The 115,343-nt window shown below is 62.6% G+C and carries 88 protein-coding genes (2 of these 88 cut by a window edge); 45 read left to right on the forward strand and 43 right to left on the reverse strand.

All coding sequences use genetic code 11. The features are described 5' to 3' along the window. Nucleotides 1–103: the start of a response regulator gene (locus AC07UR_RS21660; RefSeq protein WP_209790183.1), read on the reverse strand. 560 nt of this gene lie to the left of the window's left edge; only the first 103 of its 663 coding nucleotides appear in the window; it begins with the start codon at nucleotides 101–103; its stop codon lies beyond the left edge, outside the window. A gap of 157 nt (nucleotides 104–260) precedes the next feature. Between AC07UR_RS21660 and AC07UR_RS21665 the strand changes: the two genes are divergently transcribed. Further along, nucleotides 261–974, forward strand: coding sequence for a L,D-transpeptidase (locus tag AC07UR_RS21665; RefSeq protein WP_209790296.1), 714 nt, complete (start codon nucleotides 261–263; stop codon nucleotides 972–974). A 99-nt stretch (nucleotides 975–1,073) separates the two neighbouring features. Here AC07UR_RS21665 and AC07UR_RS21670 read toward each other — a convergent pair whose 3' ends face one another. Next, on the reverse strand, nucleotides 1,074–2,042 hold the full coding sequence (locus tag AC07UR_RS21670; protein WP_209790182.1) for a DUF808 domain-containing protein: 969 nt from the start codon (nucleotides 2,040–2,042) through the stop codon (nucleotides 1,074–1,076). A gap of 219 nt (nucleotides 2,043–2,261) precedes the next feature. Here AC07UR_RS21670 and AC07UR_RS21675 point away from each other — a divergent pair, with 219 nt between their 5' ends. From AC07UR_RS21675 to AC07UR_RS21690, 4 genes are all read left to right on the forward strand, one after another. Further along, nucleotides 2,262–2,870 (forward strand): TetR/AcrR family transcriptional regulator, encoded by a 609-nt coding sequence (locus AC07UR_RS21675; protein ID WP_173423296.1) that lies wholly within the window; start codon nucleotides 2,262–2,264, stop codon nucleotides 2,868–2,870. A gap of 66 nt (nucleotides 2,871–2,936) precedes the next feature. After that, a complete protein-coding gene (locus tag AC07UR_RS21680) occupies nucleotides 2,937–4,088 on the forward strand; it encodes an efflux RND transporter periplasmic adaptor subunit (RefSeq protein WP_173423295.1) in 1,152 nt (383 codons plus the stop codon). A 26-nt stretch (nucleotides 4,089–4,114) separates the two neighbouring features. Next, a complete protein-coding gene (locus AC07UR_RS21685; protein WP_209790181.1) occupies nucleotides 4,115–7,267 on the forward strand; it encodes an efflux RND transporter permease subunit in 3,153 nt (1,050 codons plus the stop codon). 246 nt (nucleotides 7,268–7,513) lie between these two features. Then, nucleotides 7,514–8,098, forward strand: coding sequence for a DUF922 domain-containing Zn-dependent protease (locus AC07UR_RS21690; RefSeq protein ID WP_209790295.1), 585 nt, complete (start codon nucleotides 7,514–7,516; stop codon nucleotides 8,096–8,098). Between the two features lie 253 nt (nucleotides 8,099–8,351). On the opposite strand, the gene AC07UR_RS21695 is transcribed toward AC07UR_RS21690, so the two are convergent. The 4 genes from AC07UR_RS21695 to AC07UR_RS21710 form a co-directional block, all read right to left on the reverse strand. Then, on the reverse strand, nucleotides 8,352–9,014 hold the full coding sequence (locus AC07UR_RS21695; RefSeq protein ID WP_173423293.1) for a response regulator transcription factor: 663 nt from the start codon (nucleotides 9,012–9,014) through the stop codon (nucleotides 8,352–8,354). A gap of 275 nt (nucleotides 9,015–9,289) precedes the next feature. Next, nucleotides 9,290–10,006 carry a Crp/Fnr family transcriptional regulator gene (locus AC07UR_RS21700; protein ID WP_209790180.1) on the reverse strand — a complete coding sequence of 239 codons (717 nt, stop codon included), beginning with the start codon at nucleotides 10,004–10,006 and terminating at the stop codon, nucleotides 9,290–9,292. A gap of 221 nt (nucleotides 10,007–10,227) precedes the next feature. After that, nucleotides 10,228–11,511 carry a polysaccharide pyruvyl transferase family protein gene (locus AC07UR_RS21705; RefSeq protein WP_209790179.1) on the reverse strand — a complete coding sequence of 428 codons (1,284 nt, stop codon included), beginning with the start codon at nucleotides 11,509–11,511 and terminating at the stop codon, nucleotides 10,228–10,230. After that, entirely contained in the window at nucleotides 11,511–12,956 is a 1,446-nt protein-coding gene (locus tag AC07UR_RS21710) for a hypothetical protein (protein WP_209790178.1), read from the reverse strand. The genes AC07UR_RS21705 and AC07UR_RS21710 overlap by 1 nt, the downstream gene beginning before the upstream one ends. Before the next feature lie 235 nt (nucleotides 12,957–13,191). Here AC07UR_RS21710 and AC07UR_RS21715 point away from each other — a divergent pair, with 235 nt between their 5' ends. The 5 genes from AC07UR_RS21715 to AC07UR_RS21735 all read left to right on the forward strand — a co-directional run bounded on the left by AC07UR_RS21715 (nucleotide 13,192) and on the right by AC07UR_RS21735 (nucleotide 28,847). Continuing rightward, complete coding sequence (locus AC07UR_RS21715) at nucleotides 13,192–13,953, forward strand: glycoside hydrolase family 16 protein (protein ID WP_209790177.1); 762 nt, start codon at nucleotides 13,192–13,194, stop codon at nucleotides 13,951–13,953. A gap of 451 nt (nucleotides 13,954–14,404) precedes the next feature. After that, complete coding sequence (locus AC07UR_RS21720; RefSeq protein WP_209790176.1) at nucleotides 14,405–16,351, forward strand: non-ribosomal peptide synthetase; 1,947 nt, start codon at nucleotides 14,405–14,407, stop codon at nucleotides 16,349–16,351. After that, complete coding sequence (locus AC07UR_RS21725) at nucleotides 16,348–24,435, forward strand: non-ribosomal peptide synthetase/type I polyketide synthase (protein WP_209790175.1); 8,088 nt, start codon at nucleotides 16,348–16,350, stop codon at nucleotides 24,433–24,435. Before AC07UR_RS21720 ends, AC07UR_RS21725 begins: the two co-directional genes overlap by 4 nt. Then, complete coding sequence (locus AC07UR_RS21730; protein ID WP_209790174.1) at nucleotides 24,432–27,236, forward strand: condensation domain-containing protein; 2,805 nt, start codon at nucleotides 24,432–24,434, stop codon at nucleotides 27,234–27,236. Before AC07UR_RS21725 ends, AC07UR_RS21730 begins: the two co-directional genes overlap by 4 nt. A 24-nt stretch (nucleotides 27,237–27,260) precedes the next feature. Then, nucleotides 27,261–28,847 carry a glucosamine inositolphosphorylceramide transferase family protein gene (locus AC07UR_RS21735; RefSeq protein ID WP_173423285.1) on the forward strand — a complete coding sequence of 529 codons (1,587 nt, stop codon included), beginning with the start codon at nucleotides 27,261–27,263 and terminating at the stop codon, nucleotides 28,845–28,847. On the opposite strand, the gene AC07UR_RS21740 is transcribed toward AC07UR_RS21735, so the two are convergent. Further along, nucleotides 28,768–29,568 carry a 4'-phosphopantetheinyl transferase family protein gene (locus tag AC07UR_RS21740; protein ID WP_234941776.1) on the reverse strand — a complete coding sequence of 267 codons (801 nt, stop codon included), beginning with the start codon at nucleotides 29,566–29,568 and terminating at the stop codon, nucleotides 28,768–28,770. The two genes, AC07UR_RS21735 and AC07UR_RS21740, sit on opposite strands and share 80 nt — an antisense overlap. Continuing rightward, nucleotides 29,558–30,739 carry a DegT/DnrJ/EryC1/StrS family aminotransferase gene (locus tag AC07UR_RS21745; protein WP_173423284.1) on the reverse strand — a complete coding sequence of 394 codons (1,182 nt, stop codon included), beginning with the start codon at nucleotides 30,737–30,739 and terminating at the stop codon, nucleotides 29,558–29,560. Before AC07UR_RS21745 ends, AC07UR_RS21740 begins: the two co-directional genes overlap by 11 nt. Nucleotides 30,740–31,014: 275 nt before the next feature. On the opposite strand from AC07UR_RS21745, the gene AC07UR_RS21750 reads away from it, so the two are divergent. Continuing rightward, nucleotides 31,015–32,739 carry an FAD-dependent oxidoreductase gene (locus AC07UR_RS21750; RefSeq protein WP_209790173.1) on the forward strand — a complete coding sequence of 575 codons (1,725 nt, stop codon included), beginning with the start codon at nucleotides 31,015–31,017 and terminating at the stop codon, nucleotides 32,737–32,739. A gap of 129 nt (nucleotides 32,740–32,868) precedes the next feature. Here AC07UR_RS21750 and AC07UR_RS21755 read toward each other — a convergent pair whose 3' ends face one another. The 7 genes from AC07UR_RS21755 to AC07UR_RS21785 form a co-directional block, all read right to left on the reverse strand. Beyond that, nucleotides 32,869–33,690, reverse strand: coding sequence for a methyltransferase, TIGR04325 family (locus tag AC07UR_RS21755; protein WP_327795841.1), 822 nt, complete (start codon nucleotides 33,688–33,690; stop codon nucleotides 32,869–32,871). A 46-nt stretch (nucleotides 33,691–33,736) separates the two neighbouring features. After that, complete coding sequence (locus AC07UR_RS21760) at nucleotides 33,737–35,257, reverse strand: oligosaccharide flippase family protein (protein ID WP_209790171.1); 1,521 nt, start codon at nucleotides 35,255–35,257, stop codon at nucleotides 33,737–33,739. 441 nt (nucleotides 35,258–35,698) lie between these two features. Next, nucleotides 35,699–36,376, reverse strand: a complete 678-nt coding sequence (locus AC07UR_RS21765; protein WP_173423280.1) for a sugar transferase — start codon at nucleotides 36,374–36,376, stop codon at nucleotides 35,699–35,701. Nucleotides 36,377–36,605: 229 nt separating this feature from the next. After that, entirely contained in the window at nucleotides 36,606–37,913 is a 1,308-nt protein-coding gene (locus tag AC07UR_RS21770; RefSeq protein WP_209790170.1) for a glycosyltransferase family 4 protein, read from the reverse strand. 4 nt (nucleotides 37,914–37,917) lie between these two features. Continuing rightward, complete coding sequence (locus AC07UR_RS21775) at nucleotides 37,918–38,856, reverse strand: glycosyltransferase family 2 protein (protein ID WP_234941775.1); 939 nt, start codon at nucleotides 38,854–38,856, stop codon at nucleotides 37,918–37,920. Continuing rightward, nucleotides 38,835–41,108, reverse strand: coding sequence for a GumC family protein (locus AC07UR_RS21780; RefSeq protein ID WP_173423278.1), 2,274 nt, complete (start codon nucleotides 41,106–41,108; stop codon nucleotides 38,835–38,837). The genes AC07UR_RS21775 and AC07UR_RS21780 overlap by 22 nt, the downstream gene beginning before the upstream one ends. 46 nt (nucleotides 41,109–41,154) lie before the next feature. Continuing rightward, complete coding sequence (locus AC07UR_RS21785) at nucleotides 41,155–42,393, reverse strand: polysaccharide biosynthesis/export family protein (protein WP_234903108.1); 1,239 nt, start codon at nucleotides 42,391–42,393, stop codon at nucleotides 41,155–41,157. A 418-nt stretch (nucleotides 42,394–42,811) separates the two neighbouring features. Here AC07UR_RS21785 and AC07UR_RS21790 point away from each other — a divergent pair, with 418 nt between their 5' ends. The 18 genes from AC07UR_RS21790 to AC07UR_RS21875 all read left to right on the forward strand — a co-directional run bounded on the left by AC07UR_RS21790 (nucleotide 42,812) and on the right by AC07UR_RS21875 (nucleotide 59,750). Continuing rightward, nucleotides 42,812–43,990, forward strand: a complete 1,179-nt coding sequence (locus AC07UR_RS21790) for a glycosyltransferase (RefSeq protein ID WP_209790169.1) — start codon at nucleotides 42,812–42,814, stop codon at nucleotides 43,988–43,990. A gap of 114 nt (nucleotides 43,991–44,104) precedes the next feature. Beyond that, entirely contained in the window at nucleotides 44,105–44,332 is a 228-nt protein-coding gene (locus AC07UR_RS21795; RefSeq protein ID WP_209790168.1) for a hypothetical protein, read from the forward strand. A gap of 292 nt (nucleotides 44,333–44,624) precedes the next feature. Continuing rightward, nucleotides 44,625–45,152 (forward strand): DUF992 domain-containing protein, encoded by a 528-nt coding sequence (locus AC07UR_RS21800; RefSeq protein ID WP_209790167.1) that lies wholly within the window; start codon nucleotides 44,625–44,627, stop codon nucleotides 45,150–45,152. A gap of 382 nt (nucleotides 45,153–45,534) precedes the next feature. Beyond that, on the forward strand, nucleotides 45,535–46,530 hold the full coding sequence (locus tag AC07UR_RS21805) for an LLM class flavin-dependent oxidoreductase (RefSeq protein WP_209790166.1): 996 nt from the start codon (nucleotides 45,535–45,537) through the stop codon (nucleotides 46,528–46,530). Between the two features lie 23 nt (nucleotides 46,531–46,553). Next, a complete protein-coding gene (locus tag AC07UR_RS21810) occupies nucleotides 46,554–47,903 on the forward strand; it encodes an LLM class flavin-dependent oxidoreductase (RefSeq protein ID WP_209790165.1) in 1,350 nt (449 codons plus the stop codon). 19 nt (nucleotides 47,904–47,922) lie between these two features. Further along, on the forward strand, nucleotides 47,923–49,110 hold the full coding sequence (locus AC07UR_RS21815) for a M20 aminoacylase family protein (RefSeq protein WP_209790164.1): 1,188 nt from the start codon (nucleotides 47,923–47,925) through the stop codon (nucleotides 49,108–49,110). A gap of 26 nt (nucleotides 49,111–49,136) precedes the next feature. After that, nucleotides 49,137–49,688: a GNAT family N-acetyltransferase gene (locus AC07UR_RS21820; RefSeq protein ID WP_209790163.1), complete on the forward strand. Its 552-nt coding sequence runs from the start codon at nucleotides 49,137–49,139 to the stop codon at nucleotides 49,686–49,688. Between the two features lie 48 nt (nucleotides 49,689–49,736). Then, nucleotides 49,737–51,512, forward strand: a complete 1,776-nt coding sequence (locus AC07UR_RS21825; protein ID WP_209790162.1) for an amino acid ABC transporter permease/ATP-binding protein — start codon at nucleotides 49,737–49,739, stop codon at nucleotides 51,510–51,512. A 77-nt stretch (nucleotides 51,513–51,589) separates the two neighbouring features. Further along, the gene (locus tag AC07UR_RS21830; RefSeq protein ID WP_209790161.1) at nucleotides 51,590–52,534 is read left to right on the forward strand and encodes an ABC transporter substrate-binding protein; all 945 of its coding nucleotides are present in this window, start codon (nucleotides 51,590–51,592) and stop codon (nucleotides 52,532–52,534) included. A gap of 70 nt (nucleotides 52,535–52,604) precedes the next feature. Then, nucleotides 52,605–53,543: an ABC transporter substrate-binding protein gene (locus AC07UR_RS21835; protein WP_209790160.1), complete on the forward strand. Its 939-nt coding sequence runs from the start codon at nucleotides 52,605–52,607 to the stop codon at nucleotides 53,541–53,543. 9 nt (nucleotides 53,544–53,552) lie between these two features. Continuing rightward, on the forward strand, nucleotides 53,553–54,614 hold the full coding sequence (locus AC07UR_RS21840) for an LLM class flavin-dependent oxidoreductase (protein WP_209790159.1): 1,062 nt from the start codon (nucleotides 53,553–53,555) through the stop codon (nucleotides 54,612–54,614). A gap of 49 nt (nucleotides 54,615–54,663) precedes the next feature. Next, entirely contained in the window at nucleotides 54,664–55,260 is a 597-nt protein-coding gene (locus AC07UR_RS21845; RefSeq protein ID WP_209790158.1) for a 2-hydroxychromene-2-carboxylate isomerase, read from the forward strand. A 201-nt stretch (nucleotides 55,261–55,461) separates the two neighbouring features. Continuing rightward, nucleotides 55,462–55,665, forward strand: coding sequence for a hypothetical protein (locus AC07UR_RS21850; RefSeq protein WP_176355562.1), 204 nt, complete (start codon nucleotides 55,462–55,464; stop codon nucleotides 55,663–55,665). Between the two features lie 49 nt (nucleotides 55,666–55,714). Further along, nucleotides 55,715–56,317, forward strand: coding sequence for a nitroreductase family protein (locus AC07UR_RS21855; protein WP_209790157.1), 603 nt, complete (start codon nucleotides 55,715–55,717; stop codon nucleotides 56,315–56,317). A 311-nt stretch (nucleotides 56,318–56,628) separates the two neighbouring features. Beyond that, nucleotides 56,629–57,006 (forward strand): hypothetical protein, encoded by a 378-nt coding sequence (locus tag AC07UR_RS21860; RefSeq protein WP_234941774.1) that lies wholly within the window; start codon nucleotides 56,629–56,631, stop codon nucleotides 57,004–57,006. 71 nt (nucleotides 57,007–57,077) lie between these two features. After that, the gene (locus AC07UR_RS21865; protein ID WP_209790155.1) at nucleotides 57,078–57,584 is read left to right on the forward strand and encodes a DUF3833 family protein; all 507 of its coding nucleotides are present in this window, start codon (nucleotides 57,078–57,080) and stop codon (nucleotides 57,582–57,584) included. Then, nucleotides 57,548–58,909, forward strand: a complete 1,362-nt coding sequence (locus tag AC07UR_RS21870) for an MFS transporter (RefSeq protein ID WP_234941773.1) — start codon at nucleotides 57,548–57,550, stop codon at nucleotides 58,907–58,909. Before AC07UR_RS21865 ends, AC07UR_RS21870 begins: the two co-directional genes overlap by 37 nt. Nucleotides 58,910–58,982: 73 nt before the next feature. After that, nucleotides 58,983–59,750 carry an SDR family NAD(P)-dependent oxidoreductase gene (locus AC07UR_RS21875; protein ID WP_234941772.1) on the forward strand — a complete coding sequence of 256 codons (768 nt, stop codon included), beginning with the start codon at nucleotides 58,983–58,985 and terminating at the stop codon, nucleotides 59,748–59,750. A 9-nt stretch (nucleotides 59,751–59,759) separates the two neighbouring features. Here the strand turns inward: AC07UR_RS21875 and AC07UR_RS21880 are convergent, their stop codons facing one another. After that, the gene (locus tag AC07UR_RS21880) at nucleotides 59,760–60,578 is read right to left on the reverse strand and encodes a DUF1365 domain-containing protein (RefSeq protein ID WP_176355557.1); all 819 of its coding nucleotides are present in this window, start codon (nucleotides 60,576–60,578) and stop codon (nucleotides 59,760–59,762) included. Further along, the gene (locus tag AC07UR_RS21885; RefSeq protein ID WP_176355556.1) at nucleotides 60,575–61,927 is read right to left on the reverse strand and encodes an NAD(P)/FAD-dependent oxidoreductase; all 1,353 of its coding nucleotides are present in this window, start codon (nucleotides 61,925–61,927) and stop codon (nucleotides 60,575–60,577) included. The genes AC07UR_RS21880 and AC07UR_RS21885 overlap by 4 nt, the downstream gene beginning before the upstream one ends. 229 nt (nucleotides 61,928–62,156) lie before the next feature. On the opposite strand from AC07UR_RS21885, the gene AC07UR_RS21890 reads away from it, so the two are divergent. The 3 genes from AC07UR_RS21890 to AC07UR_RS21900 are packed head-to-tail and all read left to right on the forward strand — an operon-like array spanning nucleotide 62,157 to nucleotide 63,827. Further along, nucleotides 62,157–62,723 carry a sigma-70 family RNA polymerase sigma factor gene (locus tag AC07UR_RS21890; RefSeq protein ID WP_176355555.1) on the forward strand — a complete coding sequence of 189 codons (567 nt, stop codon included), beginning with the start codon at nucleotides 62,157–62,159 and terminating at the stop codon, nucleotides 62,721–62,723. Further along, nucleotides 62,723–63,388, forward strand: a complete 666-nt coding sequence (locus tag AC07UR_RS21895; protein ID WP_209790291.1) for a ChrR family anti-sigma-E factor — start codon at nucleotides 62,723–62,725, stop codon at nucleotides 63,386–63,388. Before AC07UR_RS21890 ends, AC07UR_RS21895 begins: the two co-directional genes overlap by 1 nt. Before the next feature lie 34 nt (nucleotides 63,389–63,422). Further along, entirely contained in the window at nucleotides 63,423–63,827 is a 405-nt protein-coding gene (locus AC07UR_RS21900) for a DUF2177 family protein (RefSeq protein ID WP_209790290.1), read from the forward strand. Between the two features lie 22 nt (nucleotides 63,828–63,849). Here AC07UR_RS21900 and AC07UR_RS21905 read toward each other — a convergent pair whose 3' ends face one another. Further along, nucleotides 63,850–65,589, reverse strand: coding sequence for a peptidoglycan D,D-transpeptidase FtsI family protein (locus AC07UR_RS21905; RefSeq protein ID WP_209790153.1), 1,740 nt, complete (start codon nucleotides 65,587–65,589; stop codon nucleotides 63,850–63,852). 1 nt (nucleotide 65,590) lies between these two features. Next, nucleotides 65,591–68,044 (reverse strand): penicillin-binding protein 1A, encoded by a 2,454-nt coding sequence (locus tag AC07UR_RS21910; protein WP_209790289.1) that lies wholly within the window; start codon nucleotides 68,042–68,044, stop codon nucleotides 65,591–65,593. Between the two features lie 448 nt (nucleotides 68,045–68,492). Here AC07UR_RS21910 and AC07UR_RS21915 point away from each other — a divergent pair, with 448 nt between their 5' ends. Further along, entirely contained in the window at nucleotides 68,493–69,410 is a 918-nt protein-coding gene (locus AC07UR_RS21915; protein WP_173423255.1) for a LysR family transcriptional regulator, read from the forward strand. A 96-nt stretch (nucleotides 69,411–69,506) separates the two neighbouring features. On the opposite strand, the gene AC07UR_RS21920 is transcribed toward AC07UR_RS21915, so the two are convergent. Further along, nucleotides 69,507–70,556 carry a polysaccharide deacetylase family protein gene (locus AC07UR_RS21920; RefSeq protein ID WP_209790152.1) on the reverse strand — a complete coding sequence of 350 codons (1,050 nt, stop codon included), beginning with the start codon at nucleotides 70,554–70,556 and terminating at the stop codon, nucleotides 69,507–69,509. Between the two features lie 253 nt (nucleotides 70,557–70,809). Here AC07UR_RS21920 and bla point away from each other — a divergent pair, with 253 nt between their 5' ends. After that, nucleotides 70,810–71,670, forward strand: a complete 861-nt coding sequence (gene bla, locus AC07UR_RS21925) for a subclass B3 metallo-beta-lactamase (protein WP_234941771.1) — start codon at nucleotides 70,810–70,812, stop codon at nucleotides 71,668–71,670. Between the two features lie 45 nt (nucleotides 71,671–71,715). Here bla and AC07UR_RS21930 read toward each other — a convergent pair whose 3' ends face one another. Continuing rightward, a complete protein-coding gene (locus AC07UR_RS21930; RefSeq protein ID WP_077502544.1) occupies nucleotides 71,716–71,922 on the reverse strand; it encodes a hypothetical protein in 207 nt (68 codons plus the stop codon). A gap of 249 nt (nucleotides 71,923–72,171) precedes the next feature. Here AC07UR_RS21930 and AC07UR_RS21935 point away from each other — a divergent pair, with 249 nt between their 5' ends. The 3 genes from AC07UR_RS21935 to AC07UR_RS21945 all read left to right on the forward strand — a co-directional run bounded on the left by AC07UR_RS21935 (nucleotide 72,172) and on the right by AC07UR_RS21945 (nucleotide 77,538). Next, on the forward strand, nucleotides 72,172–73,056 hold the full coding sequence (locus AC07UR_RS21935; RefSeq protein WP_209790151.1) for a helix-turn-helix domain-containing protein: 885 nt from the start codon (nucleotides 72,172–72,174) through the stop codon (nucleotides 73,054–73,056). Nucleotides 73,057–73,235: 179 nt separating this feature from the next. Continuing rightward, nucleotides 73,236–75,446, forward strand: a complete 2,211-nt coding sequence (locus AC07UR_RS21940; RefSeq protein ID WP_209790150.1) for a TonB-dependent siderophore receptor — start codon at nucleotides 73,236–73,238, stop codon at nucleotides 75,444–75,446. Nucleotides 75,447–75,753: 307 nt separating this feature from the next. Further along, nucleotides 75,754–77,538, forward strand: a complete 1,785-nt coding sequence (locus AC07UR_RS21945; RefSeq protein WP_209790149.1) for a sensor domain-containing diguanylate cyclase — start codon at nucleotides 75,754–75,756, stop codon at nucleotides 77,536–77,538. A gap of 17 nt (nucleotides 77,539–77,555) precedes the next feature. Here the strand turns inward: AC07UR_RS21945 and AC07UR_RS21950 are convergent, their stop codons facing one another. Beyond that, nucleotides 77,556–78,347, reverse strand: coding sequence for a DeoR/GlpR family DNA-binding transcription regulator (locus AC07UR_RS21950; protein ID WP_209790148.1), 792 nt, complete (start codon nucleotides 78,345–78,347; stop codon nucleotides 77,556–77,558). A 239-nt stretch (nucleotides 78,348–78,586) separates the two neighbouring features. Here AC07UR_RS21950 and AC07UR_RS21955 point away from each other — a divergent pair, with 239 nt between their 5' ends. Next, complete coding sequence (locus tag AC07UR_RS21955; RefSeq protein WP_209790147.1) at nucleotides 78,587–81,886, forward strand: autotransporter domain-containing protein; 3,300 nt, start codon at nucleotides 78,587–78,589, stop codon at nucleotides 81,884–81,886. Between the two features lie 95 nt (nucleotides 81,887–81,981). Here AC07UR_RS21955 and AC07UR_RS21960 read toward each other — a convergent pair whose 3' ends face one another. The 7 genes from AC07UR_RS21960 to AC07UR_RS21990 all read right to left on the reverse strand — a co-directional run bounded on the left by AC07UR_RS21960 (nucleotide 81,982) and on the right by AC07UR_RS21990 (nucleotide 91,845). Further along, complete coding sequence (locus AC07UR_RS21960; protein ID WP_173423249.1) at nucleotides 81,982–82,641, reverse strand: histidine phosphatase family protein; 660 nt, start codon at nucleotides 82,639–82,641, stop codon at nucleotides 81,982–81,984. An 85-nt stretch (nucleotides 82,642–82,726) separates the two neighbouring features. After that, on the reverse strand, nucleotides 82,727–83,827 hold the full coding sequence (locus AC07UR_RS21965; RefSeq protein WP_209790146.1) for an ABC transporter ATP-binding protein: 1,101 nt from the start codon (nucleotides 83,825–83,827) through the stop codon (nucleotides 82,727–82,729). Between the two features lie 18 nt (nucleotides 83,828–83,845). Beyond that, on the reverse strand, nucleotides 83,846–85,555 hold the full coding sequence (locus AC07UR_RS21970; protein WP_209790145.1) for an ABC transporter permease: 1,710 nt from the start codon (nucleotides 85,553–85,555) through the stop codon (nucleotides 83,846–83,848). Nucleotides 85,556–85,773: 218 nt separating this feature from the next. Continuing rightward, complete coding sequence (locus tag AC07UR_RS21975; RefSeq protein WP_209790144.1) at nucleotides 85,774–87,093, reverse strand: ABC transporter substrate-binding protein; 1,320 nt, start codon at nucleotides 87,091–87,093, stop codon at nucleotides 85,774–85,776. A gap of 161 nt (nucleotides 87,094–87,254) precedes the next feature. Continuing rightward, nucleotides 87,255–88,595, reverse strand: a complete 1,341-nt coding sequence (locus AC07UR_RS21980; protein ID WP_209790143.1) for a sigma-54-dependent transcriptional regulator — start codon at nucleotides 88,593–88,595, stop codon at nucleotides 87,255–87,257. Then, complete coding sequence (locus AC07UR_RS21985) at nucleotides 88,592–90,496, reverse strand: ATP-binding protein (RefSeq protein WP_209790142.1); 1,905 nt, start codon at nucleotides 90,494–90,496, stop codon at nucleotides 88,592–88,594. The genes AC07UR_RS21980 and AC07UR_RS21985 overlap by 4 nt, the downstream gene beginning before the upstream one ends. Further along, nucleotides 90,496–91,845 carry an ABC transporter substrate-binding protein gene (locus AC07UR_RS21990; protein WP_173423243.1) on the reverse strand — a complete coding sequence of 450 codons (1,350 nt, stop codon included), beginning with the start codon at nucleotides 91,843–91,845 and terminating at the stop codon, nucleotides 90,496–90,498. Before AC07UR_RS21990 ends, AC07UR_RS21985 begins: the two co-directional genes overlap by 1 nt. Before the next feature lie 500 nt (nucleotides 91,846–92,345). Between AC07UR_RS21990 and AC07UR_RS21995 the strand changes: the two genes are divergently transcribed. Continuing rightward, nucleotides 92,346–94,160: an ABC transporter ATP-binding protein gene (locus tag AC07UR_RS21995; RefSeq protein ID WP_209790141.1), complete on the forward strand. Its 1,815-nt coding sequence runs from the start codon at nucleotides 92,346–92,348 to the stop codon at nucleotides 94,158–94,160. Between the two features lie 118 nt (nucleotides 94,161–94,278). Here AC07UR_RS21995 and AC07UR_RS22000 read toward each other — a convergent pair whose 3' ends face one another. The 4 genes from AC07UR_RS22000 to AC07UR_RS22015 all read right to left on the reverse strand — a co-directional run bounded on the left by AC07UR_RS22000 (nucleotide 94,279) and on the right by AC07UR_RS22015 (nucleotide 99,377). Next, a complete protein-coding gene (locus AC07UR_RS22000) occupies nucleotides 94,279–95,487 on the reverse strand; it encodes a TIGR03862 family flavoprotein (protein ID WP_209790140.1) in 1,209 nt (402 codons plus the stop codon). A gap of 82 nt (nucleotides 95,488–95,569) precedes the next feature. Further along, on the reverse strand, nucleotides 95,570–97,828 hold the full coding sequence (locus tag AC07UR_RS22005) for an ABC transporter permease subunit (protein ID WP_459553707.1): 2,259 nt from the start codon (nucleotides 97,826–97,828) through the stop codon (nucleotides 95,570–95,572). Nucleotides 97,829–97,847: 19 nt separating this feature from the next. Further along, nucleotides 97,848–98,891: an amino acid ABC transporter substrate-binding protein gene (locus tag AC07UR_RS22010; RefSeq protein ID WP_209790138.1), complete on the reverse strand. Its 1,044-nt coding sequence runs from the start codon at nucleotides 98,889–98,891 to the stop codon at nucleotides 97,848–97,850. Nucleotides 98,892–99,128: 237 nt separating this feature from the next. Continuing rightward, on the reverse strand, nucleotides 99,129–99,377 hold the full coding sequence (locus AC07UR_RS22015; protein ID WP_209790137.1) for a hypothetical protein: 249 nt from the start codon (nucleotides 99,375–99,377) through the stop codon (nucleotides 99,129–99,131). A gap of 124 nt (nucleotides 99,378–99,501) precedes the next feature. Here AC07UR_RS22015 and AC07UR_RS22020 point away from each other — a divergent pair, with 124 nt between their 5' ends. From AC07UR_RS22020 to AC07UR_RS22030, 3 genes are all read left to right on the forward strand, one after another. Beyond that, the gene (locus AC07UR_RS22020; protein WP_209790136.1) at nucleotides 99,502–100,539 is read left to right on the forward strand and encodes a DUF930 domain-containing protein; all 1,038 of its coding nucleotides are present in this window, start codon (nucleotides 99,502–99,504) and stop codon (nucleotides 100,537–100,539) included. Nucleotides 100,540–100,707: 168 nt separating this feature from the next. Then, entirely contained in the window at nucleotides 100,708–101,763 is a 1,056-nt protein-coding gene (locus AC07UR_RS22025; protein ID WP_209790135.1) for a P1 family peptidase, read from the forward strand. Between the two features lie 25 nt (nucleotides 101,764–101,788). Then, on the forward strand, nucleotides 101,789–102,655 hold the full coding sequence (locus AC07UR_RS22030) for a D-amino-acid transaminase (RefSeq protein ID WP_209790134.1): 867 nt from the start codon (nucleotides 101,789–101,791) through the stop codon (nucleotides 102,653–102,655). A gap of 72 nt (nucleotides 102,656–102,727) precedes the next feature. Here AC07UR_RS22030 and AC07UR_RS22035 read toward each other — a convergent pair whose 3' ends face one another. The 7 genes from AC07UR_RS22035 to AC07UR_RS22065 all read right to left on the reverse strand — a co-directional run bounded on the left by AC07UR_RS22035 (nucleotide 102,728) and on the right by AC07UR_RS22065 (nucleotide 110,352). Then, nucleotides 102,728–103,630, reverse strand: a complete 903-nt coding sequence (locus tag AC07UR_RS22035; protein WP_209790133.1) for a LysR substrate-binding domain-containing protein — start codon at nucleotides 103,628–103,630, stop codon at nucleotides 102,728–102,730. An 88-nt stretch (nucleotides 103,631–103,718) separates the two neighbouring features. Further along, nucleotides 103,719–105,233 (reverse strand): serine hydrolase domain-containing protein, encoded by a 1,515-nt coding sequence (locus AC07UR_RS22040; protein ID WP_209790132.1) that lies wholly within the window; start codon nucleotides 105,231–105,233, stop codon nucleotides 103,719–103,721. A 40-nt stretch (nucleotides 105,234–105,273) separates the two neighbouring features. Then, nucleotides 105,274–106,014: an ABC transporter ATP-binding protein gene (locus AC07UR_RS22045; protein ID WP_209790131.1), complete on the reverse strand. Its 741-nt coding sequence runs from the start codon at nucleotides 106,012–106,014 to the stop codon at nucleotides 105,274–105,276. Beyond that, entirely contained in the window at nucleotides 106,011–106,841 is an 831-nt protein-coding gene (locus AC07UR_RS22050; RefSeq protein WP_209790130.1) for an ABC transporter ATP-binding protein, read from the reverse strand. Before AC07UR_RS22050 ends, AC07UR_RS22045 begins: the two co-directional genes overlap by 4 nt. Before the next feature lie 3 nt (nucleotides 106,842–106,844). Continuing rightward, on the reverse strand, nucleotides 106,845–107,747 hold the full coding sequence (gene nikC / locus AC07UR_RS22055; RefSeq protein ID WP_209790129.1) for a nickel transporter permease: 903 nt from the start codon (nucleotides 107,745–107,747) through the stop codon (nucleotides 106,845–106,847). Then, nucleotides 107,744–108,757: an ABC transporter permease gene (locus AC07UR_RS22060; protein WP_209790128.1), complete on the reverse strand. Its 1,014-nt coding sequence runs from the start codon at nucleotides 108,755–108,757 to the stop codon at nucleotides 107,744–107,746. The genes nikC and AC07UR_RS22060 overlap by 4 nt, the downstream gene beginning before the upstream one ends. Beyond that, nucleotides 108,754–110,352: an ABC transporter substrate-binding protein gene (locus AC07UR_RS22065; RefSeq protein ID WP_209790127.1), complete on the reverse strand. Its 1,599-nt coding sequence runs from the start codon at nucleotides 110,350–110,352 to the stop codon at nucleotides 108,754–108,756. The genes AC07UR_RS22060 and AC07UR_RS22065 overlap by 4 nt, the downstream gene beginning before the upstream one ends. 285 nt (nucleotides 110,353–110,637) lie before the next feature. Between AC07UR_RS22065 and AC07UR_RS22070 the strand changes: the two genes are divergently transcribed. Then, nucleotides 110,638–111,678: a dipeptidase gene (locus AC07UR_RS22070; protein WP_209790126.1), complete on the forward strand. Its 1,041-nt coding sequence runs from the start codon at nucleotides 110,638–110,640 to the stop codon at nucleotides 111,676–111,678. A gap of 203 nt (nucleotides 111,679–111,881) precedes the next feature. Here AC07UR_RS22070 and AC07UR_RS22075 read toward each other — a convergent pair whose 3' ends face one another. Beyond that, nucleotides 111,882–112,139: a DUF2798 domain-containing protein gene (locus tag AC07UR_RS22075; protein ID WP_412728351.1), complete on the reverse strand. Its 258-nt coding sequence runs from the start codon at nucleotides 112,137–112,139 to the stop codon at nucleotides 111,882–111,884. Between the two features lie 26 nt (nucleotides 112,140–112,165). Then, nucleotides 112,166–113,077, reverse strand: coding sequence for an NmrA family NAD(P)-binding protein (locus AC07UR_RS22080; protein WP_209790125.1), 912 nt, complete (start codon nucleotides 113,075–113,077; stop codon nucleotides 112,166–112,168). Between the two features lie 117 nt (nucleotides 113,078–113,194). Between AC07UR_RS22080 and AC07UR_RS22085 the strand changes: the two genes are divergently transcribed. Next, nucleotides 113,195–114,088 (forward strand): LysR family transcriptional regulator, encoded by an 894-nt coding sequence (locus AC07UR_RS22085; RefSeq protein WP_209790124.1) that lies wholly within the window; start codon nucleotides 113,195–113,197, stop codon nucleotides 114,086–114,088. 22 nt (nucleotides 114,089–114,110) lie between these two features. On the opposite strand, the gene AC07UR_RS22090 is transcribed toward AC07UR_RS22085, so the two are convergent. Continuing rightward, the gene (locus AC07UR_RS22090) at nucleotides 114,111–114,974 is read right to left on the reverse strand and encodes a DMT family transporter (protein WP_209790123.1); all 864 of its coding nucleotides are present in this window, start codon (nucleotides 114,972–114,974) and stop codon (nucleotides 114,111–114,113) included. A 101-nt stretch (nucleotides 114,975–115,075) separates the two neighbouring features. Between AC07UR_RS22090 and AC07UR_RS22095 the strand changes: the two genes are divergently transcribed. Further along, nucleotides 115,076–115,343, forward strand: the start of a protein-coding gene (locus AC07UR_RS22095) for an aminotransferase-like domain-containing protein (RefSeq protein WP_209790122.1). The gene runs 1,130 nt beyond the window's last position; only the first 268 of its 1,398 coding nucleotides appear in the window; it begins with the start codon at nucleotides 115,076–115,078; its stop codon lies off the right edge, out of view.

The following is a 115,343-nucleotide window of genomic DNA, read 5'->3' on the forward strand; positions in this document are numbered from 1 at the left end:
TCTCCCGGGTGGCGACGGCATCGGTGGTGAAGCCGGCAAGCGCCAGCCCGACCTTCAGCCCGTCCCGTAAAATATCATCGTCTTCGACAATCAGTACACGCACTCAAGATCTCCACGCGCAATCGACCGCGGTTGTTTAACACGTCCCTTAAGGCAGCCTTAAGGTAGCGCATTCCTTTGGGGTCATCGTAACAACCTCTTCGAGTCGATGAATGTCCGATAAAGACCAGCCGAACCCATTGCCGTCAGCGACAAACCATATGAGTCTCGGCGGCACGCTGACGCGCCGCAGCCTTTTCGTCGGCGCAACCGCCATGCTTTTGTCCGGCTGCGCAGCAACGGCGCGCCCGACACCGAAGCCAGTGGTGGTCGAGACGCCACCGCTGCCAAAGGGCGCCGTGCCGCCGATGTATTATGCAATGCCGAACGAGCCGTTTCCCATTCCGGAGGTGAATATTTCCGAGGTGGATCCGAAGTTCTGGCGCCAGGAGGTCGACTACCCGACGCAGGAGCGCCCGGGCACGATCATCGTCGATACGCCGGCGAAGTACCTCTATCACGTGCTGCCTGGCCAGCGCGCCATGCGCTATGGCATCGGCGTCGGCCGCGAGGGCTTCGCCTGGTCCGGGCGGGCGGTGGTCGCCTACAAACGGAAATGGCCGCGCTGGACGCCGCCCGACGAAATGGTGGCGCGGCAGCCGAAGCTCGAACCCTACAGCATCAAGAACGGCGGCATGGGGCCGGGGCTGAAAAACCCGCTCGGCGCGCGGGCGCTCTATATCCACAAAGACGGCAAGGACACGCTTTACCGCATCCATGGCAGCCCCGAGGCCCGCTCGATCGGCAAGGCCGTCTCGTCCGGCTGCATCCGCATGCTCAACCAGGATGTGGTCTATCTGCACGATCAGGTCCGCGACGGCAGCCCGATCGTCGTCATCCCGGATCCGTCGAAGGCGCATCTCGCCACGAGCTGATTGCGGCTTGGCGTGCCAGCGACGGTCTACCGTCCGGCGAACTTAACCGTCTCTGGCCCATTCGGGGCCAGAGTTTGGACGCGCGGGCACCCGGCGCAATCAGTGGCTTGCGGGTCTCAGGCGGTTCCAGATCGGGCCGACAATGTTGCCCATGACGGCAATGGTCACGGCGCCGACGACGATTGCAAGCAGTGCCTGTTGCGCCGATGTGGCGATCCAGCCGACAAGGCCCGGGGCGACAGCCACCGCGTGGGTCACGACTTCGGAAATGTCGTGGATGGTGTGTTCCGGGCCGGCATATCCCATCTGGGCAAGGCCATGGACGAGAATGCTGCCCCCGACCCAAAGCATTGCGGCAGTGCCGACTACCGCGAGAAACTTCAGAAAGACCGGCATGCCGACGACCAGGCCGCGGCCGATGGCGCGCAGCGCAGAAACGGAGGTTTTGGCCAGCGCGACGCCCGCATCGTCGGCTTTGACGATCAGGCCGACGACGCCATAGACGGCCAGCGTGATGGCGATGCCGACTGCCGCGAGCACGGCGCCCTGCATGTAGATGCTGGCATCGGCGACAGTTGACAGCGTCAGCGCCATGATCTCGGCCGACAGGATGAAATCGGTGCGCACGGCGCCGGCGACCTTCTCGTTCTCAAGCGCGACCGGGTCGGTCTTGTGCCCGAGCACGGCATTTTCGTGTTCGTGGGCCGCGTGCGGAAAGAAGACCCCATAGAGCTTCTCGGCACCCTCGTAGCACAGATAAACGCCGCCCAGCATCAGCAACGGGGTGATCGCCCAGGGAGCGAAATAGCCGAGCAGCAGCGCGCCGGGCAAAAGGAACAGGAGCTTGTTCTTGAGCGAACCGAGCGCAATGCGGCCGATGATCGGAAGTTCGCGTTCAGGCGTCAAGCCGACCACGTAGCGCGGCGTCACGGCTGCGTCGTCGATGACCACGCCCGCCGCCTTGGCGCCAGCCTTTGCCGTCTGCGCGGCGACGTCGTCGAGCGAGGCAGCCGCCATTTTGGCGATGGCCGCGATATCGTCGAGCAGGGCGATGAGACCAGTAGCCATTGAATACTAACCCTTTGCGCTGAAATTCCGTGGAGCCGCTGCCCCGGGAATTCGGCAGTAACCACCGCAGCGTGTCGAGTCAACGACACGCGAACGGCTGGCGGGTGGACACCATTTCGTGAGGCGAAAAACGGTCTCGCTTTATTGACGCTTGATGATTTTCGATTTACGACTGACGAAATACGAAAATCGTCAATCGTAAATCGGAAGCAAACTTACATGGATGACGGCCTCGAAAGCCAGCTGGACGCCACGCGTCAGGAGAATGTCTCGCGGATCCTCGATGCCGCCGAGCGGCTGTTTCGGCATTTCGGCTACTCGAAGACCAATGTGGCCGACATCGCCCGCGATCTCGGCATGTCCCCAGCCAATATTTACCGTTTCTTCGCCTCGAAGGCTGAAATCCATCAGGCGATCTGCGGCCGCATGCTGGCGGCCAGCTACGAGCAGGCCCAGGCGATTTGCCGGCTGCCGCTGAGCCCGACCGAGCGCTTGCGGCAATATATCCGCGCTCAGCACCAGATGACCGTCGAGGTCATGCTCGATGACCAGAAAGTGCACGAGATGGTCGTGATCGCCATGGAGCGCGACTGGCATGTGATCGACAAGCACATCGATCGTCTGCACGCCCTTGTCGCCGAGGTGATCCGCGAAGGCATTCTTGCGGGCGAATTCCCCGACCAGGACGCCGACGCTGCCTCCAGATGTTTCGGCGCTGCGACCGTCATTCTCTGTCATCCGCAGATGGTGGCGCAGTGTCTCTCGAAGGAAAATCGGGCGACGCCGGATGAACTGATCGAATTTGCGATCAAGGCACTGAAGAACTGACAAAGCCGCGCGCGGCGCTGATGTGAACCGTTTGGCTGATGCCACCCCAGGAGTGCGGAAATGCCCATGCCCGTTCAAACCCGTCGCCGTTTCGCATCGAGCGGAAGGATAGCCCTTCTTGCCGTGATCTCCTTCGTGCTTGCGGCCTGCTCCGAGGAAACCGAGGAAGCCAAGCCGGTCGTGCGTCCGGTCAAGGTGGTCGAAATCGGCGATGCCGGTCAATCGCGCCAGATGAGCTATTCCGGTATTGTGCGTGCTCGCACAGAGATGAATCTCGGCTTTCGCGTCAACGGCAAGATCACCGAGCGGCTGGTCAATGTCGGCGATCGGGTGAAACCAGGCGATCCGCTCGCCCGCATTGACGCGACGGACTATGACCTATCGGTCAAGAGCGCGGCCGCAAGCCTCGAGGCCGCTGAGCGTCAGGTCGAAACGACTGCATTGGTCCGCGCGCGCGCCGAACAGCTCTTTGCCAGGAAAGTCGCCTCCAAGGCACAACTAGACCAGGCGACACTCGGCCACAACCAGGCGGTTGCCACGCGCGATGCCGCAGCCTCCGCGCTCGCGCAGGCGAAAAACCAGGTGACCTATACGGAACTGGTGGCCGATCGCGGCGGCATCGTCGCGTCCATCGTCGCAGATGTCGGTCAGGTGGTCGGGTCCGGCACGCCGGTCGCCACCGTCGCCGTCGATGGCGAAAAGGAAGTGCTGATCGCCGTCCCGGAGGTCGATGTTGCCAATTTCAAGCCGGGCATGGCGGTCAAGGCCGGCTTCTGGTCGGATCAGGGGCTGATACTCGATGGCAAGGTGCGCGAGGTGGCCGGCAGTGCCGAACAGCCGTCCCGAACCTTTGCGGTGCGCGTCAGCCTGCCCAACGATCCGCGCGTCCTGCTCGGCATGACCGCCACGGTCCTTGCGTCGGCCGACGACGCCGAGCGCCACATCGCTGTGCCGCTGAGCGCTCTGGCTCAAAAGGACGGCGGGACGACGGTTTGGGTCGTCGATCGCGACAGCCAGACCGTGACGAGCCGGACGATCACCGTTGCGGACTTTACCGGTGAGGGCGTGCGCGTGATCGACGGACTGCAGCGCGGCGACCTCGTCGTGGCCGCCGGTACGCAGTTCATGGCCGAAAACCTGAAAGTGGCGATTTCGGGCGACGTCGCCCGCCAGTCTGCCGCCGCCGACAAGACCGCAGCCGCCGAAATCGTGCGCTGAGCCAACCCAACCGCGGAATGATGCCGATGTCCCAGTCCACCGAAGAAAAGCGGCCTTTCAATCTTTCGCGCTGGGCGATTGCCCATCCCAGCATCGCGCGGTTCCTGTTCGGCCTGATCATCATCACCGGTGTGCTCGGTCTGATGCGCATGGGCCAGAAGGAGGACCCCGACTTCACCTTCCGCGTCATGGTGGTCCAGGCTTTCTGGCCGGGCGCCTCGATCCAGGAGATGGAGGATCAGGTCGTCAACAAGATCGAACGCAAGCTGCAGGAGACCCCGCATCTCGATTTCGTCCGCTCCTACACCCGCGCCGGAAGCGCGATCATCACGCTGCAGGTGGAGGGCGACACCAATGCCCAAGAGGTGGCCGACGCGTTCTATCAGGTCCGCAAGAAGGTCGGCGACATCGCCAACGAGTTGCCGGAAGGGCTCCTTGGGCCCTATTTCAATGACGAGTTCGGCGACACCTTCATCACGCTCAATTCGCTGAGCGGCGACGGTTACAGCTATCCCGAACTGAAAAAGTTCGCGATCCAGGCGCGCGACATGCTGTTGACGACGCCCGGCGTCGAAAAGGCGGTGATCCTCGGCGACCAGCCCGAGAAGATCTATATCGACGTCTCCTCGAACGTGCTGGCCGCGCGCGGGCTGACGCTCAACGATCTCAGAAACACCATTGCCGGCCAGAACAATGTCGATCCGGCAGGTTCGGTCGATACCGGCTCGCGTTCGGTGCGCATTTCCGTCGAGGGCGGCCTCGACAAGGCCGAGGATCTCAGGAACCTCAGCCTCAGGGCCGGTGGGGAAGTCACCCGCCTTGGCGATATAGCCACCGTCTCCTCAGGGCTGGAGGATCCCTATTCGCGCAAGTTCCGCTTCAACGGCCAGGACAGCGTGCAGATCGGCGTGGTGATGGCCAAGGGCTTCAAGGTCACCGACGTCGGCGCGGCCGTCGAGGAGACCTACAAGCGTTTCGAGGCGTCTCTGCCCTATGGCGTCGTTGTCGATCAGATCTCCAACCAGCCGGAAGTGGTCACCGAAGCCGTCGGCGAGTTCATGAAGGCGCTCGGCGAGGCGCTGGTGATCGTGCTCGTCGTCTCGTTCGTGTCGATCGGCTGGCGCTCCGGCCTGGTGATCGCCATCACCATTCCGCTGGTGCTCGCTGCAACCTTTGCCATCATGTACGAGCTGGGGATCGACCTGCAGCGTATCTCGCTTGGCGCGCTCATCATCGCGCTCGGGCTTCTGGTCGACGACGCCATGATCGTTGTCGAAATGATGGAGCGCAAGCTGGAGGAGGGGCTCGTGAAGGTCGAGGCCGCCAGCTTCGCCTATTCTTCGACGGCCTTCCCGATGCTGACGGGCACGCTCATCACCACCGCTGGCTTCATTCCGGTCGGTTTTGCTGCCTCGACGGCGGGCGAATATGTGCGCTCGCTGTTTTATGTCGTTGGCATCGCGCTCGTGGTTTCTTGGTTCGTCGCCGTCTACTTCACGCCGTGGCTCGGCAACATGATCCTGAAACAGCGCGCCCATGCCGGCGGCCATCACGATGTCTTCGATACCCGCTTCTATCGCCGCCTGCGCTCGACGGTGTCCTGGGCGGTCCATCACCGCGTCATCGTCCTGTCGCTGACGCTCGTCGCCTTCTTCGTCAGCCTGTGGGCGTTCCAGTTCATTCCGAAGAACTTTTTCCCGCAATCCTCCCGCCCGGAAATCCTCGCCGATCTCTGGCTGCCGGAAGGCACCAGCATCAAGCAAGTCGAGAGCGAGGCCAAGGCGCTCGAAGCGCGGATGATGGACGATGCGGACAAGCGCTTCATCGCGACCTATATCGGCGAAGGCGCGCCGCGCTTCTTCCTGCCGCTCGACCAGCAGCTGCGCAATCCGAACTTCGCCCAGCTGCTCATCATGGCCAATGACGAGCCGGCGCGCGAACGGCTGATCGTCAAGCTGCGCAAGATTCTTTCGGAGGATTTCCCCTCGATCCGCTCCAAGGTCGATCGTCTCTTCCTCGGCCCGCCGACCGGTTGGCCGGTGCAGATGCGCATCATGGGACCGGACCGCCAGGAGGTGCGCCGCATCGCGGACCAGGTTAAGGCGAAGTTCGCCGAAAACCCGCAACTCGGTGCGGTGCATGATGACTGGCTGGAGCCGGTGACGGCGATGAAGCTGGTGATCGACCAGGATCGCGCCCGCGCGCTCGGCGTCACCTCGCAGCGCGTCCGGCAGATGCTCCAGGCGACAATGTCCGGCGTGCCGCTCGACAATTTCCGCGACGGCGAAGAGACGGTCTCGATCGCCGCCCGCGAGCCGGATGCGACCCGCGCGCTGCTGTCGTCGGTGGAATCGATCTATATCCCGACCGATTTCGGCAGTTTCGTTCCGCTTTCGCAGGTCGCCAAGGTGGTGCCGGTGCTTGAGCAGGGCATCGAATGGCGCAGGGATCGCCTGCCGACGATCACCGTTCGCGGCACCTTGCCCGACGGTGTTCAGCCGAATGACGTGGCGTTGAAGATGTATGGCGAGATGCAGTCGCTGCGCGACAGCCTCGCCCCGGGATACAGCATCAACATCCAGGGCGGGGCTGAAGACGCGGCCGAAAGCCAGGGCTCGATCGCCGCCAAGGCGCCGATCATGCTGGCGGTCATCGTCGTGCTGCTGATGGTCCAGCTCCAGCATTTCGGCAAGGCGATGCTGGTTCTGGCGACTGGTCCGCTCGGTATCATCGGAGCGGCGGCAGCGCTGTTGATCAGCGGCGCTCCCTTCGGGTTCGTCGCCATTCTGGGGGTTATCGCGCTGCTCGGCATCATCATGCGCAATTCGATCATCCTGGTGGACCAGATCGACCAGGATATTGCGGCTGGGATGGATCGCTCCGAGGCCATCATCGGCTCGGCCGTGCGCCGGTTCCGTCCGATCATGCTGACGGCGTTGACCGCGGTTCTGGCGCTGATCCCGATCTCGCGCGGCGTCTTCTGGGGGCCTTTGGCCTATGCGATGATGGGCGGCATCCTTGTCGCCACCGTTCTGACGATCCTGGTGCTGCCGGCCGGCTACGCGCTGTTCTTCGGCCGGGAGCCGAAGCGGCAGGAAACCGAGCCGGAAACCATTGAAGCGGACGCTGCTGAACCCGCAGCGGCGATGATTTATCCGCCGGCCGTTGCTGCCGAATAGCGCTGACGAGGAGGATGAAATGCAATGGCGTCGGTCGGTCGACGCCATTGCAGGGGCAAGTGATGGGGGCATCGAATTCACTGTGCGGGCGGCGGACGCGGGAGCGCCGATCGGACGCGCGAACGTGAAAACGTGCGACCGCCTTTGCCTTTAGCCGGTGCCGATCAGAAATTTATGCAGTAGGGTCGCCCGCAATCAGACGCCTTCCAGGGGATTCGGGTGAAGCTAGATATTCTCTTCTGCAGCATGATGGTCTGCACATTTTCGTTGCCGTCCATGGTGCATGCCGAATGGCAGGCGGTGGAAAAGACCCACACCTATGCAATTTCCGGTCAGACCGGAGCTGAACTTTACGCGTCGATCGGAGAGCGAGGGCCAAAGGTTGGCGGGATGGTTCGTGCCATCGCGCACACCGATTTCAAGCTGACCTGGACCCGGAAATACGAGCCGCAAGACAACAACGCCTGCACGCTCGTCTCGGCCAAGCCGAAGCTTATCATCACCTATACGCTGCCGAAGCCGTCAAAGCCGCTGCAGGGCGCCATGGCGCAGAACTGGGAAACCTTTATCTCAGGCGTTCGCAGCCACGAACTGGTGCACGGCGACTTCATCAAGGATCTAGTGAAGGCGATCGAGAGCACATCGGTGGGGCTCTCGGTCGATGCAGATCCCAACTGCCGCAAGATAAGGGCCGAACTAACAAGGCGGCTCGGCGAACTGTCCGTAGCCCAGCGCCAGAGAAGCCGGGACTTCGACCGTGTCGAACTCAGCGATGGTGGTAACATTCACCAGCTCATCCTCAATCTCGTCAATGGTGCCGGAAGCCGTTGACTGAGGTTTGCGCGTAACGGCCCAGGCTGCGCCCTGGCAAGGTACGTCCAAGCGGAATGCGCCGGTGCGTGTGCCGCAACGGAGATTCCCCGACACGTTCCTGTCGAAGTGGATAAGGCGCGATGGCGGCATTTCCGTACAGCTGATGTCGTCCCATACCGGCCGAATTGCCGGATACAGGAGACATGTCAGCCGATCTCGTTCAGCGGGCAGCCGTCAAAACACGCCTGCCGGCTCCTCTGCTGTTGCCAGCCTACTTCATGAATTCGCGGATCTTGTAGGCGACTTCGGTGCGATTGGTCGCGTTCAGCTTTTTCATGATGTTTCTGATGTGGACCTTCACTGTGCTTTCACACAGATCCATCTCGTAGGCGATGATCTTGTTTGCCTTTCCACGGCGCAAGGCTTCGGCAACCTCGATTTCCCGCGGCGTGAACAGGCTGTCTGAGCATCGTGCGCCATTCACGACCGAGTTGATGGCCTCCCTCATCGTCAGGATGCTGCTCGCCGGAACGAAGACGCCGCCGGCGCGCGCAAGTGCGATCGCTTCGGCTGCAACATTGATCCCGACATTGCTTGGAATGTAGCCACGGGCACCACATTCCAGCGCTTTGAGGATCTGGCCGAGTTCGTCCGTTTCGGCAACCACGATCACCGGGCTGTATTTGAACTTCTCAACCAGCGTTTCGATTTTTTCGCAGACTGCAAGGTCGCCCACTTTGCCGCCACCGACGATCAGAAGTACGGCAGAGGGGTCGGTCTGCAATTTTCGGCTGCGCCACTCGTCAAAGGATCCGACGGTAACGATCGTCAGTCCGGGATCGTAGCCCGTCAGACTTTTCGACAGGCATTCCCGGTCGAGCGCGCGCGGGTCAATGAGCAGGATGTAGTCGAAATCCTCTTCCTGATCCGTCATGTCCGAACCGCTCAAGCCTTGGGGGAGGGATTGTTCCAGTGCGCTTGGGAAGGATGTCGGTCGCGTCGTGGAGCTTCTCGCAATTGTTGCTGTACGAATATCCATTGAATTTTCTCCTTTTTATTCTTATTTTGTCAGGTGTAAAATATTCTAGATACAAGTATAAGTGCAAATATACCTTCGGGTTCCTCTCATGATTTTGTTGTTATATATTTCCAATCAGATCACATATATTTCTGCTCTGCATTAACATAGGTTAATGTACTCGCAATCAATCAGTCGAGATTCGTGCGAAGATAGCCGGGGTCGAAATCAACCAATTCGGCCAGTCGTCGGCGATCGAGAAACTCGACGATGCCATTCCTGAAGGATAACAACCCCTTCAATCTCATCTCCTTCAAAACGCGGTTGATGTGTACGGACGATAGCCCGACGGCATCGCCGATGTCTGACTGCGTCAGGGGGCATTCGAAACCGTCAAAACCCGATCTGCTCGGTTTGCCGGCTCGCACCGCCAGTTCGAGCAGCAGATGGCCTGTGCGCTCCAGCGCATCGCGGCGCGCGATGTTTGCCAGCCGCTCGGTCATTCGCACTTGGCGCTTGAGCATCTCGTGCACGAAATTCTGTTGGATCCTCGTCGAAAGATTGGGGCCACCGGCGCCGGGAGGCACGGCAAATTCATAGACGGTCACGTCCGAGAGGGCCTGGATGGTTTCTTGCGTCAACTCGGAAGACAAGGTCCAGACCATGTCTCCGCGCAGCATGAATTCCACGACGATCCGCGTGCCGTTCGCCAGAATCTTGCGACTGACACTCCAGCCGGAGATGAAGAACAGAACGCATGACCTCCCCTCTGGCTCGAACAAAATGGAGCCGGCCGGGAACACCCGCTTTCGCGCAACGGTGAGTTCCGATCTGTGTTGGTTCGTGTCGAAACTCGACGGTTCACCGCGCTGTTGCGACCCTATAAATGCCCCAAGTTGCCCCACCATAAAGGCGCACTCTCTCTTCGGTCTTTTCGATTGTACTTAAGTATATAGCAAACAACCGGTGGTTAGGAATATTACCCAAGATGATTAGTAATTGTGGGAATCCACATCGATATCAGCTTAATCCGGCCGGGTGGGGCAAACGGTAAAGAGCTGAAAAGCTTGGAATTTAGGTGTTGGAGAAGCCAATTGCTTTGTGCAAGGGATCAGGTAGCCCGCAACCGTCAGAGGCCGTTCGACCAGGCGTAGCCGGCCAAGCCTTGTTCGTTCGGCACAACCGCCGGCTGGGTCTTCCGGTTCGCGCCGCGGTTCTGGTGCATTTCCAGGCATTCTCGCAAGAGCGCGATGCCGTCGCGGGCCTGATCGAGGATGGAGGCGTGGGTCTCGGGATCGATGCCCCTGCGGGCTGCCTCCTCGAGCAAGGAGGCGACGTGTTGTGCTGAGACGTCGGCATCGCCGGCAAAATACTCTGACCGGCCGACGAACTGGAAAAAGCCGTCGACCTTCGGATCCCAACCGAGACCGACCTGCGGCACGCCGAGGGAATAGGCGGCGATACAGGCGTGCAGGCGATGCGCCAGGATGACCTGCGTCGATGCGATAATGTGGATCAGTTCCTCGGGCGTTTTCGGGCGGGGGGCCAGATAGAGATTGCCGCTGTCAATCTGCCCCGCGAGACCGTCGCCGCTGAGAATGCGTCGAGCAAAGGCCTGGTCTTCCTGTGCGCCATTGGTGAAGAGACAGATCCTGTATCCGGCTTCGAGCATCATGCTCAGCAATCGATGATAATCTTCGATATGCCGAAACGGAATTCCCTTCGACCCGTGGCCCGAATGACGCCGCAGGATCAGCGGGTCGGTGACACAGATACCGATCGCCCGGTCCTCCGCCTTCAGTGGTTCGAGCGCGTGGCTCGAAACGATCTCCCGAACGAGCAATCCGGGGTCGGGCAGTATCCTGGCGTGCGGGCCGGCTGGAAAATGGCCGAACCAGTTGCGGCTGGCGATGGTATCGCGGACCGAGACATGGACCAGTTGGCTTTCCTCGAGCCTGCCGAAGAGCTTTCTTGCCTGTGGCGACCAGTCCCGGCTGGTGCCGACGGCATAGATCGCGAGCGGCTTGCCGCTACGTTTGACACAGTCGAGCGCGGCTCCCACCTTCAGCGGGAAGTTCAGGTCATCGTCCTGAAACAGGTTTCCCCCGCCGATAACGACGGCATCGGCTGCCTCGATCTCTCTTTGCCATTCGACCTGCAATCGGCGCAGTGTCGGGGCGAGCGCCTGCTTGACAACCCGCCGGCGCGCGAACGCGGGCAGGGCCTGCAGCACCTTCAGCAATTGCCGGCGACGCCCGCCACCGCCGGTGCCGAACGCTGTCCTGCCGGCGAGATCGATCGTCTTGACCTCCAGCCCTTTTGTCCCGCGCGCGAGCGCGGTCTCAAGGCACTGCGCAAGAACACCGTCACCGAGGTTCTCGCTGTATTTGACGTTGAAGACGACGACCTTCATCAGGAGCCTCCTATGCGGCGCGGGCTAGCCGCACCGACAAGTCGTGTTCGGCGTGCTGCCACATCGCTGATTTGCAGGCATGTCAGCGCCGACACGCTACCGGCGAGGATGTAGAAAAGCAGGCCCAGGTCATAGACAGTGCCCGAAACCAGAGACGTGCTGAGAGCAGCGACAAATCCGGCTTTCGCTGCCCGTAGCGCTGCAAGACCTTCCACGCGCCGCTGAGCGGCCAACGGCACGCGAGCGCAAAGGATGGTTGCGACAAAGATGCAGAAGATGACGAGCCCCAGAACACCGACATTCGACAGGAGAACCAACAGATAGCTCGAGGCGCGCGCGCTCCCCAGGCCCGCGCCCATGCCGAAAGTGTTGACGAAGGCCTCATAGGCGGCCGCGTTCCACATAGCGCGCTCGCGGCCGGACTGGCTGTCGACCTTTGACAGGAGCATCTCATCGAGAAAGTCGTAGACGGTCGACACCATCTCGGGAAACAGGTTGACGACCGTAAGCAGGACGAGTGGCACAATTAGGAAAAGGGCCGCGAGAAACACCGGGCGTCCGGGGTTTTTCCGTTGGAAGACCGTGATGATCGACCGTATCCAGAGAAATGGGAAGACGACGGCCAACCCGAGCAGCGCTGTCGCAGACGTCGAAAACACCAGGCCGGCGAGTGAAGCAAGCGCCAACGCTGCCGTCAGCCGCGAGCGGATCCGGTCGAGCCAGAGGCTCGCCGTCGCGGCGAACAGGACCAGCGTGTAATCGGCAAAGGCCGATGCCTCGGGGAAGGATCCGGAAATCCGTTTCAGTCCGCCTTTTTCCGCTGCGGTCAGAAGGGCGTAGTTGGCCGTTCGCACCACGCTCAGAAGATACTCTGTACCGGAGAAGTAGGTGACGATGTCGGCGGCCGCGAAGGCGAGATTGACCGTTGCAGCAATGAGGATGGCGCTGACGAGGTGCGACGGAGCCCCCGGGCGACGCAGATAGGCGTGGCAGAACCCGAAACAGGCAAGTCCCCCGAGGGCGTAGACGGCCTGCGTTATGTTGTTGGATGAAGACCTGAGCGGCGACAGCGCTATGAAACTTCTCGCGCCGACCGATCGTTCGACCGTCATCACATCGACGGCGCCCTGGAACAGACGAGGCGACAGGACCGCGGTCAGCACGCCGAAAAGCGTGAGCACCATCAGCCAGAAGCCGGAGCCGGCCGGTACGAAGGCTGCCAATACAGGACCTTCGCCATAAGCCATCAGGATCCTGACGCCGAAAAACAGCAGGAAGACATTGGGAACAAGGATGGACGCGCCGCCAAGGGCTGGAAGGTTGATTGCCGCCGCCGAGCCGAGCGTGGTGGAAACGACCATGAACGTCAAAGCCCAATGGATGGGCGCCATAAGCACGCCCAAGCCCACAAGTACGGTAACGAAGCCGATCAGTTCAAAGCTCATGCCACCATTTCCAGTTCATGAAACGATCCTATCAAAGGGGGCATGCCGCGTATTTACGCCTGCGGCTAAGCCTTTCGCATAGCGTGCCGGCCTGAATCGGTAATGGACCCCGGGCGGGCTGCCGCGCTAGTTTCCCGCCATGACCCCATCTGTTCGCGAACCGCGCCGTTACCTGGCCCGCCGCCCTTCAGTTCGGCACTTCGTCCGGCCTGTCATCGGTTGTCTGTGGATCTTGATGCTCGCATCGGGCGCCTCGGCTGACGGATACACGGGCGGGGACACAGGCGATGCGCTTCCGGTCGACGATATGCGTCTGACGTTCGACGAGAACTTTGATGAGCTGGACGTATCGGCCTGGGGGCCTGGAACCCGCTGGATCGCCCACACGCCGTGGTCCGGGGATTTCGGAGGTGCCCGCTTCGCCAATCCCGGCGAGCGCACACCTTTCAAGACCGAGAACGGCATCCTGAGGATCGAGGCAAAGCGTGATCCGGAGGGAGACTGGCAGTCCGGCCTGCTCGCTTCGGTGGATCCGAAGGGCAACGGCTTTGCCCAGCAATACGGCTATTTCGAAATGCGCGCCCAACTGCCGGTCGGTCCCGGGGTATGGCCCGCCTTCTGGTTGATCGGCAAGGATCGCTCGAAGTCGACGGCGGAAATAGACGTGATGGAATTTTACGGCGACAAGCCGGACGGTTACTCCTCGGTCATCCATGTCTGGCATCGCGACGACAAGAACGATTCCCAGTTCAGCCGGATCGAGGTGTTTCGCGACGCCGATCCGCAGGACTTTCACACCTATGGGGTGAAGATCGATTCCGAGTTCATCCGGATGTATTTCGACCGGAAACTCGTATGGAAGGCGGAGACACGACCCGAGCACCGGCAGCCGATGTATGTGCTGCTCAACCTCGCCCTGGTCGAAAAGACGGCGGACCAGGCGCCTGATCCCTCCCACATGTTCATCGATTACATCAGGGCCTACGACCTTCCATAGATCGCGCCGGCGACTGCATGTTTCCTCAAATTCCGTCCGGTTCAAGAACGAGAACATGGAGCAATTCGAGGCGGCGCGGCGAGCCTTGTCCGCCTGACAGGAGGCGCGGCGCGGTCGATCGTTTTCACCTCGCACGGCCCTCACTGTCCACTGCCGCACCTGCCTTTGGAAGCGCGTGAAAACAAAGCGAAAACAAACGGTTCTGTCCGCGGGATCTGACGGGTTGTCTGCGTATCTCCCCGGGTCGCATCCCCCTAAGGACTAAGGGGAGCTAACCCTTTTGATCGCCGGGTATCGATGCGGCTATCCCAATGATCAGCTGTTCATTTTTCGCCACCATGGAATTCTGGCAGACGACGGCATTGCAGCAAATTTCTCCGGCCGTCTGTTGCCGGGAGGACGTCTGGGTCTTTCCGCCAGGCAGTGAAGCGAGAGGAACAGGAGGCGAAGTATGGCTGAGTTCCGATTTTCCGGAGGCGACGGCTCGGGGGGGATGCCCGTGCGCGCGACAGGTCGCTCGCAGGAAACCGTGTCCTACGATCCGGAGCGTTCGGTTCATGCCATCGTTCATCAGCAGGCTCAGGCGGCTCCGCAGGCAACGGCAATCATCTTCGACGATCACTCGATCACCTATGGCGAACTTGACACTCTGTCGGATGCGCTCGCCGCTTACCTGATCGACCGAGGCGTGACGAAGGGCGACATCGTCTGCCTCTTCGTTCCGCGGTCTCTTGAGACGATCGTCGCCATGCTGGCCATCCTAAAGGCGGGCGCTGCCTATCTGCCGCTGGACACGACCTTTCCCGTCGACCATCTCGACTACGTCATCGGCGACTGCGAGCCGAAGGTGGTCTTTGTCGATACCTGCACGCTTGTCACGATGCTTCAGGTTCCGAGCGTCAAAGGCACGATCGCTGACCTCCATGCCCTCGTTGCCGACCTCTCGCGCGCTGAGGCGAAGCCATTCGAACCCGTGGCTGTCGTCGGTGGCGACATGGCCTACGTCATGTACACGTCGGGTTCGACCGGCCGACCGAAGGGCGTCGCCATTCCGCATCGCGGCATCACGCGGCTCGCGCTCGATCAGAACTATGTCGAGCTCGGCAGCGGCGATGTCGTGCTGCACGCGGCCACCATCGCGTTCGACATCGCCACCTTCGAGGTCTGGGGCACGTTGACGAATGGCGGTACGATCGCCGGTTTGCCGGACGGAAATTTCTCGATCGGCCGGCTGCGGGACGTCATCCGCGACAACGGCGTCACCGTCTCCCTGATCACCACGGGTCTGTTCAATCTGCTCGCCGATTTCTCCTGCGGCGAACTGCCGACGCTGCGACACCTGATGTTCGGCGGCGAAGTCGCCTCGGCCGAACATGTCAAACGTTTTCAGAAGGCGCATCCGGAGTGCCGCCTGACCAACGGCTACGGCCCGACGGAAATCACCGTTATCGCCACCGCCTTCGACATCCCCGCCGGCTTCGACGGCAAGGATGTGCCGATCGGCCGCGCCGTCAGTCACACCGGAATATTGATTGTCGATGAGGACCATCGCCCGGTCGGGTGCGGCATGGAGGGGGAGCTTGTTCTGACCGGCGAGGGGGTCGCCATCGGTTATTTCCGGCGTCCCGAACTGACGGCGGAGCGGTTCGTGACGATCCGCACCGATGAGGGCGACGTGCGCGGCTATCTGACGGGCGATCTATCGGTGCTCGGCAACGACGGCATCCTGCTCTTCCGCGGCCGGCGGGACCGGCAGATCAAGTTGAACGGCAAACGCATCGAGCTCGACGAGATCGAAGCCGCCTTGCGGCGTGATCCGCGGCTCGCCGACGGTGTCGTCATCTGCCAGCATCTGGACCAGTCCCACAAGCGGATCGTCGGCTACCTGTGCCCGCGCGAGGGCGCGCGGACAGACGATGCAGAGCTGATCCGCGGTGTGATGGAAAGGCTGCGCAACAGTCTTCCCGCCTACATGATCCCGAGTGCAGTGATCGTGCTCGATCATTTGCCGCTGCACCAGTCGGGCAAGGTCGACCGTGCCAGGTTGCCGCTGCCGGTGGATGCATTGCCCACCGAAAACGCACCGGTCGCCAGCCGAACCGAGGCGGTCTTGCAAGAACTCTGGTGCAGCGTCCTCGGTCTTCCGGCCGTGGAGCTCGATCGCAACTTCTTCGATTTCGGCGGGACTTCGCTGCAGCTGATGCGGGTGCATGCGGCGCTGGAGGTAAAGCTCGCCCGACCGATCGATGTGGTCGCGCTGTTCAAGCATACGACCGTTCGTGAACTGGCTGGTTTTCTTGACGGAAAGTCGTTGGCCAGTGCCCGCACGATGACGGCGGCCGAACGTGCGGCGCGCCAGAAAAAGAACATGTCCCACTTCCGCAGGAGCGCCTCATGACGGTTTTCAATGGTGCGGACGACGCGCGCGGTTCCGATCGCAATGACCAGGACGTGACTGGCATTGCGATCATCGGCATGTCCGGTCGTTTTCCGGGCGCCCCGTCGGTCGAGGCTCTCTGGGATCTGGTGTGCGAGGGGCGGCATGCATTTTCGAAACTGAGACCGGACGAAATCGAGGACGCTTTTACCGACGAGGAACGTGCTGCGGCGAACTATGTCCCGGCCCGGCCGCAGCTTCCTGATATCGACATGTTCGACGCCGAGTTCTTCGGCATGTTCCCGCGCGAGGCGGCAGTTACCGACCCGCAGCACCGGGTCTTCCTGGAAGTCTGCTGGGAAGCGCTGGAGCGGGCCGGGTATGATCCCCATCGTTATCCCGGTCTGATCGGCGTTTTTGCCGGCGCGTCGATGCCGACCTATCTCATCAACAATGTCCTGGGCGAACGGGCAAAAGCCGAGGAGTTCACCTCCAATTATCAGATCGGCTGCTTTCAGCAGATCGTCGGCTCGCTGACTGACGTGCTGGCGACAAGGATCGCCTACAAGTTCAATCTGCGCGGGCCGGCAATCGCAATCCAGTCGGCCTGCTCGACGTCGCTTCTGGCAGTGTCCCAGGCCTGCCAGAACCTTCTGACCTATAGCTGCGACATGGCGCTTGCGGGCGGGGTATCGATCACCATTCCGCAGCGGCGTGGCTATATCTACCAGGAAGGCGGCATGGTCTCGCCCGATGGCGTCTGCCGACCGTTCGACGAGCAGGCGGCCGGAACCGTTTTCGGCAGCGGCGCCGGCATCGTGCTGCTGAAGCGGCTGGAAGACGCCCTTGAGGATGGAGACCGGATCTTCGCGGTCATTCGCGGCTACGGCATCAACAACGACGGTTCGGACAAGATCGGGTTTACGGCGCCGAGCGTCGAGGGGCAGGCGGATGCGATTTCATCGGCGTTGGCAAATGCCGGCGTCGATCCACAGACGATTGGATATGTCGAATGCCACGGCACCGCGACGCCGCTCGGTGACCCCATCGAGTTCGGCGGATTGCGTGCCGCTTTTGCCGATGCTGGCGACATGCGGCAGCATTGCGCATTGGGCTCGGTCAAGGGCAATGTCGGTCACCTCGATGCCGCCGCCGGTGTCTGCGGGTTGATCAAGACGACGCTGGCGCTCTATCACGCCAAGATTCCGGGAATGGCGAATTATCAACGTCCGAACCCGCGCATCAATCTCGATGAAAGCCCCTTCTACATTCCCGCCAGCACCACCGACTGGCCGGTTACCGAGGGTCCGCGCCGCGCCGGCATCAGCTCGTTCGGCGTCGGAGGTACCAATGTGCACCTCGTGCTGGAGCAGGCACCGGCATCGCGCGGTGATGTCGACGCCATGGCGCGGGGACCGTACATCCTGCCGTTGTCCGCGCGCAACGAGGCCGCGCTTGCGGCCATGCGGGCGAACCTGCGCGATCACCTGCAGGCAAACCCGGCATTGCCGTTGGCGCAGGTTGCCCACACGCTGCAGACCGGACGGCGCGCCTTCAGCCATCGCACCGCGGTCGCCGTAAACGATATCGAGCAGGCGATCGAGCGCCTCGGCGACGAACGGGTGGCAAGCGCGGTTGCAACCGACCGTCCTCCGCTCGCATTCATGTTTCCCGGCCAGGGCTCGCAATATGTCGGCATGGGAGCCGCACTCTACAGCCGCGAACCGGAATTCACCCGTTGGATAGACCGGGGCGCCGATCTACTTCGGGCACCACTGAAGACGGACCTGCGCGATTTCATCTGCCACAGTGGCACCGTCAGCCAGGCGATGGCCGACGAGCAGCGCGAAACCCGCATCGCCCAGCCCTGCCTCTACCTCGTCGAATACGCGCTGGCGCGCCTATGGATGAGCCGCGGCTTGAAACCCGACGCGATGATCGGCCACAGCGTTGGCGAATTCGTCGCCGCGACACTGGCCAATGTCATCTCGTTCGAGGACGGATTGCGGCTCGTGGCCGCGCGCGGACGTTTGATGCAGTCGCAGCCTCAGGGCGCGATGGTTTCCGTGCGCGCCGACGTGGAGACCGTCTCAGCCTATCTCGGCGACGGGGTCGAGATCGCTGCGGTCAACGCGCCGAAACTCTGCGTGATTTCCGGAACGTTCGATGCCGTCGATGCGGCGTGCGCGGCGATGGAGCGCGCAGGTATCGCCTTCAGCCGGCTTCACACCTCACATGCATTTCATTCAGCAATGATGGACGGTGTCACCGATGCCTTGCGCGAGGAGACCGCAAAGGTCACCTACGGCACCGCGATTATGCCTTACATCTCCTGCGTCACCGGCGCCTGGCAGACGGGCGAGCAAGGCATGTCGCCCGACTATTGGGCGAAACATTGCCGTGCCGCCGTCCGGTTTTCCGATGGACTGGCAACCCTTTGCGACGGGCGGAAACCTGTCTTGCTGGAGGTTGGACCGGGTCGCACCCTGTCGGTCTTCGCCGCGCAGACGCTCGGCCGCGATGCGGTCAGCGCCGTCGTCCAGTCGCTGCCGGAACATGATCGTGCGCATGCCGCCGGCGACACGCTCGCCGAAGCCCATGGCAAGCTCTGGATGTCGGGCTGTGATCTCAATTGGCCGGCATCGCCGGCAGCCGGCAGCGCGCCCCTCATTCTGCCCACCTATCCGTTCCAGCGGCAAAGACACTGGATCGACGCACCTGCCTCCGCGCGGCGCGGCGAAAGCCAGCCGGCGTCATCGGTCGCGCAGCTCTTAGCCGCCGAGCCGTCTTCCACCGACACGCAAGCGCAACCGTTTGACGGGATGAAAATCATGAATGTTGCTACACCAGCCGTTGCTGCAAGCCGTATCCCCGCATTGCAAACCTCGCTTATTACCCTGCTCAGCGACATGTCGGGAGAGGCGCTTGGACCCGGCGAAGCGGGCGCGACATTCCTTGAGCTCGGCTTTGACTCGCTCTTCATCGGCCAGTTCGCCCAGCGGATCGAGAAGGATTACAAGATCAAGCTCTCGTTCCGGGAACTGTTGAGCAACATTCCCACAGTCCAGGATCTGGCCGCGCATCTCGATCGGCAGCTGCCGCCCGAGCCGCAGCAGGCGCCGGCGTCAGTGGCTGCAGCAGCTGAAGTCACCCTGCCGCTCCCCGCCGCAGCCGCCCAGCCCGTCGCCGCACAGGTTCTCCCGCTTCTTGCCGCTGCCCCCGCCACAACGGCCGCGCCGGTTGCCGGCATCGAAGCCGTCCTGCAGTCGCAGTTGCAGATGCTGCAGGCGGTCGTTTCGCAGCAGCTCCAGGTGCTTCAGGCAGCGGGCTCCGCCGCCCCGCCCGTGACGGCGACCGTTACTGCGGCAGCGATAGCCACTCCGGCCGCGACGAGCGCGCCGCAGCCGGTGCCGAAGGATGGGGTCGACGCCACGGCCGACGGCGAAATTGGAGCGGGCCGTATCAAGCTCTATCGTCCAGGCGCCAAGAGCCTGGCGCCCGAGATGACCCCGGAAAAACAGGCGTTCGTCGCCAATCTGATTGCAGCCTACGAGGCACGGAACGGGAAGTCGAAGAGCTTTACCGGCCAGAACCGGAAGTGGCTCGCCGACCCGCGCACTGCTGCCGGCTTCCGTCAGGACTGGAAGGAGATCGTGTTCCCTGTCGTCTCCGATCGGTCGAAGGGGTCGCGCATCTGGGATGTCGACGGCAACGAGTATATCGATCTCGTCAACGGCATGGGCCAGACGGCCTTCGGACATGCGCCGGACTTCGTCGTGGAAGCCGTGAAGGCGCAGGCGGACGCCGGATTTGCCATCGGCCCGCAAACGCCGCTTGCCGGCGAAGTCGCGGAAATGATCGCGGAGATGACCGGCCACGAGCGCGTGACCTTCTGCAACACCGGTTCCGAAGCCGTGATGGCGGCGATGCGGGTGGCGCGCACGGTCACCGGCCGGGACCGCATCGTGATTTTCGGAAACGACTACCACGGGCAGTTCGACGAAGTTTTGGTCAAGGGCAAGAACCGGGCGGGCGCTCCTGTCGCGATACCGGTTGCAGCCGGTATCCCGGCCGCCTCCGTCGCCAACATGACCGTGCTTCGCTACGGCGATCCGGAAAGCCTTGACTGGATCAAAGCCAATGCCGGCGATATCGCCGCGGTGATCATCGAGCCTGTTCAGAGCCGTCATCCGGAGTTGCGGCCGGTCGAGTTCGTGCGTGCGCTGCGCGATATCGCAACGAAATCCGAGTTCGCCCTGGTCTTCGACGAGGTCGTCACCGGCTTCCGGGTCGATCCCGGTGGCATGCAGGCGATCTGGGGCATCAAGGGTGACATGGCGACCTATGGCAAGGTCATCGGCGGCGGCATGCCGATCGGCGTGCTGGTCGGCGACAGCCGCTTCATGGATGCGCTTGACGGCGGTTGCTGGAACTATGGCGACGACAGCGTTCCGATGACGGCGCCAACTTTCTTCGCCGGAACATTCGTGCGCCATCCGTTGGTGCTGGCAGCGGCGCGCGCCGTTCTTCAGCACATCAAGGGCGAGGGGGCGGCACTCTACGGCGCGGTCGCCGATCGTACGCAGGCTCTGGTCGCCGAGATCAATGGCGATCTCGCACGGCGCGGGATCGCCAGGTCCGTCAACGGCTACAAGAGCTGGTTCTTCACCGAGTTTGGCAGCGACGATCCGCTTGGTTCACTTCTCTACGCCAAGATGCGCATGCAAGGCATCCATATCCAGGACGGCTATCCCTGCTTCCTGACGACCGCCCACAGCGAGGCGGATTTCCAGGCGATCGCCGCCGCCTTCCGCAACAGCCTCGATGCACTTCAATCGGTCGGGATTCTCGGCACGCAAGACCAGGCAGAGGAAATCGCCCCAGCGTCCGCCGGCGTGGAATTTGTCCGGCCGTCGACGGCGCCGCTGACGGAAGCACAAAAGGAGATCTGGCTTGCCGCCCAGGCCGGCGATGAAGCCTCCTGTGCCTTCAACGAGTCCTTCACGATGGTCCTGGACGGGCCGTTTGACCGGGAGCGCCTCGGCCGGGCGCTCGATGCCGTCGTTGCGAGACACGACGCACTGCAGATCCGGTTCGCCCGGGCAGGCGATCGTTTCGAATTCATTCCCGATTTCGAGCTCGATGTCGCCGATATCGACTTTGCCGGCGAGAGCGATGGCGAAGCGTTGTTCCGGCAGTTGATCGACGAGGATGCGCGCACCCCTTTCGATCTCGCCAATGGGCCGCTGGTCAGGGCGTCCATCGTCAGGATGGCTCCCGACAGCCACCGTCTGGTCTTCACAGCGCACCACATCATCTGCGATGGCTGGTCGGTGAATGTCGTGATCGAAGAGCTCGCCGCGATCTACTCGGCCTATGTACGTGACGCCGAGGCCGATCTTGCGTCGCCGCTGTCCTTTGCCACTTACGCGATCGATCTGGCACCCGATGCGGAGATCGCCGGTGCGACAGAACAGTTCTGGCTCGACCAGTACAGGGACGTTCCCGATCTGCCTGATATGCCGCTGGATCGGCCACGGTCGGAACGCCGCAGCTTTGCCGGCGGGACCGTCACCGGACATATCGAGGCGGAAACCTACAAAGCGCTGAAGAAGGCAGGGGCAAAGTCCGGAGCAACGCTGTTCTCCACCTTGCTGGCGGCGCTGCAGATCATGATCTCCCGCCTCTCCGGCCAGGGCGACATCGTCATTGCCGTGCCTTCGGCCGGGCAGAACCTGCTCGATGGTCAGACGCTCGTCGGCCACTGTGTCAATCTTCTGCCGCTTCGCCAGACAGTCGCGTCTGACAGACGTTTTGACGAGCATCTCAAAGCCACGCAGCAGCTCGTGCTCGGCGCGTTCGAGCACCAGGACTACACCTATGGCACGCTTGTGCGCAAGCTGGGCGTCAAGCGCGACACGCATCGCCTGCCGTTGACGGAGATCCAGTTCAATCTGGAGCGGGTGCCGGACAATCTGGATTTCGGCGGCCTGCAGACCAAGATTTCCTCGAACGCCAAGGCCTTCTCCAACTTCGACATGTTCTTCAACCTGACCGAAAGCCCCGCGGGCGTTCGCATCGACGTCGACTACAATGCGGAAGTCTTCGAACGCAGCACGATCGAGCGCTGGATCGGCCACTACGCGACACTGGTTGCGGCGCTGGCCGCCGATATTGCCCGGCCGATCAACGATCTGCCGCTTCTGTCTGCAGCTGAACAGGCCTGGCTTGCAGAGGGCCTGAACGACACCGCCGCCGACTATGATCGCGACGCATTCGTCTTCTCGCTGTTTGCCCGCAAGGCTGCCGAACGGCCGACGGCGGTCGCCGTCGAACTCGACGGCCAGACGATGACCTATGCGGAGCTCGAAACGCGATCCAACCAATTGGCCTGCCGGATCCAGAAGGCCGTCCCGCAGCCGGGGCAGCGCATCGCGCTCCTGGTCGAACGGTCGCTTGAAATGGTGGTCGCTCTGCTGGCGATCATGAAATCGGGACACGCCTACGTGCCACTCGACCCGGCCCACCCGGAGACGCGTCTGTCCCAGACACTGGCGGTTGCGAGCGTTGCCGGCATGATCTGCGACAGCGACCGGGCAGAAACTCTGGCTGGCAAGGACGTCGTGATCATCCGCATCGACGGCGAACAGGGCGCGACCGGCCCGGCCGCGGCGCTGCCGCAAGTCCCGACCGACGCGGCGACGCCGGCCTATATCATCTTCACCTCGGGATCGACCGGAGCACCGAAGGGGGTCGAGGTTTCCCATCGTGCCCTCGTCAACTTCCTGACATCCATGGCGCGGGAGCCTGGGTTCACCGATCGCGACACCATCGTCGCGGTAACGACGATCTCCTTCGACATCGCCGGCCTTGAACTCTACCTGCCGTTGGTCGCAGGCGCGAAGGTCGTGCTTGCCGGCCGGCACACGGTGCGCGACGGGTTTGCTCTCGTTCGGCTCGTCGAAAGCTGTGGTGCGACCGTGCTGCAGGCGACGCCGACACTCTGGCAGATGCTGGTCGAGGCTGGTCTTAGCCGCCCCGGCCTCAAGATGCTGTGCGGTGGCGAGCCGCTTCCCAAGGCACTTGCATCCTCGCTGCTCGGCCTCGGCGGAGAGCTGTGGAACATGTACGGCCCGACCGAGACGACGATCTGGTCGTCGGTCCAGCGGATCGAGGATGGCGAAAAGCCGATCACCATCGGTCATCCCATTGCCAACACGCAGCTTCTCATCCTCGACAAGGCGGGTCGCGTTGCCGCCGTCGGCGTCACCGGTGAGCTTCATATCGGTGGCGAGGGCCTCGCCAACGGCTACTTCGCCCGTCCCGACCTCACCGAGAAGGCCTTCGTCGATATCGACATCGGCACGGGAGCGGTTCAGCGTCTCTACAAGACGGGCGACGTCGGCCGTCGGCTCGCGGATGGTTCGTTGCAATTGCTCGGCCGACGCGATCAGCAGATCAAGCTTCGTGGCTTCCGCATCGAGCTTGGCGACATCGAGGCTGCGATCTCCAGCGCAGAAGGCGTTCGCCTATGCGCCGTCGTCGCCGCCCAGAACAAGAATGGCGACAGACAGCTCGTCTGCTACGTGATCCCGCAGAACGAGAACGACAAGCCGACGACATCCATGCTCGCGGCACATGCGGAGGCCAACCTGCCGGCGCATATGGTCCCCGGGTTCTGGGTGCTGGAGGAAGCGCTTCCTCAGACGGCCAATGGCAAGCTCGACCGCAAGGCGCTCGAACAGCGCGGTCTGCCGCAACGGGAGGTCGCGGCCATCCGGGTGCCGCCGCGCACTGCCATGGAAACACGGCTCTGCGAGATCTGGCGCGACGTCCTGAATGCGCAGGAGATCGGTGTCGAGGACAACCTCTACGCGCTGGGTGCGGATTCTCTGATCATCTTCCGCATCGCTGCCCGCATGCTGGACAGTGGCCTGCAGCTGGAGGCCAAGCACCTGATGATGCATCCCTCCATCGCAGAACTCGCCACCTTTGCCGAAACACGCGACGACGGCGAGCTGAACGCCGCCAAGCCGCAAGTTCCTTCGCTGAGAGATTTCCGCAATGGCGCGCGGCGCCGGTTTGAGCAGGTATCACGCGTATGAAAGAGACCAACAACACTGCACCTGCCGCCGAAGCCACCGTGATCGCGGAGTTTCCCTGTTCCCAGACCCAGCTGCGCTGTTGGATCCTCGACCAGTTGAAGCCGGGCAATCCGGCGCTCAACGTCGCGGTCCGCTGGGAGATCCGTGGCACTTTTCGATCTTCGACGTTGGAGGCTGCCTTTCGCACCGTCATCCAGCGCCATGAGATCCTGCGTACCCGGTTCGTCGAGGTCGGCGGCAGGCCCTGCCAGCAGGTGGTCGATCAGGTCGACTTCAGGATGTCGGTCATCGACCTGCGAAACGTGCCCGTCGATCAGCGCGATCAGCGCATCCTGTCGATTGGCGAGGAAACCGCCCGCGCGCCTTTCGATCTCAGCAGCCCCTATCTCTTCCGCGTCTCGCTGCTGATGGTGGAGAACGAGCGGGGCTTTCTGCTGATCACCGCCCACCAGAGCTGCTTCGACGGCTGGTCGATCCGCGTGCTGGGCCGCGAGGTCGGTGAGATCGCATCGGCGCTTGATGCCGGACGGCAGCCGGCCGTACCCGAACTGCCGTTGCAATATGGCGACTTCTCGCTGTGGCAGCAGGAGTATCTGGGCAGCTATGGTTTCGAGACCGAGAAGTCGTTCTGGCGCGAGCAGTTGACTGGCGCACCCTATTTCGAGGTTGTTCCGGATACGCCGCGTGGACCGGTCAAGACCAGCCGCGGCAACATCCTCTCTGTCAACAATACCGGCGATTTCAGCGAGCGTATCGACGCCGCCGCACGCGCTCACCGGGTGTCGCTCTACAGTTTCGGGGCGGCCGTCGTCAGCGCCTTGCTGCAGCGCTACACCGGGAAGAATACCGTCATGTTCGGCTCCCAGGTCGCCGGCCGCGACGAAACGGACCTGGAGAACCTCATCGGGGTCTTCATCAACAATGTCGTCCTGCGCTTCGACATCGGCAGCGACATCACCTTTGCCGAGCATGTGCGTTCGGCAGGCGCAACGGTGACCGCTGCGCTCAACCATCATAGAATGCCGTTCAACAAGCTGGTGGAACTGGTCAATCCGGTCCGCGACCCCTCGCGCAATCCGCTGATCTCGGTGAACTTCAACCTGCAGAAGGCCTTCCTGGAAGACCATCAGTATGGTGGCTTCGAACTGCTCAGCGCGCCGTCGCAATCCCCTGGTGTCATCTACGATCTGAGCTTCATCATGATCGGCAGACCGAGCGGATGGCGCATGTCCATCGAATACAATGCCGACCTGTTCGAAAAGGCGACGATCGAATCCCTGCTGCGGCTCTGGCAGGAAGCCTACGAAATGGCGCTGGAGCGGCCCACTGCTCTGCTTTCAGCCCTGGCCATCCCGGCGCGGGAGATCAAGGCGCAGCCCCTCGAGACGGGGCGCGCGACGGCGATCGAACAGATGCTTGCCGCCCATCCATCCGTCGGTTCGGCCGCGGTCCTGCTCGACGAGGATGGAAAACGCGCCCATGCCTTTGTCACACCGGCTCCGACGACCACGGAACCGCTCGACAGTCTGCCGGAGTACCTGATGGACTATCTGGGCCGGCAACTGTCCCAATCCGCCATGCCCGGCGGCATCAGCGTACTCCTCAATTTGCCGCGCGATGCCAGCGGCACCGTCGATCGAAAAGCGTTGCGCATTCCTGTGGGCCTGCCCGTCGCTGCCAAGCCGGTTGTCGACCGGCTGGAAACGGTGAACGCGCCGATGCCGACCCCGGCGCAACCCGACCAAACCAAGGCCCTTGCGGCGATATGGGCGGACGTTCTCGGCGTCCCGACAATCGCGCCGGACGACAACTTCTTCGCGCTCGGCGGCCACTCGCTCCTGGCATTGCGTATGCTCTCCGGCGCCCGATCGAAGCTTGGTGCGAAGGCCGACCTGGAACTGCTCTTCAAGGAGCCGACATTTGGCGGCTTTGCCAAGGCGCTGTTCGGCGGAACGGAACCGAGAGGGACGGAACTGGACGGAGCGAATGCAAGTCCCTGGACTGTCAGTGCCTGCGGGAAAACCGAGGCGCCCTTTACGCTCTACACGCTCAATCATCCGTTCCTCTACTACCGGCTTGCCACCGACCTCGGCGATAGTGTGTCGGTCTACAACGCCAACATGTTCCATGCGGATCTCACTGGCGATCTCGCCTCAATGTCACTCGAGGAGATCGCCGGGCATGCCGTCGACAGCATGGGCACAGACATTCTCAAAGGGCCGGTTGGCGTCATGGGGCTTTGCGTCAACGGCGTGCTGGCGGTCGAAATTGCCCGCCAGCTGCGCCAGCGTGGCGCCGATCTGCGTTTCACGGCGGTCATCGATGCCTGGGCGCCTGGTTATGTCAGGTCGCAGTCCCGGCTCCGGCGCCTTCGCTGGAACGCCGAGCGCCGCGTGAAGCGCATTGGCTACTTCACCCGCAAGCTGTGTTCCGGCCGCCTCGGTTTTGTCGACTATCTCAGGGAGTTCAACTTCACGCTTGCCTTCCTCCAGCGCCTTGGCGTGCGGGCGGCGACCTATTCCCGGGAAGAAGCCGTCAATGCCGATGTTACCGATCTGCTGGTCAATGCGGCCCGTCGCTACCGCCCGGCAGCGACGAACGAGAAGTCCGTTCTGCTGTTTCGAAGCGAAGCCACCCACCGCCGCGCCCGTAAGTTGCTTTTCGGCTGGGGTGGTGCAATCGCTGCAGACAGCGAGGTCTTCGACCTCGAGGGCTGGCATGAGGATAGCCTGAACAGCAACAGCATTCAGGCACTGGCGACGATTGTCATCAACAGATTTCGCTCACATCACGAGAGCTGAACCCGGCTTACGAAGGCAACATCCATGCGTGTCACAAGCCTCCCCTTGCGCATCGGCATCCTGGTCGAGCAGAACGAGGGCTTCGAGAATTGGCAACTGATGGTCTTTGACCGGATCGTTGCGGATCCGAGATATGCCCTGACTGCCTTGCTCGTTCACCCCGCGCCCTATGGGGCCGGTCGGAGGTCCGTGTTCTTCAAGCTTGCCCATCGGCTGGAGCAGACGGCGTTCGGCCGTCAGGCGGCTTACAATCCGTGCAACTTCGATGCGCACAAGCAACGCATCGTGCCATTGGCATCAGCGGAACCTGGTGCGGCGCAGGCGCAAGTGGCGGAGCTTGGCCTCGACCTGGTGATCCGCATGACGCCGAATGGTCTTCCTGACGACGCCGTGCGCGAGTTGCCCTATGGCGAATGGGCGCTGTCCTTCTCCGATCAGAAATCGGGAGCGGGTGAGTGGTTCAGCTATCTCGAGGTTGCAACCGGCGCGCCGTCCGTGGACCTGGCGCTCTACGTTCGGCTCGGGGCGTCTGCCTCGTCCGTTGCAATTGCGTCGTCGTCCTTCAACATCAAGTTCAGCGCGGTCAGGAACATCAACTTCATCAAGGAGCGTGCGGCCACCCTTTTAGTGCGCGAACTCTCGCGGTTGGCCGATACAGGGGAACTGATCACCACGCCACTGCCGGCGCGCCGCCAAGCCTCGCCGCCGTCGATCGACGAATTGGCGCGATATCTCGGCATCCTGAGCGGTCATCTTGTCGGACGGGTGAAGAAGGCCGTGCAGCACAAGGCCGGGACAGGGGCTGCCGTCTGGACGCTCTTTACCGGCAGCGGCCGGATCGACGATTTCGAACCGGGCGGATCCGTCGAGATCCCACCGACGGCGACGGACATCAAGGCGGATCCGTTTCTGCTTCAGCATGAGGACGAATGCTACCTGTTCTACGAAGCCTATGCCGATGGCGACCGCAAGGCGCATATCGCGGTCGGTCGTTTTGACGGCGACCGGCTCGAGCCGGTGGGCGTAGCGCTGAATTGCGACTACCATCTGTCCTACCCGTTCGTCTTTCGCGACGGCGACGACATCTTCATGATGCCCGAGACACATCAATCCAAGCGCATCGAGATCTGGCGCTGCGTCGAATTTCCACTGAAGTGGGAGTTGCACGCAACGGCACTCAACGGTTTGTCCGCCGCAGACAGCATACTGACACGTCACGAGGGGCGGTGGTGGCTGTTTACGAACCTGTCGGAGTTTCACGCCTACGAGGACCATTGCAGCGAACTTCACGTCTTTGAAGTCGATGGACCGGGGCTGGCACGCATCACGCCGCACAAGCGCAATCCGGTGGTGCTCGGCAGCACGGTTGCGCGCAATGCCGGCCGTATTTTCGCGCGCGAAGGACGGGTCTTCCGCCCGTCGCAGCACAATGCGCACGGGATCTACGGCTATGGGCTGAACATCATGGAGATCGAACAACTGGACCTGGAGAACTACCGCGAACGGTGCATCAGGACGATCAAGCCCGATTTCAAGCCGGGCTTGCTCGGTTGCCACCACTTTGATGCGGCCGGGGATCGTTATGTGCTGGATGCGCGACTGACGCTTTGAGCGTCAGCACATCGTCATTCCAATAACGAAGATGCACGGCGTTGCCGAGGGTGAGCGCCGCCAACGTGCCGGCGAAACCCGTCGGCGTCGCGAGGTCGAACAGACTCCAGTTCAGCGGCGCGTCCTGATCACCATCCAGCGATTCGAGCTTTGGACGGGAGGTCGCGTCGACGGTCACGTCGAAGGAGTCGAGCGGTAGCGACAGCCCGGCGCCATGGGCCTTCACGAAGGCTTCCTTGCGCGTCCAGCAGCGATAAAACGCGTGCAGATAATCGTCGCCGCGGAATGCGGCCAGAGCCTCGCACTCGCGCTTCGAGAAGAAATGCTCCGCAATATCCTCCTTCAGAGGCTTGATCGCCTCGACGTCGATGCCGACAGGGTAATGGTCGGAAATCGCCAGCATCGCCACGTCCGCGCTGTGGCTGAGATTGAACTGCAGCAACTCCGATGCGCCGGCGATGCGCGGTTTGCCGAAGACGTTGCAGGAAAGACCGATGCGGTGCGGCGGAAGGTGGAGGTAGTGACCGAGCACCAGGCGCAGGCCGGCACGGCCGGCAATGAAACGTTGTCGATGTTCCGGATAGACGAAACGCGAGGCTCGCGCCCTTTCCTCGCCGCTCAATATCGGGAACAGGCGATCGATTTCCCGCTCGGTCTGGTCGAGGTTCCAGCGCCAGATATCGATAAAGTTGGGACCGATCCGGTCCAGACTAGGTCGCATAGACGAGGCTCCCCTTGGCGGCGGGCCGCTGGCGCACCATGCGTCGGGCGAAATAGGTCATGAGCGGCAAGGGATAGTTCTCGCCGAGCCCGATGCGGCACGTCCTCTTGAGAATATCGAGCGACCGCGGGCACATATCCGGGGCGTATTCAATCTTACGGGAGGTCCAGGCATAGGGGTTCATCTTGGGATTTGCCGTGCGTTGTTCGAGCACCGGCAGCCAGTTGCTGTAGACGTGGCGGCTGGAATCGTAGAGGCGGTAGACGCCGCGCTTGTTCTCGGCCGCAAAGGCCTGCGCCTCCTCGGCCGTGTCGAAGATGACATGCAGGCCGGCGGCATTGTCCTGATCGTTGTGCGGACCGATGCGCATCGCGTTGCTGGACGACAGGATCTCGGCAATTGCATCGTAGTGACGACGCATGCGGCGGATCATCGGATCCAGCTTCTTCAGCTGCACGTTGAGCATGGCGCCCTGGATCTGGCTGGCCTTGAGATTGATGCCGAGCATGGGCGGCTCGTTGGCATTGTCGAGATGGCCGCGAAACAGCGCGCCGATATCATGGTACATGCGCGCCCTGGCGAAGAGCCTGGGATCGTTGGTCACGACTGCGCCTCCTTCGCCGATATTGATGTTCTTGAACTGGTTGAAGCTGAAGGCGCCGGCGTCGCCGATCGTGCCGACGCGCACCCCCTTGTAAGGTAAGCCGACCGCCTGGCAGGCATCCTCGACGACGATGAGCCCGTGGTCGCGGGCGATTTGCATGATGCGCTCCATGTCGCACACCATGTTGGCCATGTGCACGGGAATGATGGCGCGCGTATAGGGGGTGATCTTTCGCAGGATATCTGCCGGATCCATCGTCAGGGTCTCGTCGATCTCTACGATGATGGGGACGGCACCGACGGCAAGTGCCGCGCCCGCCGTCGCAATCCAGGTGTAGGCAGGCACCAGCACTTCATCGCCCGGTCCGACGCCGGCTGCCGCAAGTGCTGCTATGAGCGCGCCGGTGCCACTGCTGACCGTCAGGACATGCTCGACGCCGAACTTGGCGGAAAAATCCGCTTCGAAACGCGTGAGTGGCCCGTTGCCGTCGCTGCTGAAGCGGGCCAGCTTGCCCGACGCAAACACAGGAGCAAGTGCCAGCCATTCTCTCATACCTACACGCGCCATGCCTCAGTCTCCGATCTTTGCCGGCTCTCCGCGCTCGCCGACCATCGGCGTCCAGGGATAAGGACAAATCGCCTGCTGGGTACCGGCCCCAATGATCAAGCCTAGTCGCCTCGCGGCACCGTTTCAAAATGGACATCCGGCCAGCTGCTGAACAAAGTGTGCAGGCTGCAACTAGCCGAAATCAGTAGTTGCCCTACTCCCCTATGCATATTGGGAGATTTCGGTGCGAAAGCGCTGGTGCTACGACCGGTATGTAGCACGCGGGAGTTCTTTTCATGCCGATCCGTGATCTCCGATCAGCCCCCACAGGCACTGAGTTTCGTCCTGATGTGGCCATCGTCGGCGGCGGTCCCGTCGGTCTGACGATCGCGCGTGAGCTCGCGAACAGCCGCTGCCGGGTGCTCGTCATCGAAAGCGGCAGTGCCGACTTCGAGGCAGCGCAGCAGACCTTGAATGCCGTCGAGAATGTCGGCGAGCCGATTGCCCGAGAGGGCGTCGAAAGCCCGGGCAGGGGATACAACGGCAGCCTCGCGTGGCTGAATGACATAGCGCCCTTCGAGTTGCGCAATCGAGGGCTCGGCGGCAGCACACATACCTGGATCGGTAAATGCGCAAGTTTCGACGAAATCGACTTTGAGCGCCGGTCCTGGCTGCCGGTGTCCGGTTGGCCGATGACCCGCGAAAGCCTGGCGCCGGCGCTCGATCGCGCGGCACAACTGCTCAATCTCGGGCCCAATCTCTACGACGAGAGGCTCTTTCGCCGGTTGCATTCGCCGCCGGACGAACTCGGCTTCGACCGTGATCTGCTTCGCCCATTCTTCTGGCAGTTCAGCCATGAACGTGATCAGCACGGCGAACCCATGCGCTTTGCCCATGTGGCAGCCGAGTTGGTCGCCCCGAACATCGATATCCTGACGCATGCCACGGTCACGCAGATCCAGCTCGATGCGAGCGGCAGGCGCGTCGCGTCGCTCGATCTGCGCAGTGTTGACGGTGGTTGTGCAACGGTGTGGCCCGAGACGGTCGTCCTCTGCGCCGGGGGCATCGAAAACGCTCGTCTGCTGCTGGCTTCCAGATCGCTGGCGGCGGGCGGTGTCGGCAACGCCAGGGATGTCGTAGGACGCTACCTTTCCGATCACCCGCGCTCGACACTTCTGCGCTTCGACCGGCCGGATATCGATGCCGTGGCCAGGCACTTCAATTTCTACGGTCTCGTGGATCACGGCAGGACCCAGTTCTATCTTCACGGCCTGCGCCTCAGTCCGACCGTGCAAAGACAGGAAGGGCTCGTCAATTGTGCGGCCTATCCCGTACAGATCCATTCACCCGGCGACCCCTGGGCCGCACTGAAACGGTTGATGCGGGGCGATCGCACGCGGATGGCGCGCGACCTGACCGTCGTCGCGCGGTCTCCCGGCTTTCTGGCAAAGGGCGCTTTCCGGCGGATGGTACAAAAACGAGGGATGATGCACAGATCCGACGAGCTGCGGTTCGATGTCATGGTCGAGCAGAAGCTCGATGCGGAGAGCCGCGTCACCCTGTCTGACCAAGTTGACCGGTACGGCGTGCCGATGCCGCGCGTCGCCTGGAAAATTGGCTCTACGGAGGTGCAGAGCGTCAAGCGGCTGGCGCGGGCATTGGTCTGCGAATTCGGGCGCAATGCGCTTCCCCAACCGCATCTGGTCGACTGGATTGCCTGGGACGAAGACGACAGAGCTGCGTTCACAGACATGGCGCACCCGTCCTGCACCACACGCATGGGCAGCGATCCGGCCACAAGCGTCGTCGATCCCGACGCAATGGTGCATGGTGTCGATGGGCTCTTTGTTGCCGGAAGCTCTGTCTTTTCCACGCCAGGTCACGCCAACCCGACCTTGATGATACTTGGCCTGGCGATGCGTCTTGCCGATCATCTGAAGATGCGATTGGAAAGGCGTTCGGTTCCTGTCGTGACACCGCGTGCGGTTGCCGAGGAAGCAGCCGTCGCCTCCGGAGCGTGACGCCAGACCCTTCCGGCGACAGTGCCGATCGGAAAATATGATGCACGGTGCCGTAACACTATAAATTTGCAGTATAATTCGTTGGGTCGAATCCAGTATGAGGACTTCGGCAGCACCGTTGCTCGTTCGTCATTGCAGCCGGAAATAGAAGCCGGCGCTTTCGCTCGGCCCCAACTCGGGATGTGTCTCGATCACATGTGCGAGTGACGGGATCGACCAGCGGTCGACAAGGCGATAGCCGAGCCTTTCGACGTCACTGCAAAAGACGTCTTCGTTGCGCATCTGGTAGGGCACGATTGCCTTGCCGATGCGCTCCAGCGTCACGACGGGGCTCCCCTTTCTCAGCGCCACCTTGTTGAGCAGGAGGTGGCGGGGCAGGGACGGCATCCGCCCCAGGAGGTCGGACAGCTGGATATCGAGATATTGCAGCAGTCCAGAGCCCAGAAACAACGGCACAGTGCCGGCATCGGCGATGCGCTCAACGAAATGCAGATTGTCGAGCTTGTCCTGCTCGGCCCTGCGCCGGCCCGCTTGCACGATGGCCGGCAGATCGTAGACCACCCAGCGGAAAGACCCGTCGAGGGAGAGAAGGTCGCGGAATGCCCGGTATTTCGTGCCCATATGTCCGCCGGCATCGACAAGACCGTCAACCTCACCCATCACCTGCCGCATCCAGAAAAGCACCGGGTAGTCCCAGGGGGCGACCTGGCACATCTTTTCGAAGGCGACCTCGGCGATCTCTTCGTGATCATAGCCGGCAAGTCCGTTGGAGCGGGCCGCCGCGATGGCGTCTTCGAAAGAACCATAGGCGCCGGTAAAACGCTGAGGGAAAGGCGAGAGATAGCGCAGCCGGCCGCTCGCTGCCTTCAACGGCGTCAGGGAGCGGTTGAGGCTGCGCACGGCGCTGCGCAAAAGCGGATAAGCGGTGTTCTTGATGTCGCTGGTCAGCACGATGCATCTCCCCTGATTGTCGCGCTTGCTTTGTCTGGTTTGTCCCTCATCCGTGACGGCCGAACGCGAAGATGGGCCGCAAGGCATCGCTCCATCGCTGCAAGATGGCCAGTGCCGCCACATATATCGCCGCGCCGGCGACCACCTGCAGCGCGATTGTCGACATCTGCCTGAGCGACGACGCTTCGGCTATCCGGCCGAACAGAAAGACGGCGGCCGCCATGGCGCAGACGGCGATTGCCACCAGGCCGCAGTCGCGAAGGACGCGGTTCCAGGCAAGTTCACCCTCGCGTGACTGCAGCCGCATCGAAATGTTGAACGAGAACACCGCGGCGACGCACTGTCCCAATGCTGTCGCAACCGCGCCGAACGGGGTCAGCAGAATGATCAGCCCGACGGAGATCGCGCCGTTCAACATGACGGCTTTCGGCATCCTGTGAATGTTGCCGCTCAGCGACAACAACGGCTCGGTCACATAGCCCGGGATCAGAAGTGTCTGTTTTGCGGCGAGAATTGCGACGAGGATCGCTGCCGGCGCCCATTTGTCACCCAGGACGACGTCGATGAGTTCTGCCGAAATCAGCGCGAGACCGAGATAGATCGGCGTCGAGATCGCCATCAGCACCGTCATGAAGGTCGTGGCTGTCGTCCCGATCGCCGCCCGGTCGACATCGCCCCTGTCTTTGCCGGCGGCGCGGCCGAAGAGGATCCAGGCCAGCATCCGGGCCGGTTCGCCCATCAGTTCGGAGAAGGCGGCAACGATCCGTTCGGCGGCGCGATAGTAGCCCGCCTCGGCCAGGCCGAGGAAGCTTCCGACCACCAGCGTGCCGGCGTAGGAACGGAAGAACACCACAAGCCGGTTGGCGACGATATGGCGCGAGAACTCCAGCACTTGGGCGGCGTATGCACGGTGCAGGCGCAGACGTGGCAGCCACCTTAGCATGATCATCGAGGCGGCAAGGATCGTCAGTTGTTGCGCCAATCGCCCGCAGATGAGCGCCACGATGTTCCACCCCAGCGAAAGCCCGCCGATCGCGACGAACAGCCCGATGATCTCGGCCGCAATGCGGATGATGGATTGGCTCTTCAGGCGCCCTTGTGAAATGAGAATGCCATCGTAAACCGTCGACAGCGACGCTGGTAGGTACCAGGAACTGAAGAGGGCGATCAGCAGCGCGTCCCAGCCGTGGCCCAGCGTGTACATGGTTGCAGCGGCAGAAAGGCCAAGGATCGTCGCAACAAGCCCGGATAGCATCGACAGGGTCGCAAGCTGATCGATGTCCGTCTTGTCGACGCCGCCTTTCATGATGAATTCGCCCCATCCACCCTCGGCGACCACAAGAACGAAAATGGCGAAGGAGGATGCGAAGGCAAAGAAGCCGAATTCGGCGGCCGCTAGCACATGCGCCGCAACGATGAAGATCGACAGTTGTGCGGCCTGTGAGATGACTTTGGCGCACAGCGCGGCAAAGCCGTCGCCGATCAGATGCGGTAAGCGCAATGAACTGGGGAAGACGGATGACACCCGTCGCAACGGGAGAGTTGCGGTCTCGAACCAGCGGGGCATCATTGCACCACGACTGGCGGTAAGCGGCATTGATGAGGTGGCGGGGGCGTGGGCGGCCCGATCGGGCGAGCGAACGTTTGTCCACCGACCTTCGGGAAAAAACCCCGGTTGCCTGAAAATTCGAAACTCGTACGGTATGGTGTGCGTTGAAACCGTGATTCGGGTCTTGCCCCGTTTGTACGGTAGGGTGTGTTATGGCACGGACTTTGGCGCCCGCCGTTCGCCTGAATTCGACGGCGTGTTGCAGACACGGAGAAGTCGGGGGTACGCGCGGGAGAGGGGAGCTCGCAGTCGATGTTGAGACGGATCTCGTTGGACAAAGAGGGCGCCATGACCAATCGGTCTTCATGGAACACGAAGCTGGCCATTCGCTGGTTCGTGGTCGTGCTGTGCCTTGTCTTCTGGGCGGCCGTGATCTTTTTCATCTGGTAAACGCCCCCGTCAGATCTCGTTTGTTGCAAAGAGGACGACGCCCACCGTTTTTACGATGATCACGATGTCGAGATAGATCGACCGAGACTGATAGTAGTCGATGTCGAACTGAACCCGCTCGTCATAGGTGGTCTCCGGCCGTCTTCGGACCTGCCACATGCCGGTGATGCCGGGCTTCAGGCTTGTGTAATAGTGCAGGTTCGGGCCGTATTTTTCCGTTTCTTCCAGCGAGATCGGGCGAGGTCCGACAAGGCTCATGTCGCCGCGCAGCACGTTGTAGAACTGCGGCAACTCATCGAGACAGGTCATCCTGAGGATCTTGCCGAGCCAATGGACGCGCGGGTCGCCGACGAGTTTGCGTTTTTCAGTCCACTCCCGGTTTCGTTCGGGGTCGTTGGCCAGAAGTTCGGCAAGCCTTTCCGCCGCATCACGGCGCATGGTTCTGAACTTGAGGCACTCGAACATTTTGCCCTGCGCACCGACGCGGGCTTGTCGGAAAATGATCGGTCGGCCATCGACGATGACGAGGGCTATCGCTATCAACGCGAGTGCCGGCGCAAGGAAGACGAGCGCCAGGACCGATACGGTCACGTCGATCAATCGCTTGGACCTGCTGCCGCGTCGTGCTGCGATGGTTCCGCGCGCGGTGTGTCCTTGACGTGCAGCGCCATCAGAAACAGACAGCATATCTCTCACCCCTCCCAACACCGTTCGCCTTTAACAGGCTGCCAGTGGGCGCCCGGATTTACAATCGATCCTGATGGGCAAGGCCTAGTCCAATGGAGGTACGCGCCGGGCAGGATTAATGCGCAGCCGGGTAAACCTGCTAATCGCGAAAGGGCCGTATGCCCGCCGGTTTCGCCAGATGAACGTGTCCCTTGCCGATCGATGGTTTGCAGCGACGAACGATGCCGTTTCATCGAACACCTCCATCATGCAGATCATGCGCGGTCCCAACTGTTGCCAGGCGCCGTCGCATGACATCGCTCGGGCTCCCGTTGGCGCGTTGCAGCACGCTCGCATAGAGAGCAATCAATTCGTCCGCCCAGGTTGCCGGTGAATGCGCGAGCCTGGCTGCCTCTCTCAGGCAGTTGTCGCTCATCCGATGCACCAATGCGTCGTCGGTGGCGATAGACTGCATCGCGGCTGCAAGATGTTCGACATCGGCAATCCGGAATTTGAGCCCACACCCCAGTGCGACGATCTCGTCGGCGAGCAATGCAGCGTCCGGCAGGATGACCGGTATGCCGCAAGAAACGGCTTCGAGCGCCGCAAGCCCGAACGGTTCCGGCACACGCGAGGAAACCACCACGGCGCGTGCGCTGCGAATAATATCCAGCATCTCGTCCTTGGTTTTCCAGCCGTGAACCGTTGCATCGGGAAACCGTGCTTCGATGAGCGCGCGCCCGGCACCGTCACCGATGAAGTGAAGCGGCAACCCGGCAAGCGTCGCCGCCTTGGCCGCATCCTCGAAGCCCTTTTCGGGTTCCAACCGGCCGACGAACACGAAGTTGCGGTTGGTCCAGGGCTGGAGCCCGGTGTCGACAAAGGGAAGGACTGGATTGCGGATCGTTTCGATCCGGGTGCCATCCATGCCGGCACGCTCGAAATAAGCGCGCATTCTCTCGTGCACGACGATGATGTTTGCGGGCATTCGCTTGGTTGGAAAGAACTGCTCCCGCAGCATGTGCCGCGCGGTGCGCCAGGCCTTCTCGTGCAGACCGCGTTTGTCGCATTGAGTCGTCAGGCAACGACCCGACATCGGCTTCAACTCGCAGACACGATGGGTCTGGAAATTGACGAAGCCGCCGTTGGGGCAGGCCAGGAAGTAATCGTGAGCGTGGAGAACGACGCGATCCCGCACGGGCGCGAGTGCTCGAAAAATGGCCGGCGACAGGATCTTCGACCAGCCATGGAGATGGTAGATCGTCGACGGCGTGTCGCGGCTGGAGATTAGCCCGCTCAGTCTCTCATAGACGGGCGGGTCGTAAAGGCCGAGACGCAGTGCGTCGCTTCGCCGCCGCTCCATCAGGGGAACGGCGTCGAGATTGATCGTATCGGCCGCCGGCTTGTTGGCTGGCGCGCCGTCGCCGGCAAAGAATGTCACCGGTATACCGCGCTGCTGAAGCAGTTCTGCCGACAGGATGGCGAGGTTCGTGGCGCCACCGACCCTGGTGGAGCGATCGTTGATGACGACGACGCGGTCTGGCGGCAGAGGAGCCATGATGTTACTCGAGCCTTTCGACGTTCTGCGGGGCGAGCCGACCGGTCAGCAGATCCACGACCGCGCGAGCATTGCCGCGCAGACGCCCTTTTCGATCGACCCACGGCTCCGGGTTCCAGACCTTGACGAAGTTCGCGATCAGGTTTCGCCCCATCTGGACGGTGGCGTGACGGATGCTCATCGTGTGCTTGCGCATCAGGTAGATGGGGTTGGCGATCTGCGAGTAGCCGAACTTGATTCCAGGGGTGCGGGCTTTCTTCGTTCCAAGGTGGACACCCAGCAGTCGGCTCGACCGAACGACACGCCCATGCTGGGCAACCAGGCGGCTGAAATCGACATCTTCGAGCCAGCCGTAGAGTGGCAGATTTTCGTCGAAGCGCAGCCCCGAGCGCCGGATCGCGGCGGTCCTTACAGCCATGTTGCAGCCGTAGGCGCTGTAGATCGGCGCGAAGGTCACCGGCAGATCCGGCCGAGACAATCCGGCCTCGATCATCTCAAGGCCATCGTCGACCGCGATGCCGGGGCCGATGATGCCATCGGCGATGACAGTGCCGGTGCACATGGCGACATCGGGCTGGCTGGCAAACAGCGCCACGAGTTCGCTGACATAGGACGGAGCCATCAGGAAATCGTCGTCAAGGAACAGAATGATATCGGCGCTTACTTCCGCCAGTATCCGGTTGCGTTGGCGGCAGAGGCCACGTTCGGACAGGATCACGGTGACAGGGCAGGCGAGCCCCTCGACACAGCGAGGGTCCATATCCTCCGGCGACGACAGGCAGACATAGATCGCGTCCGGTTGCCGGGACTGCCGGGCGATGAGCGGCAGGACAGCGGAGAGAATGTCGCTGCGGCCGCAGCTCGGTATGCCGATGGCGACCGTTAGCGGGCGAGCGGCGGGATGGTTATCCGTTGCCGGCGTCATTTCTTGAACTTGCGCCATTGTTTTCGGTCCCAGCGAATGTTGGTCCGGCGAGGGCCGTCGCTTCTGTTGGAGATCACACCGAGCAACGCGACACGCGATTTGCCGAATGTCGACAGGGCCTCGCCGAGCCGTTCGACAGTCATCTTGTCGGATTGTCCGAGAACCACGACGATGCCGTCGAGATAGGTGCAGATCACGCGCGTGTCGGCTGAATCTTCGAAGCCGGACATGTCGACGATGATCACCTTGTAGCGTTGTCTCAGCAGTTCGAGTTCCGATTTCAGCGCCGGCAGGTGGCCGTAGCGTTGATGTCCGACCGCGGCCTTGCGCGTCTGTTCGACGGTCAGAACCGGAACGCAGCGCACCGCCTTGCCGTCGAATTCCTCGACGTGTTGTTGTCCCTCGCTCGACCTGCGCCTGGAATATTGGCCGGGAATGCCGAGGATCCGCAGGCTCTCCATGCCGAAGCCCGCGCCGTCCTCGGTGGCGACGCGGCTGAGGCGCGAGCCGATGAAATCCGCATCGACCAGCAGGACCGATGTGCCTTCGTTCATGTAGAGTTGGGCGAGGTTGGCCGCAATCGTGGTCTTGCCTTCGCCGGGGCCGACCGATGTGACCCCGATGACTGCCGATGCATTGGCGGGGAACGCCGAATCGACGGAATTCTTCACGCCGCGCAAGGCCTCGGAGAACCGCGAATAGGGCATGTCCAGGACCGATCTGAGCGGCAGCATCGTGGAGGCGATTGGAGGCTGATGCGGGCGGGGGCTGCTTCTGAACATCGGCACGTGGCCGAGCGAGGTAATGCCGAGTTCGGCGCGCAGGCGTTCGCTGGAGCTGACGCGTCGGTCGAGGCCGTCACGCAGCACCGACAACATGAGGCCGGTCGCCAATCCGAACATCAGGGAGAACGGCATGATCGTCGAGGGCTTCGGCCAGGTCTTTCCCAAGGGCGCCGTTGCCGCCGTCACGATACGTGCCTTGCCGAGTGGAAAGGACTGCTTCTGCAGCGCGCCGATGAGCTGCTGAAGAATACCCTCGTACATGTTGCGATAGGTCGTCGCGCGGCTTTCCATCTCGGACAGTTCGACGCGTGCAACGTTCTTGCCGGCACCCGTCGCGGTCAGATTGGCAAGCTCGCTTTCGAGCAGCTTTTCGCGGGTCTTGGCGATCTCGACATTCGACTTGTAGAACTGTTCGATGCGCAGGAATTCGTTGCGAAGAGAGGCATCGAGCCGCGCAATGTCTGCCTCGGCGGCGGTAATTGCGGGGTTTCCGCTGTCGTATCGCGTCTTGAGATTGTCGAGCTTGGCTTTCGCCAGGCGCATTTCTTCGTTGAGCTTCTGGATTTGCGGATTGTCGAGGCTGTCGTTGACGCTGCCGATCATCGTGTCTTGCGACATGAGCTGCTGCAGCGTCATCAGCTTGGCCGTATCGGCCGCCGTCGCAGCGCGCGCTGCGAGCATCTGGCTGCTGAGTTCGGAAAGCTGCTGCTGGTCGAGCGTCGACGCGGTGCCAACCGTCGTGATGTCGTTCTTGGCGCGAAACTCTTCCACAGTCATGGCGGCCGCGCGTGCCTGCGCGCCGACTTCGATCAGGCGACTTTCGAGCCACTTGGCGCCACTTCGTGCGGCGTCGGATCTCTCGTTCATGCCCGTGCGGATGTAGGCGCCGGCGATGGCGTTGGCCGTTTTCGCCGCCTTCTGTGGATCCGTGGACGAATAGCCGATCTCGAGCACGTAGGATTGGCCAACGCGCCGCACGGTAACACGCGAAAGAAACGCAGCCATCGTGCGCCGCATCAGATACTCGTCGTCGGCCGCATCATTGTCGGCGTTCTTGGTGCTTGCGGAGAACAGCGAGCCGATCATGCCCCGGATCGAGACGCCGCCGCCGACGATCTCCGGGTCGTTGGTCAGGTCGAGCTGTTCGATGACGGCGCGGGCAATCGCTTCGGATTTGACGATTTCGACTTCGCTGGCGATCTCGGCCGCTTCGATGATGATCGTTCCGGTCGAGGCATCCTGCGATGCGATGCGCCCCTGTTCCGGGTCAATCACCAGACGGACGGTCGCAGTAAAGGTCGGTGCCGTGTTGAGGATGTAGAACGCGCCGAGCGCAAGGCCGATCAGGCCACAAATCCCGATACGAACGAGGTGACGCCGCAGGAAGTCGGAAACATCGCGGAAGGATATGCTCTCCTGGCCGGCCGAACGCTTGGCCTCGAAATTCTCATCCATCACGATTTTTGAGATGTCATGCACGACCATTTGTGTTCCCCACGAAGTTCACTGCGCTTCAACCGATCTGCCGCTGCTACTGGGACTGTTCTATGCCGACCGACGTCAGAAGTTTCTTGTCCAGCGCTGCCGTCAGCGCCGAGCGCACGTCGAGCACGTCGCCCGGCACGAGCAGAGTTGCTTCCGTGACCTTCACGGCCGGTTCGGTGCCACCGCCATGGGTGATCCAGTACTCCAGCGGCTCAAGGTCCATCGCCTTCATGTCGGCGAAGCGGGAGAGCGAGGCGCCGTTGATCTGCAGCAGCTGCAGCGTCGTGCTTCGTTTGAGCTTCAGATCCTCGATCGCGGCTTCCGTCGTCTGCAGGTCGCGGCCGGCCTCCGTGCGGCGCTGCCCCTGCAAGGTCACCGCGTCGCGCTCGGTTTCGCTCAGCTTCTGCTTGGCGCGCATGGCGGCGACCTGAAGGTCGAGCTTGTCGCTCTGCAGCTCGGCGACGATGCGCTCGAGTGCCGTCTGGCGCGACTTCGTCACCGTCTGGTCACTCACCAGTTTCGATACGCCTTTGAGTTCGTCCTGGGAAATGTCGATCTGGTGCTGCTGGACTGTCGTCTTTTCATCGAGCACGTCGATTTCGTTCTTGAGCAGCGTGCCGAGCTCGGAAAGGGAATCGAGTTGCCGGCGCATGGCCTCGAGCCGGGCGTCGAAGAGCGTGCTTTCGTCGCGCACGATCTGCTGGATGGCGGCGCCATCGGCAGCCTTGAGCGCCTGGGGAAATTCGATCTTGGCGCTGTCGGTGAACTCGGCCCTCAGCCGGGCGCGACGGGCGGCCAGCTGCATCATCTCGAGTTCCATCCGGTTCAATTCGCCGGTGTAGCGGATCTGCTCCATGTCCGAGTAGCCGCCGGCAGGGTTCGTGCGGCGTTCGCGTCCACCGGCCATGGCCACCGCCTGCATCACTGTCATGCCGGGCCGGAATTCGAGTTCGCTCGGCCGATCGACCAGCCCCGTGACGTAGATCATCGGGTAACGGACAACTTCGACGGATGTCTCCGGCGCCTTGCTGAGGCCGGTGCGCTCCTTCAGGAGATCGGCGATGGTGGCCGCCAGTTCCGAGGGCGTTCTATCCCTGGCCTTGACTTCGCCGACCAGCGGAACCGAGATCGTGCCGGCGGGCGAGACGACATATTCGCCGTTGAGCGCCGTCCATTCCTTGTATTCTCCTGTCGAGGCGACCCACTCGACGATCGCGACCTTGACCCTCGTTTGAGGTTGCAGGCGGAACACGGGCTCGGCTTGCGCCTGCTGGAGTGGAGCCAAAGCGCTTAAGCCTATCGCAAGACAGAGAGTCGAGGCACGGCCAAGGCACGACAGGCGATACGAAAGACTGTGATCGGCATGGGGCATGGGGCCTCGCAGATGTTCCTGCGCGCCGCGGTGCTGGACAGTTCAGCTTGGCGTGGCGCGTCGGATTGATTGTCGGCCCAAAACGTTCGAGGTAAATTCCCTGCGGTCTAATCGCGGCTAATCCCTTTAGGGGAGCAATTCTAAACCGGCGGCACCATCGGATAGGGTTGCCCCGGCCGATGGTTAAACACCGGTCGGCCTGCACCGACCCCTAAACCTTTCGAGTAGGACGATCGTTCCTTCGGATGCACTGCCGGACCGATCTTGGCGCTGTGCACGCGAGGTCCGTCTGCCCCATGCTGCGGCAGGATCGTTGCAGTAGGGGAGCGCCATGCGCGTCGCAATCGTTCATTATTGGCTGGTATCGATGCGGGGTGGGGAGAAGGTGATCGAGGCACTATGCGATCTCTATCCCGAGGCCGACATCTTCACTTTGGTTTATGATCCGGGCCGCGTGTCGGACACGATCAAGAAGCACAAGGTCACTTCGTCGTTCCTGCAGCGCATTCCCGGTGCCATCGGGCATTATCAATCGCTGTTGCCGCTGATGCCCTTCGCGCTCGAAAGTCTCGATCTCAGCGGTTACGACCTGATCATTTCGAGCGAATCCGGACCGGCGAAGGGGATCATCCCGCCGCCGCATGCAGCCCATATCTGCTATTGCCACTCGCCCATGCGCTACCTTTGGGATCACTATCACGCCTATCGGTCGAGTGCTGGCCTCCTGTCGCGGATGATGATGCCGGTTCTGGCGCCGATGCTGCGGACCTGGGACGTCAACACCAGCATGCGGGTGGACCGTTTTGTCGCCAACTCGCATCACGTGGCAGCACGCATCAGCAAATACTATCGGCGCCCGGCAACCGTGGTCTATCCGCCCGTCAGCACCGAGGACTTTGCGCCCTCGACCCAGATCGAGGACTTCTACCTCTGCGCCGGCCAGATCGTTCCCTACAAGCGGATCGACCTGGCCGTAGAAGCCTTCACGAAAATGGGCAAGAACCTGGTCGTGATCGGCGACGGCAAGGAACAGGATATCGCCAGGCTCAAGCGGATCGCCGGCCCGACCGTCACGTTCCTTGGTCGCGCACCCTTTGCCGTGCTGAAGGAAAAGCTCGCCCGCTGTCGCGCCCTGGTTTTTCCCGGCGAGGAAGACTTCGGCATCGTGCCTGTCGAAGCTATGGCAAGCGGCCGCCCGGTCATCGCCTTTGGCGCCGGTGGAGCGCTCGAGACCGTCGTGCCCAATCTGACGGGCATGCTTTTCGAACAGCAGAGCGTCGATGCTTTGATCAAGACGATCTACGCCTTCGAGGCACGGGAAGACGCGTTCCGCCCCGACGTCATCAGGGCGCACACGGCGCAGTTCAGCGTCAGGAAATTCAAGGCCGGCATGCAGGCCGTGATCGACGACGAGCTTCGCCTGCGCCGTGCTTTGCCGTTCGGTGACGGAAAGCTGGCGATCGGCGGTTTCCAGATGCGTGAGCCCGAAAGCGCCACGCCGCTGCATTGAGCCCGCGCGGCACCTGGGATTGGCTGCCAACCGGCACGAACGACTGGGGTGCAACGTTCAAACGGGAGTTGCCGACGCGCCGCATGGGCTTGCTGTCGGCGGGAAGAGGTGAGCATGCGTTTTCTTGTTCGTCGACTGGAGGCCTTCAACCGGGATGAGTTGTCCGCGTGGCGGGGCGCTCAGCCGCTGCCGACCAAGGCCGTGCTTTTCGTGCCGCGCCTCGTCGAACTCCTGGTGATGTATGCCATTGGCCTGATCGCCCTTGCCGCAATCGTCCTCTTGATGGCGATCGGGTGGGTGATGGGTCTCGACCGCAAGACGCCCTCGCGTACTGGCTTCTGAAACGCGGGGGAATAACCGCTCATTCCTTTTTCAAGGCCACCGTGCGGTGAGATTTTCTCACCACACCGGTCCCGGGCATCAGCAATCCTGTGTGTACTTGGCCGCAGCTGCCTCTAGGCGGGTGTTCTCCCGGAGCAACAGTCCGCTGCAAAATTCAATGCCGGGCCCCGCGTCCGGCGCGGTGCCTTCGAAATGTCCGATCGGCGTTCAACTGTGACGCCTCTGCAGCTCGATTCTTTTGCCGGAAGACCGAGTGCTGTTGATCAATAACGACCCGAAAAGGAGCGAACACATGAAAAAGACCCTTGCGATGGCGCTTGCCGCCGCCTCCCTGGCGTCTGCCGGTGCGTGGGCTGTCAATGCTGCGGACTTGCCGACCTACAAGGAAACCTACAGGGAGCCGGACGCGCGCAACGGCGTGAAGATCGGTTACCTCGATTGCAACATTGCCGGCGGTGCCGGCTATGTGCTGGGATCTGCCAAGGAAGTCGAGTGCGTCTTCCGTTCGACCGTCGGTGCCGAGGCTTCCGATCATTATGCCGGCGCGATCCGCAAGCTTGGCGTGGATGTCGGCTTCACCACCCGCAGCCGGCTGATCTGGGCTGTGTTTGCCCCGACGGCCGGCTACCACCAGGGTGCGCTCAGCGGTATCTACAAGGGCGCGACGGCCGAAGCGACGCTTGGCGCCGGCGTCGGGGCCAACATCCTCATCGGCGGCACGGCTGGTGCCATCCACCTGCAGACGGTCAGCGTCACGGGCCAGCTCGGTCTCAATGTTGCCGCCACCGGCACATCGATGACGCTCACCTCGGTGAACTGATCTTGTTTTCGATCGGCGCGCGGCTCTGCTGCGCGCCGATGCCTGCTCGGCGTCCGTGCATTTCCGGATCGTCGATCTGCCCAGCTGAGGCTTGCGACGGTAACACCCTCGTGCGACCGCGCTTGAGCGCTGGTCCTCCCAGGTGCCACGGCATCCCACCCAATTTCCCAATTTGCGAGCTCTCGTCACTACGAGCGAGTGCTTACACTAACCGCGCCTGGCGCTCGGTGTTTTCGATTGCACAGCAAGGTCTGAGCGTGGGCGGGTTTTTCTCTCAAGCCGGCGCGAAATAGAAACGCATTTCTTATAATGCATATTGTCTATGTGTTTTATAGATTAATGGCGACCGACGGCGGCGCCGAGACAATCTGGAACACGTGGCATGTCCTATCTTCTCAGCCTTCTCGACAAGAGCCCCATCGATCCCGGCAGTACCGCCACCGACGCGCTGCAGACGACCGCCCGGCTGGCAGCGAAAGCGGAGGAGTGGGGTTATCACCGCTTCTGGCTGGCCGAGCATCACAACATGGCCGGCCTTGCAAGTTCGGCACCCGAAACGCTGATCGCCTACCTGCTGGCGCGCACGTCCAAGATTCGCATCGGATCCGGCGGCGTTATGCTGCAGCATTACAGCGCCTACAAGGTCGCCGAAACATTCAATCTTCTGGCGTCGCTTGCACCGGGACGGGTCGATCTTGGCGTCGGCAAGGCGCCGGGTGGCTTTCCACTCTCGACGCGGGCGCTGCAGATCGGCATCGACCCCGAGCGCAAGCCGGGTTTTGCCGAACAGCTGAGCGACCTCAACCACTATCTCGCGCCCGGCAGGACCGAAGAGGCAGACTTGCTGGCAACGCCGTTGCCGGCGCAACCGCTGGAGCGGTTCCTGCTCGGCGCCAGTGTCGAAAGTGCTGAGCTTGCCGCCGCGAAAGGCTGGCAGCTGGTGTTTGCCGCGCATCTGAACGGCGATCCTGAGAACCTCGAGCGAACGGTTGCAGCCTACGAGCGTGCGACGGGCGGCGGACGCCCTATCCTGGCGGTCGCGGCGCTGGCGGCCGAAAGCGAAGAGCGTGCCCGCGAGCGTGTCGCAGGCCTTCGCATTTTCAAGGTTTTCCTCGGCAACGGCCAGAGCGTCAATGTCGGCAGCGAGGAGCAGGCGGCCGAATTCGCGCGTCAGGCCGGTGTCAGCGATTACCGGGTGGAGGAAAAGAGCCCAAGCGTGCTGCACGGGACGCCACGTCAGGTGCGCCAGGAGCTCGATGCGCTTCATCGCCGCTACGGCGTCAAGGAATTCGTGATCGACACGCCGGCGCTTCCAGCGGCCGAGCGCTTCGCATCGATCGAACTCATCGCAAGAGAGCGGCTTTCGCTCGTCGCCTGAACATCCGCAAGAGGATCTCGTCCATGACCCAGAAAAACGTCACCTTCGGTATCATGCTGCAAGGTCCCGGCGGCCACATGAATGCCTGGAAGCACCCGAGCGGTCCCGCCGATGCCAGCGTCAATTTCGGCTTCTTCGTCGACACCGCGCGCAAGGCGGAGGCCGCCGGTATTGCCTTCGCCTTCGTTGCCGACGGACTTTACATCAACGAACAGTCGATCCCGCACTTTCTCAACCGCTTCGAGCCGCTGACCATTCTGTCCGCGCTTGCGGCGTCGACTTCGAAGATCGGGCTCGTCGGCACCGTCTCGACTTCGTACAGCGATCCCTTCACCATTGCCCGGCAGTTCGCCTCGCTCGACCTGATCAGCGGCGGGCGTGCCGGCTGGAACGCGGTGACGTCGCCGCTTGAGGGTTCCGGCCGCAACTACGGGCGCGAGCATCCGGAACACGAGCTGCGCTACGAGATCGCCGACGAATATCTCGATGCGACCAAGGGCCTCTGGGACTCCTGGGACGACGATGCCTTCGTGCGCGACCGTCAGGCGGGCGTCTATGTCGACAAGACCAAGCTGCGCCGGTTGAACCACAAGGGTCGTTTCTTCCGCATCGAAGGACCGCTCAACATCAGCCGGTCGCGCCAGGGGCAGCCGGTCATCTTCCAGGCGGGAGCCTCCGATTCCGGCATTCGTCTTGCCGGAAAACACGCCGATGCGGTCTTTACCAATGGCGGCCCGATCGCAGACGCGCAAACTTTCTACAAGCAGATTAAGCAGAGCGCGATCGCGCAAGGGCGAAGGGCGGCCGATATCGGCCTGTTCCCAGGCATCGCCCCGATCGTCGGCGCGACCGCCGAGGAGGCGGAAGCCAAATACCAGGCGATCCGCGCGCTGGTCACGATCGAGGAGGCGCTGCTCTATCTCGGCCGGTTTTTCGATCATCACGACTTCAGCGCCTATCCGCTGGACGAAGCCTTCCCCGATATCGGCGACATCGGCAAGAACAGCTTTCGCGCAACGACAGACCGCATCAAGAAGACGGCGCGCGAGACCGGCCAGACACTGCGCGAGATCGCGCTCGATGTCGCAACGCCGCGAACCGCCTTCATCGGCACCGCCGAGCACATTGCCGACGAGATCATCCGATGGGTCGACACCGATGCCGCTGACGGCTTCATCCTCGGCTTCCCCGTCATTGCCGAAGGTCTTGAAGACTTTGCCGCCCACGTGCTGCCGGTCCTGGAACAGCGCGGCTATTTCGACCCGCACCTGAAGGGCGAGACTCTGCGTGACCATCTGGGGCTGCCTTATCGCGAAAGCCGCTATGCGGCCCCGGAGGAAGACATCGAGCAGGGAAGGGCCGTCGGCGCCTGAGGCGTCGATGGAGCTGCCCATGAACATGATCGTCAAGGACGCACAGGCCGGGGACGCGATCGAGCGGGGCATCGGCGCCTATCTCGATGAAATCGTTGCTCTCCGGCACGACCTTCACCGGCACCCGGAGCTCTCGTTTCACGAACACCGCACCAGCGGGATCGTCGCCTCCCGGCTCAAGTCCTGGGGCTACGAGGTGGAAACGGGGATTGCCGGGACCGGCGTTGTCGCCACCTTGCGCCGTGGCGAGGGATCGCGCCGCATCGGCATTCGTGCCGACATGGATGCCTTGCCGATTGAGGAGGCGACGGGCCTTGCCCATGCGAGCACCAATCGCGGCGTGATGCATGCCTGTGGCCACGATGGCCATACGGCCATCCTGCTTGCCGCCGCCCGCTATCTGGCGGAGGCCGGTCGTTTCGACGGCACCCTACGCCTGATCTTCCAGCCGGCCGAGGAGATCGGCGCCGGCGCCCGCAAGATGCTGTCCGAAGGGCTGTTCGAGCGTTTTCCTGTCGATGCCGTCTTCGGCCTGCACAATTGGCCGGGGGTTCCATCAGGGCAGTTCGGCTTCGTTGCCGGCCCGGCCATGGCCTCTGTGGACCAGTGCAACATCAAGATCGTCGGCAAGGGCGGTCATGGCGCGGAACCGCAACTGACCGTCGATCCGGTGCTGGCCACAGCGTCGCTGATCACGGCGCTGCAAAGCGTGGTTTCACGCAATGTCGATCCGCAGGAAATGGCTGTCGTCACCGTCGGCTCCATCCACGGCGGTTCTGCCTCCAATGTCATTCCCGAAAGTGTGGTGCTGAAGCTGACCATGCGGGCCTTCAACGAGACGACCCGTGGCCTTTTGGGCGAGCGCGTTCCGGCTCTGGCGCGCGCCCAGGCGGAAAGCTTCGGCGCTACCGCGGAGGTGGATTACCGTCGCGGCTTCCCGGCACTGATCAATCACCGCACGGAGACGGATCTTGCCCGCAGCGTCGCGCTGGAGGCCTTCGGTGCGGGCCAGGTCGTCAGCGATTTCAAGCCGCGCACGGCCAGCGAAGACTTCGCCTTCATGCTCGAGGAGAAGGCCGGCAGCTATCTCTTTGTCGGCAACGGCGACAGCGCGCCGCTCCACAGCGCCAACTACGACTTCAACGACGCAATCATTGCGCCCGCCGCCCGCTATTGGGTGCGGCTGGTCGAAACCTTCCTCGCATGACGACGATAACGGGATTGGCGAAACCCATGAGCGATACGTTTCTTTACACCACCCCCCTCGACCCGCGTGCCAAGCCGCTGATCGACGAATTGATCATCGAATATGACAGCCGTTACGGCACCTACTTCAACGAAGAGGGGGCGGCGGCAGAACTCAACCGCTACCCGCCGGAAGCATTTGCGCCGCCGCACGGCAACTTTGTGTTGCTGGTGCGCAATGGCGAGACGATCGGCGGCGGCGCCTTCAAGCACTATGACGACCGCACCGCCGAGTTCAAACGCATCTGGACGCGTTCCGACCTGCGCCGGCAGGGGCTGGCACGCAAGGTTCTGCTCGAACTCGAAGCCCAGGCTGCGCGCCAAGGCTATTCCCGCATCTACCTGACGACCGGTTTCCGGCAGCCGGAGGCCGTCGGCCTCTATCTCGTCAACGGGTACACGGCGCTGTTCGACGTCGACACCGATCCGGAGGTCTACAAGACGCTGCCGTTCGAGAAGGACATCACCCATCTCGTCGCGTCGCTGGCACTTCTCGGAGACCCGAATCCATCGCATCCGCAGGCAGCCCATCACCCGTAGCGCCAGCGTCCGACAGGCGCACGAAACCACTTCCAGAGAGGATGCATCATGGCCATTCTGACCGATTATGCCGGCGTTGCCGGCGCCGGGCGAACGAGCGAACCCAATCCGGGCTACGCGCATTATCGTGTCGTGCCGGCGCGCCATCCGGGCCGCGCGCTCGGCACGCTGTTTGCAGCACTCGTTATTGCCGGCGTGCTCTATTCGGTGCTGACCAATCCGCGCTGGGGCTGGCCGGTCTTTGCCGAGTGGTTTTTTGCCGAGCCGGTGCTTGCGGGCCTCGGGCGGACTTTGCTGCTCACGGCGCTTGCTACCGTTTCCGGCTCGCTGCTCGGAACGGCGCTGGCGCTTGCCCGGGTCTCGAAGTCGCCGCTGCTGGGTGGCCTTTCCTTCGGCTATATCTGGCTGCTGCGCTCGATTCCGCTGATCGTGCTGCTGCTCGTGCTCAACAATCTCGGCTATCTCTACGAGACGATCTCGCTCAGTATTCCCTTCACCGACACCACCTTCTTCACCTATCCGACCACCCAGCTGCTGACGCCGTTTGCGGCTGCCTTCCTGGGGCTCACGCTCAATCAGTCGGCCTTCTTTGCCGAGATCGTGCGCGGCGGCATTCTCTCCGTCGATCATGGGCAGCACGAGGCCGCGGCCGCACTTGGCCTTCCGCGTCATCGCCAGGCGTTCAGGATCGTGCTGCCGCAGGCGATGCGCTCGATCCTGCCGACGGGCTTCAACGAGATCATCGGCCTGGCGAAAAGCACGTCCATGGTCTACGTGCTGGCGTTGCCGGAACTCTTCTACACCGTTCAGGTCATCTACCGCCGCAATCTCGAAGTCATTCCGCTCCTGATGGTTGCGACCGTCTGGTATCTGGTGATCATGACCGGCCTGTCGATCGCCCAGTATTATATCGAGCGGCATTTCTCCAAGGGTGCGGTTCGCAATCCGGTGCCGCTGCCGTTCCAGGCCTTCTTCTCGCGGTTTCGACGTCCGCTGACTGAGGTTGCGAGCAATGGTGCTGTTGCCCGCAAGGCCGGCTTTCAGGACGCAACCGCCTTTCGCGCCGGCGGTGCCGTCCGCATCCACGGCATCTCCAAGAGTTTCGGTTCGCTGAAAGTGCTTGACGATGTCGAGTTGAGCCTGCCCGCCGGTAGCGTGACGGCGATCCTCGGGCCATCGGGCTCGGGCAAGTCGACGCTGTTGCGCGCGATCAACCATCTGGAGCGGGTCGATGACGGCTTCATCTCGATCGATGGCGATCTCGTTGGCTACAGCCAGAAGGGCAACACGCTCTATGAACTGAAGGAGAAGGACATTTTGAAGCGCCGCGCCGACATCGGCATGGTGTTCCAGAATTTCAATCTCTTTCCGCATCTGACGGTGCTCGAAAATCTTATCGAGGCGCCGATCCAGGTTCGCGGTCTGAAACGCGACGACGCCGTGCGGCTGGCGCAGGATCTCTTGGCGCGAGTGGGCTTGAGCGACAAGATCAACGCCTATCCCCGACAGCTCTCGGGCGGCCAGCAGCAGCGCGTTGCAATTGCCCGTGCCCTGGCATTGCGACCGAAGGTCCTGCTCTTCGACGAGCCGACTTCGGCCCTCGATCCGGAACTGGTCGGCGAAGTGCTCGATGTCATCAAGGAACTGGCGCGCACCGGCACGACGCTGGTCATCGTTACCCACGAGACCGGTTTCGCCCGCGAGGTCGCCGACACCGTCGTCTTCATGGAAGCGGGCCGCATCCTTGAGGCCGGCCCGCCGTCCCGCATCTTCACCGCCGCGGAACACCCCCGCACCCGCGAGTTCCTCGCCAAGGTTCTCTGAAATTTCCAGGCCTGCGTGCAGACGCTGGATCTGACTGACAGCAACCACAACCCAAAGATGAAAAGGAGTCCAGACACATGGTATTCTTCGACAGAGCAAAGCTGCTTTTGGCAGGAGCGGTCACTGTTGCAACGCTCGGTACTGCCTCGGTTCAGGCCCAGGAAAAATTCGATCTCAGCCCTGATACCTCCAACCGCGTGCGCGCTGAACGCAACGAAGCGGCGATCAAGGCGATCTCGCCGGACTTCAAGTTCGTCAATCCCGGCAAATTCACGGTTGCTGTCAACCCGTGGGATCCGCCGATCGCCACCTACGCCTCGGACTCGAAGACGGTCGTCGGCGCCGATCCCGATCTCGCTTCGCTGGTTGCCGACAGCCTCGGTCTTGAACTGGACCTCGTGGCCGTGGCCTGGGCCGATTGGCCGCTCGGCGTTGCCTCGGGCAAGTATGACGCCGTGATCAGCAACGTCACCGTCACCGAGGAGCGCAAGGAGAAGTTCGATTTCTCCACCTACCGCCGTGACGTGCTCGGTTTCTTCGTCAAGTCCGACAGCCCGATCACATCAATCAAGGAACCCAAGGACGTGGCCGGCCTGAAGGTGATCACCGGCGCCGGCACCAACCAGGAAAAGATCATCCTCGAATGGGACAGGCAGAACGTTGCCGCCGGGCTGAAACCGATCGAAGTGCAGTATTACGACGACCGCGCGGCCGGTGACCTGGCGTTGCAGTCGGGCCGGGCCGACGTCGAATTCAACCCGAACGCGACGCGTGCCTACGCGGCCTCGATCCGCAACGACACCAAGGTGGTCGGCACTGCCAGCGGCGGCTGGCCTCTGACCGCCGAAATCGCGGTCACGACCCGCAAGGGCGGCGGCCTTGCCGACGCGATCACCCTTGCCGTCAACGATCTGATCAAGAACGGCAAGTACGGCGAGGTGCTGAAGCGCTGGAGCCTGACCGACGAGGCCGTCGACGCGTCGCAGACCAATCCCCCCGGCCTGCCGAAGAGCGGCTCATAAATCTCTCTGATATCGCGGGTCGGCGCGTTGCCGGCTCGCGCCTTGCCCATCCCATCCGGAGACGACAGACATGTTCGGTCCAGCCGCTTTACGCCTCGCATTTTTCGCCGCTTTTGCGGCGGCGCTTCTTCATCTCGGCCCAGCACAGGCAGCCGACGGCTTCGATTTCAGCCCGGAGCAACCGGGGCGCATCCGCGCTGAGCGCAACGACGCGGCAGTCGCCGCGATATCGCCGGGATTCAAATTCGTGACCCCGGGCAAATTCACCGTCGCCGTCAGCCCCGGTGGGCCGCCGCTTGCGACCTACGCAACTGATGCGAAGACCGTGATCGGCGCTGATCCGGACTATGCGCTGGCGGTCGCTGACAGTCTCGGGCTGACACTGGAACTCGTGCCGATCGCCTGGATCGACTGGCCGCTTGGTCTGACATCGGGCAAATACGATGCGGTCATCTCCAATGTCGGTGTCACCGAACAGCGCAAGGAGAAGTTCGATTTCTCGACCTACCGCCAGGGACTGCACGGCTTCTTTGTCAAGGCCGACAGTGGGGTCACCTCGATCAGAGAGCCCAAGGATGCGGCGGGTCTGCGGATCATCGTTGGCGCCGGCACCAACCAGGAGCGCATTCTTCTCAAATGGAACGACGAGAATATCGCCGCCGGCCTGAAGCCACTTGAGCTGCAATATTACGACGACGAGGCGACGAGCCTTGTGGCACTGGCTTCCGGCCGCGCCGACGTGATCGTCCAGCCGCATGCACAGCTTGTCTTCATTGCGGCGCGCGACCAGAACATCAAGCGCGTCGGCACCTTGAGCGCCGGCTGGCCGGAGCGCTCCGACGTGGCGATCACCACCCGCAAGGGCAGCGGCATTGCCGATGCGCTGACCGTCGCCACCAATGGCCTCATCGAAAATGGCACTTATGCCAAGATCCTTGATCGCTGGCATCTGGCGGAAGAGGCGCTGCCGAAGTCTGAGACCAATCCTCCCGGTCTGCCGAAAACCTGAGGTGCAAGGATGACGACGCACAAGATCTCGATCGACCATATCGGCTTTCTGACGCCTGGAAATTATGCCAACGACAATCCGCTTGCCGGCCTGGAACAGACGCTGCGGCTGCTCGAATATGGCGAGACGCTCGGTTTCGCGAGCGCCTGGGTGCGGCAACGCCATCTGGAACCCGGCATCTCGTCGGCGGCCGCCTTTCTGGCGGCGGCGACACAGAGGACCCGCCGCATCCAGCTCGGTACCGCGGTGATCCCGATCGGCTACGAAAATCCCTACCGGCTCGCCGAGGATCTCTCGACCGTCGACGTGTTGTCGCGCGGCCGTCTGAACATCGGCCTGAGTGCGGGTCGCCCGCCGCATCTCGACCTCATCGGGCCGCTGGCGTTTGACGGAGACTGGTCTGCTTACGATTTCTCGCATCAGCGGGTGCTGCGTTTTGCCGATAATCTGCGCGGGGATTTCCTCGGCGATGCGCACACGGTGATCAAGACGCCTTTCGGTCCGCAGAGACCGCGGCTGCAACCCTATGCCAAGGGGCTTTCCAACAGGCTCTGGTACGGCGGCGGATCCTTGCGCTCAGCCCGGTGGGCCGGTGAAAACGGCTTTAATCTGTTGATCGGCAACGTCACGACCGGTGAGCAGACCGACGATTTCTTTGAGGCGCAGGCGCGCCAGCTCGAAACCTATCGGCAGGCGGGCTGGGCAGAGAAACGCGTGGCACTCGGCCGCGTCATCGTGCCGCTCGATGGTGCCGATGCCAGCACAAGGCGCCGGTATCTCGATTACGCCGCCGGCCGGCATGAGCGCACGCTGACGCCGCAAGGTGAGCGGCGCACACTCTATGCCCGCGATCTCGTCGGCACGTCCGAGCAGATCCTCGAGCGGCTGCTGGCTGATCCGATCCTGCCGCACGTGCGCGAACTCCGGCTCGAGTTGCCCTACGAATTCGAACACGACGAGTACCGGCAAATTCTCGATGACGTCGTCACGCGCATCGCGCCGGCGCTTGGCTGGTCGCAAACAAGCGGCGAGATCGCCGAGGCATCCTCCACAAACCCGGCGGCGGCTTGAAACCCTCGCCATCAGTCCCCGATCCAAACTCCATGAAGGCATTCCCGCAGTGACGAAAAGCATCGACTATTTCTTCTCGATCGGTTCTCCCTGGTCGTTCATCGGGCTCGAAGCCTTTGCCGCTCTGGCTCGCCGCCATGAAGCGGAAATCAAGCCGTACCTGGCAACCGTCGTCGAGGAGAATGGCGGCATCCTGTCGCGCAACAAGCCGGAGGCGCGCCGCGCGTACGGTACGCGCGACCTGAAACGTTGGAGCCGGGCTCGCGGAAAGGACCTTCGGATCGACGGCCGTCCGACGCTTTCCGATCCGACGCCTGCGTCGCGGCTGGTGATTGCCGCCTATCTCGACGGCAAGGACTGGCTCGCGTTGACGGCGGCCCTGCAGGAGGCCTTCTGGGTCCGCGCCGAGGATATCGGCCAGCCAGACGTGCGCGAGGCGGTGGCCATCCGAGCGGGGTTCGACGGCGGCGCCCTGCGCGCGCGGGAAAGTGATGAAGACGTTGCCGGGAAATGGGCCTCCGATCGCGATCATGCCGTCCGGAGCGGCGTCTTCGGTTTCCCGACTTTCGGCTACGACGGCGAGATCTATTGGGGTCAGGACAATCTGGCGTTCCTGGAGCAGCACCTGAAAGGCGAAAGGCCGTAGGCATAGACCGAGCGAGGGTTGAGTGGTTGCGCCACTGCGCCGGATCACTTTTCCAAGCCTGGCACGATCTTTGGGCCGCGGTTCCTTTAATCTACTGTTTAACTCGATAATTTTCGGAGTGCTTGAAGCCGAGCAATCGAACGAAACCTTTTTCGTTGTTTGGGCATTTCTAAACAACGGTGGCTTTTGACGAGGTGTGTCATGAGTGTCCTGCGACAATATGAACGCTTGAGCGCGATCCGGGATGTCTTGCAAGGCAAGCTTGAGCTCTACGAAGCAAGGGACTGTTTCGGCATCGACGATTTCGAGGACGGAACGACGAACGACCTTCGTGATCGCATCGCCGAACTTTCGGACGAGATTTCCAATCTCAAGCGCCGACCGGAGCGTTACGAGGCCTGGTGACGGCGATTGCGGCTGAGAGCAGATACCAAAGCCAACACACAGGAAAACCATGACCATCGAAATCAACTCGCGGATCGCCGGCCACCCGATCAATCCGCTCTTTCTCGAACGCTGGTCGCCACGCGCCTATGCCGGAGCGGACATCGCTGAAGCCGAATTGTTCGGCATTCTGGAGGCGGCGCGCTGGGCACCTTCGGCCTACAATGCCCAGCCCTGGCATTTCATTTATGCCCGCCGCGGCACGGAGCATTGGAACAAGCTGTTCGGCATCCTCAACGCCTTCAACCAAAGCTGGGCGAAGGACGCGTCCGCGCTGATCTTCGTGTTGTCGAAAACAACGCTGCTGGCGCCGGGCACGAGCGAAGACGTGCCCTCCTACACGCACTCGTTCGATACCGGCGCCGCCTGGGGCGCACTGGCGCTGCAGGCCGCCTATTCCGGCTGGCAGGCGCATGGCATGGCAGGCCTGGACTATGATCGGGCACGGACCGAGCTCAGCATTCCTTCCGACTACCGCGTCGAGGCTGCGGTCGCGATCGGCAGGATCGGCGACAAGGCGCAATTGCCCGAAGGGCTGAGGGAGCGCGAAGTCCCAAGTCCGCGAAAGGCTCTCTCAGAGATCGTTTCCGAAGGCCGGTTCGAACAGGCCTGACGTCAGTCGGCCGGCTCGCCTGTGGCAACGGACGAGCCGGCCGAAACGCCGCAAGCGGCAAATACCACGCCTCACCACCGACATTTCCAGCGCCTGGGCGCTCGATCGACTTTGCGCCCCTGCAGATGATTGTGAGATCACCGCTGCCGCGCCCTTTGTTCCGTCTTCCACTCGGGAGCCGCACTTCCGATGCTTTCTGTCATTCATGAATTCGACCGCCGTCGGTGATCCGAGGCGAGCGATGCCGCGTACCTCTCAGGGAAGAACCTGACCCGTCCCCCCAATGCAATATGGAGGAGCGTATGCGTCTGATGATCGTATTGTTGTTCATGCTCGTTGCCCATTCCAGTCATGCGGCATCGGACCGACTGTCGGCCGAAAACATCCGCGACCAGATCGTCGGCAGGACGGTGTTTCTTGCCGTTCCGTTCGGCGGAGAGTTCCCGTTGAACTACCGGCGCGACGGCCGCGTCGATGGTACTGGCGAAGCATTGGGGCTGGGAAAATTCACCCGCCCACGCGATAGCGGCACCTGGTGGATAGACGGTGACCGGCTCTGCCAGAAGTTCAGCACCTGGTATGACGGTTCGCAGCTCTGTTTCGAACTCTACCGCCTCGATGAAACGCGCATCCGCTGGATTCAGAACAACGGCGACAAGGGAACCGCGCGCATCGGGCCGGCGCTATGACACGGTGCACCGCCCCTCGAGCCAAACCGACTTCAACTCTTACGACAACCGTCGACCACGGGAGGTTCTTTATGCGTATGGTGGCCATTGCCTTCCTGGTTTCATACTTCGCATTCCCGATCTTTGCTCAGGCGCGAGACCCCGTCTTCTCGCTGGAACGCTCCTTCGTGGGCAAATCCCAGGCGACCGGCAGTTTCATCGCGATCAACGGTGTGTCGCGACGGTTCTCGGTCGCCTTGCTGGGGCGCTGGAACGGAGAGACGCTGACGCTTCGCGAAGACTTTACATTCGATGATGGTGCGCGGGATACAAAGACCTGGCGGTTTCGCAAGACGGGGCCGGGGGAATATCTCGGCTCGCGTGAGGATGTGGTCGGCAGCGTGCCAGTCAGGATCGAAGGCCGCAAGGCGCGGTTCTCCTATGTCGTCTATCTCGACGCTGCCCGGAAGAACAAAGTCCGGTTCCACGACCTCATGGTGCTCGGCGACGACGGCGAGGTCAGAAACACGGCGCTTGTGACGAAGTACGGCCTGCCCGTGGCATGGACGAACGTCACATTCCGACGGTCCCGGCGATGACGCTTCGCTCAGGCCAGCACCCGCTGACAAGCCGCTTGTTGCTGGCCTACGCGCTGCCCGCCGTTGTCCTGGCGGCGCTCGCCCTGCCACTCTACATCGTCGTTCCGACCTTTTATGTGAGCACACTCGGTTTGCCGCTTGGCGCAGTCGGTTTTGTGCTGCTCGCGATCCGAATTGTCGATGCGATCGCCGATCCGGCCATCGGCTGGCTGTCGGACCGGATCAGCGCGAGGGCCGGCCGCCGGCGCACGCTGTTTCTGGTCGCGTCCGCCCCCACCGCGCTTGGCGCCTTCATGCTGTTTTGGCCGTCGGACGATGCCGGGCTTGCCTATCTCGCTCTTTGGGGAACCGTTCTGTCGCTCGGATACACGGGCACGCTGCTGCCGTATTCCGCCTGGGGAGCGGAACTGGCGAACGACTATTCGGGGCGTCTGCGCGTTTCGGCCTGGAGAGAGGGCGCAACGTTGATCGGCACGTTATGCGCGATTGGTCTGCCGTTCGCCGTCGGCGATGGGGCACTGTCGAGCCCAGTCGGCCTTCAACCGCTCGCTGTCTTTGTCGCGGTGTTTCTGCCCTTTGCGGCCTGCGTCGCATTCCTTTGCGTGCCCGAACCACAGGACAGATCGAGGCATCGTCTCTCGCTTGGAGATGCGGGGCGGTTTCTTGCTGCCAACAGGCCCTTCAGGCGGCTGATCCTTGCCTTTGTCTTGAACGGTTTTGCAAATGCCGTTCCGGCAACGCTGTTCCTTTATTTCGTTGGCCAGCGGCTGGAGGCGCCGCAATGGAGCGGACCGTTGCTGCTTGCCTATTTCGTCAGCGGACTTGCTGGCGTTCCGCTTGCGCTTTTCTCCGCCCGCTTCCTCGGCAAGCACCGGGCCTGGTGCATCGCAATGGCCGTGGCGTGCGCCATCTTCGCCGTGGCCGGCTTTCTTGGGCCGGGGGATGTCTATCTGTTCGTGGCCATCTGCATCGCGACGGGCTTGATGCTCGGTTTCGATCTCGTGCTGCCCCCTGCCATCCAGGCGGATGTGATCGATCAGGATACGGCCTCTTCGGGCGAACAGCGGTCCGGCCTCTATTTCGCGGCCTGGAGCCTTGCGACCAAGCTGTCGCTTGCCGCCGCAGTCGGCATCGTCTTTCCGCTGCTTGCCCTTGCCGGGTTTTCAGGTGAGGGCAACAATTCCGCCGGGGCGCTCAATGCGCTTTCGATGCTTTACGCCTGGCTACCGATCCCCGTCAAGCTCGCGGCGATTGCGCTGATGTGGCGTTTTCCGATCGGGGAGGTCGAGCAGCGCGCCTTGAGGCAAAAGATCGAGGCGATGTGAACCATCTGCCGTGCCACACCGTATCTGCATATGTCGAAATATCGTTCGGGTGATGAAATTGGTCGTTGAGACAATGAGGCGCAAGACTTCCGGAACCGCCGGTATTGCCTGGATCACTGGCGCCAGCAGCGGCATCGGGCGCGCGCTTGCGGTGGAACTGGCGCGCGACAGTTGGGAGGTCGCCGTCAGCGCGCGCAGCAAGGAGGATCTGCTGGCGCTTGAGGATGCCGTTCCCGGCCAGATCTTTGCATTTCCGCTCGACGTGACCAACGGAGCGACTGTCGCCAAAACCTTCGGCCTGATCGAGGACCGCCTCGGGCCGGTGGATCTCGCGGTGTTTTCGGCCGGTACATACGCGCGCGATGGTGTTCGGGATTTCCATGCTGCCCGCTTCTCATCGATCGTCAATCTGAACCTTCTCGGCACGGTGCATTGCCTGGAAGTGGTCATGGCGCAGATGCTCGCGCGCGGCAGCGGGCACATCGCCGTCGTCGCCTCCACGGCCGGCCTCGTCGGCTTGCCGGGTGCGGCGGCCTACGGCGCGAGCAAGGCGGCGCTGATTGCCATGTGCGAGGCGCTCTATCCTGACCTCCGCAAGCAGGGGATCGATCTCAGCCTGATCAATCCCGGTTTCGTCGATACGCCTCTGACGAAGAAGAACGATTTTCCGATGCCGTTCCTCGTGCCGGCGGACAAGGCGGCGGCAATCATAGCGCGCGGGCTGAAGGCGCGCCGCTACGAGATCGTCTTCCCCTGGCAGATGGCTGTGGCAATGAAAGCCTTGAGGCTGATGCCCGCCCGCCTGAGATTTGCGATCACGCGACGAATGCTGCGCGATTGAGGTGAGCTGTTAACTGGCCCGTGCTTTCGCGTCGCTCGGCCGCAAAACGCTTTCCTCGACGACGATGGTGGTGGCGCGCGGCAGGTTTGCTGCCGAATGCGGATGAACGGGCACGCCTTTCAGCCATAGCCGAAACGCCTCCACATGGATCGCGCCCATGACCTTCAGGGTCATCAGGGGATAGGCGAGAAGCAGCTTCAGCAGCGCCTTGTCAGAGAAAGCGACATGTTTTCCGGCAAAGCTCGCCGCCAGAAGCGGACCATCGTTGTCCGACTGATTGATCCCCACGAAAACGCGCTCAACTGGCGGCTCGACGCGAAAGTCGTAGCGGCTTGCCATGGGGGTGAACGGCGACACGTAGAGCGCCTTGTCGCAACGCTGCCTGATCGAGCCACCGGATGGTTCGCCGACCGGAATGACGTAGGTGTGGCGCTCGTGGAAGGTGTTGCAGACTTCATAAAGCGCGGCGCACAGGCTGTCGTCGGGCCGATAGCAGAAGTAGACGGTCAGCGGGTTGAAGACGTAACCGAAAATTCGAGGATAGCAGAGCACGCGCACACGCAGGTCATCCGCCGGCAGTCCGGCGTCCTCCAGCTGTCGGCCGACCCAGCCTTTCAAACCGCCTCTGCTGCCATCGCCGTGATCCTCGTCGCGAAAACTGAAGATGGCCGCGCGGTTGTAGCCGAACAATCGGCTGCGCGTGCCGAGGCTGGGCAGTTCGTCGAGATCGAGCAGCAGCGAAAACACGCGGTAACGCAGCCGGTGTGAGCGGGGGCGATGGCGGGCATGGGCGACGTGCCCAGTGTATATCGCTGATTTCAAGCTCATTCGGCTGCCAACAATGCTTCGCTGCGGAAAATTCTGCCTGACGGCTCGTGAACCGCCCAGGGTCGATCGACGCCGCCGAGTTCTTCCGCGACGGCGAGGCCCGATTGTAGTCCGTCCTCATGAAAGCCGCTGCCGAAATAGGCACCACAGAACCAAGTGTTGCGGCGTCCCTGCAACTGCCAGAGTTGACGTTGCGCCACGAGGGCGGCCTGATCGAAGAGTGGGTGGGTGTAGGCGAAAGTTCCAAGCGTGCGCTCCGGCGCAACCGGGCGGCAGGGGTTCAGTGTCACGAACAGGGGCGCCGACGGATTGATGCCCTGCAGCCGGTTCATCCAATAGGTGACGCAGAGCGGCTTTACGCCTTCGTGCGCGCTGTCGCCGATATAGTTCCAGCTCGCCCAGACTTGCTTGCGCCGGGGCATCAGGGTCTCGTCGCAATGGAGAACCGCATCATTGGCCGTGTATTTGAAGGCCGACAGCAGATGGCGCTCCTGGCCGTCGGGATCGTCCAGCATCGCAAGTGCCTGGTCCGCATGGGTGGCGATGACCACATCCGAGAAACGGTCGAGATGACCGCGCCGATCCACGACCTCGACCTCACCACCGATACGGCGGACGCTGCGCACGGCGCTCGCGAGCCTCACGGAACCCGAGTAGTCGGCCATCAGCCGTTGAATATATTGGCGGCTGCCCCCATCCACGGTTCGCCAGCGCGGCCGGTTCGAAAGGGAAAGCAGGCCATGGCTTTCAAAGAAGCGGATGAAGGCATGCAGCGGATAGGCGCGCATTTCGCTGGCCGTTGTCGACCAGATGGCTGCACCCATCGGCAGCAGGTGATCGTCGACGAAGGAGCGGGCGTAGCCGCCGCGGTCGAGATAGTCGCCGAGGCAGACCGCTTCGAACTCCGGTTGCCGAAGCAGGGGCGGCGCCTCGCGATAGAACCGGACGATTTCCGACAGCATCCGCCAGAAGCGCGGACGCACCGCATTTCGCCTCTGGCCGAGAAGTCCGCGCAATCCGGAGCCTGAGTATTCGAAAGATCCGCCATCGAGCGATGCCGAGAACGACATGTCGGAGGCAAGCGTCGGGACGTCGAGGTGGTCGAAAAGCGCCACGAGGTTGGGATAGTTGCGGTCGTTATAGACGATAAAGCCGGTATCGACCGACACCGGGCCGATCGGTGAAGGCGCGGTCACGGTGTTGGCATGCCCTCCGAGGCGGTCGGCTTCTTCATAAAGAACGACATCCATGCTCTTGCTGAGCAGCCACGCTGCGGAAAGGCCTGATATGCCGGTTCCGATGACCGCAACGCGCCGCTGTTGCCGCTTTTCTCTGCCCCCGACATCCATTCACGAACCTCTCACGTTTTTACCTGCTCTTCAGTACGAGGCCGGGTCGCGATTGGATCGATCGCGCGAATAATTTTTCGGCGCGGTGATCCGCCCGTTCCGACCATCCGTATCAACCCGCATGACAATCGCTGTTCCCATCCTCGCGGCACCATGCGAAAACGACCGGAAGCCAAGCCCGGATCGTCTTGCCAGGGTTTTGCCGAAAAGCGGGAGCAGGCGCGTACGCATGGATGAAAACGACCAGGAACCACCGACGAACGATATGTCCGACTTGCTTGTTTCGGTCGGGTTGAACCGGGATGTCGAGGCCTTCGAGGTGCTGTTTCGCCACTACGCGCCGCGCGTGAAGGCCTATATGGCGCGTCTCTGCAGGGATGGGACTGCCGCCGAAGAACTGATGCAGGAAACCATGATGGTCGTGTGGAACAAGGCAGCCCAGTTCGAGCCTTCGCGTGGCACCGTCTCGACCTGGATCTATACGATTGCCCGCAACGTGCGGATCGATGTCTATCGCCGGACGAAGCGACCGGAATTCGACCTGAATGATCCCGCCTTCGTTCAGGATGATGCGCCGCCTGCCGACATGGCGTTTGAGGCGTTTCAGGAGGCCGAGCGGCTGCACCGCGCGATGGCGACATTGCCGGCCGAGCAGCTCGATCTTTTGAAGCGTTCCTTCTACGAGGACGACTCTCACAGTGCCATTGCCGAGGCCCTCTCGATCCCGCTCGGCACGGTGAAGTCGCGTATCCGTCTCGCCTTTGCCAAGCTGCGCGCAGCATTGGAGGAGCGATGATGTCGATCAACCACCACGTCAGCGACGAGTTGCTGTTGCGCTATGCTTCGGGCGAACTGGCGGAAGGCTGGAGCCTTGCGGTTGCCACGCATCTTGCGCTTTGCCCGTCCTGTCGCCAACGCCTGTCGAAGATGGAGACGATCGGGGGAGCGCTTCTCGAAAACATATCGACAGGGACGGCATCCGATGATGCCTGGGCCCGCATGCGCAGCAGGCTCGAGAAGGCGGCAACGGGCGTTTCGCAGCCAACGGAAGGCCGCCTGTCGGTGGCCCGTGCCGAGCCAGTCTTGCCGGAGCCGCTGCGTTCTTATCTCGGCGGCGATATCGACAGCCTCAAATGGCGCTCGCTCGGGATGGGGGCCTACCAGATCCCGATCCGCTTGGCCGATACCAGCACCATTGCAAGGCTGCTGAGGATACCGGCCGGCAAGCCCGTTCCTGAGCATGGCCACTCGGGGCAGGAACTGACCCTCGTGCTCGCCGGAAGTTTCCGCGATGGCAGCGATGTCTTTGCGCGCGGCGATCTGGAGGAGGCGGATGCCGGCCTCACGCATCAACCTCTGGCAAGCGAAGGTGAGGATTGCATCTGCCTTGCAGTCACCGATGCGCCTTTGAAGTTCAAGAGCTGGTTGGTCCGGCTCATCCAGCCGGTGCTCGGAATATGAGCGATCGGCCCATCCGAAGGGAGCAGACTTGATGCTGGTGCATGTCGTCGCGTACCTCGCTACCGCATTCGTGTTCCTGGTTCTGGATTTTTTGTGGCTCACGCGTGTCGCATCCGGGTTCTATCGCGAGCGATTGGGCGGGCTGCTGCTTGATCAACCCAACTTGAGCGCCGCAGGCGCCTTCTACGTGATTTACGTGGCCGGCATCGTCTACTTCGCCGTATCTCCAGCACTTCAAGCGGGAAGCTGGAGCACCGCGCTGATGGCAGGGGCCATTCTCGGGCTCGTCGCCTATGGCACGTATGACCTCAGCAATCTGGCGACGCTTCGCAATTGGTCGCTGACGCTGACGATCGTCGACATGATCTGGGGCGCGGCCCTGACCGCGATTGCCGCGACCGCGGGATATCATGCCGCAGCTCGCGTCTCGGCGTTCTAGGCGCTCCGGCAATCTACACTCGTTATAAAGGAGTGCCCGGCGGCATTGCCGGGTCTGAGTGTTCGCCCCGGTTCGGGCCGGAGAACAGCTCCGAGCCATAGGCATTCTGGGCCGCAATCGACGGAAACGTAACGTCGCGAACCTCGAAGGACGGCATCAGGTTCATCATCGGCAGAATGCGCTCGAACACCGCGCCGCCGAGCGGCGCCGCATTCCAGCCGGAGGTGCGAAAGCCGTGGGTTTCCGGCAGGCCCTTGGGCTCGTCCAGGATGGTCAGCAGCAGGTAGCGCGGGTTATCTGCCGGCACAACGCCCATGAAGGATGTCAGATTGAGATCCTTGGCATAGCGCCCACCGACGACCTTTTCGGCCGTACCGGTCTTGCCGCCGATGAAGTAGCCCTTGACCTCGGCCTTTCGAGCCGAACCGGTCCTGGCGTTGAGGCGAAGCAGAAAGCGCATGGCCTCGCCGGTTTCGGGTTTGATGAGGTCAGTGGCAAGGAGCCGCTCCTCGACATTAGAGCCCTTGATTAGGGTGGGCCTGATCAGGCGGCCGCCATTCACAAGGGCTGCAACGGCGATGCTTGCCTGCAGCGGCGTGACCGCAATGCCGTGGCCGTAGGATGCGGTTGCCGTGTCGATCTGCCCCCAGGAGCGCGGAAGCTGCGGATGGGCGCTTTCCGGCAACTCGGTCGTCAGCCGCGACATCTGGCCGAAACGCGAGAGGAAAGCGCGGAAATTCTCCGGCCCAAGCGCGATCGCCATTTTTGCCATCGAGATGTTGGAGGAATAGATGAAGGCTTCCGGCAGGCTGAGCGGCCGATACTTGCCGAGATAGTCGCGGATGCGGAACCGGCCGAAGGCGAGCGGCCTGCTGGCGTCGATCACCGAGCGGATGCCAAACTGTCCGGAATCGAGCGCCATGGCCGTGGTCAGCGCCTTGAAGGTGGAGCCCATCTCGAAGGTGGCCGCGGCAATGCGGTTGATGCGGTCGGGCTTGAGCGCGTCGGCCGGATTGTTCGGGTCGAAGTCCGGGGCGGAGGCAAGCGCCAGGACTTCGCCATTGGTGATATCGAGCACCAGCCCGGCGCCGGCCTTCGCCCCGAACTTCTCGATTGCCCTGGCAAGCTCGATCTGCAGCGCGTGCTGGATGCGGATATCGAGCGTCAGCGTGACAGGCTGCAGGTTCTGATGCGAGAGATCCATGCCGGTCTGGCGCAGCACGTCGAGCCCCTGTGTCTCGATCCACTTCTCGATGCCGGCGATGCCGATATTGTCGATGTCGACGGTCCCAAGCACGTGGGCGGCAAGCGAACCGTTCGGGTAGACGCGCCGCTTTTCGCGCTGGAAACCGACCGCCGGAATGCCGGCATCCCAAAGCGCCTGTTCCTGCGCCGGCGTGACCTGGCGCTTGATCCAGGCAAAGGGCGCCTTGCTTTTCAGGCGCCGATGCAACTCGCGGGCATCTAGATCGGGGAAAATGGCCGTCAGCTTTTCGACCGCCTCATCGGCGTCGACGATGAAGCGGGGCTCAGCATAGACGCCGGAGCTCGGGACATCGATCGCCAGCAGGTTGCCGTTCCGGTCCAGGATCGAAGGGCGGCCGACGGAGGGGCGCTTCGGCACATAACCGGTGGTCTCGATCTCGGCCGTGCCGAGCTGGACGAGGCGCCCGAGCATCGTCAGGAACACGGCGACAAAGATGGCGATCAGAAAGGCGATGCGCTTGCGGCGATCCGCGCGTGATGAAATGCGTTGAGCCATATCAGTAGAGCCCTCCGGTATTGCCGAGCAGCTTTTCCCGCAGCTCGGGAGAGAGCTCATTGTCGGCATCAGTGGCTGGCAACTCGGCCATCTCCCGGTCGTCGATGATGGGGCAGTTGCCGTCGCAGGGGCCAGTCCCCGGCTTGAAGGCTTCGGAGATGGCGCCCGGCGAGCCTTCCTCAACCGACCGTCCCGTCTTGCGGTCCACCACCTGGAAGGACATGCCTGCGGGTGGGTGAAATTCGGCTGCGGGCTTTCCCTGAAGCGCGACCTTCATGAAGTCGATGAAAATCGGGGCGGCCAGCCCGCCGCCGGTCTCGCCGTAGCCCATCGGCTTCGGCGTGTCGTAGCCGAGGAAGACGCCGGTGACGATATTGGGGGTGAAGCCCACGAACCAGACGTCCTTCTCGTCGTTGGTCGTTCCTGTCTTGCCGGCGATCGGTACCCCCAGCGTGGCCACATTGCGGGCCGTGCCGCGCTCAACCACGCCGCGCATCATCGAGGTGACCTGATAGGCCGTCATCGGGTCGAGCACATAGTCCCTGGTATCGACGAGATCGGGCTCCTCCTGGTTTTCCCAGGAGAGCGCGTTGCAGTCCGGGCACTGGCGGACATCTTGTCGGTAGATCGTGCGGCCGTAGCGGTCCTGGACGCGGTCGATCATCGAGGGATTGATGGCCTTGCCGCCATTGGCGATGACGGCATAGGCGGATACGAGCCTGAGCAGCGTGGTTTCGCCGGCGCCGAGCGCCATCGGCAGGTAGGTGCGCAACTCGTCGTAGATGCCGAAGCGTTTGCCATAGTCGGCGACAAGATCCATGCCCAGATGGCGGGCAAGGCGAACGGTCATCAGGTTGCGACTGTTCTCAAGTCCGGTGCGCAGGGTCGAGGGGCCGCTGAAGCGCCCGTCGTAATTCTTCGGCCGCCATGTCTTGCCGGTGCCATCGGGAATGGCGATCGGCGCGTCCATGACGAGCGTGGTCGGCGCGTAGCCGGTATCGAGGGCCGCGGCGTAGACGAACGGCTTGAACGATGAGCCGGGCTGGCGATAGGCCTGGGTCGCGCGGTTGAACTCGGACTGTGCATAGGAAAAGCCGCCGGCGACCGCAAGTACACGCCCGGTGTTCGGATCCATCGAGACCAGCGCTCCCTGTACCTGCGGCGGCTGGCGCAGGACATAACCCGTTTCCAGTTTCTCGAGATAGACAACGTCGCCCGGCGACAGCACATCCTTGAGCGAGGTAGCACAGCGGCGCCTGCCTTCGCTAAGCCGGCACAAGGCCCAGGCTGAGTGGTCACGGCTGATCGTGGCCATCGGCGCGGACGCTGCCGATGCTTCCGTGCCTGTCGGCCTGAGGCCGAGTTCGACCTTGTCTGTGGCGGAGGAGAGGACGACAGCCAGCTGCCATTCCGGCACGTCCGAAAGCGGCTGGCGCTCTGCGAGCGCCTGCTGCCATCCGTCAAGCGAGGGCAGGCGGGCGATCGGTCCCCTGTAACCTTTTGCCTGGTCGTAGGCGACAAGCCCCTTTCGCAACGCTCGCATGGCGGCTTGCTGCAGCCGTGGATCGAGCGTCGTGCGCACCGAAAGTCCGGCGGTGTAAAGGGCAGCGTCGCCATAGCGGGTGCCGAGCTGGCGGCGTACCTCCTCGGTAAAGTAGTCCGCCTTGTCTGCGGATGCCTCCTGTCGCTTCGGCTTGATGCCGAGCGGCGAAGCGGTCGCTGCCGCCGCAACGTCGGCATCGATGACGCCGTTGCGGCGCATCTGCTCGATGACCCAGTCGCGCCGGGTCACGGCGCGATCCGGATGGCGGTACGGGTCGTAGTTGTTCGGAGCTTTCGGAAGGGCGGCGAGATAGGCCGCCTCGGCCACCGTCAGCCGATCGACCGGCTTGTCGAAATAGGTCAGCGCGGCCTGCGCGATCCCGTAGGCGCCGAGACCGAGATAGATGTCGTTGAGATAGAGTTCGAGGATGCGGTCCTTGGAATAGGTCTGGTCGATGCGGATCGACAGGATCGCTTCGCGCAGCTTACGCTCCACTGTCCGATCGGAAGACAGCAGGAAGTTCTTGGCGATCTGCTGCGTGATCGTCGAGCCGCCGATCATGCGCCGGCCGGAGCCGTAGTTGGCGACGTTCGACCAGAGCGCGGTGGCAAGGCTCGCCACGTCAATGCCGGGATGCAGGTAGAAGTTCTTGTCCTCGGCGGAAAGGAATGCCTGCTTGATCCGCGCCGGCATGGCGCCGATCGGCAGGAACAACCGGCGTTCCCGCGCATACTGCGCGATCATCGCGCCATCGCCGGCATAAAGTCGTGTGGTGACCGCCGGCTCCCAGGTCGCCAGCGCCCGATGGTCCGGCAGGTCACGTGTCAGGGCGGCCACGCAAAATGCCAGCCCGACGCCGAGAAGCGTTGCAAGGTTGATCAAGGTGGCGAACAGGTTTGCAGTGAATTTCATGGCGGATGTGGGCGACTTTCGGGGTTCGAAGGACATGGCTTCGCCATCCGCTGCTCAAGGGAGCGGCTGGCGTGCGCAGACCTGTTGCGTGAAGGCGATGCGCCGGTGGCGGACGAGGCTCAGGAGCCCGGTGTTTCGTCTATTCCATCAGGGGGAGCGTCGTCCGCCTTCGCCACCAAAGCCCGCAATATGCCGCTTTTGTTCGCGGCGGCGATCCACGCAGGCATGACGGTGCGACATGTGCAGGGCGCGTGGCTGATGGGCGTTCAGCGGAGACGACACATGGTTGGATCCTCCACAGGGGGCATGTACGAGAGGCAAAACCTCGATGTGTTGGTGGCCACGCCCCGACAAAATGGGGTGCCGACATGAGTTCACCGTAAAGGGCTTGCAGCTTGGCAGCAAACGACGTTTATTTGCAGGACCCATTAGCTGAATTAGGGCATTCATGGTCAGGCCGCATCTCCCTCTCAATGCGCTGCGCGCTTTCGAGGCATCCGCACGACATCTGAGCTTCACCCGCGCGGCGATCGAATTGTGCGTGACGCAGGCGGCTGTCAGCCACCAGGTCAAGCTCCTGGAAAGCAGGCTGAACGTGACGCTGTTCAAGCGCCTGCCGCGCGGCCTGATGATCACCGCCGAGGGTGAGGCGTTGTTGCCGGTGCTTCAGGATTCCTTCGATCGCATGGCCGATATGCTGGAACGCTTCGAGGGCGGTCATCTTCGCGAGGTCCTGATGATCGGCGCCGTCGGCACCTTCGCCGTTGGCTGGTTGTTGCCCCGGCTTGCGGATTTTCAGGAAAAATATCCTTTCATCGATATCCGGTTGTCGACGAACAACAATCGCGTCGACATGGCAGCCGAGGGGCTCGACTACGCCATTCGCTTCGGCAGCGGTTCGTGGCACAACATCGAGGCGACGCGGCTGTTCGAAGCGCCGCTTTCGGTCCTGTGCGTTCCTGAGCTGGCCGATACGCTGCGTCGTCCTGCTGATCTCCTCAGCCAGACGCTGCTGCGCTCCTACCGGGCGGATGAATGGGTGAACTGGTTTGCCGCAGCCGGCATCACCTATCCGGCGCCGCTTCTCAAAGGTGTGGTGTTTGATTCGTCGCTCGCCATGATGGAGGCGGCAGCCCAGGGCATCGGCGTTGCGCTTGCGCCGCCTCTCATGTTTTCCCGGCTGCTGTCGAACGGCACGGTGCGCCAGCCCTTCGACGTCTATACCTCGATGGGCAGCTACTGGTTGACCCGGCTGAAATCGCGCGCCCCGACGCCGGCGATGTCCGCCTTCCACGATTGGTTGATGGCGGAAAAGGAAGACAGCTGCCTGCAATCCGAGCGAGCGGCCGCGAGCAGCGCGGCATAGGTACCACCGCATTCGGGCGGGAGCTCTGCCAAGTCATGGGCGATGTCTCGGAGTTGGGCGTGGTGGGGCGGTCAGGCCGACAGCTGCAGCTTGTGGCTATTCGCCGTAGCTGACGATCCATTCCGGCGGCTCTCTTTCGAGGCTGCCGTCAACCTGTACGTTTCTGTCTTTCGCCCAACGATAGCCCCACATCGGACCGTGTTTCGTCGCATAGGAGGGCGAACGCCGATAGGCGGCATCGGCCTGCGCCTTCTCGAGCGTGACGAAGTCGTAGCCGCTTTCTTCGAACAGCGACAGGATCCCCTTCATCGCGTCCGCATTCAGTCGGTTGACGTGTAGCAACATGATCGCTGGCGGTTCGTAGCCAAGGACCTGCGCGTTGAGATCGGCGTAATAGGCGATCTGTTGCTGGGTGTGCATCAGATAGGCCGTCCTGATGCGGTGGGCCGCTTCCGTGTCGTTCTCGGCAAGAGCACGTTCATAGGCGCGATCGAAGACGTAGTCCGAGGTGTCGATGGTCGAGGCGGCGATCGTGTAGCCACGCTTCGCCGCAAGCGTCGCGATCGCATTCTGCTTTTCCGGGGTGTCGCCGGTGTGGTTGTAAGGGAACCGCAGGAAGCGCAGCTCCTTTCCCGCGGCCTTGAGGAGTTGCCGCGCCGTTTTCTCGCCATCGACGATTTCGCGCTTTATGCCGGCAAGGTCGAGCGCATTGGTGTCCGCATGCGAGAAGGTGTGATTGCCGAGCGTCAGCCGCGGTCCGGTCCAACTCTTCAGGATGGTTTTCGCTCGCGGCCCGACAGCGCGAACTTTGCTCTCCACGACAAATCCGATCGCCGGCGCCTTTTGTGCCTTGAGGGCTGAAAGAATGCGGGCATTTGCCTCTTCGATGCTTTGGATGGAGGGCCCATCCGTTCCGTCTTCGCCGGCGCGGGCATGCGGCAGGTCGTCGAAGGTGATGGCGACGGATTTCTCTCGTGCATCGCCTTTGGTCTCGGCATGGGCCTCGACAAGGAAGAAACCGAGGGCGAGCCAGGGCGTGAAAGCAAGCAGCAGGAAACGCCCGATCGTGCGAACCCTTCGCACACAGGCCCGGACCACGCTTTGCTGCGTGCCGCCGTCGCCGTGAAGCCCGGTTCCCTTCACCATCGTCCCTCTTCTGCTGGTGGCAATGAGAGTGACACTCGGTCTCAAGGGTTGCATGAGCATTGCGTGGTCGAAATTTTCTCGCTGCCGCGATCGTCAGCGGCGCGGCTGCCGATAGTGATCGTCACCGATGGTCGAAATCCAAATAATTCTAATGGCTGCCGCAAATTATCGTCGTTTGCCGTCCTCGTCGCGGCTGCTTAGGCAAGGCGCATCCAAAGTTCGCGGAAACCAAATTCGAGATGCGGAGACATGTATGAGAACGTTGAAGAGGCTCGGTCTGGCGACGGTGGTCGCCACCTTCTGCATGGCCAGTGCGGCCACGGCCGACAACGCCGACTGGTCCCGACCGACAAAGCCGTTTCGCGTCGTCGGCAACATTTACTACGTCGGCACCAAGGGGTTGTCGGCCTATCTTATCACCTCGGGCAGGAAGGCTATCCTGCTCGACGGCACGCTGAAAAGCACGGCCGCGCTTGTCGAAGACAATATCGCAGCGCTCGGTTTCAAGCTCTCGGATGTCAAGATCATCGTTACCAGCCATGCCCATTACGATCACGTCGGCGGGGTAGCCCAGATCAAGCGAGATAGCGGCGCCAAGCTCCATGCGATCGCGGCCGATCGCTGGGCTCTGGAAAACGGTCTGCATGACGGCGAGACCAGCTACAAGCGCGGGACGTTTTCGCCTGTCAAAGTCGATCATGTTCTTGCCGACGGCGACGCCGTGACGCTCGGAGATGTCAGTATGAAGGCGACGCTGACATCAGGGCACACACCGGGCTGCACCACCTGGTCGACATCGGCGATCGAGGACGGACGCGCGCTCAAGGTGGTCTTTCCCTGCAGCGTCACCGTTGCCGGCAACAAGCTCTTCGGCAACAGGCGCTACCCCGGCATCGTCGGTGATTTCGAGGTAAGCTTCGACCGGCTTGCGGCCATGAAGGCGGATGTGGTGCTGCCGGCGCATCCGGAATTCGCCGATGTTCTCGGAAGGGCGGCGCGACGAAACGCAGGCGACAAGGATGCCTTCGTCGATCCGGGGCTGCTCGGCCGGATCGTCGAGCAATCCCGCGCCGCCTTCAAGAAGGAACTCGCAAGGCAGAGGGCCAGACAATGACAGGGAGACAGGGCCGCATGTGCGCTGCCCTTTGAGTCTGCCCAATCAGTCGGAAACGAGGCCGTCAAAGACTTCGAGCATGGCCTCGCTGATGGCCTTGCCGAGCGCTGCTGCAGCCGCACTCAAGGCTGCGTCGTCCATATCGCGTGCGGCCATCGCGAAAGACGCGCCTTCGGTTACGACGATTTCCTGGGCGCGCTGGATTGCCCAGAGGGCAAACTCGCTGCGGTCGGCGATTTCAACGGTTTCCATTGTGGTCTCCAGATTGTTCATGGAAGGTCTTATAGCCTGATCGACCATCGTGGGGACTGCCCGTGTGGTCCTTTGGTGTGGACTGCGTGAAATAGTCGTGTGGTCAGCGGGTTTTGTGCTTAGGCCCTCTGGGTTGTGCCCATCGGAAAAGCCACCGCCGGGGACTTTCGTTGCGGTTTAAAGGTGAGTAATAGAGGAAAGAATAAAGCAACCGAAAACTCCACCTTCCCGAAGACGGGCAACGCGATAATGACGTTTCAGCCGCGGATGCAGAACAAGATTGCCGGTTTCAAGGTCCTGGGCGAGTTGCATCGTCGGGAATGGAACGGGATCATCGCCGACGTGTGGGACGTCGAATGCGACCCGCATGCCGGTGGCTACTACGTCTCCAGCGATCCACGGATGTTCATCGTGCTGGATGCGCAGGGTGGGAGCAACCACAACGTCAAACTCTCATCCCAGGCGAACGGCATCGTCCAGGATTACCGCGAACAGGCGATCTCCTACATCCCGTCGGGCATGGAGATCTGGGCCGATGTGGTCGATGTCAGATATATCCGCCACCTCGATCTACACTTCAACATCGACATCCTCAGCCGGCGGCTGATGGAGGACCTCGATGCCGGTCAGTGCGACGTGCCGCGGCTGATGTTTGAGGACGAGCGATTTCTTCAGCTCGCCCGGCTGATCGCGTCGGAATGCCTGAACCCGCAGCCGCTGCACGATCTCTATGGCGACGGGCTGACGGTCGCTCTTTTCATCGACCTGATGAAGCTCAACCGCAACAGCGTCCGCAAGCGCAGCCAGCTGGCGTCCTGGCAGCTGCGCCGGGTGGTGGATTACATCGAGGAAAACAGCGTTCGCAACATCAGGCTGGAGGAACTGGCAAGCCTTGCCGGCCTTTCGCAATCGCATTTCAGCCACGCCTTCAAGGCTTCGACCGGGGTAGCGCCACACCAGTGGCAGATGAATGCCCGGATCGAGCGGGCAAAGCATCTCCTCGTGAAAAACGAGGTGTCGCTCACCGAGATCGCTGCCGAAACGGGCTTTTCGGACCAGGCTCACTTCACCCGGGTCTTCCGCAAGGCGGTCGGCGCCACGCCGGCTCTTTGGAAAAGAAGCCGTCTTTCTTGAGCAAATGCCATTTTCGTTGAACAGTTGCCCGTGCACATTTGCCCAAAAGTGTTCAACTTTCAGCGATCGAAACAAGCCGCGCTCCAATACTTGATATAAACGGTCATCTTATCAGCAGTCAGAAAGCCAGGCCCTACGCTGTGGGGATAGCAGGCCGGGCAAGCAGGGGTGACGATACGATGCAGCGTGATGGCAAGAGTGTGCGTTTGAGAGATTTTCTGGCGAGCGGCGTTGCCGGCATCGCGTTGCTTGTGTCGACCGCGGCTGCGGCCCAGGACGGTAGCGCCACGAAACTCGAGAAGATCGAGGTGCAGGCGCAGGGCGGGCGCGACGACGCCACGGGCCCTGTCGAGGGTTACGTCGCAAAAGCATCGACGACCGGCTCGAAATCGGCCACGCCGATCAGCGAAATTCCGCAATCCGTCTCCGTTATTGGTCGCGAGGAACTTAACGATCGCGGCGTCGTCAACAAAATCGACGAGGCCCTGCGCTACACGCCCGGCGTGACCACCGAGCCCTTCGGTGTCGATGCGGACACGGATTGGTATTACATCCGCGGCTTCGACGCGTCGCAGACCGGCGTATTCCTCGATGGTCTGTCGCTGTTCAGTTTCGGCTTCGGTGGCTTCCAGATCGACCCGTTCATGCTGGAGCGCGTTGAGGTGCTCAAAGGCCCGGCATCGGTTCTCTACGGCGGCGCCAATCCGGGGGGTATCATCAGCCTGATCAGCAAGCGGCCGCTCGACGAGCCGCTGTATTACACCGAGATCGGCATCAACAGCGACGGCAACGCCTTCACCGGCTTCGACGTCAACGACAAGCTGACGGACGACGGCACCATCCGCTATCGCGTCACCGGCAAGGTGTCGGGCGGCGACACCTACACCGACTTCTCGAACGATCTGCGCGGCCTCCTCATTCCGCAGATAACCTATGCACCCGATGATGCAACCAGCCTGACGGTCTATGGCGTCCTGCAGGGGCTCGATCAGGTGCATGTCGGCAACGGCTTCCTGCCTTATGTCGGCACTGTCGTCGATGCGCCGTTCGGCAAGATCGATCGCGATGCATTTTTTGGCGAGCCCGATCTGGACGAGGGCACCTATGTCCAGCAGATGGCCGGCTATGAATTCAAGCACGAGTTCGAAGGTGGATGGCAATTCAGCCAGAACCTGCGCTACGGCCATCTCTACAAGCATGAGAAAGGCCCCTATCCCTACGGCTACTACGATCCGAGCCTGCCCTTCCCGTCATCGACGGTGCCGGCCACCCCGGACAATCTGCTCTATCGCGTGGGGTTCGAGGCAACGTCGAAGGTCGATACTCTCGCCGTCGACAACCGTGTCGAGGGAGAGTTCGAGACCGGAGCGCTGGAGCACACGCTGCTCGTTGGTCTCGATTACAAATATTACCGGCTGGATCATGTTCAGGCTTCGTCGGCTGCTACACCCATCAGCGCAACCAACCCGATTTACGGTGCGCCGCAGCCCGCCAACGCCATCTATATCAATCAGGTGGTGACGCAGCAGCAGTTGGGCATTTACGCGCAGGATCAGATCAGGTTCGGCAACGGCTGGCTCGTGACGCTCAATGGCCGCTACGACTACGTGGACACCAAGACCAGGAACGGCCCGACCTTCTGGGCGCCGACGCAAGACAATAGCTTCAGCTACAACGAAGGCGCTTTCAGCGGCCGCGCTGGCCTTGCCTACGAGTTCGACAACGGCGTGACGCCTTATGTCAGCGTTGCAACTTTCTTCAACCCGATCGTGGCGGTGACCGCCACAGGAAATACCAAGCCCCAGGAAGGTGAGCAGTTCGAGGTCGGAGTGAAGTACGAGCCAACGTTCTTCGACGGTGTACTGACCGCATCGCTCTACCAGCTGACCAAACGCAATGCCCTCGTGACCAACCCGTTGACGAGCATTTCCACCCAGACGGGCGAGGTGCGGTCCCGCGGCATCGAGCTTGAGGGCAAGGCCAACATCAACGAGGACTGGAAGCTGATCGCCGGCCTTGATTTCATCAATCTTGAGGTGACCGAAGACGCCAACACGGCGTTGGTGGGTAAGACGCCGTACCTTGTTCCCAATGCTCAGGCATCGCTCTGGCTTGACTATACCGTGCCATCAGGAGCGTTCGAAGGGGTCAGCCTTGGCGCAGGCGTCAGGTACCAGGGCGAATCCTGGGCTGATGCGGTAAACACACGCAAGGTCTCTTCGGCCGCCCTGGTCGATGCGGCGATACGCTATGAAAAGAACGATTGGGCGGCGTCGCTGAACGTCTCCAACCTCTTCGACAAGGAATATGTGAAAGGGTGCCAGGGACTTTCGGTCTGCGGCTATGGCGAAAGCCGGACATTTACCTTGAAGCTCAGCAAGGAATGGTAATCTCACGCACGGCAACATAGCCTGTCCGAATGGCGCCAGGAGAGGCCTCTCTCCCGGCGCCATTCGACGTTCCGAGACGCGCTGCTGTCACGATTACTGCTTGCAGCGTGATTTCCGAAAGATCGAAAGATAACGATAACCTCAGGACGCGACGGCTGTTAGCCATTGTCAACGTCGCAGGACCGGGGAGAGGAGGGGTTTGAGCGCGATTACATGGGCGCCCGGCCCGTACACGCAGAAAAACTGTCGCCAAAAGCGGCCGAAGCGCTTAATCCGCTCTCCATCGGCATCGGCTATAGTTCATCCCATGAGAATCAATGCGATCACAAACTGGGCCTACGGCGTCACGGTCCTTTTGACCGGATTGTCCGGTGTGGCCTTCATCCTGTCGACGAACAGCGCGATCGAGGAGCGGCAGGCGGCCGAGCAGCACCTTGTGCTCGACACGCTTGGCGAGGAACTCGCGCTCGGTGCCGAAGAGCGAAGCGATGCCGCACGCCTCTATGTGATGCGGGGAGACCTGCGCCATCTCGAAGACTTCCATGGCAAGGAAGAGGAGGAGCGCACCCACGAGGCGGCAATCCGGAGCGTGCGCGAATTCGGCGCTGCGCCTGAGGAACTGGCCGCTCTTCAGGAGGTCGAGCGCGAGGCGGAGGCTCTCGACAAGATCGAGGTTGCCGCGATCGACGCCTATCAGAAGGGCGATCAGGCGGCGGCGCAACGGATGCTCTTCGGCCCGGAGCACGACCGGCTTCAGACCGCGTTGCTTGAAACGGTCGTCCGCTTCCGCGAACTGACGAAGGCCAGGACCGGTGCGGCTCTGGAACAGGCGAAGGAGCGCAGCGACTGGTTCGGCATCGCGGCGAAGACTATGCTCGCCATGACGGCGGCACTGTTCCTGGGCGTGCTTTATTTCGTGCTCAAACGGCGTGTGGCCATGCCGCTCGTGCGCATGACCGGCATCGTCACGCGGCTTGCCAAGCAGGATTACGAAGTGGAAGTGCCGCTCGACCGCCGTCGCGACGAGATCGGCGAGATGAACGAGGCGATCCATATCTTTCGCACCAACGGGCTGGAGCGCGATCGACTGGATGCCGAGCGGCGGCTCGATCAGCAGACCAAGGACCTGATCCTGCAGATGATGCACCGGCTGCAGGCCTGCCAGATCCAGGAGGAGCTGGCAGAGGTGGTCGCACGGTTTGCGCCGCAGATCTTTCCCAACCTTGCCGGCCATCTCTATGTGCTGAATGACAACCGGACGTCGCTGACGCTTGTCGGCACCTGGCTCGACCCGCAGCATTCGGCAGACGCTTTCCCGTCGAGTGCCTGCTGGGGACTGCGGCGCGGCCGGCCGCATGTCAGCAATGGCGGCCAGAGCGATATCGCCTGCCAGCATCTGGACGAGAGCGATGTCGCCGGGCTGTGCGTGCCGCTGACGGCGCAGGGCGATACGATCGGCCTGCTCTATTTCGAGGAGCGCTCACCCGAGCAGCCAGCCGTCGAGACGTCGCGGCTCTATCTCGAACTGATCGCGGAAAACATCGGCCTTGCCGTCGCCAATCTGCAGCTGCGCGAGAAGCTGACCAATCTGGCTGTCCGCGACGCCCTGACGGGGCTCCTCAACCGGCGCTGCCTTGATGAAGCGCTGAACAAGCAATCGCGGGAGCGGGCTGGAAAGCCACTCGTCTGCCTGATGATCGACATCGATCATTTCAAGCGCTTCAACGACGAGTTCGGCCACGATGCCGGCGACGTGGTGATGCAGTATGTGGCCCAGATCATGCTCGACGCGGCCGGCGAACTCGCAACGACCTATCGTTTCGGCGGCGAAGAGTTCACCATGCTTCTGCCAGACATGAGCGAGGCGGCGGGCTTCGAGTTTGCCGAGCGCCTGCGTGACAAGATCGGCACGACGCCGCTTTCCCATCGTGGCCGCATCCTCGGCTCCGTGTCGGTGTCGATCGGCATCGCCTCGTCGCCGCGCGAGGGTACGGTGGCAACGCTTCTGACGCGAGCCGATGCCGCCCTGCTCGACGCCAAGGCGCGGGGACGGAGCATGACGGTCTGCTCTTCGGGTCTGGTCGTCACTTAGGGGGCCGACGGAAACGGCTAGTGGTGAATGGCCACGCCATGCTTTTGCAGCAGGGCGACGATGCCCGCGTCGGGCAGGCTGTCGGTGACGAGCGCATCGACATCGGCAAGCGAGGCGAGGCGCACGAGCGCACGTCTCGAAAATTTGCTGCTGTCGACGGCAAGGATGATGCGTTCCGCCTGCTTCATCGCGGCAGAGACGGCGGCAACCTCAGCGTGATCGTCGTCGCCGATGTCGCCATCCTGATCGATGCCGCTGACCGAGATGACGGCGATGTCGAACTTGAACTTCCGGATGTAGTCGGCAGTCTCCTCGCGAAACACACCGGCATCCACCTGCCGAACAAAGCCGCCGGGCACGGCAACCGCGAAATTGCTGCTCTCGCTGAGCGTCGTTGCGACGCGCAGACTGTAGGTCACGACACGCAGGTCGCGGCGCTTGAGCAGAGCGCGGGCAACCGCTTCGCAGGTAGTCCCGGTGTCGAGGAACACCGCTGCGCCATCCGGCACCAGATCCGCCGTCAGCTGGCCGATCCTTTCCTTCAGCGCCGCGTTGTCGACGCGCCGCTGCCGGTAGATCGCCGGATCCACCGGGGTGGCGATGGTCGCGCCGCCATGGAGCCGGCGGACCCTACCGCCCTGTTCGAGCGCCATGATGTCGCGCCGCGCCGTCTGCGTCGTGACGTCGAACATGGCGGTGATTTCTTCGATCGAGATGTAATGGTTCTTCTCGAGGTAACGCAGAAGCTGCATCTGACGTCGCGTCTTCTTGTCCTCGCCGCCGGCGGCCTGCTCGTCCATCATCTTCATCCCGAATGTCCCGATCCCGTCTTGCTAGCATGGCGCCGGCCGCCGTTCCCAAGAGAATTGTGGAACGGCGTGTCCGTCGTGTGAAATTTTATCGCGCCCGTCAAAATGTTGCAAAACTGACATTCAACGTCGGTAATGGTCCAAATCGTACTTTCAAGCAAGCGCACCTGTCATCAACAGCATCGTGATGAAAGCATTGTGACAGCGCGTGAGCGTATTGCGACATTTGGAGTTATGCGATGAAACAACGTGGACATGACATCCGCGGGGTAGCGGCTTTTGCGCGCCTGCGGCAACCGCTTCGCCTGGCGACGGCCCTGCTTCTTTGCGGAACGAGCCTCGCCCTTTCGGCAGCAAGTGCCGGGGCTGCGGACGACAGCATGAAGATCCTGACGCTCAACACCTGGCTGGATCGGTTCAAGGCCAACCCGAGCGTGATGTCGGATTTCTTCATCAAGGGTAACTACGACATCCTGACGTTCCAGGAGTTTCGTGCCAACAGCACCTATGCACGCGACATTCCGGGCATCCTGAAGAATGCGGGCCTCGGCACCTACGGCACCCGCCAGGACGGGGATGTCGGCGTCTTCTCGCGACTGCCAGGTACTTTCGGCGTCAACACGCTGGGTGACATCGCCACCTACACCGTCGTCGATCCAACCGTCAGCAAGCCGCAGACGGTGGTAGGCACCACTCACCTTAACTATTACGACCCGGCGACCAACCGTATCGCTGAAGCCAAGGGCCTGAACCAGTGGGCCAAGGGCGAAACCCGACCGGTCATTCTGACCGGTGACTTCAACGCCGGCGACGTTTCCGAGCGCGGGCTGCATTCGATCAGCCAGCAGGAACTGTTGCTGAAGACCTATGTGAAGAGCCCGAGCAACGCCTTCTATCTCGGCCTGCTGCGCGAGTACGCCAAAGACCAGCAGGCCCTCGACACCTATATCGCGCAGTGGAAGGGCAAGACGGCAGCCGCCATCAACGCCTCGACCGTGCCCACGGGGCTGTTTGCCGACGAGATGTACCCTGTCAACGGCAACCTGCCGCAGACGATGAACATCCTGAAGAAGCAGTACCAGCTGCTGCAGCTCCCAAGTGAGCGCGAACAGTTTACGCCGCATGGCCTGAACGACGGCAGCGTCACCTGGCCGTCCCACGGCGAAGACGCGACGAATACCTGGGCCAGCTGGCACCGCGTCAAGATCGACCATTTCCTGGCATCGCGGCCGTTCGGCAAGTGGTGGACGATCAACGACGACCCGAAAGATCCCTATTCCGGCGTGATCACCGATGTCAGCTATGTGACCAATCCCGACGGTTCGAAGACGCCGCTGTCGGACCACGAGCCCGTGGCCCATACGCTGCGCTGGGTAGGGCCGGTTCTCGATACCTACACGGATCCCGCCTCGGCTACCGCCAAGACGCGTGTCGTCTGGGGCGAGAAGGCGTCGACCTTCGATGAGAAGGGCAAGGAATTCGTCCTCAGCCGTAACAACATGCGCAATGATATCTATCTCGGCCAGATTTCCGATGAGAACGGTCTGCCGATCCTTGCCGGCCTGACCGACACGGAAAAGAAGACCTTGCTCGACTGCGCCAGCGCCGATCCGCGCTTCCAGCAGGCGATCCGCGACTATTGCATTGACGATCATTCCTTCATTGGCGAGATGCGCGTGGCCGACGGCGGCACGGTGATCGTCAACGAGGATGCGGCGCTCGGCAATGCCGACGCAAAACTGCGGCTCGATGGCGGCGGGTTGCGCGTCACGGGGCGGGAGATGCACCAGCTCAACCGTGACGTCGTGCTCGAAGGCAACGGCGGCTCGTTCGACATCGTCGACGCTCAGAATGTCGTGGCGATCAACCGGGCGATCTCGGGCACCGGCAGCCTGACCAAGCTCGGCGCGGGCGCGTTGGTGCTGAATGGCCAGAACAGCTACACTGGCGAGACCGTGGTCAAATCCGGCCTGTTGTCCGTTCAGGGCTCGATCGCCTCGTCCTCGAAGCTGACCATCGAGGCCGGTGGCGCGATCAGCGGCGTCGGCTCCATCGGCAGCATGACTGTGGCAAACGGCGGTGTGATTGCGCCCGGCAATTCGATCGGCACGTTGAACGTCACCGGCGACATCACTTTCGCTGCCGGTTCGGCTTACCATGTCGAGACCAATGCCCAGGGCGAGAGCGACAGGATCGTCGCCACCGGCAAGGCGATCCTCAACGGTGGCTCGGTGCTGGCACTGGCGAGCGGCAACGCTTATGCGCCGCAGACGGCCTACACGATCCTGTCGGCCAATGGCGGCGTGTCGGGAACATTTGCGGACGTCGCCTCCAGCCTCGCCTTCCTCGACCCGACGCTTGCCGATGTCGCCAATGACGTCACGCTGACGCTCAGCCGCAACGACATTCGTTTCGACGATGTCGCAGAGACGGCGAACCAGCGTGCAACCGCTGCCGGTGCCGAGAGCCTCGGGTTTGCCAATGCGGCCTATACCGCGATCGTCAACCTCGACAAGGCCGCGGCGCCCGCCGCCTTCGACCAGCTCTCCGGCGAAATCCACAGCTCGGCCAAGGGCATGCTGCTGCAGGACGGCCTCCTGCTTCGCGATGCCGCCACCAACCGCATTCGCTCGGCCTTCGGCGATGACAATGGCAAGGCGACGCCGGTGCTTGCCTATGGCGAAGGCGGTATTGAAAGCGTGGCGCCGGATACCGACCGCTTCGCCTTCTGGAGCCAGGCTTTCGGCTCCTGGGGCGAGACCGATAGCAACGGCAATGCCGCGGCATTCGATCGAAACACCAGCGGCTTCCTCGCCGGCATGGATGGCCTCGTCGGCGACACGTGGCGCGTCGGCCTGCTCGGCGGCTATAGCCGCTCCTCGTTCGATGCTGCCGATCGCCGCTCTTCCGGCGACAGCGAGAACTACCATATCGGTGTTCACGCGGGCACGCAGATCGGCGCGCTGTCGTTGACGGCGGGCGCGACCCACAGCTGGCACCGGATCGAGACGACGCGAAGCGTGTTCTTCCCCGGCTTCGACAACACTCTGTCGGCGACCTATGACTCCAGGACTTCCCAGCTCTTTGGAGAAGCGAGCTATGCGATGGAAACCGGCCCCTTGGCTTTCGAAGGTTTCGCCAATCTCGCCTACCTGAACCTCGATACGGATGCGTTCCGGGAGAGTGGTGGCGCAGCCGCGCTTGCCGGTGCGGCTGATCACAGCGATGCGACCTTCACGACCGTCGGTCTTCGTGCATCGAGCGATGTCGCCTTCGGCGAGACGGTGGCGACGATGCGCGGCACGGTCGGCTGGCGGCATGCCTTCGGCGACGTTACCCCGACCTCGGCCTTGGCTTTCTCCGGTGGCGATACCTTCTCGGTTGCCGGGGCGCCGATCGCCAGGGACGCGGCGATCGTCGAAGCCGGGGTCGACTTCAACATCGCACCCGCAGCGACGCTCGGCGTCAGCTATTCCGGCCAGATCGGGTCCGGCGTGTCCGATCACGGCGTCAACGCACGGCTCAAGGTTCGGTTCTAGAACCCATCGCGGCCCCGGTTTTGTTGCCGCCATTAAAGAAGGACAAACCCCGCGATCACGGTGGGGTTTGTTCGCATTGGACAGGCCCGCGCCGTTCAGATCCAGACTGTTCGGCCCTCGCCCTCGCAGCCAAGCGCTCGCAGGATGCTGAGCGGAATGCCGACCATGGTTTCCTGGCCTGATGAGAGCAGGAAGGACGCTGTTTGCGGTTCGCGATAGGCAAGGATCTCCTCGCGGGAGGCCTTGGTATAGATGCCGCGCAGGGCGCGCACACAGCCGCTATGGGTGACCACGACGTGCGTGTTGTCGCGATCGAGGGTCGTAAGCCAGGCGAGCAGGCGAGTGTCGAGCATGATCCGGCTTTCGCCGCCAGGCATGGCGTAATCCCAAGGCTCGGCGTTCTGCGCCTCGTATTCATGCGGCAGATCCCGCTCGATCTCGTCGTGGGCGCGGCCCTCCCAGGTACCATAGGCCCTTTCCACCAGCGCCTCGTCATGGGTGAACTCTTCGAAGGGAACCGACCAGGTGTCGGCCAGGATCGAGGCCGTCTGGCGCGCGCGCCCGAGTGGACTGACCCAAAATTTGAGGTTGGTCTCGGCGGCGATCCGCTCGGACAACCGCAGCCCGACGGCCAGCGCCTGTCGCACGCCGTTCGCCGTCAGCGGCGTATCCTTTCGGCCTTGCAGCCGGCCGGCGACATTCCATTGGGTTTCGCCGTGGCGGATGAGGATGATGTTGGGCAGGGGGGAGGTCATGGCATGCTCGAAATATTGCGGCCTCGGGCCGGAATTGAAGAGAGGAGGGCACCCGCCGGAGAATGGCCGGCGGGTGCCCGATGGTTCACTCGGCAAGCCAGAGCGCCGAGGACGGCTTGAGGCCGAGCATCGTCGTCGCTCCGGTCTCAAGCAGCGCTTCGCCGGAGTGGAACGGTGCATCGATCAGTACCGTGGTGGTGCCGACCTGCACGCCGTAGCGCACGGTCGCGCCCAGGAATTCGCGATGCGCGATCGTGCCGGTCAAGGCTACCGCGCCCGGCTCCAGTGTGCCGAGGGTGGCATATTGCGGCCGGAAGACGAGCTTGGCGCCTGCCGGCACGGACGCGCCGGCCGGGATCGGGATCGAGCCGGCACCGGCTACCTCAAACGTCCGCTGCGTGCCGGAACCCGAGACAGTGCCGTCAAGAATGTTCGCCGTGCCGAGGAAGTTGGCGACGAACAGGTTGGCGGGCTTCTCGTAGAGCCCCATCGGCGTGCCGACCTGCTGGATGCGCCCTTCGTTGAAGACGGCGATGCGGTCGCAGACGGTGTTGGCCTCTTCCTGGTCGTGGGTGACGAAGATCGTCGTCAGCTTCAGCCGCTGCTGCAGCTCGCGCAACTCGCGCCGGACTTCGACGCGCATCTTGGCGTCGAGGTTGGAAAGCGGCTCGTCGAGCAGAAGCACCTTCGGCTCAATGGCGATGGTGCGCGCCAAAGCCACGCGTTGCTGCTGTCCGCCGGAAAGCTGCGACGGGCGACGGTCGGCGAGCTGTTTCAGCCCCACGAGTTCGAGGGCTGCCTGGACCCGGCGCTCGACTTCGGCGCGGGGCAGGCGCCGCTCTTCCAGGCCGAAGGCGACATTGGCGGCAACCGTCATATGCGGCCAGAGCGCATAGGACTGGAAGACCATGCCGACGTCGCGCTTCCATGCGGGCATGTCGAGCACGTCCTGGCCGCCGATGACGACCTTGCCCTGCCGCGCTTCGTTGAAGCCGGCGATCAGACGGAGAAGCGTGGTCTTGCCGCAGCCGGACGGGCCGAGAAAGGCGAAGAATTCGCCCGGCTGGATCTCCAGGTTGATGTCCTTCAGCACGTGAAGGGCGCCGTAATAGAGATTGACGTCGCTGATGCTGATCGCCTTGGCGGGGCTGACCGCGAGAGCGGCGCTGTTGATGTTGACAGTCATAATGTTCCTCCCGAATTTCTATTTCGTCATGCCCAGCGCCTTCTGGCGGCGCTCGATGACGTAGTGCGAGAGCAGGGTGCAGAGTGCGACCATGACGACGGCGATGACGCCGAGGGCTGCACCCGGGCCACGACCCGCCGGCGATTGCATGAAGACGTAGAGCCCGTAGGCGAGCGGTGCGTCCGAGTTGCTCTGGATCAGCATCAGCGTTGCCGACAGCTCGACGGCAGCCGTCGAGAAGCTGGTGACGAAGCCGGCAAGCAGACCGCCCGTCATCAGCGGCAACACGATGCGACGGATCGTCCGCTGCTTGGTGGCGCCGAGGTTTTCTGCCGCCTCTTCCAGCGATTCCGAAACCTGCTGCAGTGCTGCGTAGCAGGCCCTGAGCGCGTAGGGCAGCCGGCGGATGGCAAGCGCCAGAACCACCATGACCCAGAGGGTGGCGAGCGGTGTGCCGTCCGGCAGCGTTACGCCGTAGAACGTGCGGAGGTAGCCGATACCGAGCACGACGCCGGGGATTGCAAGAGCGGACGTTGCCGCCCAATCGAGCCAGCGGCGGCCGACGACCTTGGTGCGCAGCACGAGATAGGCAATCGCACCGCCGATGACCACGTCGATCAGGCCGGCGAGGCTGGCGTAGATCAGCGTGTTCTTGATGTAGAGCGAGCTTTCGCCGAACACCCGCCCGTAGTGCGCCATGGTGAAACCATCAGGCATCGGGCTGAAGGACCAGACGGTTGCAAGCGACAGCAGCAACAGGCCGATATGCGGCGACAGCACGAGCAGCAGGATCAGGCCGACGACACCATAGGCAATGACGCTTTCACCGCGGCTGAGCTTGCGGCGGGATAGGCCGCCGCCGCCGCGCTGGGTCGTCGAATAGTCCTTGCCGCGCATGGCAATGGCGGAAAGCCACATGGCGAAGATCGAGACGGCGATCAGAATGACGGAGATGACGTAGCCCATCGGATCGGTGAGGCCCACCGAGGTGACGCGCAGATAGGCTTGGGGCGCCAGCATGTCCTTGACGTTGAGAAGCAGCGGTGTGGCCAGGTCATCGAAGACCTTGACGAAGACCAGCGAGGCGCCGGCGAGGTAGCCCGGCATTGCCAGCGGGAAGACGATGCGGCGGAACAACCGGACGCCCGACGAACCGAGGTTCTGTGCGGCTTCCTCCATCGAGCGGTCGATGTTGCGCAGGCTTGTCGACAGATTGATCAGGATGAAGGGGAAGTAGTGCAGCGACTGCACGAAGATGACGCCGTTCAGCCCTTCCATGAAGGGAATGCGGATGCCGAACCAGTCGTTAAGGATCAGGTTGACGGTGCCGTTGCGGCCGAAGAGCAGCTGCATCGCAACGGCGCCGACGAAAGGCGGCATGATCAGCGGCACGAAGCCGAGCGTCTGGATGATCAGCGAGCCGCGGAAGTCGAAGCGCGTCGTCAGCACCGCAAGCGGCAGTGCGATGGCGCTCGCCCAGACCACCGACATGCCGGAGACGTAAACGGAGTTGAAGAACGACCGCCGGAACAGGTCGGTGTTGAAGAAATCGACGAAGTTGACGATCGTCAGCGCGCCGGTGCCCTTTTCGGTGAAGGCGGTGTAGATGACCGTCCCGGCCGGGATGATCAGGAAAATCGAAAGGAAAAGGGCGATTACCGAGATCGCGAAGATCTGTCCGGGCTTGCCCGAAACACGTCTTATGGGAATGGATTGAACGAGCGCCATGGGGCAGACTCCGGATTGTGGTCGACAAGCCTGACGCGCTCGCTGCGCCCCGCGCCTCTGGTTCGCTGGGGTCGCGGCAACGCTTTCGACTGCTGCACAGTTGCTCCAGGATCGGTTCAGATCTCTGAGAGCCGACTGGCAGGCGCGTCAGGCTTGGCGAAGGCAAAAGTTTTCGGGGATGGCCGCCCGCCCGTGGCAGGCGGCCTTTTGAGCCGATGTCAGTCGACGAGCGCCAGCGCTTCTTCGGCCTTGGCCTTGGCGGCGGCGTATTTCTCGCTCGCAAAGGCGGCCCATTTCTGCTCGAGCTCCGCCTGGCGTGCGGTCTTTTCCTCACCGCCAGTGAAGGCGTCGCGGATCTGCTGGCTGGCAGCTTCTTCGGCCGTGATCGGCATGGCGGCGATCAGCGCGTGGGCTTCCGTCAACAATGCGCGGGCGGCTGCCTGCTCGTTGGTTGCAACGGCCTTTTCCGCTTCATGGATTGCCTTGGTGGCACCCTTGATGTTGTCGAGCTGGAACGAGATCAGCTGGTCGTAAAGCGTATCGACGACGTCGGTCCGCTTCTTCGAAACGTCGGCATCAAACGTGATCATCGACTGGAAGCGCGGATCCTTGAACGGGTTCGGGAAACCTTCCGGGGCCTTCTCGTAGAGCGCCGGGTTGATCGGCAGACGGCGGATCGCCGGCTCGAGCAGCACGGCCTGACCCTTTTCCGACAGCAGGTAGTTGACGAAGGCTTCCGCACCCGCCTGGTTCGGCGCGTTGGCGACGATGCCGATGTTGGCCGGAACGACCGTGGTGACCGACGGGTAGGCAAAGGAAACGGGGAAGCCGCTTGCCTGCGCCGAGAAGGCGAAGAAGTCGATGACGATGCCGATACCGGTCTGGCCGGAGTTGACCGCGTCCGGCACGCCGAAGGAGCGCTCCGTCACCTGCTGCAGGTTGCCGCCGATCCCCTTCAGGGTCGCCCAGCCCTTGTCCCAACCTTCGCCCTGCAGGATCGTTTCAATCGTCAGGTGGGTCGTGCCCGAACGCGAAGGGGCGGCAATCGCGATGTGGTCGTGGTATTCCGGCTTGGTGAGGTCGCTCCACTCGACCGGCTTCGGCAGGTCGTTGGCTTCGAGATAACGGTCGTTGGACATGATGCCGTAACCCGAGGCGGCAAAGCCGAAGTAATAGCCGTCCTTGTCGTTGACGGGGTAGGAGCCGACCTTTTCGGGAAGGCCCGTGACCGAAGGGGTGAACTTGGCCAGCAGTTCGCGGCTCTTGAGGCTGTCGAATGCGTCCGGCGCCGACGCCCAGAACAGGTCGACCTGGTTGTTCACCTTGGTTTCATCGATGTACTTGACGCCCGAGCTGGTGCTCTTGTTCTGGACGTCGAGGGTAAAGCCGGGATTTGCGGCCTCAAAACCCGCCTTGAACGGATCGGTTACGTCCTTGGAAAACGACGTGACGATCGTGACTTTTCCGCCGTCCTGGGCGTGAACCGTCACAACGAAGGCGGCCGACATCAGCATCGCCGCAGCAATGGTCTTCAACATATAGGTATCTCCTCCCAATAGGGACACCGCTTGTTTGGTGTCCGACCCTATGGGAGCAAGCGCCGTGCCAGTTTGAGAATGCCCGGAAATCAGGAGTTCGCATTGCGCTTTGGGTAAAAACGGTAACACCCCGGCAAGACCGTGGGGTCAAACCGGTAACATCACCCGGTGTCACCATCATTCTGGGCAGCGATGTCGAATTTGCGCATCTTGAGGTAGAGCGTCTTGCGGGAAATGCCGAGCGCATCTGCGGTCGCGCCGACGCGGCCGTCGTTTCTGGCGAGGCTGTCGAGCAGGATGGCGCGCTCCAGCCGGTCCATCTGCACCTCCAGCGTCTCGCCGCTTGACGTCGCCCGGTCGAGCTCGGACCGATCCTCAAGCCCGAGCACGAAGCGCTCCGCGACGTTGCGCAACTCGCGAACGTTTCCCGGCCATGACCTGCCATTAAGATCAGCCAGAAGCTCGGCGCTTACCCGTGGCGGCGTGCGGCCCTGCCTACGGGCGGCGAGCCCGAGGAAATGCTGGAACAGCAGGCCGACGTCACCCTTGCGTTGCGCCAGCGGTGGCAATTCTACGCGGGCGATGTCGAGGCGGTAGGCCAGATCCTCGCGGAAATCGCCCTTCTTCGCCGCCGCGTGCAGATCCGCCTTGGTCGCCGCCACGACGCGCATGTCGACCGGCAGCTCGACATTGGAGCCGAGCCGCTCGATGACGCGCTCCTGCAGCACGCGCAGCAACCGCACCTGGGCGGCGAGCGGCATCGATTCGATCTCGTCGAGGAAAAGCGTGCCGCCGTCGGCGTATTCGATCTTGCCGATGCGCTTTTCGCGCGCGCCGGTAAAGGCGCCGGCTTCGTGGCCGAAGAGTTCGGATTCCAGCATGGTTTCGGGGATGGCGCCGCAATTGACCGCAACGAAACGCCCCTTGCGCCCGCTGAAATCGTGGAGCGCGCGTGCCGTCACTTCCTTGCCGGTGCCGGTCTCTCCGATGATGAGCGCATCGGTCGCCGCTGCCGCAATCCGCTTCAGCTTTTCGCGCAATGCCACCATCGGCGCTGAATGCCCGATCAGGCGTGTTTCCCAACCATCGTCATCGACCGACAGCCGCAGCCGCCGGTTTTCGAGCAGCAGGCGGCGATGGTCGCGGGCGCGCCGTACGGTTTCGATGAGATGCACGGGATCGGCGGGCTTCTCCAGAAAATCCCAGGCGCCGTCGCGCATGGCGCGAAGGGCCATCGGGATGTCGCCATGGCCCGACATCAGGATGATCGGGATGTCCTGGTCGATCTTGCGCACAGCTGCAACCAGATCGAAGCCGTCATGATCCGGCATGCGCACGTCGGAAACGATGACGGCGCGGCTGTCGGCGCGAAGGCCTGTTAGCGCCGATGCCACCGAACCGTGCGGGGATACGCTGAAATCTTCCAGTTCGAGCACCTGGCAACAGGCGTCAAGCACGCTGGCATCGTCGTCGATCAGGATGATATCCGGGTCCAACGTCATTGCGGGCCTTTCAGGGATACGAGGAATTGGGTGCCATGCACACCGGTCTCAAGGATCGAGATCTCGCCGCCGAAGTCCTTGACGATGTTGTAGGAAATGGAAAGACCGAGGCCGAGACCGGAGCCGACTGGTTTGGTGGTAAAGAACGGGTCGAAGACCGCGGCAACGTCATCAGCGGCAATGCCGCTGCCGGTGTCGCCAACGATGAGTCGGGCATCGGCGCCTGCCTGTTCGATCGTCGCATGTACCCGGCGTACGGGCCTGTCTTTGATAGCGTCCAGGGCGTTGCCGATGAGATTGACCGCCACCTGTTCAAGCCGCACAGGTTCGGCCATGACCATGACCGCGGCGTCCTCCGGCAGGCGCAATTGCATTTCGACAGCCTCTTCCTCGAACCTGTGTTCAAGCAGACTGAATGCGTCACGGACGGCAGCGGTCAGATCGACCGGCCGCAACTGCGCGTCGGGTCGGCGGGCAAAGCGGCGGATATGGCTGATCTGGTCGGCCATACGCCCGGTCAATCCCTTCATCTTGTCGAGATTGGTGACCGCCTGCTCGCCCTTGCCGCGTCCGATCAGCGTCGTGGCGCTATGGATATGTGCCCGAAGGGCTGCCAGTGGCTGATTGAGCTCGTGGCCGATGCCCGCCGCCATCTGTCCGAGGGCGGCGAGCTTTGCCGACTGGATCAATTCGTCGCGGGTCTGGCGGAAAAGCACCAGGGCATGGGCGAGATCGCCGAGTTCGTCCGCCTCTGCTGCCGGGATGGCGGTTGCCGGACGCCCGCTGCTGATCGCGCCGGCAGCGGCCGAAAGCAGCCGGATGCGCGCCAGCAGATTGCGGTAGACGTAGAAGAAGCCGATCGCTGTCGCCAGCAGCACCGCGAGAATGGCGATCGCCAAGAGCAGGCTGCGGCCGGTTTCGATCGCCGTGGCGGCGCGCTGCGCGGCGGCGGCGGCGCTCGCCTCGATCGCCACGACTTCTGTTTCGATCCTGCGTGCGAGATCGTCGACAAGGCGGCCGTTCTGAGCGGCAAGTTCGGAGAGCTTTGCCGCCTCGATCATTTCCGAACGCTTGCGATTGGGGATACCCGTCGACACGTCGGACTGGTCGAGAATACGGCGTGCCAGCTGGCGGACGGTGATGCTATCCGGCCAGTTTTCGAGGCTGGCGATGCGGCTTGCAAGGTCGTCGGCGCTGTCGCCGAGAAAGGCGTTGGTTTCCTGGATTTCCTCTTGCGTGGTGGCGTTGACGAGCCGGCCGATCAGCCCGGTGGCGAGGTTTGCCTGCGACACCGCCGTCAACAGGGCCTCGCTCTTTTGCTGTTCCGCAAGCGCTGCAGCCCCGTGGCCGTTGCGGGTCTCGGCTTCGATGTTGAAGCGAATATCGTCGACGAGCGGATCAGCTTCCTCGAGCAGGTCCGCCTGGACCCAACGCAACTCGTCGATGTCGGAACGCATCGCTTCGCGAAGAGTGAAGCGTTTGCCGGCGGCAAGGTCGATCTTGTTGAGGTTCTCGCCGATCGCCTCTGCCAGCGGTAAGAGGTCGGTCGCATCCGACTTCGGCCCGCTTTCCCCGAGCAGCGATCGAAGCGTCAGCAGGCGCGCGGCGTAGCTGCTGCGAATCTCGTTGTACTCCGCACGTGTTTCGGCTCCAGCGAGAACCGTGGTGACCGAACCGATATCCGCGCCCGCCTTCGACAGCCGCGAGGCGAAAGCGAGCTGCGGCATCTGGTCTTCGGCAATTCGAGACAGTTCGCCCGACAGCCGTTCATAAGACAGCCAGCCAACCAGGCAGGCGCCAACGGCGAGGCCGACGATGGCGACGAAGGCCAGGATAAGGCGTGCACCGATACCGAAGCGCCAGCGGCGGATGTCGCCCGCAGGCGCTATCGATTGGCTCATCATTGCCGCCATGGCGTCAGGTCCGCCGCCGGCCGCCCGACAGAGGACAGAAGCATTTCGGCCGTCGCCAGGTTCCGCTCGATCGTGGCCCGCAGCCTCTGCGTCATCGCCGTATGCGCCGGTGAACGCGCGATACTGCGCGGCCACTCTGCCTTCAGCGCTTCGTCCGCGTTTTCGACGTCACTTGCCGAAAGCGGCGGCGTGGCGAGCAGGCGCCGGGCTCTTGCAAGCATACTGCGCTGTTGCGCGTCCTCGATCTCGATCGCTTCCAGGTCCGTCACCCTCTTCCAAAGCCGGGCAAGCGTTGCGCGGCGGCGCACGATATAGTCGTCGAAGATCAGATTGACGAGACCATAACGGCGCGCCGACAGCGCCGCATCGAAACCACTGTACTTCAACAGGCCGTCACCGCTTTCCTGCGGCAGCAGGTCCTTGTTGAGCGCGGGGTTGAGCGGGATGCGGGAGACGGTCGGCAGCAACAGCACCTTCTGGCCGTCTTCCGACAGGACGAAATCGATGAAGCGCTCGGCGGCCGGAACATTGCGCGCCCGCGACAGGATCGCGATGCTGGCCGGCACGAAAACGGTATCGGGCGGCAGGATGAAGACGTTGCCAGCGTCGGCGAATTCAGGTGCATTGGCGAGGAAGTCGATGGTGATGCCGATGCTGAAGCGCCTTTGGGCGACACCGGATGCAACCCCGAAACTGCGGGCTGTGACGGTCGACAGATTGCCGCCGAGCTGGGATAGCATCGCCCAGCCCTTTTCCCAGCCGTAGGTCTGCAGCAGCGCTTCGACGATCAGATGGGTGGTGCCGGATCGCGACGGCGTGGTGATGCCGATCTGTCCGGAATAAACGGGGTTCAGAAGGTCCTGCCAGTCCCGCGGCACCGGCAGCTTGTTCTGGGCGAGGTAGGATTGATTGTAGACGAAGCCATATCCGGACAGGGCAAAGCCTAGATAATAGCCCTCGGGATCGTTGACGGGGTAGCCGAAGACCTTCTCCGCGGCGCCTGTCTGGCGCGGTGCGATGGGCCGCAGTTCGCCGCTGCGCTTCAACAGTTCGAAAGCATCGGTCGCCGAGGCCCAGAAGATGTCGGCCGGCACATCGGTCTTCTCCATGACGAAGCGCGTGGCACTTGCCGTGTTGCGCTGGATGATCGAAAGGCGGATATCAGGGTTTGCAGTCTCGAATGCACGCCGAAACGGCTCGAAGAAGGATGGCGGGTAGGAGGTGACGATCACCAGATCCTGTTTTTCGGCAGCACGCGCGGCGGTCACGAGCATGGCGAGGCCGGCAAAAGCCAGCAGCCGCAACGCCGCAAGAATGACGAACCGAAACTTCAGCACTTTACGTCACCACGACCGGCGCCAGCTCTTTCTGGAAAAAGCCCGCGCGGTCCCTCCCTCTTTGTCGGCGTCCCGGCGGGTTGATCTCGCCATCGGTCGACGGGTCACTTTTCTACGAAGACCGTCCCGTCGTAAACCCCGACAGGCCTCCATACACTGTTGCAATCGGGCCGCACCGGTTGCACTTTGGCCGCATGGCTAGATTTCCTCGCTTGGCGGTTGCGGGCGATTCGCCTATAACCCGACTTCCGGCAACAGATCAGGGAGGTTTCAGATGCCAGCTTATTCTTTCTCCCTACGGGGCGGCGTACAGTTCTGAAAGTGACGCTGGAGAGCATCGCTCTTTAGCTCTTTCAAGTCAGAACATGTCTCGCTGACTTTGGTCTTCCCTCAATGCGGAAGCGACCAATCGTTGATGCCGATCGGAAACCGTTTCCCTTTTCGGCATGTTTCATTGACTAGAATTTTGAGGCCAACGCTCGATGCGTTGGGCAATCACTATGGCTTTTACTCGTTTCGCCTTGCGCGGCGGTGCGTTCCGCAGCGTTCTCGGTTTCACCTGGGTTCATTGGAAGCGCCAGCCGCTTCGCCTTTCCTTCATCCTCGGCGCAGTTATGCTGTCGACGATCGCCGATGTACTCACGCCGCTTTACTCCGGTCGGCTGGTTGACGCGGTCGTGACAGGTGCCGCCTCCGACCAGGTCGCGTGGGATGCAGCCCTGGCTGCATTCTGGACGATGACGGCGCTGTCGCTCGGTGCCATCATTTTCCGGCACTTCACCTTCATGGGCGTCGTCGACCTGACGCTGAAGATGATGTCCGACATCGCCTCGGCCGCCTTCTTCCGCATTCAGCGCTTCTCATCCGACTGGCATGCCAACAGCTTTGCCGGCTCGACGGTTCGCAAGGTGACGCGCGGCATGTGGGCGCTCGACCTGCTCAACGACACGCTGCTGATCGCGCTGTTTCCCTCGGTTATCATGCTGGTCGGCTCGACGGCGCTGATGGCGTGGTACTGGCCGATGATGGGTGTCATCATTGGTGTCGGCTCACTCATCTTCATCGCGGCGACCGTCCTGTTGTCGCTGGGCTATGTCGCGCCGATGGCGCGGCTCGCCAACAGCTGGGATACCAAGCTCGGCGGCTCGCTTGCCGATGCCGTCAGCTGCAACAACGTCGTCAAGGGCTTTGGCGCGGAAGCGCGTGAAGATGCGCGCCTCGTCAAGGTGATCACAAAATGGCGTGACCGCACGAGCCGCACCTGGGTTCGTGGCACGGTGAACGGCACGACACAGGGTGCATTGTTGCTCGTCCTGCGCGCCGCCGTTATCGGCTTTGCGCTGTTTCTCTGGTCGAAAGGGCAGGCGACGGCTGGCGACATCACCTTTGTACTGACCTCCTTCTTCATCCTGCAGGGGTACCTGCGTGAAGTGGGCATGCACATCCGCAACCTGCAGCGGTCGGTCAACGACATGGAAGAGCTGGTGGACATTCACGCCCAGCCCCTCGGTATCGAAGACAAGCATGGCGCCAAGCCGATCCGTATCACCGATGGCCGCATCGAATTCAACGATGTGACCTTCCACTACGGTGCCCACCGCAAGCCGCTCTACGACCGGTTCTCGGTGACGATCCCGGCGGGCGAGCGTGTCGGCCTTGTCGGGCACTCTGGCTCGGGCAAGACGACGTTCGTCAAGCTGATCCAGCGCCTGCATGACCTGAAGTCCGGTGAAATCCGGATCGACGGCCAGGATATCGCGGGCGTTGCCCAGGCGTCGCTGCGCCAGCAGATCGCGATCGTCCAGCAGGAGCCGATCCTGTTCCACCGCTCGCTTGCGGAAAACATCGCCTATGCCCGGCCAACGGCGACGCAAGCCGAGATCGAAAAGGCGGCAAAGCTTGCGAGCGCCCATGACTTCATCACCGGCTTGCCGAAAGGCTATGGCACGCTGGTGGGTGAACGTGGGGTGAAGCTCTCGGGCGGCGAGCGCCAGCGCATTGCGATTGCCCGGGCGTTCCTTGCGGATGCACCGATCCTGATCCTGGATGAGGCAACGTCGAGCCTCGATTCGGAATCGGAAGTGCTGATCCAGCAGGCGATGGAACGGCTGATGCTCGGTCGCACAACCCTTGTGATCGCCCATCGGCTGTCGACGGTGCGCGCGCTCGACCGGTTGCTGGTGTTCAGCCATGGCCGGATCGCGGAAGAGGGCACACACGAGGCGCTCATCCGCCTCGACGGCGGCATCTACCGCGGCCTGTTCGAGCGGCAGGCTCTGGAACTGACCAAGGGCCTGGTGCTCAACGACAGCTGAGGCTGATGCATAACCGCTGAAACGCAAGACGCCGGCACCCGAGTGTGCCGGCGTCTTGCGTTTGTCTTCTGGTCTCGGCGGTAAGGGCGATGCCGCCTTGCAGGTTTCGTGACTATGCCTATCGCCGCAGCCAGGCGTCGATGCCGCGCGCGGCGGCGCGGCCGGTGGCGAAACAGGCGGTCAGCAGGTAACCGCCGGTCGGCGCTTCCCAATCGATCATCTCGCCGGCGACGAAAACACCCGGAAGCGCCTTCAGCATGTAGGTCTCGTCCACGGCGCTCCACCGCACGCCGCCGGCCGAGGAAATCGCCTCGGCGATCGGGCGGGTCCTAAGGACAGTGATCGGCAACGCCTTTATCAGATCGGCAAGGGCTTTCGGGTCGGCGCGCGACGCGTCGGGCGCGATCTCGCGCAGCAGCGCCGATTTGACGCCTTCCAGTCCTGCGCCCTTGCGCAGCCGGTTGGAAAAACTCGCCTTGCCGTCCTGGCGCGCCAGGTCTTTCGCCAGCCGCACGCTGGTACGGCCGGGCGCGAGATCGATGGTCAGCACTGCACTTCCATCAGCTTCCAGCCGATCGCGCAATTCGGCCGCATGCGCATAGACGAGACTGCCCTCGATGCCGTGCCGAGAGATGACGAATTCGCCGGGAATGGTGCCCGCATTCGACGTCGCGGTCACGGATTTCAGCGCTTCGCCGGCAAAACGCTCTCGGAACTGATCGCTCCAGGCGACATCGAAACCGCAATTGGCGGGACGGAAATCGGTGATATCGATGCCCTTGTCATTGAGAACGGGCAACCAGGCGGCATCGGATCCGAGCCGCGGATAGCTGGCGCCGCCGAGTGCCAGCAACACGGCGTCGCAATGGACGATCTTACGTCCATCCGGTGTGTCGAAGGTGAGGGCGGATCCGTCGAAGCCTGTCCAACGGTGCCGCGCCAGGATCCGCACGCCCCGAGCTTCCAGACGCTTGATCCAGGCGCGCAGCAGCGGCGACGCTTTCATTGCCTTTGGAAAGACACGGCCGGAGGAGCCGACGAAGGTTGCCGTGCCGAGACCCTCCGCCCAGGACTGCACGTCCGCCGGTGTGAAGGCGTCGAGTGCGCTTCGCATGGGCTTCGACGCTTCGCCGAAACGATCGGCAAACTGCTGAAAGTCTTCGGAATGGGTGATGTTGAGCCCGGATTTGCCGGCGAGCAGAAACTTGCGCGCGACGGTCGGCATGCTGTCATAGACCGTCACTGAATGGTCCTGCAGAGACAGGATCTCTGCAGCCATCAGCCCACTCGGCCCTCCGCCGATGATCGCGATTTCGCTTCGTTTCATGCGCTCGTCCGGCATCCGATTCTGTTGACGCCACTCTTGGCGCGTCAGTGCGCCGCGCGCAAGGCGGTGTGAACGCGCCGCTTCAATGGCGGGCGATGGCGTTCAGACGTTTTTCGAGCCAGATGCTGTAGCGCGAACCGGTGAAGCAGATGGCGAAGTAGACGGCCGCGGCAAAGACATAGGCTTCGGTATAGAAGCCGAGCCATGTCGGATCGGTGGCCGAGGTCCTTGCCGCGTTCAGCAGGTCATAGATGCCGATCACAGCCAGGAGTGACGTGTTGAGCACGATGCCGATCGAGAGATTGACGATCGCCGGGATGACGGCGCGAAGCGCCTGGGGAAGGACGACGAGCCGGATCGTCTGGATGTAACCAAGGCCTAGTGAAAGGGCTGCTTCGCGCTGCCCCCACGGCACCACCTGCAGCCCGGCACGGATGACTTCGGCAAGATAGGCCGAGAAGAACAGCGTCACGCCGATCTGCGCGCGCAAGAGCTTGTCGATTGCAGCGCCGCTCGGCAGCGCGAGCGGAACGATCAGCATTGCCACATAGAGCACCGCGATCATCGGCACGCCGCGCAACGTCTCGATGAAGGCGATCGCGAGCGTCCTGACGATGCCCATGCTTGACTGCCGGGCAAGCGCCAGCAGGAGCGCGATCGGAAACGCAAAGGCAAGACCGGCGATCGAGACCACCAGGGTGATCGGAAGACCACCCCAATTGTTGGTCGACACCTCAGGCGGCGTCAGCGTGCCGGCCATCAGCAGCCAGCTCAGGACGAGCGCTGCGATCCACAGCGGCACGAGCCGGAAACTCCAGAAACGGGGCGTGGCCGATAGCACCAGCAAGGCGATCACCACCACGACGACAAGGGCGGGGCGCCATTGCACGTCCGGTGGGTAGAACGCAAAGAGGATGAAGCGCAGCTTGGCGCCGATGAAAGCCCAGCAAGCGCCGGCGCCGTCGACGGCGCACTCCCCAGCCGTTCCGGTCCACACCGCGTCGAAGATTGCCCAGCGCAAGAAGGGCTGCAGAAGCCAGACGAAGGCGCCGAGAGCTGCAAGCGTGATGAGGCTGTTGCCCCAGCCGCCGAAGAGGCCGCTGCGCCAGCGGTGCCAGTCCGGGGCTGTCGGTGGCGGCAGCTCGATATGGCTCATCGCCGTGTCTCCCCGCGAAGAACGACGCGACGGTTGTAGAGGTTCATCAGCGCCGAGACCGAGAGGCTGAGTGTGAGATAGACCGCGGCGATGATGCAGATGGCTTCGAGAGCCTGGCCGGTGGTGTTGGCGGTGGTGTTGGCAACGCTGACGATGTCGGGGTAGCCGATCGCAACGGCGAGGCTGGAATTCTTGGTCAGGTCGAGAAAGCTCGAGATCATCAGTGGCGTGATGACGCGCAACGCTTGCGGCAGGACGACGAGGCGCAGGATCTGCGCGGGGCTGAGGCCAAGCGCGCGCGGCTTCCCATTGGCCCGATTTCACCGACTGGATGCCGCTGCGCACGATCTCGGAAATTGAAGCCGAGGCGTTGACGACAAGACCGATCAGAAGCGCGAAGAACTCCGGCGTCAGCGAAAGGCCGCCCTTGATGTTGAAGCCGCCCTTGGCCGGCAGATCGACGGTGGCCGCAAGACCGAAGGAGGTGAGCGCGAAACTGCAAACGATAAGCGACCCGAGCACGGTCACGGCGGCCTTCGGCATGTAGAACGCAGCCCCGGTCAGCAGACGCCGGGCGAGCGACAGCGACGCATAGGCGGTCAGCAGGATCGCCGGCAGGCAGATCGCCCAGGAGAGGCCGTGCAGCGAGACGGACGGGACGTAGACGCCGCGATTGCTGAGATAGACGCTGTCAAGGAAGGCATAGGCGCCGCGCGGTGGCGGCAGCGCGTGGATGATTGCGCTCCAGAGGAAGAGCTGGAGTAGGAGCGGCGTGTTGCGCAGCAGCTCGACATAGGCGTGCACGAAGGTCGCCAGCAGCAGGTTGCCGGACAGGCGGGCGATGCCGAGGGCAACCCCGAGAACCGTGGCGAGCACACAGCCGACCATGGCGACCTTGACGGTGTTGGCAAGGCCGGCCGCAAGTGCGCGGGCGTAGGTGTCTCCCGCCGCATAGGGAAATACGGTCTCACCGATTTCGAAGTTCGCCTGATGGAAGAGAAAGCCGAAGCCGGGCGTCAGACCCATGCGTTGCATGCTGTCGGCGGTGTTGGAGCCGAAGAGGGCAAAGATCGCAAGCACGCCGGCAAACAGGAGAAGCTGTTGAAACGGCAATGGCCCGAGCCAGGTGCGCAGGCGTGAGGGAAAGCCGGGCCCCAGAGGGCCCGGTTGAAGAGTGGATGTCATCGCAGATACCGACAAGGGCTCAACGGAACGGCGGCGAATAGAGAAGGCCGCCAGCGGTCCATGGCTGGTTGTAGCCGCGGTCGAAATTGAGCGGCGTGCCCTTGCCGACGTTGCGGTCGAAGATCTCGCCGTAGTTTCCCACCGCCTTGACGATGTTGTAGGCGAACTTCGGGTCGAGCCCGATGGCTTCGCCGAGTGACGGGTCGACACCGAGGAAGCGCTTGATGCCCGGATCTTCGCTGGTGAGGAAGCTGTCGACATTCTTCTGGGTAATACCGAATTCTTCCGCCTGGATGGTGGCGTAGACGGTCCAGTTGACGATTTCGAGCCACTGGTCGTCGCCGGCGCGGATGGCCGGTGCCAGCGGCTCCTTCGATAGGCGCTCAGGCAGAAGCACGTAGTCATCAGGCTTTGTCAGCTGGGTGCGCTTGGCGGCAAGGTCGGTGGCGTCCTGGGTCAGCGCGTCGACACGACCGGAATCGAGGGCCTTCAGGAATTCGCCGGTCTCTTCGATCGTGACTGGCGTGAAGGTCTTGCCGGTCTTGCGGAAGAAGTCGGCGATGTTCAGCTCTCCGGTCGTGCCGCTCTGAACCCCGATCGTCGCACCGTCGAGTTCCTCACCCTTGGCGACGCCCAGATCTTTGCGCACCAAGAGACCCTGGCCGTCGTAGAAGACCACCGGGCCGAAGTGGAAGCCGAGCTTGAAGGCTCTGGTAACGGTCTGGGTGACGCCGGAGAGCAGGATGTCGAATTCGCCTGACTGCAGAGCGGGCAGCCGCTGCTGCGGCGAGGAGTTGGTGAACTCGACCTTCTCGGCATCGTTGAAGACGGTGACGGCAAGGGCCCGACCGAAATCGACGAAGAAGCCCTGCCAGCGGCCGCTGCTGTCGGGCGTAAAGAAGCCCGGCGTGGTGCCGACGCCGACCTTGATGAGGCCGCGCGCCTTGATCTTGTCGAGGGTTTCGCCGGCAAGCGCCGACGACGCGATCAACGCCGCCGTAAGGGCTGCCGTCGCTGCAAATGCCTTTGTGAAAAATCGGCTTCGTGTGGAATTGCGCTGCATGAAGAGGCTCCTGGCCATGATGTTCGTCCGTCGCGCCGCCCGTCAAATCCAGGGCCGCAACTTCGGAATGTTTTAAATCTATAGAAAATATAGAATAGGGATGAATGTGCTGAATCTCCGCGATTGCGGGAAGAAATTTCCGATCTCAATTGAAAATGGCGGCGATGTCAGCTTCGAGGTGAAGCGGCCACCGCTTCGCGGCGTCCGCTACGGGCGGCGAGACGATGAGGGTTTCGCTCATTGCATTCTTTTCGACAGGGTCATTCCAGACCCCTTGGTCGCGGCGATGCAGGAAAAGACACCCGGAGCGAGCAACAGGAGGGAAGGCCCATCGCCGTAGCAATACGTCATACCGACGATTGCTAGTCCAACAATTCCGAGAAGTGGACGCTTGACGACATAGACCAGCCATAGAGAGCCGAGCGTGGCGAGCGCCATGATCGGCACGCCGACAAGCAAAGCAAAGAAAATCTGCCCGGTTTCCACTAGGCCTCCCCGTCTGCGCCACAGGACAGCGTCCTATATCTAAAGTCCGGGCCAGCATGCAATAATTCCGTCAGATTTGGCGCGCACCTAGCTTCCGCCCCTGTGCTCTATTATCTCGTAGGCGATGCAGCTGTTTTCCGAAAAATGGTGGGAGAAGATAAAATGGGGCACGCCGGTCTCGGTGGGCCTGCATCTGCTCGTGATCGTTCTCGTGCTGTTTCGTTTGCCGCAGGAAACGCCCAAGCCTGAGGGCGAGCAGAGCATCAACGTCGAAATCGTGCCGCCGCCGCAGCCAAAGCAGGAAGAAAAGCCCAGAGAGCAGGCGCAGCCGAAGAAGGTAGAGCCGAAGAAGGAACAGCCGAAGCCCCAGCCAGCACCTGCCCGTCAGCAGCCACAGGCTTTCGAGTCGGCCGCCGCCAAGATCAAGCAGGAGGCCAAGGTCGCTGAGCTTCCACCGATCGCCAAAGCTGAGAAGAAGGGCGCGGTAAACGAGGCGAAGAAAGCGGCCGCCGCTGATGCGACTGCGACGCTGAAGGCTGCGAAAGAGGAGGCCAAGGCGCAGAAGCAGCCGGAGGTGAAAGATCCGCAACAGCAGCAGCTTGCTGTTCTTTCAAGCTCCACCAACGGTGACAAGAGCGCTGCCGAAAGCAAGCCGGCGGCCAAGACGGAGGCCGAAAAGGCGGTGCCAAAGGCTGATCCGGTGCCGGTGCGCAAGCCGTCGGACGACAAGGAGAAGGGTGACGCAACCGAAGGCAAGGCCGAGGCCAAGGCGAAGCTGCCCGCCGACAGGTTTGTCGAGGCGAAGGAGCTCTTTTCGGCAAAATCGATCGCCGATCCACGCGTCAAGCAGGCGATGGGTCAGCTGCCGGTCAAGAAGCGCATCCTCCAGCTTTGCAGCATCGAGGCGCTGGAGCAGATCCGCAATCAGCGGCCAAGGGATTTTCCTGACATGCTCGTGCCGTTCGGGCCTTCCGGCGGGTTCATCGGCAAGGAACAGATCGACGCGAGCGGCGGCGCCTACCGCAGCAAGGGCACCTGGTACGACGTCAACTTCAAGTGCAAGGTCAACCTGGAGACGGTCGAGGTTGTTTCCTTCAGCTACGCGATTGGTGGCGTCGTGCCGGAGGCAAGCTGGAAGAGCCGCAAGCTGCCGCCGAACTGAGGTTGTCCGCGCACCATTGCGCGAGATATCAGGTCGTCTTGCGGACTTCTCATAGAACTATTCCATTTTTGCGATGCCGTTTTCTCGCGGGGCGGAGTAGCTTCCAGCCAATCAAGGCGACGGTCATGTGCAACCGATCGCCCTCTGGCAAAATGGGGAAACGGCCACATGGCGGCAAATGAGCGTCAAAGACTTCGCGATCTCGGATTTCGTCCTGGCGTCTACGAGACCGGTGGGCTGAACGCGATCACCGACGTTGCCGGCGTCGCCGTTGGTCACGCAACGATCGTCGAGGGTGACAGGATCCGCACGGGCGCCACCGCCATCCTTCCCCACCCCGGTAATCTGTTTCAGGACAAGGTGCCGGCCGCGCTCGCGGTCCTCAACGGCTTCGGCAAGTTTGTCGGCTCCACCCAGATCGCAGAGCTGGGCGAACTTGAAACACCAATCGTTTTGACCAATACGCTCGCGACCGGCCGGGCGATCGAGGCGATCAACCGCTGGACACTGGCCCAGCCGAGCAACGAAAAGGTCGTGTCACTCAATGCCGTCGTCGGCGAGACGAATGACAGCCGATTGAACGATATCCGCGCCGGACGCCCAACGGTCGATGAGATCGGCCTGGCGCTTGCTGCGGCTGAACCCGGCCCGGTCGAGGAGGGCGCCGTCGGCGCCGGCACCGGCACGGTCGCCTTCGGTCTCAAGGGTGGGATCGGCACCAGCTCGCGTCGCGTCAAGGTGGCGGGCGAGATCTTCACTGTCGGTGTACTGGTGCAGTCCAATTATGGCGGCAGACTGCTGGTCTGCGGCCAGCCTTACGACGCGCCGTCGGGACATGATCGTGACGGCTCGATTGTCATCGTCGTTGCAACCGACGCGCCGCTGTCGGCACGCAATCTGAAACGCCTGGCTGAGCGCGCCTTTGGGGGGCTGTCCCGCACGGGTGCCGCCCTCAGCAACGGGTCCGGAGACTATTCGCTGGCATTCTCGACCGCAGAATCCGTCCGGCGCACGCGCGAGCGACGCGCCGCGATCTCCGGATATCCCGATCTGCCGAACGACCTGATCTCACCGCTGTTCGAAGCGACGATCGAGGCCGCCGAAGAGGCGATCCTCAATTCGCTGGTCACGGCGCAATCCACGAGCGGCTTCAACGCCGCTACCGGCAAGGCAAGTTCGGTCGAGGCGATCTCGCTTGATCGGCTTGCAGCCCTCAAGGCCTAATTCTCTTCCCTCAGACGGAGTTCCCATGTCCAACCCGACCGGCCGTATCGTTTACCTGAACGGCGAGTTCGTTTCCGAGAACGCGGCCCATCTTTCGGTCTTCGACCGCGGCTTCCTGTTCGGCGACGGCATCTACGAAGTGACCGCCGTGCTGGAAGGCAAGCTGATCGACAGTGCGCTGCACATGGCACGGCTCGAACGCTCCGCCCGCGAGATCGATGTGCCGCTTCCGGTGTCCGTTGCCGAGATCGTCGAGATCGAGCGGCGGCTGGTGCGCGACAACAACCTCACCGAGGGCGTCGTCTATCTGCAGCTGACGCGGGGTGCCGAGGATCGCAATTTCCTGTTTTCAGGCGACATCAAGCCGACGCTGCTGCTCTTTACCCAGGTCAAGACGCTGGAACATGTGGCTGCCGTCGACAAGGGGGTTTCCGTCAAGTCGGTCGCCGACCAGCGCTGGGCGCGACGCGATATCAAGAGCGTGTGTCTCTTACCGCAGGTGATGGCCAAGCGCATCGCCAAGGCCGAAGGCTGCGACGAAGCCTGGATGATCGAGGACGGCTTTGTCACGGAAGGCGCATCTTCGACTGCCTATATCGTCACGGACGACGGCCGGATCGTGACGCGCGGCAACAGCAATGCCACGCTGCCCGGCTGCACCCGGCTTGCCGCGCTGGAGCTGGCGCGCGAGCAAGGGCTGACGGTCGAGGAGCGGCCGTTTTCGCTGGAGGAGGCGCTTTCAGCCCGCGAGGCCTGCCTGACGAGCGCGTCGAACTTCGTCGTTCCGGTAACGCGCATCGACGGCAAACCGGTCGGCGACGGCAAACCCGGACCGATGGTCAAGCGTTTGCGTGAGCTCTACCTGGAGAATGCCCGTCGGACGGCAATCTAGCCGTCTGCGGATCGCTTTGAACGGTCGAGGGTATAAAGCGCATCCTGACGGGAGCCGCTTCATATCTTCCCTTCAAGCGGCAACCGTCTCCTGCGATTGCCAGATCCGCCCGACGACCGGGCGCCGGTTGTCCTTGGCGCGGTAAACCCGGATTTCGACGCTGATATCCCAACGGGGGTCGGCGGCGCGCACCAGCGCGCCGGACGCCAACTCGGCGACCATCAGGCTTTCCGGCACCCAGGCGATGCCCCAGCCGGCCTGCGCCATCGCCTTCAGGCCGACGGACATGCTGCCCTCATGCACCCGCTGGAACGGCGGCAGGTCGGCGCCGACCAGTTCTCCCAGCAATTGCCCGAAGAACGACGACTTCTCGTAGCTGATGTGGGGGAAAGGCTTCGTGCCGCCCTCCAAGAGGTGTGCGGCCGCTCCGGTGTCGTTGGGGGCTGAAACCGGAATGATCTTTTCGTGGCCGAGCGAGCGGTGCTCGAACGCCTGCGGGTCGAGGAGCAGCGGCACCTGGGTATGGGCATAGGTCAGGAGAAAATCGCAGGATCCGTCGACCAGCGAGTTGAGGTTCTCTTCCATGCTGCCGGAATCCGGGCGAAGCCGCGAAAACACCGGGCCGGCCTTCTTGTTGATCCGGTTCATCCAGTCGGGAAAGAAGGTGAAGGACAGCGTGTGGAGCGCGGTCACCTTGATGGTCTTGGCGTCCGAGCCTTCTTCCTTCTGCAGGTTGCGCCGTGATTGGTAGAGATGCTGCAATGTCTCCTGCGCCACCGGCACGAATTTCTGGCCCGCCTCGGTCAGTCGCGAGGGGTAGGTGGCGCGGTCGACGAGGCTCGCGCCGACCCAGGCCTCGAGCTGCTTGATCCGGCGGCTGAAGGCGGATTGGGTCACGTTCCGCTCGTCGGCTGCCTTCGAAAAATTGAGCGTGCTCGCCAGCGCCAGAAAGTCTTCGAGCCACTTGATTTCCAAAGCATGCACTCCTGAAAGACGTCACATCCCGCCTTGCGCGCGGGAGAATGACCCCTTTTAGGCACTGTTCGACGGGCTTCAAGAAAAATCAGCCCTGACGGCGGTATTCCATCATTCGCGCACGGTTGAGCACCAGTTCCACCCTGTTGTCGTCGAGGACATGCAGGCAGACGCGCTTCGTCCACGGACCGTCATGGAGGGTGAAGAGATAGCGGCCGTTGCCGAGTGCAGTGAGTGGCATCGTGTGCCGCACCGGGCCGACGCCCATCACCACCGCATCGTCACGGACCTCGAACTCGGCGCCTTCCGTCGACCGCCACGTTCCGGCAAGCGATGCCGCCACCGCTTGTTCACCGATTACAGGCAGGAAGCGTCGCGCCGCATGACCGGCCTCGCCGACGAGTGCCGATCCCTCCAGCCGCAACCGCATCGGCGAGGAGGCCGAGCGCGACGAAACCCAGCCGTCGCCGTCGTCATAGAGCGTGTCGTCGGCATCGAGATAGGTGCAGACGCTGCCCTTGGTCTCCAGCCACCAGGGACCCTGTTCCGTCACATAGAGGCCGTCGGGGATGCCGGTCGCGGCCGTTGGTAGCGGCAGGCCGGTCAACGCCGCCATGCTTTCGAGCGCGATCTTGTGGCCGTTGGTGTCTTCGCGATTGGAGACGACGACGAAGCCCGAGCGGCTTTCGGGATCGATGAGGAAATAGGTCTTGTAGCCGGGGTGCGAACCGCCGTGGCCGACGAAATTGCGCTCGCCAAGCGTCGACAGGCGCAGGCCGAGGCTGTAGCCGCTCGATCGTCCGTCGGCCATGAACCGCGTGGCCTGAAGCTTTTCCAGCACGCCGTCGAAACGGCCGTGCCCACGCATCAATGCCTGCAGCCAGGCCGTCAGTGCATTGGCGCTCCCTGTCAGGCTGCCGGAGGCCGAGATATGCAGGCCGGCGGCGGAAAGTTGCCATCGTTCGCCATTGTGCCAATAGCCGGGCACCAGGCCCGCGACCGGATCGTTCCAGACGTCTGGCGCCTTGAAGGTGACGCCGAGGGGGCCGGCAACGTCGCTCTGGATAAAGTCGTCGAAGGCGAAGCCGCGGCGCTCCAGCGCCGCCTCGACGAGGCGATAGCCGGTGTTGGAATAGGAAACTTCGCTGCCGGCGTCGAAATTCAGACGCCGCAGTCGCGCCAGAAATTCGAGCAGCGGTGCGGCCTGGGTCTCCGTGTAGACCGAAAGCCCAAGCAGTGAGAGGCATTCGCGTGTGTCCGGCAGACCGCCACTCATGTCGAGCGCCTGGCCGACCGTCACGTCGGCAAGCGGCGAGGCGAGTTCCGGCAGATGCTGGCCGAGCGGATCGTCGAGCTTGATGATGTCCTCATGTTGAAGAACCATGGCACAGAAGAAATGCTTGGTGACGGAGGCGTAGCGCACGACGCTTTCAGCCGAAAACGGCGCCAGCGTCGACAGGCTCTCGACGCCACGCGCATGCGAAAAGCGGATGCCGCTGTCGTCGAAGCCGATGATCGCGCCGCCCGGTTCGTTTTCTGCCCACTGCGCGGCAAATGCCTTTGCGGTGGTGGATGCTGCGTGCCAATCGAGATGTGCCGGCATGGTGTCTTCCATTGTGCTTGTTGCCACGACAGGGCCGAGATCAGGCGGGCTCTTCCAGCCCGACGCTCAGCGTGCGCAGTTCCGTCGTATGGGCGTGGCTTGTCTTGCCTGCCCGCAGATCCTGTGCGCTCAGTTGCTCTACCATCTCGCCGTTCAACATCACGCCGACCTGACCGCAGAGATGGGCGATGACGGCGAGGTTGTGGCTGACGAGAATGTAGGTGAGGCCGCGCGCTTCGCGAAGGTCGGACAGGAGATTGAGGATTTCCGCCTGCACCGAGACGTCAAGCGCGCTCGTCGGTTCGTCGAGCAACAGCACCTGCGGATCGGCAATCAGTGCGCGCGCAATCGCCACGCGCTGGCGCTGGCCACCGGAAAGCTGATGTGGGAAGCGGAAGCGGGCCGCCTGTGGCAAGGCGACGTCGGACAAGGCCTGAACGATGCGCTTGTCGATGTTGTCCATGCCGTGCACCAGCGGCAATTCGCTGAGAATGCGGTCGATCGTCTGGCGTGGGTGCAGTGAGCCGTAAGGGTCCTGGAACACCATCTGCACCCGGCGGAAAAAGCCCGGCGGACGTTTCAGCGCGGCCGGCTCGCCGCCGAAAGCGATGCGGCCTTCCCAGCTTTCGTTGAGCCCGGCCATCGCCCGGAGGATGGTGGACTTGCCCGAGCCGCTTTCGCCGACGATGCCGAAGCTGTCGCCCTTCTTCACCGAAAACGAGACACCTTTGACGACCTCGCGGTCACCGAACCTTATGCGGAGATTTTCAACGTCGATCATGCGGTGAGCCACGAAGCATCGCGGTTGAGAACAGGCAGCCGGTCCCTGGGATGCGTAAGGGAGGGCATGCAGTTGAGGAGCCCCTTGGTGTAGGGGTGGCGCGCATTCAGCAGTTCCGACGCTTTCAGTTCTTCCATGACACGGCCGGAATACATGACCGCGACCCGGTCGCAGAAATGCGAAACGAGCGGCAGGTCGTGGCTGATCAGAATGAGGCCCATGTTGCGCTCAGACACCAGCTCCTCGATTAGCCGCAGGATCTCGGCCTGAACGGTCGCATCGAGTGCGCTCGTCGGCTCGTCGGCGATCAGCAGTTCCGGGTCGGGCGCCAGCATCATCGCGATCATCACCCGCTGGCCCATGCCGCCCGAGACTTCGTGCGGGTAGGAGGCGGCGACCTCGCGCGGATTGCGGATCTTCACCTGGTCGAGAAGGTGGATCGCAGCCTCGAGCGCCTGCTTCTTGCTGCCGCCCTTGTGAGTACGCCAGGCTTCAGACACCTGCCGGCCGATGTTCATCACCGGGTTCAGCGAGTATTTCGGGTCCTGCAGGATGAAGCCGGCCCGCTTGCCGCGGATCTGGCGCATCTGCTTTTCCGACGCGGCGAGGACATCGATGCCGTCGAAGGAGAGCCGATCGGCAGTAATGGCGGCATTGGATGGCAAGAGCTTCATCAGCGCCCGCGCCGTCAGGCTCTTGCCCGATCCGCTCTCGCCGACGATGCCGAGTTTCTCCGCGCCGAGCGAAAGCGAGACGCCGCGCACGGCCTCGAAGCGGGACGAGCGGTTTTCGAAGGCGATGCGGAGGTTCTGGATATCAACCAGCATGGTTCAGTCTCCCTTCGGATCGAGCACGTCGCGCAATCCGTCCCCGAGGAAGTTGAACGCGAGAGAGACCAGGAAGATCGCGATGCCGGGCACGGTTGCAACCCACCACTGGTCGAAGATGAAGCGCTTGGCAGTGGCGATCATCGCGCCCCATTCCGGCGATGGTGGCTGCGCGCCCATGCCGAGGAAGCCGAGGCTGGCGGCGGTGATGATGATCGAGCTCATGTCGAGGGTGATGCGCACAATCAGGCTCGGCACGCAAAGCGGTGCGGCATGACGCATGATGATGCGCCATGGCGACGCGCCGGTCAGCCGGCAGGCGGCGATGAAATCGCTGCGGCGAACCGTCATGGTCTCGGCACGGGCAAGGCGCGCATAGGGCGGCCAGGCCGTGAGCGCGATGGCGAGAACGGCGCTTTCGACGCCGGGCTTCAGCGCCGCGACAAAGGCAAGCGCCAGAATGAGGCGCGGGAAGGCGAGGAAAACGTCGGTGACGCGCATCAGCATCGTATCGACGACGCCGCCGAAATAGCCGGCGATGCAGCCGACAGCAAGGCCGATCGGGGCAACGAGAACGACCACGGAAACGACCATGCCAAGCGTCACGCGGCCGCCAAAGAGGATGCGCGAGAAGATGTCGCGGCCAAGCTCGTCGGTGCCGAGCCAATGGACGGCACTCGGTGCGGCAAGCCGGTTGGCGAGGTTCTGGATCGCCGGATCGTGCGGCGCCAGCACCGGAGCAAGCGCTGCCAGCAGCGAAAAGACGAGGATGATCGCAAGCCCGATCATCGCCAGCGGGTTGGACCTGAGCTTCAGCCAGATCCGGTAGCGGTGGCCCCAGGAGGCCTGGGTGCGGGAGGCGGGCGTTTCATCCAGCGCCCAGTTTCTGAAGGTCGTAAGCATCATCGGACGCGGGGATCCAGTACACGATAGAGAAGGTCGGCGATGAGGTTGAGGCCGACATAGATGAGGCCGATCAGAAGGGTCGCTCCGACCACCGGGTTCATGTCGGCATTCATCAGCGATACCGTCAGATATTGACCGAGGCCCGGCCAGCTGAACACCGTTTCGGTGACGACGGCGCCTTCGAGAAGCCCGGCATAGGTGAGCGCCAGCACCGTGACCAGCTGCACGGCAACGGTCGGGAAGGCGTGGCTCCAGATGACGGTGGAAGCGGACAGCCCCTTGGCGCGTGCGGTGATCACGAATTCGCCCTTCAAGGCGTCGACCATGAAGGCCCGGGTCATGCGGGTGATATAGGCCATGCTGAAATAGGCGAGGATGCAGACAGGCTGCGCCATGTGCGCCACGGCGTCACGGAAGGCATCCCAGTCGCCCGCAATCAGCGTGTCGATCGTCAGGAGACCGGTGACCGGGTCGATCATGCCGTCGAAGATCACGTCCTGGCGGCCGGGTCCCGGTGCCAGGCCAAGTGTGGCGTAGAAGATCAACAGCGAAATCAGCGACAGCATGAAGACGGGAACGGAGTGACCGGCAAGGCAGACGACGCGTATCGCCTGGTCGATGAACTTGCCTTGGCGGACGGCGGCCCAGACCCCGAGCGGAATGCCGATCGCCGCCGACAGGAGCAGTGCTGCCGTTGCCAGCTCCAGCGTTGCCGGGAAGAACCGGGCGATATCGGTCGAAACCGGGTTGCGCGTCAGGATCGACATTCCGAGATCGCCGTGCAGCAGCTGCCAGAGATAACGGAAGAACTGCACGATCAGCGGCTGGTCGAGGCCCATCTCGATGCGGGCCTGGGCGATCACCGCCTCGGACGCATTGTCGCCGACCGCGGCAATGACCGGGTCGACCGGCATGACGCGGCCGATCATGAAGGTGACGATCGTCAGGCCGAGCAGCGTCAGGAAGACGCTGCTCAACGTGGCGGAAAAGCTTTTGATACGCTTGTTCAAGCCTTGGACGCCTCTGCATAGGAGTGGGCGTCAGAGAGCGTGCCGAGCCGGATGCCGGCAACCGACTTGCGGCAGGCGGCCGTGGTCGTCGTCTGCAGCATGAAGATGAAGGGGCTGTGCTCCATGTGGGCGCGCTGCAGTTCCTCGTAGAGCGCGATGCGCTTTGCCGGATCCTTCTCGTCGCGGGCGGCTTCGGCCTTCTTCGCCATCTCGGCATCCTGCCAGGACGAGCGCCACAGGAAGGGACGCGACTTGGCATCATCCGAATTGTCGTGGTTGATGTTGAACACGTCGGCATTGGCGTGCGGGTCGAAATAGTCCGAACCCCAGGCCGAAAGCGCCATCTGGTGTTCGCGAGCGCGCATCTTGGTCAGAACCTGGCGATTTTCCGCCGCCTGCAGCTGCACGCGGATGCCGATTTCGGCGAGGTTTGCCTGGATCGCCTGCGCCAGATCCGGATAGGGCTGCGCCGAATAGTGGTCCATGACGATGTCGAAGCCGGCTTCGAGGCCTGCCTCGGCCATTAGTGCCTTGGCCTTGGCCACGTCCTTCACAAACGGCGTATCGTTGACGACACCGGGATAGCCCTCCGGCAGGAAGCTCTGGTGAATCTTGTGGGTCAGCGGAACGATGTTTTCCTGCATGCCCTTGTAGTCGAGCGCGTGCTTGACTGCCTGCCAGACCTGCGGCTTTGCCAGGTTCGCCTGCTTCTGGTTGAGCGAGATCAGCACCAGCGAGGCCACACCCTTGCGGACCAGCGTGTAGTTCTCGTCGCCCTGCAGCGTGCGCAGCTGCTCGGAGCTGAGGTTGCGGGCGATATCGGCATCGCCCTTCTGCAGCATCAGGAGCTGCGAGGAGGGGTCGGCGACATGGCGCAGGATGAGGCGCTTGATGTTGCCCTTGTAGGGGCCGTTCGGATTGACCGTCAGCGCGACGCTCTCGCTCGGCTTCCAGGATTGCAGCGCGAATTCGCCCGAACCGGCGGTGTTCTTCTGCAGCCAGGCATTGCCAAGGTCGCCGTCGACTTCGTTTTCGAGCGCGACCTTCTTCTCCAGGATGCTGCCGACATTGGCCGAGAGGCAGTAGAGCAGGAAGGCGAGCGAGGCCGGCTGTTCGAGCGTGAGGCGAAGCGTCGAGCCGTCGACGGCGACGATGCGCTCTTCGACATTCTCAGGCGTGAAGCCGAACTGGGCGATGATGAAGGCCGGGCCCTTGTTCATCTTGATGGCGCGCTGCAGCGAGAAGGCCGCATCTTCCGCCGTCACCGGCGCTCCGCTTGCAAAGGTGGCGCCTGCGCGAAGCTTGAAGGTGAAGACCTTGCTGTCGGCATCCGCTTCCCAGGATTCAGCCAGCGTCGGGTCAACCTTATTGGCGTCGTCGAGGTTGGGGTGAACCAGCTTCTGGTAGATATTGCCGCAGATTTCGCTGCCGACCGCCTCGAAGCTCTCGTGCGGGTCGAGGCTCGTCATGTTGTCGAGCTGCTGGGCGACAACCAGGATGTCTTTCGGGGTTTCGGCGAAGGCCGGCACCAGGCTGACATAGGACAGAAACGGCACGGCAGCACCGCCGATCAACAGGTTGCGTCTGGAAATCATCGGAAATATCCCCTTCTCGGACTTATCGTCATGCGAACGGCCGCCGTGAGGCTTTTGCAGATAACCTCAATGCCGGCCGTGTTCCCTTGTAGGGGGCGGATTAAGCACAACATGGCTGGGCGCGACCAATTCCGATTTCGGCAAGGCCTATGCACGGTTTGCATTTGCGTCGGTGGACGGCTTTCCCCTAGGGCTGGCGGATGATTATGGTCGCGCACGACGATGCGATGAGTCGCGCGCAACCGGCCGGCGTGGCCGGCAAACAGGTTGAAAGGCGATCCCCAATTGGCAACACAGGCGAAAATCCCGGTCTTCGATGGACATAATGATGTGCTGTCGCGTTTGTGGCACTCGCAGCAGCCAGACGCTGAAGCCCGTTTCATCGATGGCGGCAGCTCCGGCCATATCGACCTCGTCAAGGCTGGGAAAGGCGGGCTCGCCGGTGGCCTTTGCGCTGTCTATGTCTCCTCTCCCAGCATGCAGAAGGACACCAACGGCGATTTCGCGACGCCGGATCAACAGGACGCGCTGAAGAGCACGCTCGGCATGGCGAGCCTGCTGATGCGCCTTGAGCGGCGGGCGGCCGGCCGTTTGAAAATCTGCCGCTCGGCCGCAGACATCCGCCAGGCGATTGCAGATGGCGTGTTCGCGTCGGTGCTCCATATCGAAGGTGTCGAAGCGTTCGCCGCCGATCTCGACGCGCTCTACGTGCTGCACGCTGCGGGCCTGCGCACGCTCGGACCCGTCTGGAGCCGGCCGAACATCTTTGCCTATGGCGTGCCGTTCCGTTTCCCCTCGTCTCCGGATATCGGCCCCGGCCTGACGGAAAGCGGCAAGGACCTGATCCGGGCGTGCAATGAGCTGAAGATCATGGTCGACCTGTCGCATATGAACGAACAGGGCTTCTGGGATATCGCGGCACTTTCCAACGGGCCGCTGGTCGCTTCCCATTCCAACGTGCATGCGCTCTGCCCGCACAGCCGCAACGTCACGGATCGCCAGCTCGACGCGATCAAGGACACCGGCGGGCTGGCCGGCATCAATTTCGGCGTCCTGTTCCTGCGCTCCGACGGCATCAGGAACCCGGACACCAGTCTCGACCTTCTGGCCGATCACATCGACTATATCGCCAACCGCATCGGCCTCGACCACGTCGCGCTCGGCTCTGATTTCGACGGCACGACGATCCCTGCGTCGATGCGCGACGCGGCCGACCTGCAATTGCTCGTCGACCTCTTGCGCAAGCGCGGTTACGACGAGGCCGCGCTGGCGAAAATCTGCCACGGCAACTGGATCCGGGTGCTGGAAACGACCTGGGGCGCGTGAGGGTGGGCGTGCAGCGGGCTTATCGGCTCGCTGCGATCGCAGCGCCGGCGAACAGTCCCGTTCTCAATTGATGCCGACGGTCTCACGGATGCCATGGCGTGTGCCGGCGCGCGACGACGGCCGCGTTACCGCCGAGACACTCGCCGACCTCGATCGTTCCGCGGCAGTGATCGCCCCGCAACGGCCTTTCAGTCACCGCCGGCTTAACGGTTCAACGCCGGGCTTGCGGCGCTTGCACCAGCGCGCCAACGATCATGCGCACCAGCGGCAATACGAGCAGCAGGCTCGGAAACGCCGCGAGCCACGAGATGCCCCCAGGCTTTCATCCATAGGGCGAAGAGGTCGGCGCTGGCTCCGACGCTGGCGACTGTGGAAACTGCCGAGACAAGGCAGGACATCAGGACCGACAGCACCAGAGGCATGGCGATGGCGTTGTAGCGAGCGGGAAGTTTCTTTGGCATGGCGGTGATGCTCCGGTTTGGAAGTGTCAGGCTTGGAGGTGTGGGCGAGCAGTGGCAGCGGTCGCGAGCTCTTCGATAAAGGCCCGCAGGCTTCGCGGTTCCCGCCCGAGTGCCGCTCTCAACGACAGGCTGTTGCCACCAAGGCCAACGGCCGCGTAGTGCTCATGGACCTTTGCGAGCAAGCCGAGTTGCTGTTCGGTGTATTTGGTCCGGGCCGGCGCGGCCCAATCGTGGAAGCTGATCTCTCCCGCCTCGATAGGGCGACCCGACGCGCTTGCCATCATCGCGGCGATTTCCTCCCTGTTGTGGCGGCCATCGGCGCACAATTCGAGGGTGGCGTAAGCGAGGCGATCCTCAGTCAAAGCGATCGCCGCCACCTCGGCAACGTCGCGATAGTCGACGCGCGCCAGGCGCGTGGTCTTCGGAAAGGGTTCTGAAAAGACGCCGTGTTCGACGATCGCCGGCCACGCCGAGCGGAGGTTCTGCATGAAGTTGGCCGGGTGCAGAATGGTGTATTCGAGCGTGGACGAATAGAGCGCATCCTCGACCGGGATCTTGGCTGCATGGTTCTTCAGTCGTGTGTTGGTTGGCTGGATGACCGAGGAGAAGACGAACTTGCGCACACCCGCGCGAACCGACGCCTCGACCATTGCAACGCCCATTGCCGTTTCATCGGGCGCGAAGGCCGGTCCGAGATGAAAAACACCGTTGATACCCTGCAGCGCAACGTCGAGGCTTTGGCGATCCCTGAGGTCGCCGACCGCAATTTCCGCGGCGCCAAGTGACTGCGCCAAGCCGGTGTTGGACTGGTCCCTGACTAGGGCGCGAACAATAGCTCCGCGGCCCACCAACTCGGGCACGACGAGGCCGGCAAACCGGCCGGTCGCACCGACGACGAGTATCCTGTTTCCCGCGGTTCTTTTCGTTGTCGGTGCCATGCGAATTCGCCTTCCTGACGTTCGTCTCATGCAATGTGAAGACAGGGTATTGCGCGGCGGAAATACAGACAATTGGCCAGAAATGTGATTAATACTCCCGAAAAATGGGAGAATTGAATGGGCCGTATCGAGGATCTGGAAGTGTTCGTCGCCGTGGTCGAGCTCGGGAGCTTGACGGCGGCTGCCAATCGCCTTTCGCGGCCGCTGCAGACCGTCAGCCGTTCGCTTGCAACCCTTGAAGACGATGTTGGGGTGGAACTCGTTCACCGAACGACCCGGCGCTCCTCGCCGAGCGAGGCGGGCGAGATCTTCTATCGACGGGTGAAGCCCGCCATCGATGAAATCCGTGAAGCCCGATTGGAGGCGGCGCGGCGCCGACTGGAGCCTTCAGGCGTGCTGCGCATCGGGGCTCCGGCGCTGTTTGCTCCGCGCTTCCTGATGCCGATCGTTGCCGAATACATGCGGCAATACAAGGAAGTCGAAGTCGAACTCGACCTTTCCGACGCGTTCGTCGATCTCGTAGGCGGTGGGCTCGACATGGTGGTGCGCATTGGCGATCTGGCCGACTCGAGCCTGACGGGGAAGCGGCTGGGCGGTCTGCGCCGCGTCGTCTTCGGTGCACCCTCCTATCTTGCCGCACGCGGTCGGCCCAAGCACCCACAGGACCTGAAGCACCACGACTGCGTCACGCGCCTGGGCGATGATCGGCAGGGCACCTGGATGCTGACGATCGACGGCAAGTCACGTGGGATAAAGGTTGGCGGCCCTTTGCGGGTGAACGCCATGGCGGCAATCTATGCCGCCGTCGGCGAAGGGCTCGGTCTCGGGTATTCCCCGCTCTGGCAAATCGAGCATCTGATTGCCGACGGCAGGGTCGAGGTGGTGCTTGAGGAATTCGAACCGGCCCCTGTGCCGCTTCATATCCTGTGGCGCGAGGGCAGGGCGCCCACGGCCAAGGTCCGGACGTTCATCGACCTGTTGAGCAAGCGGCTGAAGCTCGACCATCTCTGACGATGGGCCGAAAGCTAGCCTTCTACTTCGCGAATTTCTTGGCGCCGGCGACGCAAAGCACGATCGCGCCGGTGACCGCCAGCATCGCTCCACTCACCGGCTCATGCAACAGCGCTGCTGCCAGCGCCAGGCCGAAGAACGGCTGCAGCAGTTGCAACTGTCCGACGCCGGCGACGCCGCCGAGCGCCAGTCCGCGATACCAGAAGACGAAGCCGATCAGCATGCTGAAGACGGAGACATAGGCAAGGCCAGCCCAGGCGCCACCGTTCACCATCTCGACGGCTGGTGCGTTGGTGAAAAGACCGATGCCGATCATGACGGGCAGCGACAGCACCAGAGCCCAGCAGATGACCTGCCAACCACCGAGCTTGCGCGAAAGGGCAGCACCCTCGGCATAGCCAAGGCCGCAGACGATGATGGCGGCGAGCATAAGGAGATCGCCAATCGGCGAGGCGGAAAAACCCTGCGTCAGCGCAAAACCGGCAACCAGCGCGCTGCCGACGCAGGAAAACAGCCAGAAGGCCGGATGCGGCCGTTCGCCGCCGCGAAGTACCCCGAAGACGGCGGTCGCCAAAGGCAGTAAGCCGACGAAGACGATCGAGTGGGCCGATGTCACATGCTCAAGCGCCAGTGCGGTCAGAAGCGGGAAGCCAAGAACGACGCCGAAGGCGACGATTGCCAGCGACACGAGATCGGAGCGCGTCGGCTTGGGTTGGCGAAAGACGAGGAGCAGGCAGAGCGCCAGCGCACCGGCGATTGCCGCGCGGGCGACGGTCAGGAATACTGGATCGAAGTCCATGACGGCAGCGCGTGTGGCCGGCAGCGAGCCGCTGAAAATCAATACTCCGAGGAAGCCGTTTAACCAGCCGGTGGTCGTTCTGTCCATTGTCGTCTCCTTTTCTACATGTATCGGTCGGAGACAGTGGTTCTTCCAGAGACAATGCGGTACAGTTTCGCTAAACTGTCCTGCATCAAGGTCCAATACAGATGGCATTCCAGCAGACGGAGACCGGTAGCGAGACCCTGCTCGAGGGCGTCATGGGCACGATCCGGCAACGCATTGCCGGGCGATCGTTGACGCCGGGTGCCAAGCTTCCTTCCATTCGGGCGTTGGCGACGACGATGCGGGTTTCCAAGTCGACGGTCGTGGAAGCCTATGAGCGTCTTGCCGCCGAGGGTACCATCCGTTCGCGGCCCGGCTCCGGCTTTTTCGTGTCTGCGCCGCTGGCGCCGTTGTCGCTGACCGAGGTCGGCC

The organism is Ensifer sp. GW821-FHT05G01 (assembly GCF_059419585.1).

What these genes read in the sequence shown, in the direction of transcription:
- AC07UR_RS21780 (WP_173423278.1), bottom strand. Translation starts at nt 41,108, where the DNA reads ATGGTCGTGCATGACATCTCAAAAATCGTGATGGATGAGAATTTCGAG.
- AC07UR_RS21985 (WP_209790142.1), bottom strand. Translation starts at nt 90,496, where the DNA reads ATGAGCCAATCGATAGCGCCTGCGGGCGACATCCGCCGCTGGCGCTTC.
- AC07UR_RS21810 (WP_209790165.1), top strand. Translation starts at nt 46,554, where the DNA reads ATGACCCAGAAAAACGTCACCTTCGGTATCATGCTGCAAGGTCCCGGC.
- AC07UR_RS21865 (WP_209790155.1), top strand. Translation starts at nt 57,078, where the DNA reads ATGCGTATGGTGGCCATTGCCTTCCTGGTTTCATACTTCGCATTCCCG.
- AC07UR_RS21930 (WP_077502544.1), bottom strand. Translation starts at nt 71,922, where the DNA reads ATGGAAACCGTTGAAATCGCCGACCGCAGCGAGTTTGCCCTCTGGGCA.
- AC07UR_RS21770 (WP_209790170.1), bottom strand. Translation starts at nt 37,913, where the DNA reads ATGGCTCCTCTGCCGCCAGACCGCGTCGTCGTCATCAACGATCGCTCC.
- AC07UR_RS21920 (WP_209790152.1), bottom strand. Translation starts at nt 70,556, where the DNA reads ATGGTGAAGGGAACCGGGCTTCACGGCGACGGCGGCACGCAGCAAAGC.
- AC07UR_RS21880 (WP_176355557.1), bottom strand. Translation starts at nt 60,578, where the DNA reads ATGAGCTTGAAATCAGCGATATACACTGGGCACGTCGCCCATGCCCGC.
- AC07UR_RS21850 (WP_176355562.1), top strand. Translation starts at nt 55,462, where the DNA reads ATGAGTGTCCTGCGACAATATGAACGCTTGAGCGCGATCCGGGATGTC.
- AC07UR_RS21915 (WP_173423255.1), top strand. Translation starts at nt 68,493, where the DNA reads ATGGTCAGGCCGCATCTCCCTCTCAATGCGCTGCGCGCTTTCGAGGCA.
- AC07UR_RS22090 (WP_209790123.1), bottom strand. Translation starts at nt 114,974, where the DNA reads ATGGACAGAACGACCACCGGCTGGTTAAACGGCTTCCTCGGAGTATTG.
- AC07UR_RS21805 (WP_209790166.1), top strand. Translation starts at nt 45,535, where the DNA reads ATGTCCTATCTTCTCAGCCTTCTCGACAAGAGCCCCATCGATCCCGGC.
- AC07UR_RS21965 (WP_209790146.1), bottom strand. Translation starts at nt 83,827, where the DNA reads ATGACTGTCAACATCAACAGCGCCGCTCTCGCGGTCAGCCCCGCCAAG.
- AC07UR_RS21745 (WP_173423284.1), bottom strand. Translation starts at nt 30,739, where the DNA reads ATGGCGCGTGTAGGTATGAGAGAATGGCTGGCACTTGCTCCTGTGTTT.
- AC07UR_RS21700 (WP_209790180.1), bottom strand. Translation starts at nt 10,006, where the DNA reads ATGGTGGGGCAACTTGGGGCATTTATAGGGTCGCAACAGCGCGGTGAA.
- AC07UR_RS22050 (WP_209790130.1), bottom strand. Translation starts at nt 106,841, where the DNA reads ATGCTGGTTGATATCCAGAACCTCCGCATCGCCTTCGAAAACCGCTCG.
- AC07UR_RS21740 (WP_234941776.1), bottom strand. Translation starts at nt 29,568, where the DNA reads ATGCGACCTAGTCTGGACCGGATCGGTCCCAACTTTATCGATATCTGG.
- AC07UR_RS21940 (WP_209790150.1), top strand. Translation starts at nt 73,236, where the DNA reads ATGCAGCGTGATGGCAAGAGTGTGCGTTTGAGAGATTTTCTGGCGAGC.
- AC07UR_RS21730 (WP_209790174.1), top strand. Translation starts at nt 24,432, where the DNA reads ATGAAAGAGACCAACAACACTGCACCTGCCGCCGAAGCCACCGTGATC.
- AC07UR_RS21885 (WP_176355556.1), bottom strand. Translation starts at nt 61,927, where the DNA reads ATGGATGTCGGGGGCAGAGAAAAGCGGCAACAGCGGCGCGTTGCGGTC.
- AC07UR_RS21795 (WP_209790168.1), top strand. Translation starts at nt 44,105, where the DNA reads ATGCGTTTTCTTGTTCGTCGACTGGAGGCCTTCAACCGGGATGAGTTG.
- AC07UR_RS21975 (WP_209790144.1), bottom strand. Translation starts at nt 87,093, where the DNA reads ATGTTGAAGACCATTGCTGCGGCGATGCTGATGTCGGCCGCCTTCGTT.
- AC07UR_RS21960 (WP_173423249.1), bottom strand. Translation starts at nt 82,641, where the DNA reads ATGACCTCCCCCCTGCCCAACATCATCCTCATCCGCCACGGCGAAACC.
- AC07UR_RS21765 (WP_173423280.1), bottom strand. Translation starts at nt 36,376, where the DNA reads ATGCTGTCTGTTTCTGATGGCGCTGCACGTCAAGGACACACCGCGCGC.
- AC07UR_RS21790 (WP_209790169.1), top strand. Translation starts at nt 42,812, where the DNA reads ATGCGCGTCGCAATCGTTCATTATTGGCTGGTATCGATGCGGGGTGGG.
- AC07UR_RS22000 (WP_209790140.1), bottom strand. Translation starts at nt 95,487, where the DNA reads ATGAAACGAAGCGAAATCGCGATCATCGGCGGAGGGCCGAGTGGGCTG.
- AC07UR_RS21995 (WP_209790141.1), top strand. Translation starts at nt 92,346, where the DNA reads ATGGCTTTTACTCGTTTCGCCTTGCGCGGCGGTGCGTTCCGCAGCGTT.
- AC07UR_RS22040 (WP_209790132.1), bottom strand. Translation starts at nt 105,233, where the DNA reads ATGCCGGCACATCTCGATTGGCACGCAGCATCCACCACCGCAAAGGCA.
- AC07UR_RS22020 (WP_209790136.1), top strand. Translation starts at nt 99,502, where the DNA reads ATGCAGCTGTTTTCCGAAAAATGGTGGGAGAAGATAAAATGGGGCACG.
- AC07UR_RS22045 (WP_209790131.1), bottom strand. Translation starts at nt 106,014, where the DNA reads ATGATCGACGTTGAAAATCTCCGCATAAGGTTCGGTGACCGCGAGGTC.
- AC07UR_RS21690 (WP_209790295.1), top strand. Translation starts at nt 7,514, where the DNA reads ATGATGGTCTGCACATTTTCGTTGCCGTCCATGGTGCATGCCGAATGG.
- AC07UR_RS21935 (WP_209790151.1), top strand. Translation starts at nt 72,172, where the DNA reads ATGACGTTTCAGCCGCGGATGCAGAACAAGATTGCCGGTTTCAAGGTC.
- AC07UR_RS21820 (WP_209790163.1), top strand. Translation starts at nt 49,137, where the DNA reads ATGAGCGATACGTTTCTTTACACCACCCCCCTCGACCCGCGTGCCAAG.
- AC07UR_RS21695 (WP_173423293.1), bottom strand. Translation starts at nt 9,014, where the DNA reads ATGACGGATCAGGAAGAGGATTTCGACTACATCCTGCTCATTGACCCG.
- AC07UR_RS21980 (WP_209790143.1), bottom strand. Translation starts at nt 88,595, where the DNA reads ATGACGTTGGACCCGGATATCATCCTGATCGACGACGATGCCAGCGTG.
- AC07UR_RS21710 (WP_209790178.1), bottom strand. Translation starts at nt 12,956, where the DNA reads ATGAGCTTTGAACTGATCGGCTTCGTTACCGTACTTGTGGGCTTGGGC.
- bla (WP_234941771.1), top strand. Translation starts at nt 70,810, where the DNA reads ATGAGAACGTTGAAGAGGCTCGGTCTGGCGACGGTGGTCGCCACCTTC.
- AC07UR_RS21735 (WP_173423285.1), top strand. Translation starts at nt 27,261, where the DNA reads ATGCGTGTCACAAGCCTCCCCTTGCGCATCGGCATCCTGGTCGAGCAG.
- AC07UR_RS21670 (WP_209790182.1), bottom strand. Translation starts at nt 2,042, where the DNA reads ATGGCTACTGGTCTCATCGCCCTGCTCGACGATATCGCGGCCATCGCC.
- AC07UR_RS21945 (WP_209790149.1), top strand. Translation starts at nt 75,754, where the DNA reads ATGAGAATCAATGCGATCACAAACTGGGCCTACGGCGTCACGGTCCTT.
- AC07UR_RS21905 (WP_209790153.1), bottom strand. Translation starts at nt 65,589, where the DNA reads ATGGCTCAACGCATTTCATCACGCGCGGATCGCCGCAAGCGCATCGCC.
- AC07UR_RS21875 (WP_234941772.1), top strand. Translation starts at nt 58,983, where the DNA reads ATGAGGCGCAAGACTTCCGGAACCGCCGGTATTGCCTGGATCACTGGC.
- AC07UR_RS21870 (WP_234941773.1), top strand. Translation starts at nt 57,548, where the DNA reads ATGGACGAACGTCACATTCCGACGGTCCCGGCGATGACGCTTCGCTCA.
- AC07UR_RS21800 (WP_209790167.1), top strand. Translation starts at nt 44,625, where the DNA reads ATGAAAAAGACCCTTGCGATGGCGCTTGCCGCCGCCTCCCTGGCGTCT.
- AC07UR_RS21860 (WP_234941774.1), top strand. Translation starts at nt 56,629, where the DNA reads ATGATCGTATTGTTGTTCATGCTCGTTGCCCATTCCAGTCATGCGGCA.
- AC07UR_RS21950 (WP_209790148.1), bottom strand. Translation starts at nt 78,347, where the DNA reads ATGAAGATGATGGACGAGCAGGCCGCCGGCGGCGAGGACAAGAAGACG.
- AC07UR_RS21910 (WP_209790289.1), bottom strand. Translation starts at nt 68,044, where the DNA reads ATGAAATTCACTGCAAACCTGTTCGCCACCTTGATCAACCTTGCAACG.
- AC07UR_RS21970 (WP_209790145.1), bottom strand. Translation starts at nt 85,555, where the DNA reads ATGGCGCTCGTTCAATCCATTCCCATAAGACGTGTTTCGGGCAAGCCC.
- AC07UR_RS21840 (WP_209790159.1), top strand. Translation starts at nt 53,553, where the DNA reads ATGACGACGCACAAGATCTCGATCGACCATATCGGCTTTCTGACGCCT.
- AC07UR_RS21720 (WP_209790176.1), top strand. Translation starts at nt 14,405, where the DNA reads ATGGCTGAGTTCCGATTTTCCGGAGGCGACGGCTCGGGGGGGATGCCC.
- AC07UR_RS21855 (WP_209790157.1), top strand. Translation starts at nt 55,715, where the DNA reads ATGACCATCGAAATCAACTCGCGGATCGCCGGCCACCCGATCAATCCG.
- AC07UR_RS22080 (WP_209790125.1), bottom strand. Translation starts at nt 113,077, where the DNA reads ATGGCACCGACAACGAAAAGAACCGCGGGAAACAGGATACTCGTCGTC.
- nikC (WP_209790129.1), bottom strand. Translation starts at nt 107,747, where the DNA reads ATGATGCTTACGACCTTCAGAAACTGGGCGCTGGATGAAACGCCCGCC.
- AC07UR_RS21895 (WP_209790291.1), top strand. Translation starts at nt 62,723, where the DNA reads ATGTCGATCAACCACCACGTCAGCGACGAGTTGCTGTTGCGCTATGCT.
- AC07UR_RS21725 (WP_209790175.1), top strand. Translation starts at nt 16,348, where the DNA reads ATGACGGTTTTCAATGGTGCGGACGACGCGCGCGGTTCCGATCGCAAT.
- AC07UR_RS21760 (WP_209790171.1), bottom strand. Translation starts at nt 35,257, where the DNA reads ATGCCCCGCTGGTTCGAGACCGCAACTCTCCCGTTGCGACGGGTGTCA.
- AC07UR_RS21830 (WP_209790161.1), top strand. Translation starts at nt 51,590, where the DNA reads ATGGTATTCTTCGACAGAGCAAAGCTGCTTTTGGCAGGAGCGGTCACT.
- AC07UR_RS21825 (WP_209790162.1), top strand. Translation starts at nt 49,737, where the DNA reads ATGGCCATTCTGACCGATTATGCCGGCGTTGCCGGCGCCGGGCGAACG.
- AC07UR_RS22005 (WP_459553707.1), bottom strand. Translation starts at nt 97,828, where the DNA reads ATGACATCCACTCTTCAACCGGGCCCTCTGGGGCCCGGCTTTCCCTCA.
- AC07UR_RS21715 (WP_209790177.1), top strand. Translation starts at nt 13,192, where the DNA reads ATGCTCGCATCGGGCGCCTCGGCTGACGGATACACGGGCGGGGACACA.
- AC07UR_RS21955 (WP_209790147.1), top strand. Translation starts at nt 78,587, where the DNA reads ATGAAACAACGTGGACATGACATCCGCGGGGTAGCGGCTTTTGCGCGC.
- AC07UR_RS21775 (WP_234941775.1), bottom strand. Translation starts at nt 38,856, where the DNA reads ATGGCGCAAGTTCAAGAAATGACGCCGGCAACGGATAACCATCCCGCC.
- AC07UR_RS22075 (WP_412728351.1), bottom strand. Translation starts at nt 112,139, where the DNA reads ATGCCAAAGAAACTTCCCGCTCGCTACAACGCCATCGCCATGCCTCTG.
- AC07UR_RS22065 (WP_209790127.1), bottom strand. Translation starts at nt 110,352, where the DNA reads ATGATTTCCAGACGCAACCTGTTGATCGGCGGTGCTGCCGTGCCGTTT.
- AC07UR_RS21835 (WP_209790160.1), top strand. Translation starts at nt 52,605, where the DNA reads ATGTTCGGTCCAGCCGCTTTACGCCTCGCATTTTTCGCCGCTTTTGCG.
- AC07UR_RS21675 (WP_173423296.1), top strand. Translation starts at nt 2,262, where the DNA reads ATGGATGACGGCCTCGAAAGCCAGCTGGACGCCACGCGTCAGGAGAAT.
- AC07UR_RS22025 (WP_209790135.1), top strand. Translation starts at nt 100,708, where the DNA reads ATGGCGGCAAATGAGCGTCAAAGACTTCGCGATCTCGGATTTCGTCCT.
- AC07UR_RS22085 (WP_209790124.1), top strand. Translation starts at nt 113,195, where the DNA reads ATGGGCCGTATCGAGGATCTGGAAGTGTTCGTCGCCGTGGTCGAGCTC.
- AC07UR_RS22010 (WP_209790138.1), bottom strand. Translation starts at nt 98,891, where the DNA reads ATGCAGCGCAATTCCACACGAAGCCGATTTTTCACAAAGGCATTTGCA.
- AC07UR_RS21815 (WP_209790164.1), top strand. Translation starts at nt 47,923, where the DNA reads ATGAACATGATCGTCAAGGACGCACAGGCCGGGGACGCGATCGAGCGG.
- AC07UR_RS21685 (WP_209790181.1), top strand. Translation starts at nt 4,115, where the DNA reads ATGTCCCAGTCCACCGAAGAAAAGCGGCCTTTCAATCTTTCGCGCTGG.
- AC07UR_RS22030 (WP_209790134.1), top strand. Translation starts at nt 101,789, where the DNA reads ATGTCCAACCCGACCGGCCGTATCGTTTACCTGAACGGCGAGTTCGTT.
- AC07UR_RS21680 (WP_173423295.1), top strand. Translation starts at nt 2,937, where the DNA reads ATGCCCGTTCAAACCCGTCGCCGTTTCGCATCGAGCGGAAGGATAGCC.
- AC07UR_RS21665 (WP_209790296.1), top strand. Translation starts at nt 261, where the DNA reads ATGAGTCTCGGCGGCACGCTGACGCGCCGCAGCCTTTTCGTCGGCGCA.
- AC07UR_RS21705 (WP_209790179.1), bottom strand. Translation starts at nt 11,511, where the DNA reads ATGAAGGTCGTCGTCTTCAACGTCAAATACAGCGAGAACCTCGGTGAC.
- AC07UR_RS21890 (WP_176355555.1), top strand. Translation starts at nt 62,157, where the DNA reads ATGGATGAAAACGACCAGGAACCACCGACGAACGATATGTCCGACTTG.
- AC07UR_RS21750 (WP_209790173.1), top strand. Translation starts at nt 31,015, where the DNA reads ATGCCGATCCGTGATCTCCGATCAGCCCCCACAGGCACTGAGTTTCGT.